Source organism: Bernardetia aquimarina, assembly GCF_042180575.1.
Lineage (GTDB): Bacteria > Bacteroidota > Bacteroidia > Cytophagales > Bernardetiaceae > Bernardetia.
This window is the reverse complement of record NZ_CP170094.1, coordinates 4180500-4295842: the sequence shown is the minus strand read 5'-3', so window position 1 is coordinate 4295842 and position 115343 is coordinate 4180500. Positions and strand designations below refer to the sequence as shown.

At 31.8% G+C, this 115343-nt stretch carries 108 protein-coding genes and 1 pseudogene (2 of these 109 cut by a window edge); 54 read left to right on the top strand and 55 right to left on the bottom strand.

Annotated features, from left to right (window positions below):
- Both ACE193_RS18425 and ACE193_RS18420 read left to right on the top strand, forming a co-directional pair.
- On the top strand, nt 1–698 hold the 3' portion of the coding sequence (locus tag ACE193_RS18425) for a biotin--[acetyl-CoA-carboxylase] ligase (RefSeq protein WP_375559685.1). Its footprint begins 154 nt before the window's first position; 698 of the gene's 852 nt are visible here — the last part of the coding sequence; its start codon lies beyond the left edge, outside the window; it ends in the stop codon at nt 696–698.
- Between the two features lie 380 nt (nt 699–1078).
- Nucleotides 1079–1645: a transposase gene (locus ACE193_RS18420; protein WP_375559684.1), complete on the top strand. Its 567-nt coding sequence runs from the start codon at nt 1079–1081 to the stop codon at nt 1643–1645.
- A gap of 75 nt (nt 1646–1720) precedes the next feature.
- On the opposite strand, the gene ACE193_RS18415 is transcribed toward ACE193_RS18420, so the two are convergent.
- Complete coding sequence (locus ACE193_RS18415; protein WP_375559008.1) at nt 1721–2842, bottom strand: transposase; 1122 nt, start codon at nt 2840–2842, stop codon at nt 1721–1723.
- 104 nt (nt 2843–2946) lie between these two features.
- On the opposite strand from ACE193_RS18415, the gene ACE193_RS18410 reads away from it, so the two are divergent.
- Nucleotides 2947–3600: a hypothetical protein gene (locus ACE193_RS18410; protein ID WP_375559683.1), complete on the top strand. Its 654-nt coding sequence runs from the start codon at nt 2947–2949 to the stop codon at nt 3598–3600.
- Nucleotides 3601–3686: 86 nt separating this feature from the next.
- On the opposite strand, the gene ACE193_RS18405 is transcribed toward ACE193_RS18410, so the two are convergent.
- The 5 genes and pseudogenes from ACE193_RS18405 to ACE193_RS18385 all read right to left on the bottom strand — a co-directional run bounded on the left by ACE193_RS18405 (nt 3687) and on the right by ACE193_RS18385 (nt 7820).
- Nucleotides 3687–4433, bottom strand: coding sequence for a Fic family protein (locus ACE193_RS18405; protein WP_375559682.1), 747 nt, complete (start codon nt 4431–4433; stop codon nt 3687–3689).
- A gap of 2 nt (nt 4434–4435) precedes the next feature.
- A pseudogene (locus tag ACE193_RS18400) lies at nt 4436–5002 on the bottom strand (IS630 family transposase); the annotation flags it as partial.
- Nucleotides 5003–5033: 31 nt separating this feature from the next.
- Nucleotides 5034–5477 (bottom strand): helix-turn-helix domain-containing protein, encoded by a 444-nt coding sequence (locus ACE193_RS18395; RefSeq protein WP_375558679.1) that lies wholly within the window; start codon nt 5475–5477, stop codon nt 5034–5036.
- Nucleotides 5478–5512: 35 nt separating this feature from the next.
- Complete coding sequence (locus tag ACE193_RS18390; RefSeq protein WP_375559681.1) at nt 5513–5923, bottom strand: Fic/DOC family N-terminal domain-containing protein; 411 nt, start codon at nt 5921–5923, stop codon at nt 5513–5515.
- 343 nt (nt 5924–6266) lie between these two features.
- The gene (locus tag ACE193_RS18385; RefSeq protein ID WP_375563371.1) at nt 6267–7820 is read right to left on the bottom strand and encodes an aldehyde dehydrogenase family protein; all 1554 of its coding nucleotides are present in this window, start codon (nt 7818–7820) and stop codon (nt 6267–6269) included.
- Between the two features lie 428 nt (nt 7821–8248).
- Between ACE193_RS18385 and ACE193_RS18380 the strand changes: the two genes are divergently transcribed.
- From ACE193_RS18380 to ACE193_RS18365, 4 genes are all read left to right on the top strand, one after another.
- Nucleotides 8249–8626 carry a hypothetical protein gene (locus ACE193_RS18380; protein WP_375559680.1) on the top strand — a complete coding sequence of 126 codons (378 nt, stop codon included), beginning with the start codon at nt 8249–8251 and terminating at the stop codon, nt 8624–8626.
- Nucleotides 8627–9159: 533 nt separating this feature from the next.
- Nucleotides 9160–9729: a hypothetical protein gene (locus ACE193_RS18375; protein WP_375559679.1), complete on the top strand. Its 570-nt coding sequence runs from the start codon at nt 9160–9162 to the stop codon at nt 9727–9729.
- Nucleotides 9726–10061, top strand: a complete 336-nt coding sequence (locus ACE193_RS18370) for a hypothetical protein (protein ID WP_375559678.1) — start codon at nt 9726–9728, stop codon at nt 10059–10061. Before ACE193_RS18375 ends, ACE193_RS18370 begins: the two co-directional genes overlap by 4 nt.
- Nucleotides 10062–10822: 761 nt before the next feature.
- Nucleotides 10823–11608 carry a hypothetical protein gene (locus ACE193_RS18365; protein ID WP_375559677.1) on the top strand — a complete coding sequence of 262 codons (786 nt, stop codon included), beginning with the start codon at nt 10823–10825 and terminating at the stop codon, nt 11606–11608.
- On the opposite strand, the gene ACE193_RS18360 is transcribed toward ACE193_RS18365, so the two are convergent.
- Together ACE193_RS18360 and ACE193_RS18355 are read right to left on the bottom strand one after the other, a co-directional pair.
- The gene (locus ACE193_RS18360; RefSeq protein WP_375559008.1) at nt 11605–12726 is read right to left on the bottom strand and encodes a transposase; all 1122 of its coding nucleotides are present in this window, start codon (nt 12724–12726) and stop codon (nt 11605–11607) included. The two genes, ACE193_RS18365 and ACE193_RS18360, sit on opposite strands and share 4 nt — an antisense overlap.
- A gap of 33 nt (nt 12727–12759) precedes the next feature.
- Nucleotides 12760–13491: a hypothetical protein gene (locus ACE193_RS18355; RefSeq protein ID WP_375559676.1), complete on the bottom strand. Its 732-nt coding sequence runs from the start codon at nt 13489–13491 to the stop codon at nt 12760–12762.
- Nucleotides 13492–13585: 94 nt separating this feature from the next.
- Between ACE193_RS18355 and ACE193_RS18350 the strand changes: the two genes are divergently transcribed.
- From ACE193_RS18350 to ACE193_RS18285, 14 genes are all read left to right on the top strand, one after another.
- Nucleotides 13586–14020, top strand: a complete 435-nt coding sequence (locus ACE193_RS18350) for a hypothetical protein (protein WP_375559675.1) — start codon at nt 13586–13588, stop codon at nt 14018–14020.
- Nucleotides 14021–14035: 15 nt separating this feature from the next.
- On the top strand, nt 14036–14347 hold the full coding sequence (locus ACE193_RS18345; protein WP_375559674.1) for a hypothetical protein: 312 nt from the start codon (nt 14036–14038) through the stop codon (nt 14345–14347).
- Nucleotides 14348–14391: 44 nt separating this feature from the next.
- Nucleotides 14392–15216 carry a hypothetical protein gene (locus ACE193_RS18340; protein ID WP_375559673.1) on the top strand — a complete coding sequence of 275 codons (825 nt, stop codon included), beginning with the start codon at nt 14392–14394 and terminating at the stop codon, nt 15214–15216.
- A 46-nt stretch (nt 15217–15262) separates the two neighbouring features.
- Nucleotides 15263–15478 (top strand): hypothetical protein, encoded by a 216-nt coding sequence (locus ACE193_RS18335; protein WP_375559672.1) that lies wholly within the window; start codon nt 15263–15265, stop codon nt 15476–15478.
- A 9-nt stretch (nt 15479–15487) separates the two neighbouring features.
- The gene (locus ACE193_RS18330) at nt 15488–15889 is read left to right on the top strand and encodes a hypothetical protein (protein WP_375559671.1); all 402 of its coding nucleotides are present in this window, start codon (nt 15488–15490) and stop codon (nt 15887–15889) included.
- Between the two features lie 5 nt (nt 15890–15894).
- Nucleotides 15895–16794, top strand: a complete 900-nt coding sequence (locus ACE193_RS18325; protein WP_375559670.1) for a hypothetical protein — start codon at nt 15895–15897, stop codon at nt 16792–16794.
- Nucleotides 16795–16939: 145 nt separating this feature from the next.
- Nucleotides 16940–17614, top strand: a complete 675-nt coding sequence (locus ACE193_RS18320) for a hypothetical protein (RefSeq protein ID WP_375559669.1) — start codon at nt 16940–16942, stop codon at nt 17612–17614.
- A 7-nt stretch (nt 17615–17621) separates the two neighbouring features.
- A complete protein-coding gene (locus ACE193_RS18315) occupies nt 17622–17999 on the top strand; it encodes a hypothetical protein (RefSeq protein WP_375559668.1) in 378 nt (125 codons plus the stop codon).
- An 89-nt stretch (nt 18000–18088) separates the two neighbouring features.
- Entirely contained in the window at nt 18089–18247 is a 159-nt protein-coding gene (locus ACE193_RS18310; RefSeq protein ID WP_375559667.1) for a hypothetical protein, read from the top strand.
- Between the two features lie 77 nt (nt 18248–18324).
- The gene (locus ACE193_RS18305; protein ID WP_375559666.1) at nt 18325–21612 is read left to right on the top strand and encodes a zincin-like metallopeptidase domain-containing protein; all 3288 of its coding nucleotides are present in this window, start codon (nt 18325–18327) and stop codon (nt 21610–21612) included.
- Nucleotides 21609–23123, top strand: coding sequence for a hypothetical protein (locus tag ACE193_RS18300; RefSeq protein WP_375559665.1), 1515 nt, complete (start codon nt 21609–21611; stop codon nt 23121–23123). Before ACE193_RS18305 ends, ACE193_RS18300 begins: the two co-directional genes overlap by 4 nt.
- Complete coding sequence (locus ACE193_RS18295; RefSeq protein ID WP_375559664.1) at nt 23120–23404, top strand: hypothetical protein; 285 nt, start codon at nt 23120–23122, stop codon at nt 23402–23404. Before ACE193_RS18300 ends, ACE193_RS18295 begins: the two co-directional genes overlap by 4 nt.
- A 27-nt stretch (nt 23405–23431) precedes the next feature.
- A complete protein-coding gene (locus ACE193_RS18290; RefSeq protein ID WP_375559663.1) occupies nt 23432–23833 on the top strand; it encodes a hypothetical protein in 402 nt (133 codons plus the stop codon).
- A gap of 45 nt (nt 23834–23878) precedes the next feature.
- Nucleotides 23879–25045, top strand: a complete 1167-nt coding sequence (locus ACE193_RS18285; protein ID WP_375559662.1) for a hypothetical protein — start codon at nt 23879–23881, stop codon at nt 25043–25045.
- 102 nt (nt 25046–25147) lie between these two features.
- Here the strand turns inward: ACE193_RS18285 and ACE193_RS18280 are convergent, their stop codons facing one another.
- From ACE193_RS18280 to ACE193_RS18270, 3 genes are all read right to left on the bottom strand, one after another.
- On the bottom strand, nt 25148–25981 hold the full coding sequence (locus ACE193_RS18280; protein WP_375559661.1) for a site-specific integrase: 834 nt from the start codon (nt 25979–25981) through the stop codon (nt 25148–25150).
- 87 nt (nt 25982–26068) lie between these two features.
- Nucleotides 26069–26299, bottom strand: coding sequence for a hypothetical protein (locus tag ACE193_RS18275; RefSeq protein ID WP_375559660.1), 231 nt, complete (start codon nt 26297–26299; stop codon nt 26069–26071).
- Between the two features lie 210 nt (nt 26300–26509).
- A complete protein-coding gene (locus ACE193_RS18270; RefSeq protein WP_375563370.1) occupies nt 26510–26968 on the bottom strand; it encodes a transposase in 459 nt (152 codons plus the stop codon).
- 8 nt (nt 26969–26976) lie between these two features.
- Between ACE193_RS18270 and ACE193_RS18265 the strand changes: the two genes are divergently transcribed.
- Nucleotides 26977–28098 (top strand): transposase, encoded by a 1122-nt coding sequence (locus ACE193_RS18265; protein ID WP_375559008.1) that lies wholly within the window; start codon nt 26977–26979, stop codon nt 28096–28098.
- Between the two features lie 100 nt (nt 28099–28198).
- Here ACE193_RS18265 and ACE193_RS18260 read toward each other — a convergent pair whose 3' ends face one another.
- Nucleotides 28199–28930, bottom strand: coding sequence for a hypothetical protein (locus ACE193_RS18260; protein ID WP_375559659.1), 732 nt, complete (start codon nt 28928–28930; stop codon nt 28199–28201).
- Between the two features lie 171 nt (nt 28931–29101).
- On the opposite strand from ACE193_RS18260, the gene ACE193_RS18255 reads away from it, so the two are divergent.
- Nucleotides 29102–29497: a winged helix-turn-helix transcriptional regulator gene (locus ACE193_RS18255; RefSeq protein ID WP_375559658.1), complete on the top strand. Its 396-nt coding sequence runs from the start codon at nt 29102–29104 to the stop codon at nt 29495–29497.
- Between the two features lie 60 nt (nt 29498–29557).
- On the opposite strand, the gene ACE193_RS18250 is transcribed toward ACE193_RS18255, so the two are convergent.
- The 3 genes from ACE193_RS18250 to ACE193_RS18240 all read right to left on the bottom strand — a co-directional run bounded on the left by ACE193_RS18250 (nt 29558) and on the right by ACE193_RS18240 (nt 32262).
- Nucleotides 29558–29911, bottom strand: coding sequence for a translation initiation factor (locus tag ACE193_RS18250; protein ID WP_375559657.1), 354 nt, complete (start codon nt 29909–29911; stop codon nt 29558–29560).
- 58 nt (nt 29912–29969) lie between these two features.
- The gene (gene rlmD / locus ACE193_RS18245) at nt 29970–31385 is read right to left on the bottom strand and encodes a 23S rRNA (uracil(1939)-C(5))-methyltransferase RlmD (RefSeq protein ID WP_375559656.1); all 1416 of its coding nucleotides are present in this window, start codon (nt 31383–31385) and stop codon (nt 29970–29972) included.
- Between the two features lie 190 nt (nt 31386–31575).
- A complete protein-coding gene (locus tag ACE193_RS18240) occupies nt 31576–32262 on the bottom strand; it encodes a hypothetical protein (RefSeq protein ID WP_375559655.1) in 687 nt (228 codons plus the stop codon).
- A gap of 335 nt (nt 32263–32597) precedes the next feature.
- On the opposite strand from ACE193_RS18240, the gene ACE193_RS18235 reads away from it, so the two are divergent.
- The 3 genes from ACE193_RS18235 (at nt 32598) to ACE193_RS18225 (ending at nt 35114) form a co-directional block, all read left to right on the top strand.
- The gene (locus ACE193_RS18235) at nt 32598–33953 is read left to right on the top strand and encodes a hypothetical protein (protein WP_375559654.1); all 1356 of its coding nucleotides are present in this window, start codon (nt 32598–32600) and stop codon (nt 33951–33953) included.
- 60 nt (nt 33954–34013) lie between these two features.
- Complete coding sequence (locus tag ACE193_RS18230; protein ID WP_375559653.1) at nt 34014–34268, top strand: hypothetical protein; 255 nt, start codon at nt 34014–34016, stop codon at nt 34266–34268.
- A gap of 96 nt (nt 34269–34364) precedes the next feature.
- Nucleotides 34365–35114: a hypothetical protein gene (locus ACE193_RS18225; protein WP_375559652.1), complete on the top strand. Its 750-nt coding sequence runs from the start codon at nt 34365–34367 to the stop codon at nt 35112–35114.
- Between the two features lie 85 nt (nt 35115–35199).
- On the opposite strand, the gene rsmA is transcribed toward ACE193_RS18225, so the two are convergent.
- A complete protein-coding gene (gene rsmA, locus ACE193_RS18220; protein ID WP_375559651.1) occupies nt 35200–36012 on the bottom strand; it encodes a 16S rRNA (adenine(1518)-N(6)/adenine(1519)-N(6))-dimethyltransferase RsmA in 813 nt (270 codons plus the stop codon).
- Nucleotides 36013–36433: 421 nt separating this feature from the next.
- On the opposite strand from rsmA, the gene ACE193_RS18215 reads away from it, so the two are divergent.
- A complete protein-coding gene (locus tag ACE193_RS18215) occupies nt 36434–37435 on the top strand; it encodes a DMT family transporter (protein ID WP_375559650.1) in 1002 nt (333 codons plus the stop codon).
- A gap of 423 nt (nt 37436–37858) precedes the next feature.
- Here ACE193_RS18215 and ACE193_RS18210 read toward each other — a convergent pair whose 3' ends face one another.
- The 4 genes from ACE193_RS18210 to ACE193_RS18195 all read right to left on the bottom strand — a co-directional run bounded on the left by ACE193_RS18210 (nt 37859) and on the right by ACE193_RS18195 (nt 45950).
- A complete protein-coding gene (locus ACE193_RS18210; protein WP_375559649.1) occupies nt 37859–38233 on the bottom strand; it encodes a VOC family protein in 375 nt (124 codons plus the stop codon).
- A 29-nt stretch (nt 38234–38262) separates the two neighbouring features.
- Nucleotides 38263–42105, bottom strand: a complete 3843-nt coding sequence (locus ACE193_RS18205) for a two-component regulator propeller domain-containing protein (RefSeq protein WP_375559648.1) — start codon at nt 42103–42105, stop codon at nt 38263–38265.
- 178 nt (nt 42106–42283) lie between these two features.
- Nucleotides 42284–44542, bottom strand: a complete 2259-nt coding sequence (locus ACE193_RS18200; RefSeq protein WP_375559647.1) for a 7TM diverse intracellular signaling domain-containing protein — start codon at nt 44540–44542, stop codon at nt 42284–42286.
- Nucleotides 44543–44762: 220 nt separating this feature from the next.
- Nucleotides 44763–45950 carry an ISL3 family transposase gene (locus tag ACE193_RS18195; protein WP_375558606.1) on the bottom strand — a complete coding sequence of 396 codons (1188 nt, stop codon included), beginning with the start codon at nt 45948–45950 and terminating at the stop codon, nt 44763–44765.
- A gap of 235 nt (nt 45951–46185) precedes the next feature.
- On the opposite strand from ACE193_RS18195, the gene ACE193_RS18190 reads away from it, so the two are divergent.
- Nucleotides 46186–46596: an START-like domain-containing protein gene (locus ACE193_RS18190; protein ID WP_375559646.1), complete on the top strand. Its 411-nt coding sequence runs from the start codon at nt 46186–46188 to the stop codon at nt 46594–46596.
- A 128-nt stretch (nt 46597–46724) separates the two neighbouring features.
- Here the strand turns inward: ACE193_RS18190 and ACE193_RS18185 are convergent, their stop codons facing one another.
- Nucleotides 46725–47780: a glycosyltransferase family 9 protein gene (locus ACE193_RS18185; protein WP_375559645.1), complete on the bottom strand. Its 1056-nt coding sequence runs from the start codon at nt 47778–47780 to the stop codon at nt 46725–46727.
- A gap of 365 nt (nt 47781–48145) precedes the next feature.
- Here ACE193_RS18185 and ACE193_RS18180 point away from each other — a divergent pair, with 365 nt between their 5' ends.
- Nucleotides 48146–49852 (top strand): S8 family peptidase, encoded by a 1707-nt coding sequence (locus tag ACE193_RS18180; RefSeq protein ID WP_375559644.1) that lies wholly within the window; start codon nt 48146–48148, stop codon nt 49850–49852.
- Between the two features lie 189 nt (nt 49853–50041).
- Here the strand turns inward: ACE193_RS18180 and ACE193_RS18175 are convergent, their stop codons facing one another.
- From ACE193_RS18175 to ACE193_RS18130, 10 genes are all read right to left on the bottom strand, one after another.
- Nucleotides 50042–50812, bottom strand: a complete 771-nt coding sequence (locus ACE193_RS18175) for a CRISPR-associated endoribonuclease Cas6 (protein WP_375559643.1) — start codon at nt 50810–50812, stop codon at nt 50042–50044.
- 273 nt (nt 50813–51085) lie between these two features.
- The gene (locus ACE193_RS18170; RefSeq protein ID WP_375559642.1) at nt 51086–52267 is read right to left on the bottom strand and encodes a methylmalonyl-CoA mutase family protein; all 1182 of its coding nucleotides are present in this window, start codon (nt 52265–52267) and stop codon (nt 51086–51088) included.
- A 198-nt stretch (nt 52268–52465) separates the two neighbouring features.
- Nucleotides 52466–52912, bottom strand: a complete 447-nt coding sequence (locus ACE193_RS18165; RefSeq protein ID WP_375559641.1) for an SRPBCC family protein — start codon at nt 52910–52912, stop codon at nt 52466–52468.
- Nucleotides 52913–52924: 12 nt separating this feature from the next.
- Nucleotides 52925–53620: a phosphoribosylformylglycinamidine synthase subunit PurQ gene (gene purQ / locus ACE193_RS18160; RefSeq protein WP_375559640.1), complete on the bottom strand. Its 696-nt coding sequence runs from the start codon at nt 53618–53620 to the stop codon at nt 52925–52927.
- A gap of 266 nt (nt 53621–53886) precedes the next feature.
- The gene (locus ACE193_RS18155) at nt 53887–55281 is read right to left on the bottom strand and encodes a tetratricopeptide repeat protein (RefSeq protein ID WP_375559639.1); all 1395 of its coding nucleotides are present in this window, start codon (nt 55279–55281) and stop codon (nt 53887–53889) included.
- A gap of 157 nt (nt 55282–55438) precedes the next feature.
- A complete protein-coding gene (locus tag ACE193_RS18150; protein ID WP_375559638.1) occupies nt 55439–56092 on the bottom strand; it encodes an ABC transporter ATP-binding protein in 654 nt (217 codons plus the stop codon).
- Between the two features lie 122 nt (nt 56093–56214).
- Complete coding sequence (locus tag ACE193_RS18145) at nt 56215–57795, bottom strand: M56 family metallopeptidase (RefSeq protein ID WP_375559637.1); 1581 nt, start codon at nt 57793–57795, stop codon at nt 56215–56217.
- Between the two features lie 99 nt (nt 57796–57894).
- Complete coding sequence (locus tag ACE193_RS18140; RefSeq protein WP_375559636.1) at nt 57895–58275, bottom strand: BlaI/MecI/CopY family transcriptional regulator; 381 nt, start codon at nt 58273–58275, stop codon at nt 57895–57897.
- 275 nt (nt 58276–58550) lie between these two features.
- A complete protein-coding gene (locus ACE193_RS18135; protein ID WP_375559635.1) occupies nt 58551–59237 on the bottom strand; it encodes a hypothetical protein in 687 nt (228 codons plus the stop codon).
- 116 nt (nt 59238–59353) lie between these two features.
- Complete coding sequence (locus tag ACE193_RS18130) at nt 59354–60691, bottom strand: flavin monoamine oxidase family protein (protein ID WP_375559634.1); 1338 nt, start codon at nt 60689–60691, stop codon at nt 59354–59356.
- 219 nt (nt 60692–60910) lie between these two features.
- On the opposite strand from ACE193_RS18130, the gene ACE193_RS18125 reads away from it, so the two are divergent.
- Entirely contained in the window at nt 60911–61687 is a 777-nt protein-coding gene (locus tag ACE193_RS18125) for a lysostaphin resistance A-like protein (RefSeq protein WP_375559633.1), read from the top strand.
- A gap of 75 nt (nt 61688–61762) precedes the next feature.
- Here ACE193_RS18125 and ACE193_RS18120 read toward each other — a convergent pair whose 3' ends face one another.
- The 12 genes from ACE193_RS18120 to bshB1 all read right to left on the bottom strand — a co-directional run bounded on the left by ACE193_RS18120 (nt 61763) and on the right by bshB1 (nt 74844).
- Nucleotides 61763–62947, bottom strand: a complete 1185-nt coding sequence (locus ACE193_RS18120; RefSeq protein WP_375559632.1) for a cytochrome-c peroxidase — start codon at nt 62945–62947, stop codon at nt 61763–61765.
- Between the two features lie 102 nt (nt 62948–63049).
- Nucleotides 63050–64066, bottom strand: a complete 1017-nt coding sequence (locus tag ACE193_RS18115) for a S41 family peptidase (protein WP_375559631.1) — start codon at nt 64064–64066, stop codon at nt 63050–63052.
- The gene (locus tag ACE193_RS18110) at nt 64042–64836 is read right to left on the bottom strand and encodes a hypothetical protein (protein ID WP_375559630.1); all 795 of its coding nucleotides are present in this window, start codon (nt 64834–64836) and stop codon (nt 64042–64044) included. The genes ACE193_RS18115 and ACE193_RS18110 overlap by 25 nt, the downstream gene beginning before the upstream one ends.
- A 51-nt stretch (nt 64837–64887) precedes the next feature.
- Nucleotides 64888–65787, bottom strand: a complete 900-nt coding sequence (locus tag ACE193_RS18105; RefSeq protein ID WP_375559629.1) for a DUF5694 domain-containing protein — start codon at nt 65785–65787, stop codon at nt 64888–64890.
- Between the two features lie 127 nt (nt 65788–65914).
- Nucleotides 65915–66451: a hypothetical protein gene (locus ACE193_RS18100; protein WP_375559628.1), complete on the bottom strand. Its 537-nt coding sequence runs from the start codon at nt 66449–66451 to the stop codon at nt 65915–65917.
- A gap of 154 nt (nt 66452–66605) precedes the next feature.
- Nucleotides 66606–68114 carry a serine hydrolase domain-containing protein gene (locus ACE193_RS18095; RefSeq protein WP_375559627.1) on the bottom strand — a complete coding sequence of 503 codons (1509 nt, stop codon included), beginning with the start codon at nt 68112–68114 and terminating at the stop codon, nt 66606–66608.
- A 161-nt stretch (nt 68115–68275) separates the two neighbouring features.
- A complete protein-coding gene (locus ACE193_RS18090; RefSeq protein ID WP_375559626.1) occupies nt 68276–69454 on the bottom strand; it encodes a serine hydrolase domain-containing protein in 1179 nt (392 codons plus the stop codon).
- Between the two features lie 7 nt (nt 69455–69461).
- On the bottom strand, nt 69462–70043 hold the full coding sequence (locus ACE193_RS18085; protein ID WP_375559625.1) for a hypothetical protein: 582 nt from the start codon (nt 70041–70043) through the stop codon (nt 69462–69464).
- A 45-nt stretch (nt 70044–70088) separates the two neighbouring features.
- Entirely contained in the window at nt 70089–70643 is a 555-nt protein-coding gene (locus ACE193_RS18080) for a hypothetical protein (protein WP_375559624.1), read from the bottom strand.
- A gap of 193 nt (nt 70644–70836) precedes the next feature.
- Entirely contained in the window at nt 70837–72549 is a 1713-nt protein-coding gene (locus ACE193_RS18075) for a tetratricopeptide repeat protein (RefSeq protein WP_375559623.1), read from the bottom strand.
- 74 nt (nt 72550–72623) lie between these two features.
- Nucleotides 72624–73964: an MATE family efflux transporter gene (locus ACE193_RS18070; RefSeq protein WP_375559622.1), complete on the bottom strand. Its 1341-nt coding sequence runs from the start codon at nt 73962–73964 to the stop codon at nt 72624–72626.
- 142 nt (nt 73965–74106) lie between these two features.
- A complete protein-coding gene (gene bshB1, locus ACE193_RS18065; protein ID WP_375559621.1) occupies nt 74107–74844 on the bottom strand; it encodes a bacillithiol biosynthesis deacetylase BshB1 in 738 nt (245 codons plus the stop codon).
- A gap of 344 nt (nt 74845–75188) precedes the next feature.
- On the opposite strand from bshB1, the gene ACE193_RS18060 reads away from it, so the two are divergent.
- Together ACE193_RS18060 and mscL are read left to right on the top strand one after the other, a co-directional pair.
- Nucleotides 75189–76337 carry a hypothetical protein gene (locus ACE193_RS18060; RefSeq protein WP_375559620.1) on the top strand — a complete coding sequence of 383 codons (1149 nt, stop codon included), beginning with the start codon at nt 75189–75191 and terminating at the stop codon, nt 76335–76337.
- 440 nt (nt 76338–76777) lie between these two features.
- Nucleotides 76778–77242, top strand: coding sequence for a large-conductance mechanosensitive channel protein MscL (mscL, locus tag ACE193_RS18055; protein ID WP_375559619.1), 465 nt, complete (start codon nt 76778–76780; stop codon nt 77240–77242).
- A 10-nt stretch (nt 77243–77252) separates the two neighbouring features.
- Here the strand turns inward: mscL and ACE193_RS18050 are convergent, their stop codons facing one another.
- The 5 genes from ACE193_RS18050 to ACE193_RS18030 form a co-directional block, all read right to left on the bottom strand.
- Complete coding sequence (locus ACE193_RS18050) at nt 77253–77798, bottom strand: GNAT family N-acetyltransferase (RefSeq protein ID WP_375559618.1); 546 nt, start codon at nt 77796–77798, stop codon at nt 77253–77255.
- Nucleotides 77799–77923: 125 nt separating this feature from the next.
- Nucleotides 77924–79684 (bottom strand): sodium:solute symporter family protein, encoded by a 1761-nt coding sequence (locus tag ACE193_RS18045; protein ID WP_375559617.1) that lies wholly within the window; start codon nt 79682–79684, stop codon nt 77924–77926.
- Between the two features lie 123 nt (nt 79685–79807).
- Nucleotides 79808–80755, bottom strand: a complete 948-nt coding sequence (locus tag ACE193_RS18040) for a glycosyltransferase family 2 protein (protein ID WP_375563369.1) — start codon at nt 80753–80755, stop codon at nt 79808–79810.
- 58 nt (nt 80756–80813) lie between these two features.
- Nucleotides 80814–81269, bottom strand: a complete 456-nt coding sequence (locus ACE193_RS18035; protein WP_375559616.1) for a hypothetical protein — start codon at nt 81267–81269, stop codon at nt 80814–80816.
- A gap of 13 nt (nt 81270–81282) precedes the next feature.
- On the bottom strand, nt 81283–81738 hold the full coding sequence (locus ACE193_RS18030) for a hypothetical protein (RefSeq protein WP_375559615.1): 456 nt from the start codon (nt 81736–81738) through the stop codon (nt 81283–81285).
- Nucleotides 81739–81948: 210 nt separating this feature from the next.
- Here ACE193_RS18030 and murC point away from each other — a divergent pair, with 210 nt between their 5' ends.
- From murC to ACE193_RS17990, 8 genes are all read left to right on the top strand, one after another.
- Nucleotides 81949–83424, top strand: coding sequence for a UDP-N-acetylmuramate--L-alanine ligase (murC, locus tag ACE193_RS18025; RefSeq protein WP_375559614.1), 1476 nt, complete (start codon nt 81949–81951; stop codon nt 83422–83424).
- A gap of 165 nt (nt 83425–83589) precedes the next feature.
- Nucleotides 83590–84153, top strand: a complete 564-nt coding sequence (locus ACE193_RS18020; protein ID WP_375559613.1) for a YtxH domain-containing protein — start codon at nt 83590–83592, stop codon at nt 84151–84153.
- A 239-nt stretch (nt 84154–84392) separates the two neighbouring features.
- Nucleotides 84393–84896, top strand: a complete 504-nt coding sequence (locus ACE193_RS18015; protein WP_375559612.1) for a hypothetical protein — start codon at nt 84393–84395, stop codon at nt 84894–84896.
- A 64-nt stretch (nt 84897–84960) separates the two neighbouring features.
- Entirely contained in the window at nt 84961–85536 is a 576-nt protein-coding gene (locus tag ACE193_RS18010; RefSeq protein WP_375559611.1) for a Crp/Fnr family transcriptional regulator, read from the top strand.
- 171 nt (nt 85537–85707) lie between these two features.
- Entirely contained in the window at nt 85708–86478 is a 771-nt protein-coding gene (locus tag ACE193_RS18005; protein ID WP_375559610.1) for a sterol desaturase family protein, read from the top strand.
- Nucleotides 86479–86517: 39 nt separating this feature from the next.
- Nucleotides 86518–86988 (top strand): hypothetical protein, encoded by a 471-nt coding sequence (locus ACE193_RS18000; protein WP_375559609.1) that lies wholly within the window; start codon nt 86518–86520, stop codon nt 86986–86988.
- Nucleotides 86989–87070: 82 nt separating this feature from the next.
- Entirely contained in the window at nt 87071–87736 is a 666-nt protein-coding gene (locus tag ACE193_RS17995; RefSeq protein ID WP_375559608.1) for a hypothetical protein, read from the top strand.
- 16 nt (nt 87737–87752) lie between these two features.
- A complete protein-coding gene (locus ACE193_RS17990) occupies nt 87753–88160 on the top strand; it encodes a hypothetical protein (protein ID WP_375559607.1) in 408 nt (135 codons plus the stop codon).
- Here the strand turns inward: ACE193_RS17990 and ACE193_RS17985 are convergent.
- From ACE193_RS17985 to ACE193_RS17970, 4 genes are all read right to left on the bottom strand, one after another.
- The gene (locus ACE193_RS17985; RefSeq protein WP_375559606.1) at nt 88132–88911 is read right to left on the bottom strand and encodes an RNA methyltransferase; all 780 of its coding nucleotides are present in this window, start codon (nt 88909–88911) and stop codon (nt 88132–88134) included. The two genes, ACE193_RS17990 and ACE193_RS17985, sit on opposite strands and share 29 nt — an antisense overlap.
- A gap of 9 nt (nt 88912–88920) precedes the next feature.
- Nucleotides 88921–89559 (bottom strand): 16S rRNA (guanine(527)-N(7))-methyltransferase RsmG, encoded by a 639-nt coding sequence (gene rsmG / locus ACE193_RS17980; protein ID WP_375559605.1) that lies wholly within the window; start codon nt 89557–89559, stop codon nt 88921–88923.
- An 82-nt stretch (nt 89560–89641) separates the two neighbouring features.
- Nucleotides 89642–90313 (bottom strand): thermonuclease family protein, encoded by a 672-nt coding sequence (locus tag ACE193_RS17975; protein ID WP_375559604.1) that lies wholly within the window; start codon nt 90311–90313, stop codon nt 89642–89644.
- Between the two features lie 116 nt (nt 90314–90429).
- A complete protein-coding gene (locus ACE193_RS17970; protein ID WP_375559603.1) occupies nt 90430–91383 on the bottom strand; it encodes a glycosyltransferase family 2 protein in 954 nt (317 codons plus the stop codon).
- Nucleotides 91384–91547: 164 nt separating this feature from the next.
- Between ACE193_RS17970 and ACE193_RS17965 the strand changes: the two genes are divergently transcribed.
- The 4 genes from ACE193_RS17965 (at nt 91548) to ACE193_RS17950 (ending at nt 98394) form a co-directional block, all read left to right on the top strand.
- Nucleotides 91548–92033, top strand: coding sequence for a hypothetical protein (locus ACE193_RS17965; protein ID WP_375559602.1), 486 nt, complete (start codon nt 91548–91550; stop codon nt 92031–92033).
- Nucleotides 92034–92461: 428 nt separating this feature from the next.
- On the top strand, nt 92462–93550 hold the full coding sequence (locus ACE193_RS17960; protein ID WP_375558711.1) for an ISAs1 family transposase: 1089 nt from the start codon (nt 92462–92464) through the stop codon (nt 93548–93550).
- On the top strand, nt 93516–94028 hold the full coding sequence (locus ACE193_RS17955; protein WP_375559601.1) for a hypothetical protein: 513 nt from the start codon (nt 93516–93518) through the stop codon (nt 94026–94028). Before ACE193_RS17960 ends, ACE193_RS17955 begins: the two co-directional genes overlap by 35 nt.
- Nucleotides 94029–94194: 166 nt before the next feature.
- Nucleotides 94195–98394, top strand: coding sequence for a DUF445 family protein (locus ACE193_RS17950; protein WP_375559600.1), 4200 nt, complete (start codon nt 94195–94197; stop codon nt 98392–98394).
- 244 nt (nt 98395–98638) lie between these two features.
- Here the strand turns inward: ACE193_RS17950 and ACE193_RS17945 are convergent, their stop codons facing one another.
- On the bottom strand, nt 98639–99112 hold the full coding sequence (locus tag ACE193_RS17945; RefSeq protein WP_375559599.1) for a hypothetical protein: 474 nt from the start codon (nt 99110–99112) through the stop codon (nt 98639–98641).
- A 23-nt stretch (nt 99113–99135) separates the two neighbouring features.
- Between ACE193_RS17945 and ACE193_RS17940 the strand changes: the two genes are divergently transcribed.
- The 3 genes from ACE193_RS17940 (at nt 99136) to ctlX (ending at nt 101551) form a co-directional block, all read left to right on the top strand.
- The gene (locus tag ACE193_RS17940; RefSeq protein WP_375559598.1) at nt 99136–99483 is read left to right on the top strand and encodes a hypothetical protein; all 348 of its coding nucleotides are present in this window, start codon (nt 99136–99138) and stop codon (nt 99481–99483) included.
- Between the two features lie 169 nt (nt 99484–99652).
- Complete coding sequence (locus tag ACE193_RS17935) at nt 99653–100570, top strand: dimethylarginine dimethylaminohydrolase family protein (protein ID WP_375559597.1); 918 nt, start codon at nt 99653–99655, stop codon at nt 100568–100570.
- A gap of 36 nt (nt 100571–100606) precedes the next feature.
- Complete coding sequence (gene ctlX / locus ACE193_RS17930; RefSeq protein WP_375559596.1) at nt 100607–101551, top strand: citrulline utilization hydrolase CtlX; 945 nt, start codon at nt 100607–100609, stop codon at nt 101549–101551.
- A gap of 208 nt (nt 101552–101759) precedes the next feature.
- On the opposite strand, the gene ACE193_RS17925 is transcribed toward ctlX, so the two are convergent.
- Complete coding sequence (locus ACE193_RS17925; protein ID WP_375559595.1) at nt 101760–102419, bottom strand: porin family protein; 660 nt, start codon at nt 102417–102419, stop codon at nt 101760–101762.
- A gap of 196 nt (nt 102420–102615) precedes the next feature.
- Entirely contained in the window at nt 102616–105609 is a 2994-nt protein-coding gene (locus ACE193_RS17920) for a S8/S53 family peptidase (protein ID WP_375559594.1), read from the bottom strand.
- Between the two features lie 334 nt (nt 105610–105943).
- Here ACE193_RS17920 and ACE193_RS17915 point away from each other — a divergent pair, with 334 nt between their 5' ends.
- From ACE193_RS17915 to ACE193_RS17885, 7 genes are all read left to right on the top strand, one after another.
- Complete coding sequence (locus ACE193_RS17915) at nt 105944–107575, top strand: polyamine aminopropyltransferase (RefSeq protein ID WP_375559593.1); 1632 nt, start codon at nt 105944–105946, stop codon at nt 107573–107575.
- A gap of 18 nt (nt 107576–107593) precedes the next feature.
- On the top strand, nt 107594–108313 hold the full coding sequence (locus ACE193_RS17910; protein WP_375559592.1) for a metallophosphoesterase: 720 nt from the start codon (nt 107594–107596) through the stop codon (nt 108311–108313).
- Nucleotides 108314–108545: 232 nt separating this feature from the next.
- Nucleotides 108546–109133 carry a hypothetical protein gene (locus ACE193_RS17905; RefSeq protein WP_375559591.1) on the top strand — a complete coding sequence of 196 codons (588 nt, stop codon included), beginning with the start codon at nt 108546–108548 and terminating at the stop codon, nt 109131–109133.
- A 384-nt stretch (nt 109134–109517) separates the two neighbouring features.
- Nucleotides 109518–112928 carry a UvrD-helicase domain-containing protein gene (locus ACE193_RS17900; protein WP_375559590.1) on the top strand — a complete coding sequence of 1137 codons (3411 nt, stop codon included), beginning with the start codon at nt 109518–109520 and terminating at the stop codon, nt 112926–112928.
- Nucleotides 112929–113142: 214 nt separating this feature from the next.
- Nucleotides 113143–114075 (top strand): hypothetical protein, encoded by a 933-nt coding sequence (locus ACE193_RS17895; RefSeq protein ID WP_375559589.1) that lies wholly within the window; start codon nt 113143–113145, stop codon nt 114073–114075.
- Nucleotides 114076–114147: 72 nt separating this feature from the next.
- On the top strand, nt 114148–114291 hold the full coding sequence (locus ACE193_RS17890) for a hypothetical protein (protein WP_375559588.1): 144 nt from the start codon (nt 114148–114150) through the stop codon (nt 114289–114291).
- Nucleotides 114292–114539: 248 nt separating this feature from the next.
- Nucleotides 114540–115343 carry the 5' portion of a hypothetical protein gene (locus ACE193_RS17885; RefSeq protein ID WP_375559587.1) on the top strand. It continues 108 nt past the right edge of the window, so 804 of the gene's 912 nt are visible here — the first part of the coding sequence; the start codon lies at nt 114540–114542; its stop codon lies off the right edge, out of view.

Sequence of the window (115343 nt, the reverse complement as noted above, 5' to 3'; positions counted from 1 at the left end):
GTACACTCCTTTGGACAAACCACCAAACACAAGGAAAAGGACAACGAGGAAACCATTGGGTGGCTCAAGAAAATCAAAATCTGACTTTTTCTATTTTGCTCAACCCTACTTTTTTGTCTCCAAAAGAATCTTTTTGGATTACGATTGCTGTTTCGTTGGGTGTTCGTGATGCGTTGGAAGAAGTTTTGAAGGTTGATTATTTAGAAATGGCTGATGAGTTGATGATAAAATGGACAAATGATATTTTTGTAAATTATGAAGAAGAAGATAGAAAAATAGGAGGAATTTTGATAGAAAATCAAATTAGTTCGCAAAAAATAAATCAAAGTATTATAGGAATTGGAATTAATATCAATCAAATTTTTGATAAAATTAATACAGAAAACCGAGCTATTTCACTAAAAGAACTTACAAATAAAGATTGGAATAAAGAAGAAATTTTGACCGAAATTCTTTTTTTTATAGAAAAACATTATTTACAATTACGAGCAGGAAAAAAAGATAGTTTGAGAGCTGATTACCTTTCGCATCTTTTTCGTTATCAAGAATGGCATTATTACAAAGACAAACTAAAAAATCAAAAAATTACGGGACAAATTTTGGGAATAAACCCAGAAGGTAAACTAGCTCTAGAAATAGCAGGACAAAATGGAAAAATTACCTATTTTGAAAATAAAGAAATTGAGTTTGTGTATTAGAATTATACTTCTGTATATATTTGGTAGTGAGTAAATGAGCAAAATAAAATATATCTAAAAACAGGTGGCGTTGTAAAAAGTATGATAGGTTTATTTGTCATTGGTGGGGACACCAACCTTTAGTTTTGTAGTAGATAAAATAGATGTAATTTCTTATCTTGTATTTAAGAATTCATCTAGTAGGAAGAGAACCTATAACACCAACAAGAACTTAGATTCTATCCGTTGAATTAGTCTCTTCCTACCTTTATTCAATCTTAAACTCAAATAGTTTTCGGAGCATTTTTATTGATATAAAAATAAACTCATTAGATACGGTTTTAAGTCTGATTGAATACGATGAATTACTTTTTTACTAGCAACTTCTAAACTAACTTATTATGCATAATTATCAAAATTTTATAGGCATCGATGTGAGCAAAGACCATCTAGATATTGCTATTCTCAGAGAAGGAGAAATAGTAAATCACGAACGAATTGCTAACAACTTGAAGACACTACGAGCGTATATTCTTTCTTTTCAAGAGACGTATAAACTAGAGGAAAGTTTATTTTGTATGGAACATACAGGTATGTATATCAACTGGTTGGTACTTGCTTTGACGGAGTTTAGTTGTAATAGTTGGGTAGAAAACCCACTTCAAATCAAACGTTCTATGGGGGTCAAAAAGCTCAAAAATGACAAAGTTGATTCTAAAAATATTGCTTTTTATACGTTTCGTTTTCAAGATAAAGCTAATTTATATACTCCTTCTACTGAGGAGCTAGAAGTTTTAAAAACATTGCAAACACTACGAAGAAAGCTAGTTACTCATAGACAAGAGCTAGAAACATACGTTACTGAAAAAAGTCAATTTAGCAAAACTTCTATTCAACAACTACTGGAAGAGAGTGCTAAAACAACGTTGGAACACTTGACCCTTCGTATAGAAGAAATAGAAAAATAAATGAATCAAATTATAAAAGATGACTCTGAGCTTAAAGAACTCTATCGGCTTATACAGTACTGGACATGTGTTAATTTAGGTTGTATTTTGAGTTTTAGATTTTTGCACTAATTGGGTTATTATTTTTAATATTTTGTCTATAGAAGTAGCATAAAATACTACTTTTCCATATCCGATTCTAAAAACAGACTCGTAAAAGGATTCATTGTCTTTTTTTACTCTTTGTTTTGTTTTTACTCCTTCTAAGATACAGAGTAAAAAAGATGCAATTACTAATGCCATTAGAACACGAATTTTTCTTGGGTTTACCATTCCTAACTCCTCTAAATGAAATCCATTTGTTTTCAAATGTCTAAATAAACACTCTATTTTCCATCTGAGATAATAGATAGCACTAATTTTCTCCTTTGTTAAACGATATTTGTTGGTTAATAAAATGACAAACTTTTCACTTTCTTTTGCTGCTTGAGCATTATAAGAAATCACTATTTTTAGTTTTTTTGCAAAGTCAGTTTCAAATTCTTGGCTTACTAGTTTGCCTGATTTAGCTTTTTTAAGTAAGCTGTGGTATTTTTTAACTTCTAATTGATAATCTCCCTTACAAAGACGAATAATGTAAGTATATCCTTGTTCTTCTAAATACCTAAACCAAACTCTACCTTTATACTCTCTATCAGCTAAAATTGTAAATCTTTTTAAAAAAGGATATAACAATAAAGCCGATGCTAATAAACTTTTACGATGAGCAACAGTAGAACTACCTTTTCGTTCTAAATTGATCCAAAAAATAGGAATAGCCATTTTTCTATAAATAACACTTAAGACCAAAACATGATAGGTATATTCCCCTAATTGCCAAACACTACCATCCATAGCTAGATAGAAAATTTCTTTTTTTATGTCTTTTCTATTCAAAAAAGAGCCTATACTAAAAACTAGAATCAGCTTCCATAGTGTTTTTTGAACATAGACATCCAAAAAATAACGAGTAAGCCGTTTATAATGAGAATCAATTTGAACAGTAGGAGAATTTAAAAAAATACCTACTTGATTTTTTAATTTGTTTAGATTAACAGTTTCTTTTATCAGAATACAGCTAATAAGCAACAAAGTAGCGTGAACATAATGGATAGGAATATCTGAAAATTCCTTTGTATATTTGTTCAGCAGGACGGAATAGAGTTTTTTGGTTTTCACACTTCTAAATTAACTCTTTCTGTCCTTTTTTTGTCAAAAATTTAACTCATGTCCAGTACTATAGTGGAACAAATAAATCAACTAACACATCAAACTCCAAAAAAATGAATACACTATTCGAAATTGCAATCAACCAATCCAAAGAAGGACAGCATCAAAACTTTTTAGACACACGAGCTAAATTTGTGGACGTTTTGGGAAAAGAAAAAGCAGCTTTAAATGAAGGAAAATGGCAACCATTTTTTACAGTAATTCCCGATTTGAATGTTGAACAGGTATTAATCGGAATGACAGAGTGGAATTCTATGCAAGGATTTGGGGAAGCTGCAACACGTCTTATGCCCCAAAAAGAAGCAAAAGATTATTTTGCTAGTTTTAATCCTTTAGCTTACGCAGTCTTAGAAACTCTTGATGGAAAATCATTTGATATGGAAAGCATCAAAAAAGAAGGTTTGGTAGTAGAATTTGCTATTCGTAAGGGCAAAACTGATGATGCTTTTGGCGAAAACAGAGAAGTATTTTTTAATTCTTTGAAAAGCCATGACGGTTATAAATTTGCTCGTGAGTTTAAAGTACACAAACTCAATGAACAAGGCGTTCCGAGTTTAGCAGAAAATACACAAGCTGTTATTATTGTTTGGGAAAATCCTCTTAAATTTCAAGCAGCAGCACAACCTATTTTTGGAACTAAAGAATATCAAAATTTTGCAGCTAATTTAGATGTAGAAACCTATTTTGCTAGTTCTCCAACAAAATAAAATCCTTCCTCAAAGAGAAAGGATTTAGAATATTATTTTGAAGACGTTGCTAATGGTCGGTAATCCGACCTTAGCAATCGTCAAATCTATTTAGACAAAATTCTATATAATTCATTGTTTAGATAATAATATTTACCATCAACTACTTTTTTTTCTAAAACTTGTAAATCTGATAAATCATTTAGATATTTTCTTGATGTATTTTCAGAATAAATTCCTGCCTCTACCAAATGCGATACTTTGATAAATGGTTGTGTAAATAAAAATTCGATAAGTTTTTCTACATCTTTAAATTTTTTCTTTTTACTGATATATTCTACTATCGAACTTTTAGCTGAAACAATATCATTTACTTTGTAAAAGGTATCATTTGAAGTATATTCTATTGCCCGTAGCATAAAAAGTATCCAGTTTTTCCAACTTCCTCGCTGTGAAACTCCCATTATACCTTCATAGTAATCATTTTTGTGTGCAAGAATATATTTACTTAAAAATAATATAGGAAAATCTAATAATCCTTTATTTGTTAGATAATGAATATTAAAAATTCGTCCTGTCCGTCCATTTCCATCAGCAAATGGATGAATTGCTTCAAATTGAAAATGTGCAATAGCCATTTTTAGTAAATGGTCTATATTATACTTTTCATCATCATTAACAAAATCAATCAGATTTTCTAGTTTTTCCTCAATTATTTTCTCTCCACGAGGTGGAGTATAGATTACCTGTCCAGCATTAAGGTCTGTTCCACCTTGGCGAATTACTGTAGTTACAAAGGGTGGTCTTATCCGAGTTGTAGTCTGTTTGATTTGTTGATATAAGTAGTTAGACATAATTATCGTAACAATTTTCCTTTATATATAGTAAAATCAATTTTATACTTTTTACTATTGTATTTTTTTAGAATATTTTTTACAGCTTGATGTAAGTCTTCTTTACTCGTGAAATCTTGAGGTCTTAACCACTCTATTTTGATTTTTCTCCATAGTGTTTCTATGGGATTCAAATGTGGACTGTAAGAAGGTAAGTAGAAAATAAGTACTCCTTTCTCTTCCCATTCCTCTATTTTCTCTTCTATTTCTTTAGAAATATGCCAAGGTCCATTATCTAACACTAGAACAGTCGTTTTTTCAATTGTTTCTACAAACTGATCTATACAATCAATGATAACTTTAGAATTAATGTTTTGGGTGCTTACAAAACTGCTTAGTTCTCCACGCAAGTTAAGCAATCCAAATACATTTAAATTACCTCCCTTACTACTTTTAATGCCTACTTGTTCTCCTATTCTACACCAACCATAAGGAACATTGGGTTCTAAATTGAAGGAAGACTCATCACAAAAACGCAAATCTATACAGCCTGCTAAAAATAAAAGAATGAGAAATTCTAAACTACGTTTTTTTTCTTCATATACAACAGGGTCAGGTTTCTTAACAGTTACTTTTCTGAAGCGTTTCCAACACCATTTTTTTTTTAAGCAACCTTTTTAAAGTCTTGACTGACATAGATTTACCCAATTCCTCTTCCAATTGAGAAACAACTACTTTCAAACTTTGAGGACTGGCTTCAACTAGAGATTCTACTTTATTCATTTCTTCTTCATTATCTATACGAAGAATAGGGCGACGACCTTGTCCTTTACTCGTCTCTAATCCTGCTATGCCCTCTTTTTCATACCGATTAAACCAACGAATAACTAATTGGCGAGTAACTTGATAAAAATCCATTATCTCACTAACCTTTTTTCCTTGATGGCTTAAAAGAATGTAATGACAACGAGTACGGAAAGTTGATGATTTACCTTCTTTCCAACCTTGCTCTAAGGAAGATACTTCCTCTATACTCAAACTAATAAAACGTTTTTTTCCTCTCATAAAACAAAGATAAAAAAAATATTTAATAATTTTGTCTAACTACTTACTTGAATAAAATAGTCTTTTGTAAATGCTTTTTCTTTTTGCAAATAACCATAACCAGACCATAGAGCTTCTCTATATCTCAATACTTCTTTAGATGATGGTGTCGTTTCTGTTTCACTATTTTTTTCGCTATATGCTTTATATAGTTCATCATCGGTAGTAAAAATATTTTCAATAGCAGTAGAAGTTTTGGCTTCTTGCAGACTTATCGTATTGATGAGTAATCCTTGATTAGGTATAACGGCACTTCTTCCGTGAAGTCTTGCTAGAGCAGCCTTCGCATTTCCTAGTTTTTCAATAATTTCGACGGTCTTATAAATTTCCTCTTTTATTGGCAATAAGGGTAATCCATTCCAAGGAATATTTCTATCTGGATTTATAGAATAGAGTGGTTCTGGCATTAAAATAATTGATTTTTACCATTTGGTAGGTTTATTTAGCTCAAAGATAATCATTTTTTTAGACCAAACATTAAAAAAGCGATATTTTAATGTTTAGTCTGCTTTTTGCCTCAAACATAGTCATTTTTTACTGTAAACATCAAAAAGTCTATTTTTTTAATGTTTGCTTGATATCCAACCTTAAAAGAAAGTGGAAAATGTAAGCAAACAGCAAAATCTCATTATTTTTAGACAGAAAAAAAACCTATAAGGACTAATCAATCCTCATAGGTTTAAAAAAATACTATTTTGAAGACGTTGTTAATGGTCGGTAATCCGACCTTAGCAAGCGTCGATTATTTACTTATATATCAAACTTAATTCCTTGAGCTAAAGGAAGTTCTGTTCCATAATTGATTGTATTTGTCTGACGACGCATATATACTTTCCAAGCATCAGAACCCGATTCACGTCCTCCTCCAGTATCTTTTTCGCCACCGAAAGCACCACCAATTTCTGCACCTGATGTTCCGATATTTACGTTAGCGATTCCACAATCAGAACCCCAATGCGCTAAAAATCCTTCTGCTTCTAACATATTTTTAGTGAAAATAGAAGAAGAAAGTCCTTGACGAACATCGTTTTGCATAGCGATTGCATTTTCTACTTCGCCAGAATATTTCAATAAATATAAAATTGGTGCAAATGTTTCTTCCTGTACCATTTTGTATTCATTTTTCGCTTCTACGATTGCAGGAGTTACATAAGTTCCTGATGCGTACTTTTCGCCTTCTAATACTTCGCCACCACAGATAAGTTTTCCACCTTCTGCTTGTACTTCTTTAAGTGCATTTTCAAAACCTTTAACAGCATCTTTGTCGATAAGTGGCCCTACTAAAGTTCCTTGTTCTAATGGATTTCCGATAGGAAGTTTTGCATACGCATTTACTAAACGCTCTTTGATTGTATCATAAACAGAATCATGCAAAATCAAACGACGAGTAGAAGTACAACGCTGTCCACACGTTCCAACTGAACCAAAAATAATAGCACGAATTGCCATTTCTAAATCAGCTTCTGGAGTAACAATAATTGCATTGTTTCCACCTAATTCCAATAAAGAACGACCCAAACGCTGTCCAACTGCTGCGCCAACTGATTTACCCATACGAGTAGAACCTGTTGCCGAAACTAGAGGAAGACGCTCATCTTCTGCCATTGCTTTTCCAATAGTTGCATCGCCAATGATTACAGAGAAAATTCCTTCTGGAACGTCATTTTCTTTCAAAACATCAGTAATAATATTCTGACAAGCCAAAGCTGTAAAAGGAGTTTTTTCAGATGGTTTCCAAACTGAAGCATCGCCACAAGTAGAAGCCAACATCGAATTCCAAGCCCAAACAGCTACTGGAAAATTGAATGCTGAAATAATTCCGACTACACCAAGTGGGTGATATTGGTCATACATACGGTGCTTCGGACGCTCAGAGTGCATCGTAAAGCCATGAAGCTGGCGAGAAAGTCCGACAGCAAAATCACAAATATCAATCATTTCTTGAACTTCGCCCAAGCCTTCTTGATAGATTTTACCCATTTCATAACTTACCAATTTGCCTAAATTATCTTTGTGCTTACGAAGAGCCTCTCCTATTTGACGAACAATTTCGCCACGTTGAGGTGCAGGAAGTGTACGCCATTTTTTGAATCCTTCTTGTGCCGTTTTGATTACTGTATCGTAATCTTCTTGAGTTGCCATATCAACCGAAGCGATAAGTTTTCCGTCAGCAGGAGAGTAGATTTTTTTAGTTTCTCTATTTGAGCCAGTAGAAGCCCATTTTGAACCTGTTGAATAACAAGCATTGTGTTCTTTTATTCCTAATTCGTTCAATACATTTTGTATTGTCGATGTTTCTGTCATTGTTGTCATACTGTTTGTCTATTGGTTTTGAATGTGTAGTTTATTCTAATTTTTTACAAAGAAACAAAAACCATTTTTGATTTAGAAATTACAGTACGTTTTCTACCAAAACATTATACTTTTTCATCGTCATTTCGTCAAAAAACATACTGACATGGTTAATCATAAAACAAGTTTGATTTTCTTCTATCTCAATAGCTGAAACCCAAATACTTTCGTTACTTTCTAGTAAATAAGCAGTACGAATTTCTATACACTTATATTAGTGTAAAAGAAAAAAGGCTAGTAAAATGAATTACTAGCCTTTTAGTTGCTGTTTATTATGAGTTAAATTTCTATCCTGTGGAGAAGCAATAGCTATCCAACGTGGAACAAAATCAGAAAAAACAATACGCAATCATATCAAAAAAATGTGTAAAGCAGGTTTTATGTTCAAGCCAAAAAAAGAACAAGACATTTACCGTAAATGGTTTAACTTCTCTATTTTCTTAGATATTGAACACCTAAAAACGTATGAGGGAATTACCATCGTAGAAGCTACTACAAAACTATTACCTCAAGCGCACAAGTACCAAACTCTCAAAAATGACCTTATGAGCATTGAAGGAGTTACACAGGAGCATAAAGAGCTGCTACAAAAATTCTCTTTTGATTCCTATCTATATGGTACAAACAAACTGACTATTAAGTGTCCAAAAGATGCCTTTGATAGTATCAAAAACAGTTCTATTTGTACTATCTATACTCGTTTACTAACTTCTTATTTTGGCGAAAAAGTGTCCGTACAACACGTTTTTAACGCTTAAAAAAGAATCCTTCCTTTCTCTATTTTTCCAAAAAAAATAAAAGTTGCTCCAAAAGCAACCCTATAAAGAACACCCTAAAAAAAGCATCAAAAATGAATAATACGGAAAAAATTACCACTATTATAGTATTTATATGTAATGTTTCTCTGTATATATAAATACTTAAAAATACATGTAAAGTCGGTAAATTTTTCCGAATTGTGGGAGTGGGTCAAAAACAGAAAAAAAAATACACTGTGGAATCTGAATATCTGTATAAAAAAATTACAGAAAAAGAGTTTGCTCCTCTGGCTAATTGTAGGAAACAAAGAAAAACAGAAAAAGAAAAAAGGCAAAATAAAACGAAGAAAGAAGGTGCTGCGCTTTGAAGTACAGAGGAAAAAACAACCGATGTATTCCGAAAAATTAGACAAAAAAAATCTTGCTAACGTATCAGCAAGATTGTCCCAACTAAAATGCAAAAAAATGCAAAATTAGCCTTGAGTTTGAGGTTGCTCTCCAGCAGAGCCTCAATACAAATATACAACAAAACTATGAATACAGCAACAAAATCACGCATTCCAAATAATAAATTAAGAGTTCCATGTCGTTACAAACTTGTTTTGTATTTCAATGAACAGGAACAGAATAATGAGGGTGCATTTGTAGATAAAAAACGAGCATTATACGCTCAATACTATGACCATGACAGTCAAAAAGTTTTAGCTTATTTTAAAGACTTTGTAGATAAAATCATTAAAAATCCTATCCAGTACAAAGTCAAATACGGTACTACTCTCAAAACGGCTATCATCGTGGATAGAGTAGAAAATACAACCATTTGGAAGCATACCGTACCAAAGTCAAACCCTACTTATTTTCCACAGGTTAGTGCAACAAGTGAAGCCTACGAAGAGCCAAAAGAAGAGTTTGCAAGTGAACAGGAAATCAAAATAGCACTTGACCAAATAGAGGAGTGTTATATCTCAAATGGTATGGAAATAACAGATACCGAATATGAGAAAGTCAGAGCAGAGTTTGAGCGATGTAATTCTGAATTTCTTGAAAGTATGCTTAATTTTCGTTTAAAAATGGTTCATCATATTGCTAATCCAAAACAATGAGAAAATCAACCTCATTAACTCTAAACAGTCAATCAAAATATAATCCTGCAACTCAAAAATGGACGGTTTACGTACCAAATACACAAATTTGGTATATGTTACGGCTACTAGAAGACAAACTATTTAAGTTTAATAATAGCGTTTCACACAACGCTGTTACCGATGATACATTTGTGTTTTTTATGCAAATATATCTATATGAGCAAGTAGTCAAGCATTTGAGAAGTGCAGCACAATCAAACAAAAATGTTTTAAAACTAAATAAAACAGAAGCTAAAGCACTAGCCAAATTGGGTGAAAATTGCAATGCCTATCTGAATAAAATTATTTAAACCCACAAAAAAAGCCTTCAAAACTAAAAAATTGAAGGCTTTTTTAATTTTCTCTTTTTTTTGATTGTAATTAGTGTGTATTTAGTCTATTTTTATCTGTACTCTATCTGTTTTTGTTTGTATTTAATCTGTACCTTATCATAACTAATTCGTGTTTTATCTTTTTTTTAAAAGCACACAGGGCATGTGCATAAAAACTTTGTCAGTAGTTTTTTGGTAATCCAAAATAGCTCTGACAATAGTTTTGGATATTTTTTTACTATTGACAGCCTTCTGAAAGAACTATCAAAGTTAAAAAAAAGCTCAGACCCTAACAATTTGGTTAGGGAAAAAGTATAACTTATGTTTAAAGTTGTAATTTATTAGAAAGAGTTTTTTTTACTAATTAGAGGGACGTAAGATAAAATAGCAGTATATTTTTTGTTTGTAGCACTTTGAAAGGAGTTAAAAATGTAATGAGATATATAAATATGGAATTTATTTTTGTTTAAATGATTGAAAAGTTACTTTTTTTCTAAAATAATTTAATTTAAAACAGATAAAATGCAATTATTAAAAAAGTAATAGAACAATAATATTGTGGAAAACAATCAATTAACAGGGTTTTATTCTGATTTTTAACCAAAAAATGATTTTTTATGTGTTAAAAATTGTTTGTTTAGATTTTTTATATGTTTTTTGCTCTATCTGTTTGAGTTTATTTTTTAATGTAATACATTTGCGTCTTGAATAATCACATTATCATTCGCAAAGGCATTACCATGAAATCATTTCAATTTTATACGCTCTCTCTTATTGTATTTTTACTGTGTTTGTACAGTTCTGCAAATGGACAATCAATACCAAATCAATATTCTGCAGATCTAAGTATTTTACCTCCTTCTCCTAATGCAGCTTCATTGGCTAAGTATGCAGAGATACCTGTAAATATGCACACAGGAACTCCTCAGATTTCTATTCCTGTAACCTCACTTTTAGGATATCAATTATCTACTGATGTATCTATCAGTTATCATAGTGGAGGGATTAAAGTAGCTGATTTTGGTTCTTGGGTAGGGTTAGGTTGGAGCTTGAATGCAGGTGGTATTATTACTCGTTCTGTAAGAGGATTACCTGATGAGATTAGAAATAGTAATACTCCAAGAGGTTATTTACATTTACCTTTTCATCCAGAAAATTTATGGGATATAAATAATAATCAGGATGAAACTCAACAAAAGGTAGCAGCTGGTAAGTATGATGGACAGCCTGATGAGTTTTCTTTTAATTTTGGAGGCTATGCAGGCAGTTTTGTTATGAGGAGAAATAAGGGTACTGGTGAAGTAGAGCCTATACTATTATCTTATCAAGAGCTAAAAATAAAACGTATTCCTCCTGTTTTTAGAGAAGGTGCTGGATATTACGGAGATGGAAATGCAAACTGGGCAGATCAAAAATGGGAGATTATTACTCCAAACGGAACACGTTATATATTTGGCATAGGAAAGAATTTTGAAAAAACACAAAGTCATACCACTTATTACAGTACTGGACATGTGTTAATTTAGGTTGTATTTTGAGTTTTAGATTTTTGCACTAATTGGGTTATTATTTTTAATATTTTGTCTATAGAAGTAGCATAAAATACTACTTTTCCATATCCGATTCTAAAAACAGACTCGTAAAAGGATTCATTGTCTTTTTTTACTCTTTGTTTTGTTTTTACTCCTTCTAAGATACAGAGTAAAAAAGATGCAATTACTAATGCCATTAGAACACGAATTTTTCTTGGGTTTACCATTCCTAACTCCTCTAAATGAAATCCATTTGTTTTCAAATGTCTAAATAAACACTCTATTTTCCATCTGAGATAATAGATAGCACTAATTTTCTCCTTTGTTAAACGATATTTGTTGGTTAATAAAATGACAAACTTTTCACTTTCTTTTGCTGCTTGAGCATTATAAGAAATCACTATTTTTAGTTTTTTTGCAAAGTCAGTTTCAAATTCTTGGCTTACTAGTTTGCCTGATTTAGCTTTTTTAAGTAAGCTGTGGTATTTTTTAACTTCTAATTGATAATCTCCCTTACAAAGACGAATAATGTAAGTATATCCTTGTTCTTCTAAATACCTAAACCAAACTCTACCTTTATACTCTCTATCAGCTAAAATTGTAAATCTTTTTAAAAAAGGATATAACAATAAAGCCGATGCTAATAAACTTTTACGATGAGCAACAGTAGAACTACCTTTTCGTTCTAAATTGATCCAAAAAATAGGAATAGCCATTTTTCTATAAATAACACTTAAGACCAAAACATGATAGGTATATTCCCCTAATTGCCAAACACTACCATCCATAGCTAGATAGAAAATTTCTTTTTTTATGTCTTTTCTATTCAAAAAAGAGCCTATACTAAAAACTAGAATCAGCTTCCATAGTGTTTTTTGAACATAGACATCCAAAAAATAACGAGTAAGCCGTTTATAATGAGAATCAATTTGAACAGTAGGAGAATTTAAAAAAATACCTACTTGATTTTTTAATTTGTTTAGATTAACAGTTTCTTTTATCAGAATACAGCTAATAAGCAACAAAGTAGCGTGAACATAATGGATAGGAATATCTGAAAATTCCTTTGTATATTTGTTCAGCAGGACGGAATAGAGTTTTTTGGTTTTCACACTTCTAAATTAACTCTTTCTGTCCTTTTTTTGTCAAAAATTTAACTCATGTCCAGTACTATACTCGAGAATGTAAATAACAGTAATTCCTTTTAACTTGCATATTTCTAATTTTTTTTTGTCGTTTTGAGTAGTGTTTTCTTTTATAAATCTTTGATTGGTTTTTTTACTATAATGTTGCCTTCCTTGATGCTCAAATGCAAGTTTCAATTCTTTATTATATCCATCAAGTTCCATTATAAAACCCCGTTTATTTCTTAACCAACTGGGTCTAACTTTATTAAATGGCTTATTAAATATTTTTTCAAAAACTAATCGACAAACTCTTTCTCCAATGCCTGAATTACAAATTGGACACCATTTTCCACGCTTCATATTATTAGGTGATATATCCCAAATATGATTTTCTGCACACTGACATGTTACTTTAGTCATATCGTTTTTGTATTCCGTCGATAAAAGTTTCCCACCTCTATCTTCAACTACTTTTCTTACATCTTCAAGTGTATGAGGAGCTGAACCATTACACTTTCTACACCATATTCCTTTTATGATATGACCAGGGTAAGTTATCCATTTATGCCCTTTGTTACATTCAACTGATAACTTAGTTTCAGCAGAATTTTTATATTCCTTTGTATGAAGTTTTCCTCCCTTTTTCTCAACTATTTCTCTATAAGTATCAATAGTATTACGCTTCCAATCATTTGCTTTGCTTGACGCACAGTATGTACTTGATGAAGTCGTGAGTGCAAATAAAATCAAATTACGCTACCAAGATAAACCCTCTCCAAGCAATCCGACGACAAGCGTAAATTATCCAGTTACATTAATAGTTCGCTACGAAACAGCATAGAATATGAAACCTAAATATATTGTTCACGAGGTAAAAATGGATTTGAACAAAGTAATAAAAAGTTCTTTTCGTATGCCCACCGATGCAACAAAAATTATAGGTATTGCAGCCGTATGTAACGAAACAAACGAGTATTACAAAGTTGATTTGAGAACGATTGCAGAAGTGAGTGTAAATCTAAATACAGATGTTTCCTCTTTTTTTAGGATTAATGTCAAACTTCCTCAAGCACGAATCAAACGAAAACAAGAATTAGATGCGCTTTTATTGCCTGTCAAAGCAGGAGATATAATAGAAGTTATCAGCATAGACAAACTCAACACAAAATATTATTGTCAAGACAGTTTTTCTAGTGGTTTTTCTACTGCCTTTGGTTCTACACCGAAATTTTGCCCTAATCCAAATTATACAATTACGCTCGTTTTGATGTATGCGTAAACGAATATCAAAATTATGCTTGATTATATAGAAAGACGTTGCAAAGAGCTAAAATGGACAAATTACGCTATCAAAATTAGATTAGTCATTTTAGAATCCGAAGAAATTAAGACTGAAAACATGCACTATGGCGAGTTTTGGGTCATTGATAATCCGAATACTGACTTTGGTATTTTGGTACAATTCGATAGAGGTTATTTTGGAGAATTTGGAAAGCAAACCAATGATAATACTTTAGAACATAGTGGTAGCACACAAATAGAAAACATTACTTACAACCGTCAGACCTTACAGTTTTGGCAAGTAATTAATTTAGAACCTCAATAAATTTACTCAAAAGAAATTCCCTATTTCACAAAAAACAACAACTCATGGCAAGTACCTATATAGAAAAACCATATTCAGATAGCGCAATAGATATTTTACTCAAATTCGTAGAACAAGGAGATAAAGATTATGATATTGAAATTGATGAACAACCTATTGTTAGCCGTACTGATAATGTAGAGCATTTTTACGATTTTGTAAATTATATAAATCCTTCTACTCAATTTGTTTCTATCCGAATTTATAAAGGAAAAAGCAGAAATTATGACCGTACTGTTCTATTTCGTAAAAGTAATGGATTGAATGGAACACCGTCAGAAGCAGCAAAAAACGCCTACGACAACAAACCCAAGTTTGATATTTTGAAAGAAAAATCAGATTGGGAAAAAGATAGAAAAATTGAAGATTTGACAGAAGAAGTCGCTTATCTGACCGAACAAAACCGAATCATTAAAGAAGAAGCAAAAAGCAAAATTGAAGAAACAAAGAACGCAAATAGTTCTTTAAGTGGAATCTTAGAAGCTATTGCACCAGCAGCCATTCAAGTTTTAGCAAATTCAAAACTCTCTAAAACGTATCCAACATTGGGAATGCTCAGTAGTTTGTATGAAGAAGAACCACAAGAGCCAAATGCTCCCAGTTATAATCCTTCACAAAGCACAAATGAAGTGAAATTTTCAAGTAGTTCGACTACTGAAAACGGACTTACAGAACTTCAAAAAAAGGAACTCCATTTTTTTGAGCAACTCAAAAAGAGCTTTCAAGATTTTGAACTCGCTACCATTTTTGATTTTCTCAAACGTGCAGCTCACGACAAACAACTTTTAGAAAATCTTATTCCTCTCACAGAAACAGAAAACGAATTTTAAATGTACAGACGTACCGTTGTACGTCTTGTAGTACCCAAAAAAGCCTATGCCTACTTATAATTTTAACAATTTTGATGCAGCTTTTAAAGCTGAGAATGACGAACAAGCACTAGAATTAATGAAGGCTTTTAGTCAGATGCTCAATAAAAACACGGATAATTTAGACGGACTTCTGACCATTGCAAATCATATCAATAGTGAATCTAAGCAGTTCAAGATGATAAAAAGCCTTGCCATGAAAGCCGTAAAACCTAAGAAATAAAACGTTTTTATGAATCCATTATTAGCCGTTAAAGCAGCCGAAATACTACCCAAGTTAGCTACTCTAGCCTTTGTTATTGCTGTTCCTGTAACGACTGTTATTCTAGTCAAAAAAACGGTTCGTAAGGCACAAGAAAATAACAATTTTGGACAGGCTACAAATGCAGAAAAACCAGAATTTTATGCTGTTCAATTTTTTAGTGCGCTTGAAACTTCGTGGTACGATTGGAATGTGGACGAAGAAGAATGTCAGCGTTTAATCAAATTGATGCCCTCAAAACGCTTTTTTTCAGATGTAAATCAATCGTATCAAAAAATGACAAAAGGAACTCCTTTAACAAAAGACCTTTTGAAAGTAGGTAGCGATGATTATAAAATGATTTCACAATTAATTGAGCAAATACCAAATTAGAAAAAATGAATACAGGATATATTCTATTAGCAACTGCCGTAGTTGCAGGAGGAGCAGGACTTTTTGTAGCAAATACTGAAAACGAAAAAATCAAAAAACTGATAGGAAAGGGAAAGAAAACAGAACCTATAAAAGCAGTTCCAGTAAAAACAAATACAGGTAGTGGTTCTTATTCCAGTTCAAATACAGGCTATAATACAGCAAACGGTATTTCTTCACGAAGTCCAAAAAGTGATATTATTAGACTTCAAAATGCCCTCATTTCAGCAGGACATTTAGCACCTACACAGCGTACAAGAACAGGTAAAACGGTTTCTAGTGCAGACGGTATTTGGGGAAATGATACAAATATAGCCGTTTCAAAAGCAGGTTTATCTGTTCCAGTTTCAGAGCTGCAATTAAATTCTCTTACTAGAAATAGTGGCTCTAGTTCTTCATCAGCTACTCAAATTCAATCTAATGCAGACATTACAAAATACATCGCAGACGAATTGAAAAGTGTTTGGTCTATTGATTATAGCACCATTCATGACACCCTCAAACCCCTAAAAAAGAGTGATATTAAAGAAATTGATACCATTTATAGAAGAGAATACAATGAAAAAGGATTGAAACAAATGTTTCAAAGTACCGATAAAGGAGGGAAAGTTTCAGTTTCTACATTTAGCTCACGAGCTATTCTTGAATTATTTGCAGATGCAGGATTGAGTGGTTTGGGAGAATTAGCAGAAGTCAGAACAAGACATAATTGTACGGTTGTGGACGAGAAAAAAGGACATATTGTAGTAGGAAAAAATTTGATTTTAGGAACAGTTTTAAAATCTAATTCAGAAAAAACACTTATCCAAACCATAGACGGAAAACAAGTTCTTGCCAATACAGACGACCTTGTAAATCATAATTAACTTTTGATTATGAAAGCGAAAAAAACAACAAGTATAGCCTTAGAAGTCTTGTCTTATGTTATTCCAATAGGATTAGCAATACGATTAATTTTTATTGCCTTTTCAAAATCTAAAAAATAATTTACTGATAACTGATAACTGAATTATGTTGCTCCCTACTTTTTTAAAGAACTCAAAATGGAAAGTTCATGAACGAGCCTATGAAATAAACATGGTCGGTTTTCGTGCAAATCGTACAAAGGCAAATTCTTTTGATGATACGTTTGTAGTTTTTTTTAAAAACAAGTATGGTTTTTTGGAAATGCAACGCTACGAATGTACTACCGATGCAGGAACTTTTTGGCTAGAAAGTCCAATGATGCCACAAGGAACAGCCATTTTACAAGCAGGACAATATGTAAATGCCTATCAACTCGGTTTTCACAGAGGAAAATACAAAGCATTTGTTCAGCGTGGACAAGTCAAAATCCGAAGAGATTATGATAGAAATGCAAAACTAGATTTTCTCAATGGAGAAGTCATGAACGGAAATTATGGCATCAATATTCACAGAGCAACAAGCAACGGAACATCAAAAACAGTTGATAAATATTCAGCAGGTTGTCAAGTTTTAGCCAATTCCTCAGACTTTGCAGAGCTTATCAGTTTTGGAGAAAAACATGAAAATCTATACGGTAATACATTCACTTACGGACTGATTGACAACCGAAGCCAACAACGTACAATCCTCAGAAGAACAGCAGTAGTTACAGGACTTTGTGCAGCAGCGTATGGAGGTCTTAAAGTTTACGAAAATCAAAAAAAACACACCTTAAAATAGTAAAATTATGGCATATCTGAACGGAGGAAAAATAGCACCAAAAGACAACACATGGATTAAACCAGTTGCAGCTCTCGCAGTAGTGGGAACGGTTATAGGAATAGGAGTTTGGAAGAAAGATGATATTATGAAAGCCGTAAAAGGCAAAAAATCACAATCTGTAAATGGTTTGAACGGAAGAAAAAGGAGAAAGCCAAAAAAAAAAGGCTTAGGAAAAGTTCAAAATAAAGGACTTCAAAAAATGATAGCTATCAATAAATCAGCGAAGTCTTTACAGCATCAATCAGGCTATGAAATGCGAAATGTAAAAGAAGTAGAAGTAAAAACGGTTCGTAAATCAATGCCTAAACTCTCTTGGAAAGCAGCTATCCCCCACAAGATATAAAAAAGCTCTCACTTGTCTTTACCGAGCAAGTTATATAAAATCCTCAAAAACGTGCTAAAAATCTATACAAATAAACCTCAAAAACTATCATGGCTAAGAAAAAAACTACCTCAAAAGGCAAGTCAAAAAGCAACAAAGGCACTCAAAAATTAAAAGCGATTGTTGCACGAGCGCACAAAATTCGTGAAGCCAGTCCACGCAAAAAATGGACAGCTTGTATCAGTCAAGCTGCAAAGGAATTGAGATAATCAACAATTAAAATACACGTACTTATTCTATTATGCCTACTACTCTAAAAAGAAAAAAAACTACACGTACTAAAAAAATGAACAGGAAAAGTGTCAGTTTAGGACGTGCCTATGATGATGTAAGAACAAAAGGCATTTTATTAAAAGACGGTATCACTTACAATCGTCAAAAACCTATTACAAAAATGCTTAAAGGCAAAGAGATAACTATTTCCTTTGCTTTTAATCGCATTGTAAAAGGTTTTTATGGCATTATTGAAGCTGAAAATTTACAGCCTTCTCACAGTACAGGCGTTCAAAATCCTTTTCATTTTCTACCAGAAGCACAGCCAAGAAACCGTAGCACTTCACAAAGTGGAAGAGAAACACCTCAATTAATTGCACGTAATTTAAGACCAGCCGAAATTATAGAAGGTGCAAATGCTTATACAGGCGCACCAATAGCCAATTTGAGAGGGGAAGTAATACAAGGAAATGGACGAGCTGACACACTCAAAATTTATTACTCCTTAGAACCCAATGGCGAAGTCTATAAAAACTATTTTGTTGATGGTTGTAATGCTAACTTTTTGGGTTTTTCTGCACGTACAATAAAGTCAGAATTAGCCAAATTCAAGAAGCCAATTTTAGGACGTTTTTGTGATGTTTCCGATGAAGAATTTATACAATTAGGACAGTTTCAAGCTAAAGATTTAGAAGCTGTTAGTTCAGAATCTTCTGACACAAAGGCACGAGTAAATCGTATTTCAGAAACGGATTTAGCCAAAATGATTGATGCTCTTTTGAGATATGACAAAGGCGACGATTCTCTGACTGAAATTATACGCAATTCCAATGCACTTGCTTATTTTGTAAAAGCTAAAGTTCTACGAGCTGATGAGCTAGAAAAGTACACCAAAAATGGACAAGCAAATGCACAGGGAACTGAGTTTGTAAGACAATTTTTATTGCAATTTCTCTTTGAGCAAGGCAAGGACACCAAGACGAGCCAAAAGTTCGAAAACCTTCCACACCACACACAAAAGGGCGTTGAAAAATCATTACTCTATGTTTTGAAAGTTCATTGTTACGCTGATTGTGATAGTACAGACCATTCTATTACAAAAGAAGTAAGTAATGCGATTGGTGCAGCATACGATTTTTTACAACAATCTACCTTTAATTTTCCTGCATGGGTAAAGCAAACACCAGTATTTGAGCCGTCGCCAAAAGACCGTTTTTCTCCTTTAGAATTGGAGTTAGCAAAGGTTTTTAGTGAAGGCAAAACACAAAAAGATATTGTAGATAAGTTTAAAAAATACGCTTATTATGCAACAGATAGACCTGCTACAATGCTTGAAAAAGAAGAAAAAGCACTCTCTAAAAATGAAGCCTTACAAAAGGCTTTTAGTATTTCTTTGAGTGGTTTGGGTTGTACTTCGTCGTGTGCTTGTCAGAAGAAAAAAGTTTTGAATGGTTGTGAGTGTGATAATGAAAAACCTACTTCTACACCAAAAACAGAAGATATTTCTTTTAATACAAAGGACTATAAATATCAATTAGTCAATGAATCTAATCCTAAGAAGTTACGACTTCAATCAATAGGCTTAGTTGCTGGAAGAGCTGCTGGAGAGATAAAGCAAGGCGATTATTTGATGTGGAATTTTGGAGAAATAGAGTATGTAAGCGACATAAAAAGTGAAACGCCAAAAATGCTAGTTATCCAAACAGTAAGTAAAAAAGGATATACTGGAGAAAGAAAATTATTGAAAAGTAGATTGGTTTGTATTTTAGAAAAGAAAATTACCTCTACACCAAATGAAGTAGAAAAAGAACCTTATCAAATGACTTTTAATACCTATATGCACTTAGATAAAGGCTATAAAAAGGATTTTAATCGTTTTATTAATGTAGAAAAAGAAGTAGAGAAAGAACGTATTTTTGATAAAGAAAAAAGAGCAAAGGCAATAAGTTGGAGAGAAAAACAGTATAAAATCCTCTTGAATACTACTAGAGAATTATTAAGGGAAAGGCATAAACACGAAGTAGAAAAAGCACTTTCAGAAGGTAAAACAGTACCTAGTGAAGTATTAAAAGACTATCCAGACTTACAACAAAAACCTACTTCTATACCAAACGAAACAGAAGACTTTGAATTACAACTTGCTATTGCAAAAATGAAAATGTTAAAACTAAAAGCAAAGGCTTTACAACTTGATGATTTAGATGGTTTGTATGGTCTTGAATGTATCTATGATGATACCGAACTTGGAGGTCTTGATGGTCTTGATGGAAAAGATGTTTACGAAATTGTCAATGAGAAAATTTTAGAAACAATTCAGCAAGGCAATTTATCATGGCGACAAACATGGAAAGTGAAAAGTAGGGGAGGAGCTGCTGCAAATTATGACAGTAAGAGAGCTTACACAGGTGCAAACTTCTTTCTCTTAAACTTCATTTTGCCTTTGATGGGAGAAGATTTTGAATACCCTTATTTCCTTACTTTCAAGCAGATTCAAGCACGAAAAGGAAAAATCAAAAAAGGCTCAAAAGGCTATCCAATTTTCTATTACAATATAGTCAGAAAACACAACGGTAAAAAAATATCAGAAGACGAATACAAACGCCTTAAAGCAATGGGTGTAAAAAGTTTTGAAGAAATGCGTTTTCTGAAATATTATACAGTATTCAATATTGCAGCCGTTGAAGATGTTGAGTTTGATTTGAGCAATTTAGAAAAAAGCGAAAAAGTAAATTATGAGTATGAAGCGATTGAAGCTGCTGAAAAGATTTACTACAATATGCCCAACAAACCCAAGTTAAAAGTAGATACAAAAGCCTATTATTCTCCGAGTGGCGATTATGTAGGAATGCCCCCAGTCGTAACCTTTGAGAGTCCACAGAATTTTTATAGTGTTCTTTACCACGAAATTGTCCACAGTACCAAACACGCCAGTAGGCTCAATGACAAGACAAGAGGAGGGAAGAAGTTTGGAGATAAAGAGTACGCATTAGAGGAGCTAGTCGCAGAGTTAGGAGCGTGTTATTTATGCGCTGAAAGTGGTATTTTATTTCACACCATAGACAATTCGGCTGCTTATCTAAGTAGTTGGAATGCAAAACTAACTAAGTCTATTCAAGAAGACAAAACTTTTTTCTTGAAAGCTGCTGCAAGAGCGCAAAGAGCATCAAATTATATTCTTGATTATGATAAAAATGGAGTTCCAGCTTATCAACGAAATGAACATTATGAGCCTATTCCATTAGAAGCAAGTACCGTCAAAACACCTACCAAAGTTATTAAATCTACTGAAAACGAAGAGATAGAAATAGCGATTGCAAAAATGAAAATGTTAAAACTAAAAGCGACAGCCTTACAATTATGATACAAAAACTAACTTATACAGAAATAAATTCTCTTCCTCCTAAACTCCGTCATTTATACGATGAAGCAAAGGAAATTACAAGTAACTTCAAACCAATGTTTTTGGCAAATAAAGACATTGCCGATTCACTTGAAGTTATTTATGGGAAAATTACAGACTATTTAGATAAAAATAAACCAAGTGAACCTAAAACGGTAAAACTTCCTACTCAAAAAAAAACGAATAATTCAAAAGCTAAAACTGTAAAGTCAGACCGTCGTCTGACTGAAAAGCAACCAAGGCACTTGCCAATGGTTATTCGTACCCCACAACATCCAAAAGACAAAGAAGTAAAAGCGAATGAACTTGAAAGTCAGTACTCCCTAACTTTTGTAAAATCGTTTTTACTGATGATTGGAAAAAAGAAGGTTCGTAAAAATTTACAAAGTCTTCTTAATCGTATCAATAAAGCAGCCGATAAAAAGGAAATTAGAAAAAAATCTATTCATGCAGAAGCTGTCAAATATGTAGCTGAAAGCCTTGTAGCTGCACTAAATACGGATTATGCCACTTTTGTTTTTAAACTGGATAAAATAGGAAGCGAAGTTTTAGAGCCGTATATGAATGTAAAAGAAGCATTACCAAATGTTTTACTTCGTTCATTCTATAATTCTCAAAATAAGAAGTTTACTAAAACACATGCTAATCTTCTCAAACGCTTAGAGAAAATAGAAAATCAAGATAACCCTTTTAGTATTGAAATTTCAGAAGCTATAAAAGTTCTCAAACAAGCACAGAAAAGTAACTCTACTATCAAGGCTACAAAACCAACTTTACGAGGTTTAGCAGGTCTTTGTAAAAAAAAAAGTAGTCTAAACGGTTTTGAAAATGTAAGTAGAAAAGCTGTTATGGCTGGAGCTGCGAGTGGTGCAATCGGTGGAATGATAGGAACGGTTTTACAACAATCTTTAAGTGGTGTTGAACTCTTAGAAGTGGATTATGAAACAATGGATTTGAGCTTTGATTTTTCAAAAATTGGTCTTGATGATATGCCTAAAAACGCATCAATTTTGGTCTATGGAAAACCAAAACATGGCAAATCTACCTTTGCTCTTCAACTAGCAAACGAGCTGTCCAAAAAAGGTTCTTTACTCTATGTCGCAAATGAAGAAATGATGTCAGACGGCAAACCATCAAAATCATTACAGGATAGAGTGAAGCGCATCGGTTACACTCATTCAATGCGTTTTTCTAAAAATTTGAATGTTCCATTACAAAACTTTCAATTTATTGTCATTGATTCAATCAATGCCTTAGGTTTGGATATTCACGCTTGGAGAGATTTGAGAAACCAATATCCAAATAGTTTTTTTGTTTTAGTCAGTCAAGTAACAAAGTCTGGAGTATTCAGAGGTTCGCAAGAATGGGCGCATGATGTTGATGTAATTGTTGATGTGAAAAATGGAAAAGCTGATATTATGGGACGTTTTGGAAGTGGAGAATATGAAATTTTTAATCAAAACATACTATGAAAATCTATCAAAAAAACGGTTTAGTCATCGTAGAAGACAAAGGAAAAATTATTGATTCTCTCCCTGCTGCTGATATTCGAATAACAGCTTCAAAATTGGGAACATTGATAACCTCAATACAGCATAATTTTTATAGAAATGTAGAAAAAGTACAGGACGAACAAGGCAATGAATATACTACTGTAAACGATGTTATAGGCTATTTGACAGAAAATTTAGGGTTATCAAAAACAGAAGACATACGAGAATTTTCAGATGATTTTTCAGATGAATTTGCTTAAATCACTTATTAAAAAAATAGAAATACTATGAGCGCAATTACAAATCTTTCAACGACTTCTTTTTTAGACAATGTTAAAAAAGGAATTACAGCTCAAAAACTAAGAGCCGTACACGAACTCATTGATACAGAAATTACTACAAAAACAAGTGAAATTTTAAGACCTATTTCAGTTGTCGGAACTTCTACAAGTTCTATTTTGAATGTAAATAATCCCTACCCAGCAAACACACTTTCCAACATAGTTATTTACAAGCAAATCTATGTAGTAGGAAATGATACGGAAGTAGGCTATCAACAAATAATCCCCACAAAAATCACGAAAAACGTAGCCTTTCAAAACGATAGCTATAAAATTGAAGGACTTGAAGATGGAAAATATCATATTGTTTTCAGTCCAAGTGCAGTATTCACACCTCATACGGTTTAGGAATTATGATAACTTAAAAAACACTTACTTATAAATAATTGAAAAATGGGAGTAATAAAAAATATATCAGATGAGGTTATTATCAATAACGAAAGCGAACTCATCACACCTGCAATAGTACGACAAGTAAATGACGTTATTGATGCACAGGTAGAAGCTGCAAAAACTTCTATTTCTACATTAGAACAAAATATAACTACTTTGAATAGTGGCACAATTCCGAACGGTGGAACAACAGGGCAAGTTTTATCCAAAAAAACGAATACTGATAAAGATGTACATTGGATAGATTCTGCTGGTGGAGGAAATGCTACTGGGGATTATTTGCCTTTGAGTGGTGGTACGATGCAAGGCAATATAGATGGAGGAAGTGTAGAAACTATTGCGTTTGATGATAACATTATAGCAACCTACAAGCCTACATTAGATTTTGAAAATGCCGAAGTAAAAGGCTTTAGTGTCAATTATGCTCGTCAAATTCAAGGTATTCCACAGTTTTTAAAAAATGGCACACAGGCAACTAAACGAATTGATTTAATTCAAGGTAGAGCGTATTTGATTAGTCAATTTAATATTTCACAAGATGGTATATTAGATTTAGAAACAGGACACTATCGTAACTTTCAAAAGAAACCTCTAAAATATATAAAATTCAATATCGAGGATTCTTTGCCTAGCATTGTTGAAGATGGAGATATTCCTCACAAAGCCTATGTAGATAATGCAATTCAAAAGGCAGGTAGTGGTAATTATTTGCCTTTAACTGGAGGAATAATGACTGGAGATATTGACATGAGTGGTGGTTATATTTCAAGAGTAAATGGAATCTCAACGAATGATGAAACACAAGATGCCGTAGCTATTAATTTACAACAGCGTTTTTTTTATTGTCCTAATGGTATTCCTTTTAGTTATCATAGTGATTACTCTGCAAATTTTACAGCTAGAAGCCTTGTAGATAAGAAATATGTAGATGCTCAAAAGCCTAAAAAATTTAAACAAACTTTTGGTGCAACAGGAGCAGACCCAATAGAGCAGCTTGTAACGCATAATTTAGGTACGACAGAAGTATTAGCGATTGTAAGAACAACAGAAGGCTTCATAGAAGTTTATTATCCACATTTGAAGAGCGTAACACCTAATTCTTTTATATTTACAAGACAAGCTGATGCGTCAAGTACCGAGATTACAGTTGTTACATTTACTGATTAGTTTCTATAAAAAGGCTATGTTTGAAAAAATGTAGCTTTTTTTTGTGTATAAGTAAAGGTTACACACAAAATTAAAAAATGGAGCTTAAAAAATATTGCTTAACTATTTGTTACGAAATACTCTATCAAATTCGTCTTTTACTCGCCATTTATCCACAATTTTAGCATAGTGTTTTTCAGTCATTTTATAGGAACGATGACCCATAACTCTACTCACTACATTAATATCAATTCCACTATTTAGGAAAAATGCACCTGATGTAGTTCTCCCTAAATGAGAGTGTAAATGTTTGTCTATTTTGGCTCGGTATGCACAAATACGTATATTTTGGTTATATCTATGATTTACGGTTACTTGTAAATCAAAATTGTATTTTTCCAAAATAGCCATTGGTTGAGGTAAAATAGGTATTTGTTGCAATACATTTGTTTTACCTCGTCTTATGTTTATCCAGTTCCAGTCTTCGCCAAATTCTATATTTTCAGCAAAGTCTAAATTTAAAATTTCATTATAGGCAAGACTTGTATAACATTGCAAAAGGAAAAAATCCCTATCCCTTTCTAAATGTAGCTCATTTTCTGTAAAGGTCAGAGTTGCAAGCTGTTCCATTTCCTCCATTTCTAGATAAACATACTCTTTTACGGAATTGGAATAATGAAAAAATTTATAATTGTCTAAATAATTTTTGTGTACTTTTTCTAAAGAAAAGTCTAAAAAAAATGCTGTTTTTATCTTTGCAATAAATTTTCTTACAAACTCTTCTTTGCAGCGTTCACGCATTTTAGTAGATAAATTTTCTAAGTGCTTAGGTCGGAACGATTCAGCATAAAAAGGTTCACCTATACTTTTACAATACGGAATGAGCCAAACATTACGAAAAGATTTATAAACCTTCATTGTGGCTATACTCCAGTTTTCAGTTTTTTTTCTTTCCACTAATAAATCATAGAGTTCGATAACCGTAATTTTATCAAATCCTTGATTATAAATATTTGCAATATCTTGAATGTGGCTGATACTATCCTAATATTGATTAAACTTACTCGTCAAGTCTGCTCTTAGATTATCTAAGGCATCATTTACAGGCTTTGCATTGATTCCAGTTGCATATTTTCGTTTCCAAAATTTGTCTATTATTCGTATGCCAGTAGAGTATTTTTTGGAACGCATACCATTGTGGGAAATATACCAGTAAATTACTGTTAATCCGTTTTTGGCTTTTTGGTCTTTTCTGAGAGAAAAAACAACATTCATAAATCTGTTTTTTTAAACATATATTATTTTAGGTTTTTATAAAAAAAATGAGTTGCAAATTAACAGTAACCAATATTTTTTTACAGTACACCTAATAGTGTATAACATACATTAGTAGTAATAAAAAGAAAAAGCTAGTAAATAATCATTTACTAGCCTTTATCGCTACTTTTAAGAAGTTGTTTTTGTGTTCTGTGGAGAAAACCAATCCTAACCTTTAGAAAAATTGTTAAAATTTATTCCGTTTCTATCGTAGAGGGTTTTGTTTTTGACACAGGCAAAAATGCGTTGAATAATCTTGTTTCGTAAAGCATTAATGACACTCATTTTATTCTTACCTTCTTCTATTTTTCTTAGGTAATAAGCACTCAATTCTCCTTCTGCTCTGATAGCAGCTAAGGCACACATATGTAAAGCAGTTTTGAGAACTTTATTAGCCATTTTTGATACTCTAGATTTCCCTTTGAATTTTCCAGAAGAGTTTTCAAAAGGCACAACGCCACAATAAGAAGCGAGTTGTTTGGCAGTATCGAATTTAGTAAACCCATCGGTAGCTACTAACAACTGAATGGCTGTTACTTTTCCTACCCCCACTACAGAAGTGGTAAGCCGATTATAGTACTGGACATGAGTTAAATTTTTGACAAAAAAAGGACAGAAAGAGTTAATTTAGAAGTGTGAAAACCAAAAAACTCTATTCCGTCCTGCTGAACAAATATACAAAGGAATTTTCAGATATTCCTATCCATTATGTTCACGCTACTTTGTTGCTTATTAGCTGTATTCTGATAAAAGAAACTGTTAATCTAAACAAATTAAAAAATCAAGTAGGTATTTTTTTAAATTCTCCTACTGTTCAAATTGATTCTCATTATAAACGGCTTACTCGTTATTTTTTGGATGTCTATGTTCAAAAAACACTATGGAAGCTGATTCTAGTTTTTAGTATAGGCTCTTTTTTGAATAGAAAAGACATAAAAAAAGAAATTTTCTATCTAGCTATGGATGGTAGTGTTTGGCAATTAGGGGAATATACCTATCATGTTTTGGTCTTAAGTGTTATTTATAGAAAAATGGCTATTCCTATTTTTTGGATCAATTTAGAACGAAAAGGTAGTTCTACTGTTGCTCATCGTAAAAGTTTATTAGCATCGGCTTTATTGTTATATCCTTTTTTAAAAAGATTTACAATTTTAGCTGATAGAGAGTATAAAGGTAGAGTTTGGTTTAGGTATTTAGAAGAACAAGGATATACTTACATTATTCGTCTTTGTAAGGGAGATTATCAATTAGAAGTTAAAAAATACCACAGCTTACTTAAAAAAGCTAAATCAGGCAAACTAGTAAGCCAAGAATTTGAAACTGACTTTGCAAAAAAACTAAAAATAGTGATTTCTTATAATGCTCAAGCAGCAAAAGAAAGTGAAAAGTTTGTCATTTTATTAACCAACAAATATCGTTTAACAAAGGAGAAAATTAGTGCTATCTATTATCTCAGATGGAAAATAGAGTGTTTATTTAGACATTTGAAAACAAATGGATTTCATTTAGAGGAGTTAGGAATGGTAAACCCAAGAAAAATTCGTGTTCTAATGGCATTAGTAATTGCATCTTTTTTACTCTGTATCTTAGAAGGAGTAAAAACAAAACAAAGAGTAAAAAAAGACAATGAATCCTTTTACGAGTCTGTTTTTAGAATCGGATATGGAAAAGTAGTATTTTATGCTACTTCTATAGACAAAATATTAAAAATAATAACCCAATTAGTGCAAAAATCTAAAACTCAAAATACAACCTAAATTAACACATGTCCAGTACTGTATTGTTCCACAGCTTGTTAATAAAGCCCAACAAGCAAAGACTATAAAAAGATATTTCATATAGTTTTTAGATAGAATTTTACTTCAAAACAGTATTTAATGTTCCGAAAACAGAAGGAGGATAATTTCCGATAAAAGTTTGTGTTGCAGAGCTTCCAGTAAAAGCAGCATCTGAATTTATAGCAATAACTGCTTGTTGGCTTTCATAAACAGTCATTCCTACTACGATATTCGGATTCAAAACAGATTTCCATTGAATTTCTTTTACAAAACCATCTTGTTGAGAAAGTTTTGTAAGAAAAGCATCACGAGCCGTTTCATAATCAGCTTGATTAAAACTTGAATAGGTTGATAAATCTCTGACAGCAATTTCTAGTACTTGTCCTGTTCCTAAAGGTGCTACTGTACCTAAATCTACAGGTTTATACTCGTCAAGTGGTTGAAGAGCTTCAAAAATAATTGGAGTAAATGTAGCAAAAAAGGTCTGTGCTTCTGTGCTGCTAGATAAAGATTGACCCAAAGAATTATAGGTTGCTTCATCTTCATACTGTGTCAGTCCAATATAAACACTATCTAATGACAAATCAGAGCCTAAATAATTAAAGAATGGCTGCACTTCTCTGTCGTTTGAAGTACCTTTTTCTGTCATTAGTTTAGCTACAAAAGTATCTCTTGCAGAAGTGAATTCTGAAATACTCACACCTGTATTGACTCTTCGAATAGCTAATTCAAAAACATCATCGTTTTTGTCGTTTTGAGGAGTGGAATCGTCATCGTCTTTACAACTAGATAATACTAAAAGAGGTAACACAAAAAATAGTGTTAGGACAAAAAAATTACATTTTCTAATCATGAGGAATTTTGTTTTTGGTTTGATTTTATAGTGTAAATTTCTACATTAGTGTTTGCTTTTACAAGTAGTTACATTTTTGTTTTATAGTATAAAAAAAGTAACCATTACTGATAATCAAGTAGTTACAATATGAAAAAAGTTGACATAAATTCAGAACGCTTCGATAATATGGTCGAACAAATTCAAAAATATGGTGGCTGTCCAGTAAGTGCTACCTTAAAAGTGATTGGGGGAAAATGGAAACCTATCATTCTTTATTTTATTTCGGTTGATGTAAATCGGTTCGGACAACTACAAAGAATGATACCCGATTGTAGTAAAAGAATGATGACAACTCAACTAAGAGAACTGGAAAAAGACGGTATCATTCACAGAGAGATTTTTGCAGAAATACCTCCAAAAGTAATATATACTTTGACTGAAAGAGGAGAAAGTTTAAGACCTCTTTTTAGAGAGCTTAGTAAATGGGGAGTTGAAAATGTTTTAATTCCAAAACAAAATGCAGAACAAAACATAAAGGCATAAAAATAGCGCAGACTTTCTAGTCTGCGCTACAATTTTGAATAGAAATACAAAACATCTATTTTACATTCCTTTAAATCCTTTTTCTTTGAGGAAAGATTTTACTTTTTCTAATAATTCGCCTTGAATGATTATTTCTCCGTCTTTAGCAGAACCACCCACGCCACAATGATTTTTGAGTTGTTTGGCTAAATCTTCCAAATCTTCTTTTTTTCCTTCAAAATTTTCTATCAAAACAACACTTTTGCCTTTTCGTTTTTTACGGTCTAGGCTTACTTTAAGTCTTTGTTCTTCGTTGGGAAGTGTTTCAGTTTCCTCTTGTTCTTTAAACTCAAAATCTGGATTTGTGGAAAATACCATTCCTCCACTACTTCCATCTGTTGAAATTCTTTTTTTCTTTTTTTTATCTCTTGCCATAGTTTTTATTAAGTTATGTTCTGACACTTTGGAAATTGTCAGCTACTTTGAAAACAAATTACTTCAATTCCAACAAAACCACATTTTCTACATGATGCGTTTGTGGAAACATATCGACAGGTTGAATTGCTTTTACGCTGTATTTCTCATCTAAAAGTTGCAAATCTCGTGCTTGTGTGGCTGGATTACAACTTACATAAACAATGCGTTTTGCTCCAATTCTCAAAAGCATATTGATTACGTCTGGGTGCATTCCTGCTCTTGGTGGGTCAGTCAAAATTACATCTGGACGAGCGTGTTTATTCAAAAATTCTTCATTCAAAACATCTTTCATATCTCCTGCATAGAAAAGTGTGTTGTCAATTCCATTTAGTTTCGAATTGATTTTTGCATCTTCAATCGCTGGTTCAATATATTCTACTCCAATTACTTGTTTGGCTTGTTTTGCTACAAAATTAGCTATTGTTCCTGTTCCTGTATAAAGGTCATAAACCACTTCTTCGCCTGTAAGCCCAGCAAAATCTCTAGTAATTTTGTATAAATTATAGGCTTGAATAGAATTAGTTTGATAGAATGATTTGGCTTGAATCCTAAACTCTAAGCCTTCCATTGTTTCAGTAATATAATCCTTTCCATCAAAACAAATAATATCCAAATCTTGAAATGTATCATTTCTTTTTGTGTTTACGACATATTGTAAAGACGTAATTTGAGGGAAAGAGTCTTTAATAAATTGCATTAGCTTTTCTACTTCTTCATTGAATGCTGTGGTCTGTAACATAATCATCAAATCATCTGTCGTTTGAGAGTTTCGAATCATCAAATTTCTCAAAAGACCTTCGCAAGCCATTACATTATAAAATTCCAAATCGTGTTCTTTTGCATATTTATTAACAGCCAAACGAATAGAATTTGAAGGCTCGGCTTGTAAATAACACTCATTCAAATCGACAAGTTTGTCATAACGCCCTGGTATATGAAAACCCAATGCACGATTATCAAAATCTTGTCCTGTTGCTATCTGCTCGCTAGTAAGCCAACGACGAGAAGAAAACGTAAACTCTAATTTATTTCTATAAAAAGTAGTATGTTCTGATGCTAAAATAGGAGTTATTTCTGGTAATTCTATTTTTGCTAATCGTTCTAAATTATCTTTGACTTGTTTTTCCTTATAAAAAAGTTGTCTTTCATAGCTCAAATGTTGCCACTTACAACCTCCACAGATTCCAAAATGCTCACAAAAAGGTTCTACTCTTTCATCAGAATAAGAATGGAATTTTACAACTGTTCCTTCCCAGTAGCTTTTTCTTTGTTTGGTAATTCGTAAATCAACTACGTCTTTTGGCACTACACCTGTAACGAAAACAACTCTTCCTTCAGCTTCTTCTGGTCTTGCAATACATTTTCCTTCTGCACCTGCATCAAGAATGACTACGTTTTCTACAATTCGATTTTTATTTTTTCTTCTTCCCATGATTTACTATTCTGATAATATTTTACCTGTATTGCATTGCTGCTAATCAGTACATTTTGGCTATTTTGAATTAATATACAAAGTTAGGAAAAATAAAATAGGTGCATAGTATTCAAATAAAAAAACCATAACTGAGTTAGAGTAAAACTCTCTCAATTATGGAAATTTAAGTAAAAATAGAGTTGAAATATTATTCTGTTTCTTCCTCTTTTTTGTTTTCTATTTTTGAAAAATTAATTATTGTGTATTTATTATCTATTTCTTTAGGCTGTTCATTACTATTAAAATTATGACAAATCGTAATTTGATTGGTATCATTAATTCTAAAAACTCCTTTAATTTCTCTATCTCTATTATAGAAAATCAATCTATATGGACTTTGAGAAGCATCAATTTCGTAATAAAATTGTGTATGCTCTCTACCAGATGCAGATGGAATATTCGAAAACACAGAAGTATTAAGAATTACTGTTTTATTTTCTTTAAAAGTTATATAAGCTCCTCTTCCTCCATAAAATCCTTCCCAATTTCCTACTAATGTTTCCATAAGGATTTCATTTGGAGATTTTATTTTATTGGTTTCTTTTGATTGTTCATTTTCATAAATTATAACAGAAGACTCAGAAGGGTGTTCTGCATCCCACTTTTCCCAACCTAACTCTGTTTGTTTGGCAAGTTCTTTTTCTTCTTGAGTAAGCCCGTTATTGTCTTTCTCCTCTACATTCCATTCTAAATCTTCTGCTGCTACTTCATTAGACTGCGCTTTAACAGAATTGATTTGAAAGAAAGAAAAGAAAGCTACTACAATTAATAAACTAGAGTAATTTAATGATTTAGATAACTTTATTTGTTCTGTTGTTTTATTTGAAGACTTCATAAGATAGTTGATTTTAGTGAAAATAGTTGAAAAAATGCCTGCTAAACTACTATATTATTTTATGATTAGCTGGTACTACTATTAACGGAAAACTATCTGTATAGGTTGCCTTTTTTTATAAAAGACTAAAACGACATCTTTAAATTATGCAATTAATTCCAATAGGATTCACGTCGTAAAATGTTTTTTTAATCCTTTTTATAGTGTTATAATTTGTTGTTTTTTAGCTTATTGATTATATTACGTCGTATTTACTATTTTGAGAACACCTCTTTTTCATCAAAATACAAAATACTTTTGAACTAAATTAGAACCAAATTAAACTATAATTACTTTTGAATACGCCTACTATACTCAAAAAAACAGGGAATTTTACGAATCCCAAAACGTGTCCGAGTTGTCAGCATACTAATTATGTATGGGATGAAGAGGTTCGTTATATGTATTGTTATGACTGTGGAGTAACTTCAGATTTGGCTTTTAATCGTACTCTGAATGAAAGTCTTAAAATAGAGGATTTTCCTTATTATAGTTTTCTTAGAGTAGGACAAATTATTTTTTTAGAAGAAAAAGAGTTCATAATTACGGCACGTTTGCGTTATCGTTCGGTATATAAAGAATATTATACCAGTGATGATGGTTCTGGGTACAGCAATGAAATATGGTATTTTGATACTTATATTTTACGAAATACAAAAGAGGGAAAAGATGAAGTGTATTATTTGAGTGAAGATAAAGAAGGATATTCATTAGGAATGCCTGTTACAGTAGATAAAACAGATGCAGACCCTACTAATTTGGAACTTTTCACTAATTTCTATGAAGGAAGAGCTGATTATAGAGTTACTGAATATGGTTCTTCATTTTTAGAGTTTTTTGAAGGAGAAACAGAAAAAGAAGACCCTTATGCAGTTGGAACACAAATTCATTTTGCTACCTATCAAGAAGGAACATGGAGTTATACTGTTGAACAAGGTGATGGTTGGAAAGAATTTTCGGCAGAAAAGAAAATTTCTAAAGAAGCACTATATAAAGCACTTGAAGGAAATCCCTACATTGATACGTATCAAGAGAGAGATAAAGGTTTTTCTACTATCAGAAAGACAATGGGTGCAGCAGCCGTATTCGCTTTTTTGGTATTTTTAGTTTCTCTTTTTTCTGATGGAACACCTATTTCTACAACAAGAGTAGATACAAAAGATATAGACAAAAAAGAAGGTTATTTATCCAAACCTATCAAAATAGATGATACAGGTACAAACTACAATATTGAATGGAGTGTAAACTTCAAAAGTCCACAAAATCAAGGAATGATGGTGGTTGTAGAGCTTTTAGATAAAGAAAAGAATGTAATCAATGCCGTAGAAAGTGATTTTTGGTACGAAACAGGAGTAGATTCAGAAGGAAGTTGGACAGAATCTGCCACTTCCGAATCTAAATATTTTAAGTTTTTAGAAGAAGGAGATTATTTTGCTCGTATTTATGCCAAAACAGACTCTACCTATTTCACTAAAGTAAATGGTTCTCAAGCTATCGTAAACTTTACAGTCAATGAAGGAGCATTACTTAGTAGATATTTCTTGATGTTAAGTGGTTTTATTACTGTTGTGGCTTTGCTTATTAGCTTTGGCAAAACAGGAAGACAAAGTAAAGAAAAATATATTTATGCAGGAATAAAAGATGAAGAATAATTAATATTCTAATCAAATAAATTATTGCTTGATTCAATTAGTAAAAAACTTATAAAAATTATGTCAATACTTACGAAACTTATCGTTTTTGGTGGATTATTTTTTCTACTTGTTACTACGTATGCAGCCTCAAAAAGCAGTTTAGGATTAAGTACAGCACACGATAAAGACCTCATAAAAGACCTAAACGAAAACTGTCCTGAAAACATGCGTGACCAATGGGGAAATTGTCGTGATAGAACCTATCGCAGTACTTATTATGGAGTATATGTTTTTGGCACAGGAAGATATGGAGGAGGTGCAGGAGGAAAATGATATTCCATACCAATTTACATCAACTAAACTATTACCTATTTGTTGTTACTCAAAACAACGATAAAAGCATCTTAATTTATAAATAATCTTCTAAAAATGTTCAAAATAAAATATCTTTTCATTTTATTATTCGTTACACTCTGCTATTCCTTACAAGCTAAAAATAGTACAACAGATACACTCCAAATAGAAGTAAATAATGCAGCTCCTCGTGTGGGAGATAAAGTAGAAATTATATTTGATATAACATTTCTCAATGACAAAATTGAAGAGCAGTTGCCAAAAGAAGCACAACTTGAAGGAACATCTTCGACTTTTGGAGAAGCAACTGGCAAACTCAAAAAAATAATTACATTCAAAAAAAGTGGCAAATATATAATTGGTCCTTTTCATTTTGAGTTTGAAGGACGAAAAATAATTACAGATTCCATCGAAGTCCAAGTAGCCGAAGCCCTGCCTTTTGAAGCTGGTGTTTGGGTAAGATATGTAGAAACAAAAACTGAAAAATATATTATTGTCGAACAATTATTAGGCAATAAATCAGATTATAAAAAAACAGATAATGGCTTTTCTTATACTGTTGGAGGTGTAAGTGATGAAAATGAACTGGTAGATATTACTCCAAACCCTGCCACAGGATTAGAAATAAGAATGAGAAATGGTATCAGAAATACAAGAAATAAAGATGGAGATGTATTTGCGCCTGGAATGACGTACTCTTTCAAAAAATACTTAATCACTACTACTGATGATTTTAAAGGAACATTCAAACTAAAAGAAAAACACTTAAAAAATGTTCCTAAGAAAACAAAAGTAGAAATAGATGATGTTGAAATAAGTAACTGATAATACAGACTTAAACCTTTCCCACGATGAAAATCATTTTTTTTTATTTAACATTTTTTAGTCTGTTATACAAAATTTGAGTTGATTACTCTTTTTCTGCTTCTCTTTCCCTCTCAAAAATTTGCGCTAACTCAATAAAATCTTGTACAGAAAGCTGTTCGGCTCGTTTACTAAGCATTTCGTTAAGTTCTTCTTTTTCTTTGAAAGCATTTGGGATTCCTAGAGGTTTTAATGCACTTCTCAACATTTTTCGTCGTTGATTAAAACCAAACTTTACAAGTTGAAAAAATAGTTTTTCATTACAATCTAAACTTTCAGTTTCATTTCTTTTTAGACGGATAACGGCAGATTTTACTCGTGGGGGAGGATTAAAAACCTGTTCACTTACCGTAAAACAATATTCAATATCATAATACGCCTGCAATAAAACGCTCAAAATTCCATAGGTTTTATTTCCATGTGGTGATGCAATGCGTTCGGCTACTTCTTTCTGAATCATTCCGACGACTTCAGGAATTTGATTTTTATACTCCAGTACTTTAAAAAAAATCTGTGAAGAAATATTATACGGAAAGTTTCCAATAATTCCGAATTTTCCTTCAAAGAGAGTTTCTAAATCCATCTTCAAAAAATCTTCATTCAGAAGTGTTTTGTCTGTAAAACCTAGATTTTCTTTTAGATATTCTACTGATTCATCATCAATTTCTACTACTGTCAAATCATACTTTTTATCAGTCAAAATAAATTTTGTCAAAACACCTGTTCCTGCACCAATTTCTAACAGGTCTTGATAACTATTGTCTTGCATCTGATTAACAATTTTACGAGCAATATTTTCATCTTTTAAAAAATGTTGCCCTAAATGTTTTTTTGGTTTTACAGGAGAATTTTTTGCCATGCTAGAAGAAATCTATTTGTCTATTTATTTTGATTTAAGTACAAAGATAACAAACATTAAATTAGTTTTTGGATAAATAGCAGTCTAAATAGGGCAGGTTCATAAAAATAAAAACTGTGTGTTCAGTTTAGCTTCGCTGAGGACTACGTCGTACTCAGAACTGAATAAAACGCTTCCTCAGAAGCGTGATTCATACAAATATCACGCTTCTGAGGAAGCGTAAGGTTCGTTTGCTCACAAACGAACACACAAATATTTTTTGAACATACCTAAGCAGTCTCAAGGCTATTTTACATTTTTTCACTCTGAAGAGCAAGCTAGATTTGTAATTAATTAACTATCTTAAATGTACTTGTTTTTGAGAAAGATTTTAGAAATTTGCAGCTTATATATTTTACTACTCTTTTCATTTATTCTTCTTATGAAAACATTAGATTCTACTGTTTCTCCTGCTTCAGTTTTAGATTATTTCAAACTGCATTTTATTGTACTTATATGGGGTTTTACGGCTATTTTGGGCAAATGGCTTACTATTCCTGCTGTCGAAACGGTTTTATATAGGACACTTATTGCAGCAATTATTTTGGCTTTTGTCGTAAAGCGAAGTGAATGGAAAATTTCCGGAAAATTTATTTTTCAATTACTTTTTACAGGAATGATTGTAGGAGCGCATTGGATTACATTTTTTGCAGCAGCAAAAGTAGCCAATGTTTCTATTTGTTTGATCGGACTTTCTACGGCTTCACTTTGGACGGCTTTTATCGAACCTCTTTTTAATAAGAAAAAAATAAAATTATATGAAGTGGCTTTAGGACTTGTCATTATTTTTGGCTTGTATATAATTATGAGAGCTGATTTGGATAGTGATATGACTTTGGGACTTATTTTAGGAATCATTTCTGCTGTTTTGGCTGCTCTTTTTTCTACTATTAATGGAAAATTTACTCATCTTGCCGAACCCAACACCATTACTGTTTTGGAAATGAGTGGTGCAGCTATCGGAATTATTTTCTTTCTACCTTTTTATTCTACTTATTTTACTGGAGGGGAGGGAATTGATATGGTTTTGAAAAATAATACTCTGTATTTTAAGGAAGGAAGTTGGTTTTTTGATGTTGTAAACTCAATACATCTTACTACTGACATAGTAATGGTTTTTGTTCTTGCTATTATTTGTACTGTATATACATATTCTGTAAGTATCGAACTTTTGCGAAGAATGACTGTTTTTGTAACCAATCTTACTATCAATTTAGAACCTGTCTATGGAATAGTTTTGGCAGCCATTTTCTTTAATGAACACGAAAAAATGGATTCTAATTTTTATATTGGTGCAGCAATTATCTTGCTTTCTGTTCTTTCCTACCCTGTTTTTAATTATGTAAATAAGAGAATGAAGAAGAAAAAACAAATATTAGTTTAACCAAATAGTATTGTAATCTATTAGGTTAATTGCACCTAAAAAATTAACCCAATAAGCTAAAAGAAATGCTTGTTTGACAATTTTTGCACCTTATTGATTTTATTCGAATTTTGAATATTGACGGTCGTCAGTGGGGATACCATAGCCGTAAGGCTATTGAGAAATTTTGATGTTTACTCCGTTAGGAGTTGTATGTTGGTAGCATTTTTTGTGTTGGACATCTTAGAATACTACCAATATGTAGTTCCTAACAGAACAGAATACATTTTTTCACTTCTTTTTTCTACCAATATAAAGTTCCTAACGGAACACCTGAAGTGTAACGAAAACAGCGAAGCTAAAAAATTATGATTTTGAAATATATACTGAAAACAAGAGAAATTGACTACAAATGGTCTGCTCTACAAGACTGACCTATACATATTATATTCGCCAAGGTGGATTTAGTCTGTTTTCTCCTCCATAAAATAGAATAATCTGATTTCCATCTACATCTTGTAGGCGAGCTTCTTTCCACAACCATCTTTTTTCAGTAGGTAATTCATCAAATTGAATTCCTTTTTTGAGTAATGATTCTACATGTTCATCAAGGTTTTGACATTCAAAATAAACATAAATACCTTCTCCAATGGGAAGTTTTTCTGTTTGATGAATAGAAAAGGTTGATTTTCCGTCTGGACATTCGAATCTTGCATAATGAGGCAAAGATTCCACAATTAGTTTTAATCCTAATTTTTGATAAAATGGAACAGATTTACTCAAATCCAATGAAGGAATTGTAACTTGATTTAGATTCATAAATAACTATTTTATAGCTAGTAGATTTTTCACAATCTGATTCCTAAAAGAGTAATATCATCACGTTGAGGAGCTGTACGCTGATGTTGCTCTAATAAAAGCTCTAACTCTTGTTTTTGTTTGTCTGTTGGAAGGTCGGCTACTTTTTCTAGTTGTTCTATTATTGTATTCGAACCCACCTTTTGTCCTTGTAAATCGGCTTGGTCTGCAAAACCATCACTCATCATATAAATCATAGATTTATTAGATAGTATAAATGTTGTTTCTTTGAAGGTATTACTACGTTGCTTGCTTCTACGTCCACCAATAGACATTCTATCACCTTTTAATTTGATAATTTGATGATTTTCCACGTAATACATAGCTTGTTTAGCTCCTGCAAATGTTATTTTGTTTCCTTCTTCTGTTTTATCCAAACAAAAAATAGAAATATCCATTCCATCATCATTTTTTGCTTTTTCTTGTTGAAGGGCAGCACGCACATCTTCATGTAATTTTTCTAAAATAGCAGCAGGAGAAAAAATACGTTCGATAGTAACAATTTCATTCAAGAGTGCATTTCCTATCATAGACATAAATCCACCTGGTACGCCATGTCCTGTACAATCGACAATAGCTACAAATGTTTTTCCTTTATAGTTTACTGTCCAATAAAAATCTCCACTTACAATATCTTTTGGTTTAAAGATTACAAAATATTCATCAAAAAGCCTGTTCATTGCTTCTGGTGTAGGCAAAACAGCTTGTTGAATAGTGAGTGCATAACGAATTGAATCAGTAATATTTCTATTTTTTTCTTGAATAATTTCATACGATTTGGCATTGCTTTGTGCAATAGAAATATAGGCTGCTAGAGCTTCTAAAATTACAATATCTTCTTTTGTATAAGCATTTTTTTTGAATGACTGTACAGTAATTACCCCAACCGTTTTTTCATCAATGACTAAAGGAACATAAATAAGTGATTTGGGCATTTTGCCTATATCTAAATATTTTAGTTGTTCATTTTGAGCAAAATACTCTTCTAAGTCATTTATCAAAATAGATTTTTTCTTAGTAAAACTCTGTATAGAAAGACGATTGACTTGAGAAAGAGAATCACTGTGAGCAGGAAGTAATTCTCCATGTTCTATATAATTTCTAAATTCAATTTTATTATCTTCTTCTTTGTGCATTCCTATTCCAAAACCTTCTGCTGGCATAATGGCCAAAATATTTTGATAAATAGTTTGTACAAGTGTATCTGTTTGAAGTTTGGCAGTAATTTTTTGTCCGATTTCTCCTACCTTATGAATTTGTTGATAAGATTCTGTAATCGCTTGACGTTGCTCTTCGATTCTATCTCTTTGTGATTCTATCTCTTCTTTTTGTTGATTAATTTCTGCTGTACGTTGCTGTACTGTTTCTTCTAATTTAAAATTTTGTCTTTTGATTCTTCCTACTTGATAGCGATACGCCAACCATACCAAAATCAAAAATAAGGCAACCAAAGCTATCCAAAAATAAACTGTTTGATAAAAAAGAGGTTTTATTTTAAATTTAACGGTCGCTATTTCTTCACTCCAAACGCCATCATTATTAGCAGCCATTACCTCAAAAGTATATTCTTTTGGAGCAAGTCCTGTGTAAAGTGCATCTCGTTCATTGATTACCTCTATCCAGTCATCATCAAAACCTTTCAAACGGTATTTGAAGTGCATATCAGAAGGCGAAATTAGGCTAAGTCCTGTAAAATGAAATGTAATACGTCTTACTCCTGCTTTTACAGCTATTTTTTCATCTTTTAAAGATGGAAAGTTATAATTGATACTATCTACTGCCATATTGAGAATATAAACAGGAGGAGGAATCGAATTTTTAGATATTTTTTCAGGGTTAATCATCGATAGACCTCCAATAGTTGGAAACCACATTCTTCCTTGACTATCTTTTAAAAAATGTACAGCTCCTGTACACTCTTCTTCTTTCATTCCATCACTTCTATCAAACATCTCTGTTTTTAAGTCTGTTCTTTTTCCTTCAAAATATTCTGTAACAGAACTTCTATCTATTCGTACAACACCTGAAGAAGAAGAAAGCCATAAATCAGTAGCATTATCTTCACGAATATCAAAAACGGCATCGACAGGAAATCCAGAAGAAGGGCTAAAAATATGTATTTTGTTTACATCAGTAGGTGAAATAGCTACTAATCCAGAATTTGCACATATCCAAAGTATTTTTTTTGAATCATAGCGAGCAGAAAAAGCTAAATTAGAGGGCAAACCTTCTGTTTGTGTATAAATTTTACTTACTTTTCTAGTTTTTAGATTAATAATATTTACACCAGCATCATTCATAGAAACAATCAGTTTACCATCTTGAGTTGGTTCTATTCCCATTATGAAATTAGAAGTCAGTCCATCTTCTTTTGTAAAAGGTATCCATTTTTGGTCAGAGGGTAAGTATTCATTGAGTCCACCACCACGAGTTCCTACCCAAATACTTCCATTTATAGTTTGTGTAATTATTCGTACTTGATTATCTGTAAGCCCATCAGCAGTTGTAAAAAGCCTTTCTGTTCCATCAGAAGAAATTCGTAATATTCCTGCATACGAACCTACCCAAATATTTCCTTCTCTATCTTTAAAAATATTTCTTAAACGATCGGTTGAAAGTGTTTTATTGAGTGAGTATATGCCTACATTTTGATTTTTGATAGTGTTAATAATTCCTGCGTCTGAGCCTACCCAATACGTATTTTTTTCTATTTCTTGTACTGAACTAACCGAAACAGAAGCCAACCCCTGTTGAACAGTATAATTAACAAACTTTCCATCTTTCAGACGAATAAGTCCTGCTCTATACATCGCCAGCCACAGATTTCCTTCTCTATCTATGCTGATATTCATTACATTATTGTGAGGTAATCCATTTTCAGTATTCAAAACTTCATACTGCTTAGTTATGGGATTCCTTCTATACAATCCTGTGCTGGTAGCAAACCAAATACTACCCTCTTTATCTTCTATAATATCATTAATGGTAACTCCTTCTAATTCTTTTATAATTTCAGACTTTCCATTTTGGATACGATTTACTCCATTAATTGTACCTACCCAAAGTGTCTTGTTTTTGTCTAGTAAAAGTCCTGTAATTACATCATTTACCAACAAACCATTTTCTACATTGTATCTTTCTACAATTTCGTTTTGATAAGAAAATAAGCCTTTTCCTTCTGTTCCTATCCATACAGTACTATTAGCTCCACTTTCTCCATATTGAAGTTCATTAATAGAAATAGAGTTGATTTCAGAAATAGTTTTAAAAGGCGTAAACACCCCCTCTTTATAAATCATTATTCCATTCCCTCTTGTTCCTATCCACAAGCCTTCTTCTCTAACTTTTAAAATAGATTCAATAGAATAATCTGGAAAATTTCCTTTTGTCGTTTCAGATGTATAAAAATTAAAATTATGGTCTTTTTGTACCATCAATCCACTTCCATGTGTACCTATCCAAAGCGAATCGTCTTTAGTTTGATATAGACAAGAAATTGAACTATTAGTAAGATACGGAAGATTCTTTTTATCAAAAATTTTGAATTCTGCGCCATCAAAACGTATTAGACCATTATAAGTACTAGCCCAAATAAATCCATCTTTTGATTGATAAACATAGTTGAGTGTATTGGTAGGAAGTCCATTTCTAGTTGTCCATTGGTCTAATATATATTGCGAAATTTGCTTTTTTGGGTCTAAAGCAAAACCAATAGTTGAGGAAAGGGCATAAAAAAACAAACCTAAAAATAATGTAATGGGGAGTACAAAATTAGTAGAGCTATAAAACCATTTGGGGAAATAGATATAGTTAAAAGGTTTTTTTGATATCACTTTGGAATTATTCAACTGACAAATTCAAAGAAGAAATAATAATTTTGTTGTAATTTAAAACTAAGTTAATAAAATCTAATCAATTTTAGTAACCTTTTCGATTAAAAATCATAAAACCCTGTAAATAAGTGAGAATAAGAAAAAACAGATAACTTTTTAGGTACTTTATCAATCGTTTTTATTTCAAACGCAATCCCATGACAAGAATATCGTCGGTTTGTTCTATGCTTCCTTTCCAATTATCAATGGTAGATTCTATGGTACGTTTTTGTAATGGACTATCATAAGTTATGATTTCGGTAAGCAATTCTCGTACTCGTTTTTTCATAAATTTTTTATTATTTTTTTCTCCAAATTGGTCTTGCAAACCATCAGAAAGCATATAAAAATCAGTTTGTTCTCTAATTTCTAATGTATGTAGCAAAAAATTTACGTCTTCTTGATATGTATTACCTCCAATACTTTTTCGCTCTCCTTTTATTTCTTTAAACCCCTTACTATCAAATAGATATACTGAATTTCTTGCACTTGCAATTTGTACAGTATAATTTTTATTTTCAATATCATTTCCTTTTTTTTCTATACACATCAAACTTCCATCGATGCTATCTTGATTTTTTGTTTCATTTTGTTTGAGTGAATACTGAATAGATTTATGAAGTTCTGCTAAAATTTTTTCTGGAGAAATAATTTTTTTATGGACTACAATTTCATTCAGTAATTCATTTGCTACTAATGCCATAAATGCTCCTGGCACACCATGTCCTGTACAATCAAAAGCACCTAAGAAGCGTTTTTCTCCTAATTCTAAAAACCAATAAAAATCTCCTGAAACAACTTGTAATGGACGAAAAACAACAAAACTATCTAAAAATGAAGTTCTAATTTCATCTAAACTTGGCAAAGTAGCTTGTTGAATGCGCTGTGCATACGCAATACTGGATGTAATTTGTGTATTTTGTTCTTCTACTCTATTTATGGTATAACGCAGGGTTTCGTTAGTGGTATCTAGCTCTTCGACGATTTGCTCTAACTCTGTATTTTTTTCTGAAATCTCGGCTGTTCTTTGCTTTACTTTGCCTTCTAATTCTTTATTTTTTTGTTCTATCACATATTTTATTTCTTCTGCTTTTATACGTTCTAGTCTTTCTTTATCAATAGATTGTTCGGTTACTTGTTTTCTTAATAAATTAATTCTTGAAGCTAAAGCCAATGAAAACAAAATAATTTGTGCAGCCACTCCTATTTCTAATGAAGAATTAGTAAACCAGTTAGAAGGTACAAGGTGAAATATATCTGCAATATTAATGATTGCAAAAACACATAAGACAAGATTAGCTACAAAAAACTGTTTGGCTAATAACTTTTTCCTAAAAAACACAATCGTTGAAAAGAAAAGAAGAGAAAGAGTAGTGATTAAATGCAGTGTAGTAGCATACATATAAACGCTTTGTTCAATAAAAATAATGTACAAAACAGCAGCTATGACATTCAAAATTATGACACCAATAAAATATCTATTCCATTTTGGAAAATTTTTATCCATTGAAAAATAACTTTGCGTAAATTTTATCCAAAAAATAGCAGTTATGAAAGCTGAAGTATAATTGACAATACGATTCAATTCAGAGTCATAACTCAACTGTCCCCAAAAGGCAACTGATTTTAATGTTGGAAGTGTATAAAAATAAATACCTACAAAAAAAATAGCAATACAATAATAGAGATATGACCTATCTTTTATCAAAAAGAATAAAATTAGATTATAAATACACATTGATAAAATAATGGTATAAATAATACTATTGGTGGCTAGATTTTTAGCAAAAAAATTGTGTGCTGCGTCCTTTCGAAAGATTATAAAAGTCTGTTTGTAACCTCCGTGTTCGACAGAGTTATCAGAAGGAATTACACGTACATATAAAATACTTTCTCCTTTTCGTAGTGAAAAAGTCGTAGAATAATAATTAGGAACAGAATTTTGTAAAGAGTCTTTGTAATATAAGCCGAATCGTTTTTCTCTGTACGAATCATCTACTTGAGGGATATAAAGTTTGATTTGAAAACCATTTTCAACTTGCAAAAACCACTCACTAATTTCTTTATATTCACTTTTGAGAGGAATTCGAAACCATGTAGCTTTATGAGGAGGCAAAAGTATCTTCTTACCATCGACAAGATAAGGAAGAAAAGCAGATTTATGTTGAATAGAATCACCAAATGTAATATTCAAATCTGTGGTACAATAGGTTATGGCTTCATCAAAACGATAGGTAGTTTTGTGTTGTTCAAGAATTAATATATTTGTAGTATCTTTTTTTGTTTTCTCTTCTTGATTTTTATTTTGAGCATAGCTTTCAGATGGTTTGAGTATAACTATCAAACCCATTAATAACGTAATAAATAAACAAAAAAACTTAAATATATCCTTTTTCATAAAGTAGATAATTGTATTTTCATTCAAATATAGTGTTTATTGTTCAAAATAAATAAACTTAAAAAGCATACTACTAGACATTTTTCAAATAAATAGATCAATCTCAACGTATAGCTTCTCTACTAAAACTAAAAACAGGAAAAATTACAAATGGTCTGCTCTATTAGACTAACCTATACTGCAATTATTAAAAATATCGGCTCTTCCGACTTTTTAGCGATTATATGAATTTGACTATCATTCTCAATCTAAAATTTTGAAAGTTTCTAAACCCATACCCACTCCTTTTGAGGGTCTTAATTTTATTATTAATTCCCTCTACTATTCCGTTAGAATATCTATCTTTGAAGAAATTAATAATATCATTTTTCCAAGAATTAAACGTATTTATAAATCTATTTAGAGCCTTATGATTTATTTTTTGAGCTTCTTCTATCCATTGGTCTAGTAGTTTTTTAGCTTCTTGTTTACTCAAATCAGTATTAAATATATTTTGTAATTCCACTTTCATAAAATACACCTGTCTAAGCGTTGAGCTAAACCTAAACGCTTTAAGTAAAACTCGTCTTTCTTTATAAGTAAGGTCTTTCCATGCCTTGTATAAAAGCCATTTTATTTGCTTGAAATGAACGTTTTTATCATCTTTTCGTCGTAATTCTTTACGAATGCTATCTAGCACTTTATTACAATGCTGAAAAAAATGAAAGCGATCTATTACTACATCAGCGTTAGGAAATACTTCTTTTGCTGTATTTGAAAATCCCTCCCACATATCACAAGAAAATACTTCTATACTAGTACAAAAAACTTCGCCTTTGGATAAAAAATAGGCTTTTAAATACTCTTTATTACGGTATTCTAAAATATCCCAAACTTGACCTGTATCTAAATCTACTAAAACAACAGCATATTCCTTTTTTCCTTTTTTGTAAGCAAATTCATCAATACCTAAACGTCGAGGAAAATAATCTAGGTGTTTTTTTATCTCACGTTTACTATAGGTTTTAAAAATACCATCTAAAACATCCCAAAGTATGTTTTCTCGGATAGCTACTTCTTTGAAACTGCTATCTTTCAAACATAAATAAAGATATTTTTCCAAACGATGAGTTTGATTTTTTTGCTTAGAAACAAAACTAAAAACTTCTTGAAAGTAACGAGTACAATCTTGACAATGAAATTGACGAGAAGTTAAGTGTAAATAAACCTCTTTGTCTAAAATATTTCGGTCACGAACAATACGTTCTGAAGTAGAAGTCACTTTATTGCACTTTTTCAAGCAATTAGGACAAATAGAATCGGCTAAATTACTTTCTCCATAAATAGTTAAGCGAAGTGGAGAAGATTCTATTTTCGTTACTGAAAAATCTGAAAAACCTAATAAAATTGCTATTGTGTTAGTATCCATAGAAAGGCTAAATTAAGAAATTATCGCTAAATTGTCGGAAGAACCAAAATATCTAAGACACTTAAAATTACTTAGTTCCAAAAAATAATCTCAAAATGCAATGACAAAAGCAAATATATTTCTCAAATAAAATAAATCCAGTATATTAGGCACTTATTCACTATTAGTCTCCAATTAGAAAAAAATAAACTGACATCTTTAAAATACTCCACAATAACAATACAACCTAATAAAAATGAGTAAATTCGAATATAACGCTGAATATGAAATACGTGCTGCTGTCAAAATGATTTATCCTTTTATTGCCTCTCCACAGGGTTTGGAAGAATGGTTTGCTGACAGAGTAGAAGTTTTAAATGATAAATTTTTAAATATCCACTGGGACAACGAACAACACATGGCAAAGATAGTTTCACAGAGAACTAACTCTATGATTCGTTATCAGTTTGTAGAAAACATGGAAGAAGACAAAATTAGAAAAAAGAAAAAAGATGCTAATTTCTTAGAACTCAAACTCAATTATAGCGAACTAACAGACACGACTTATTTATTAATTACAGATTATTCAGAAATGAATGATGAAGAAGTGTTGGAAGAACTTTGGGATGGACTTGTAGAAACGCTTAGAGAAAAACTAGGAGCTTAAAAAAGTTTAAAATTTAATAAACCCAATCCAACCTATAAAAATTATTGTTTTTTCCCACGAATAAAATCGTGGGTTTTATTATTTACCCTACTTAAATAATTTGTATTACTGCTTACCTTTAATTTTTCTTAAATCTCTAAACTACTCTTAACATAAGAAAAAACTCTTTTAGGAGATATTGTCTTAATACTTTTTTGGTAATGGGCAACAATAGTAGAAGAGTTTTCTCTTGACAAAAACCATTCTCCAATACGTTGATAAGGATGTTGTTTTTCCCATCCCCAAACACTAATATAGTTTCCTTCCAACATTTGTGCAGCATGTGAAGGACCACAATCATTAGCAACTGTTACTTGACATTGTTTCAAAATAGAAATAAGTTGGGGTATTTCTGCATTTTTAAAAACCTGAAACTGATTTGATGAAAGTTCTTTTTCGATAAATGGTAAATCTTCATCTTCTGCCGAACCTACCAAAAAAACAAAATTAGTAGATGGTTTTTCTTTCAAAATAAGTTTTGCTAAAGCGATAAAGTTTTGAATTCCCCAGCGTTTGTGTTCTCCTTCTCCTCCTCCAATAAGCAAACAAATTTGGTTTTCTGCTTCATTGAGTTTAATTTTTGAGATTGAAAAAAGTGTATTCTCCTCTTCATTCTCTTTCTTACTGATAGACAAACTGCTATCTAAGTTTTTGAAGTCTTCAAATTTTATTTCTGGTATTTCATACAAATTTTGTTTTTCCAAAAGTTCTTCCAAAACTCTCAAATACAACAAAGCACGATAACAAGAAGTATCATTAAAAATAGAATGTTGATAAACAGATTTTTGCCACTTACTAGAAACAACTCCTATTCTAAATTTTGCACCACTTGCAGCCGATAATAAATGTGTGACTTCGGATTGATGACGCAAATTAATTAATAAATCAGGCGAAAAAGAGCGCAAACTTCGAAGCGTTCTTGTGTAGGATTTTGATTTATGATATAACTCTATTTCATCAGCTAGATTATTATTTAAAATAAGATTACTTGTTCCTGTTGGCGACCATATTTTTATTTTTGCGTGAGGAAAAACTTCCCTAAGTAATAAAAAAAATGGAAACTGAACCAGTATTGCACCAAAAAATGGCTTATTAGGCGCAAAAATGGCTATTTTTTGAATTGTTGTAGGATTTATTTTTTTCATAACAAATAATTAAAACAGAAACTTAGAATGCAACAAAGGTAAAAAATTGCTTCTAAAATTACGTATCTATTTGATAACAGGATAAATAAAAAAATAAAAAGCAAACAGCGAAAGAGTAATAAAAAAAAGTCTTAATTGTTGAAATGATTTAAAAATCTTTTTTTCTTTATACAAAAACCTTGTCAATGCTTGAATATCAATCAAATTTATAATTCCATTAAAAATAAATAAGTGTTATCTTTGTAATTGTACAATTCAGACTTTGGCAAATACTATTATTAGCAAAATATCATTCTGTTTTTTTCAAAAAAAATAAAAACACTTTTATTTTACCTCTTATTTTTCAAACTAACATAAAATCATCTATGAAATTAAAAATATCAAAAAAACCATTATTTATAATATTACTTATTCTTTTTAGTACAGGCTTTTCTTATACAAGTTTTGCTCAAACTACCGAACGTGTAGTTTATTTTAAAGATAAAAATGGAACAACTTTTTCTATCAGTCGTCCTTTAGAATTCCTTACTCAAAAATCAGTTGATAGAAGAACTAAACAAGGAATTGCCATAACAGAGCAAGATTTGCCTGTCAATACTGATTATCTTTCTCAAATAAAAAATTTGGGGGCAGAAGTACCATATTCTATAAAATGGTTTAATGCAGCCATTGTAAAAGCAGATGATGCTACATTTATAGAAATCGAAAACCTCTCTTTTGTAGATAGAGTAACTAAAGTAGCTACACACTCTGACCCAAATCGAATAGCTAGAATTTCAGCTACCTGTGATATAGATACAGAAGAAGAAATTTGCCAAGAGTTTGATATAAATAAAGTTACTGATATAGAAAATACAGATGACAACGAAGAAAACTTTGATTATGGAAATTCTTTAGCTCAAATTCAAATGCTTGGAGTGGATAGAATGCACGAACAAGGTTATTTAGGACAAGGTATTCATATTGCTGTTTTGGATGGTGGTTTTATTAATGCAAATACACTTTCTGCATTTTCTCATGCTGATATTCCGTTTGTGTATGATGTAGTTGGAAATGGACAAAATGTATATCAAGGATCTAATCACGGTACAAAAGTACTTTCTACTATGCTCTCAAAAGCAGAAGGAGAAATTATTGGAACGGCTCCAGAAGCAACATATTATTTATTTAGAACTGAAGATACAACACGAGAGTTTCCTATCGAAGAAGCATTTTGGGTAGTAGGTGCAGAAAAAGCAGATAGTTTGGGAGTAGATATTATTCAAACTTCATTAGGCTATTCTAATTTTGAGAATCCTATTTATGATTATTCAATCGCAGATTTGGATGGAAATACGGCTATGATTTCTAAGGCTGCTGAGTTTTCGGCACAAAAAGGAATTGTGGTTGTTACAAGTGCTGGCAATAGTGGAAACTCATCTTGGAGAAAAATATCATTTCCTGCTGATGCACCTTCTGTTTTGGCTGTTGGTGCTGTGGACAGAAATAAACAAGTAGGTAATTTTTCTTCTCGTGGAAATACGGCTGATGGAAGAGTAAAACCTGATGTAATGGCAATGGGAGTAGGAACAACACTTTGGACTGACCAAAATAGACTCGGTGCTGGAAACGGAACTTCGTATGCAGCTCCTTTAATGGCTGGTTTAGTGGCTGGTTTTATGCAAAAAAATCCTAACTTATCTCAAGCTGAAGTAGTTGATGCATTTCGTAGTGCTGGTGATAATTATACTACTCCGAATGTAGATTATGGCTACGGAATCCCTACTTTTCAAGTTCTTACAGGTGAGGTCGTTTTAGGAATAAATGAAGATTTGACTAATCAAGATACTCAAATTCGTATTTTTCCTAATCCAGTAGCAGATATTTTGCATATAGAAATTGATGAGAAATTATTTATCAATAACGAAATACTCAATCTTCATATCTATAATTTACAAGGACAATTAATTTTAACAGAAGCATTGAAGTCTAATAAAAAAGAAATTGCTTTTCCTGCTGCTCCAAAAGGAATTTATATTGTACATATAGAAGGAGAAAATTATCAAGGAACAATCAAGATTTTGAAAGATTAATCTTTGGTTTTATCTATCATTGTGATAATAAAAAAGACACTTCAATTTTTTGAAGTGTCTTTTTTATTATTTCAGAAATGAGTAAAGTATATGACCATTTTTTAGAATTTAGCAAAATACTTTAATTTGGTCAGTTTCAATACAAACCAAGTTTATATCAATATTTTTATTTATTAAAAAGCAAGAAAATTATGACTTCTTATTTTCTTCTGTTACACCATATTTTCCATAAGATTGTGTACGTTGTGTAGGGTCGCTATGGGCAAAGTCTAGCATTCCAAATCCATAATCAGTATATTCTCCCAAACCACAATTACAAATAAAATTCTGAACTTGTGGGTGTGCATACAACACAAAAGGAAATGTATAACCCCTTACCTCTACTTCACTTCCCTGTCCTTCAAGTGGATAAATACGAGCAAATTTCTTTTCTTCTTGCTGTATTTTTTCCAAATAACGACGGTCAGGAACAAGCTGAAACTTATAAAACTCTGCCATTTCGGTATCTGTGTAGTGTCCAGATTCTTCCATACGAGTAAGTGTGGAATCATAAAGAAGGTCAGAAAATTTGTCCATACTTGGTACAATAAATTCTTTTGTATCTCTATGAAAACGAGGACTAGAAACCACCAACGGAGAAATACAAATATACTTTGTCATCTCTCGCTGTTCGGGCATAAGCTCTTGCTCTACTGCTTCAGGAACTAATTCTAATTCCCCAATTTGTATATGTTCTCTACTAAAAAGACTATCCAAAAGTTCATCAATTACTTCAGTACGAAGTGCAGACAAAACCAGTGTAACTTTTCTAGAACAGTAATGCAAACCTTTTCGGCTCACTCGTGTCTGCCCTTTCAATCCAGAAAAATTATAAAAAAGATTATCATCTACTCCAAAAGAAGTATCTGTAAGTAAGTCTTTTATAAATCCCGAAAAAAGGTGTTGGTGATAGAAGGGCAATACTGCGCCTCTATTCCGTAAATCAAATATTATTCGAACTCTCAAAATCCAACAGTTTAAAAAATGGTTGAAATAAAAAAATAAAGTAAGTCTGTATAGTGAACTTTATGTAAGCATTTTTGTTTGACAAAAATTTGCTTTCTAATTTACAATTAAAATTTATTTATCATAATAAATAAAATTCACATTGATAATACAACTAAAAAATAAAATAATTATATAAAAATACGTAGATTTAAAATTCACAGTTTTTCTGTAATTACATAATCTTTGCTATTTTTTAATATTATCTTGAAATTTTTGCCATGAAGCAGCAATCAATTTGTCAGTCATTTGTTCACAATAATATGAACCTGAAATTGGGTCAGCAGTTGCATCTATAAAAGATTCTTCACAAAGCATAATCGAAACATTACGAGCGATACGGTTTGCCCAAATTTTTGAATTTTGATTTTGATGTGAAACTACACTTAGTGCATTTGTTCCACCCAAAATACACGAAAAAGCCTGTGTCGTATTTCTGATTAAATTCCAGTTTTCATCTTGCAAACTCTTCTCATCTGTCCCTTGTGTAGTAACAGAATGAATATAAGGTTTTGAATCTACTTCATACAAATCGTACATTTGATTCAAAAGCCAAGTCAAAGCACGTATTTTTGCAATCGTAACGAAAAAACTATCTGTAGCTTCGACTACAAATTCAATGTTTTGTAGTATAGATTTGTTTGATTTATCAACTAAAGTCTTTACTTCAAAAAGAATATCAGCAATATTTTGAGCTTCATCTTTCTCATTTTTCACATACAATGAAATAGGATGAAATTTACATTTAATATCTGTATCCAAAATAAAATCTAATGTTTCTTTAGAAAACTCTATATTTTTATTGTGTAAAACTCCTCCAGTAAGTAAGCTAATATCAAACCCTTTTTGACGAGCATAGTCTGTATATTGCTTCGAAAAATCCTTTATATCTTTTTCATTCTTTATATTTATTTGAAAACTTACAGCACAATAAGGCAAAGCTACTTCAAAGAGTAAGTTTTCAAATACTTTCTCATCAAAACTACTCCATTCTATACTTTGTAAATCCAAACAAACACCTTCTGCTCCACTCATCAAAGTTTGACGAATTTCTTTATTTACTCGTTCTACTTCTTTTTTTTCTAAAGAATTAATCTTTATAAAAGGCTGATTGTACCAAAAACGAGGCTTGGAAACAGGTTCGTTTAAAGCAATTTGATTATTTTGAAGAATCTCTAAATATGAAAAGTCAGAATTATTCTCTTCATTTTTGGTATAATAAGGTTCAACAGAAATTCCTTCTGAAAACTCCCACTCCAAATCTTGATATGGTTTTCCTTTCAAAAACTTAGTAGCCGTTTCTAGCCATTGTTTTTTTAAAGATTCTGAATTCTCTTTTTTACTTTGATTTTCAAAATTATCTACAAACATACTTAGTGATTAGTTTTTCAATGATTAGTGATTAATGAATACAAAATACTATAGTACTGGACTGGGTGCTAAATCGTCGGTGGGGACACCGACAATGGCGAGGGTTTTATTTAAAAAGCTCTTTTTTGCCGTTGTTGGTGTCCTCACCAACGACAATATTTTTCATGTCCAGTACTTTAAAAAAATACTCAATTCCTATTAATTTGCTTCTACAAATTTCTTCAAATCTTGGTTCATTACCTCAAATCCTTTTCCTACCAAAGTAGGCAACATAAACTTTATAAATGGAATGATAAAACCTTCATATTCTTCTCTATGAATAAAAAGAACTTCACTTTCAGATTTTTCTTCTATCTCAAAAATATGTGTGGGAGCAAAAAACCATTGAGCAACCATGTAGCCATTCCAAGCAAGTGTTTTATGAGGAATATTTCGACAAATTGTACCATCAAAAGTAATTGGTAAACCTGCAGGAGGAAACATTTTGGCTTCTACTTTCCCACCTACAGTCGAACTTCCTTCTATTTTTTTGATAAAAGTATTCCAAGAAGGATATTTTTGAAAATCTAAAAGTGCATTCCAAATCTTTTCTTTAGAAGCATTTATCGTGATTTCTGTATAAACTTGAGGTAATTTTTTAGACATTTTATAGTAGTATTAAACTTGCCCAACAAGCTGTAAAATAGATTCAAAAATTACTCTTCCATCTGTATTTCCCAAGATAGCATCGGCTGCACGTTCTGGATGAGGCATCATTCCAAAAACATTTCTTTCTTTATTGCAAATACCTGCAATATTCATTGCCGAACCATTCGGACAACTATCATCGGTAACTCTAGCATCCCCATCACAATAACGAAATAAAATTTGGTCATTAGCAATCAAGCTATTTAAGTCTTTATCAGATGCATAATAACGTCCTTCTGCATGAGCAATCGGAATTTTATAGGCTTTTGCTGGATCTGTATTTTGAGTAATCAAACTATTTTGAGAAGTAGCTTGAAGGAATACATTTTTACAGTTAAATTTCTGATTATTGTTGCGTAATAATGCTCCTGGTAATAAATGTGCTTCTGTCAGAATCTGGAAACCATTACAAATTCCTAAAACATACCCTCCATTTTCAGCGTGTTTTATCACTTCATTCATGATAGGTGAAAAACGGGCAATCGCACCCGAACGCAAATAATCTCCATACGAAAATCCTCCTGGAACAACAATAAAATCACAACCTTCAAGGTCGGTACTTTTGTGCCAAAGTTTGACAGTTTCTTGTTTGAAAGTATCTTTAAGAACAGAATATACGTCGTGGTCGCAATTTGAACCTGGGAAAACAATAACTCCGAATTTCATAGAAAAAATGGATAAAATGATGTGGATTTTATTTTGCTAGTGTGTTTGTTGGTGTCGCTACGCTAAAATACCAACAAAGGCTGTGAACTACTACAACAAAACAGGGTTAAAACCCTGTTCAATTAAAAAGAAATTATTTTGCAAAAATTCTTTTTCACAAAAATACATATTTTATCAAGGATTGCCAATGTGTTTTTATTCTTTCGAAAAAGAAAAGGGATTTGATGAATCCCTCCCTATGTTTTTATATTTTTCCTAGAAGAAAATTAATTTTCTAATTGCTCAATTATTTGATAGATTGCTTTTTGAGTATTCAAGTCAGTAAAAAATTCTAAAATATAATTTTTATCTTCTGGTGCTATCAAAATAGCATTTTCAAGAGCCATAACAGCAGCTTTATATTTTCCTCCTCCCATCAAATAGGCAACATAACGATACAATAGTTCAGCAGAATCTGGAATAATTTCTAGTGCTTCTTCTGCAATCGCAATGGCTTTTTCAAACCACTCTTCTTTGTAATAAACATGTGACCATTCTAACCAAACATCTATATTTTCACTCATTAGGCGTGAAGCATGGTCATAGGCTTCCATGCACGAAATCATATTTCCGAGTTGGTACTCACAACGACCTTTTCCAAACCATGCACGTCCAAAATTTTTGTTATTTCGAAGTGATTTCTGATAAAAATGTACGGCTTCTTTCCAGCGTTCTTGCTCTTCCATGCACTCAGCCACACCAAAAGCAGCCATTTCGTACTCTTGGTCAAGCTCTAAGGCTTTTCTATAAAAATTGAGAGCTTCGGCAAATCTATCTAGTTTTTGATAAGCAGCTCCAATATGTGTGTATAGTTCGGCTGTTGGACGTTCTAATTTTGAGGTTTCGATAAAACAATCTAATGCTTCTCCATATTGCCCTAAATTCATGTGGCAATTTCCTTTATTAAAAAAAGCAGAAGAAAAGCCCTCTTCAATAAGTGAAGCATAATCATACGACACAATAGCATCTCTATAAAGAGACAAACGAGTTTGAATAAGAGCTAAATTATACCACGCTTCAGCAGAATAAGGATCGTTATCGATGAATTGCTTATAAAAAACAATACTTCCTTCTAAATCATCTAATTCATCATAACAGAAAGCTAATTCGTATAAAGCCTCTTTATGTCCTTTATTTTGGAGTAAAGTTTCTTTATAAAACTCAATAGCTTTTTTGAGGTCGTTTTTGGCTTGATAGCAACTTGCTATTTGATACAAAACTTCGTCTTTTTCATCTGTAAAAGGCAATATTTTATGATAAATCTTGGCAGCTTCATCAAATTTAAAGCATTCTTGAAAAATCCATGCTTTTGTTACCTGCACCTCAATTTCTGAAGGCTGTAATGCTTCGGCTTCTTCGATGGTAGATTGAGCCTTATCAAAATCATTATTGATAAGATGCGCTCGTGCTTCTTCGACAATAAAATTGACTGAAAAAGGATGTTGAGAACGTGCAATATCACACACTGAAAATAACCTTTCGATATTTCCTGTCTTGCGATAATGTTCTAAAAGAAATTCATACGTATCGATTTCAAAGAAAAAAGTTTCTCCTTCTGCCATCAAACGTTCAAATTCTAGTATCGAAATGCTTGGTTCTTCTCTTCTTGAGTTGCTTATCATTTTATTCAATTACGAATTAAAAATTACGGATTATGGTAAATTCAATTACAGATTAGAAATAGTGTAAATTAAACATTACACCTTCGTTTGCATTAAATATATACAATTACAAATTACAAAAAAAATCGTTTACAAAAAATAAAATTCGTAATTAGAGTTATGCAACAACTAATCCTTTTTGCAAAACTATTTCTCTATCTGCCATTTTTGCCAGTTCAGGGTTATGTGTAACAATAACGAACGTTTGGCTAAATTCTTCTCTTAATGTAAAAAAAAGTTTGTGCAGTTCATCTGCATTTTTACTATCAAGGTTTCCACTAGGTTCGTCTGCAAAAACTAAGGCTGGGGAATTTATCAATGCTCTTGCGACGGCTACACGCTGCTGTTCACCTCCTGAAAGCTCAGAAGGTTTGTGGTCTTTTCTATCCAAAATTCCGAAACGGTCTAAGAGTTCAGCAGCTTTTTTTTCAGCTTCTTTGACAGATTTTTTACCAATAAAAGCAGGCATACAGACATTTTCTAAAGCTGAAAACTCGGGTAGTAAATTATGAAATTGAAAAATAAATCCGATTTCTTGATTTCTGAAAGTAGCTAATTTATTCGATTTTAGTTTCTGAATTTCTACTCCATTGATGATTATTTCGCCTCCATCTGGGGCATCTAGCGTTCCCAAAATATGCAAAAGTGTAGATTTTCCTGCTCCCGAAGAACCTGTAATTGCTACTACTTCTTTTTTGGCAATCGATAAATCAATTCCTTGCAAGACTTCCAATGAACCGTATTTTTTGACTATGTTTTTGGCGATGAGCATAGATGTATTTTTTCTAGTTTTTGTTTTGCAAAGATACAATTACAAAAAAGTGTAAACAAAATTGTTCACACTTTTTTCATTCCCCTTAAATAACTTGTGTTTTTTGGACACAAACTTTTAATTTATCGTTTGAAAGCAATTTCAACATTTTTAGTTTCTGTTCCTTCTTTTTCCATATTAAAATAATAGATTGCCGTTTCTGAAATCGTAAACACTTTAGTCTTTTCATTTGAAGTAGAAGTGAAATCGAAGAGTACTTTGTCTTTATCTTCATTTACTAATTGAGCTTTCATATTTCCCTCTGCAAAAGTAAGTTTATAGCTTGTTCCAGCAGAAAAAACACATGTGTATTCTTCTTTATTTTTCTTGAGGTCATAGACTTTTACTCTTGTAAATCCTTCTGCATCTATTTTAGGTTTTTCGTCTTCTGTTAGCTCACGAGAAGCAATTACTACAGAAATATTCTTTTTATCTTCTGGTAATGTTATTTCTAATTTATATTTTCCAGAAGTAGTACTAAACGATAAATCTCTATCATAGTACTCTTCTTCTTCAGCATAATGATTACGTCCAAATTCTTTACCTTTTTCATCAATCAATTTCATTTCAACTCCTTCATAATTATCAGCAGGAAAAAGACGAATTACATAATTTTTATCCTCTTCTATATTTATATCTAAAGTAGTTGATTTACGAATTTGATACGACTTTTTTGTGGTATATTCTTTTGGAAAAGAACCTGCAAAATCATTATTAGAAACTTCTGAACGCTCCGAAATATCAACATATTCTTTCAAACAACTGGTCATAAAGACACACAAGAAAAGAGCAGGAACGGCAAGCATAATTTTGAGCTTTGCGATTTGGCGAGAAGGCGATTTAGTAATCATAGTTACACGTTTTTTAAGTAATGAATACTGATGAAACTTGGTAACAAAAGGCAGGTTTCTACCTATAAAATGTTGGTTGATTAGAAGATTGAGATACTGCTTTTTATCAGAAAAATGAGTAATCGTTTCTTTATCAGCAAGATACTCATGTGTATCTCTCAATGCTTTTTTGTAGAAATAAATAAGAGGATTGAACCACAAAAGAAGTCCCAAAAACTCAATCAAAAGCAAATCTAATGCGTGTTTTTGTCTGACATGTGCTTTTTCGTGAGCAATAATTTCATTTTGCTCTGACTCTGAGAAATCATTAGTGGCAGAAATAAAAACCCAATTAAAGAAAGAAAAAGGTTCGGTTTCTGATGTCGTTTCTATGAGTGTAAAATGTTGTTTTTTGCTTCTTTTTCCTGTAAAATACAGTTTCAAAATCATTGATAAGCCTAATAAAATTCTAATAAAAATTACCAAAACTCCCAAAGTATAAATCAGAAAAACCCACGTAAAAGGTTCAGAAAAAATACTTGTCGTGGTTTCTGTTGTTGCATTATTTATTGCATCTCCATACGCTAAAAAAATATCAATTTCTGGAACAGTTACAGCTTCTGGATTTTGAAAAAACAATCCTAAAAATTTAGAAATGTTTGAAATATTAAGTGGAAAAAAAGGTAAAATCAACGTCAGTAGCAATGCCAAAACCAAGTATTTTCTATTCAAACCAAAGAAGGTTTCATTTTTCAAGAACAGAAAATAAGGAATATAAAGCAGAACCAAAAACAAACTACATTGCAATAGATAATCAAAAAATAGTAGTTTCATGTAAACAGTGATTAGTGATAAATTATTAGTTAAATTCAGTGTTTTTTTGTTTCACTAAATTATCAGACACTTTGAAGTGTCTGATAATTTGTTTTTCAATTATTTTTTGTTGTCTTTTCTCTCTTCTTCTTTTTCCATCATTTTCATAATGTCGTCTAGCTCGTCAATATCTATTTCTTCTTTTTTGGCAAAAAAGGAAACTAGCTTTTTGAATGAACCATCAAAATATCTATCCAAAACGCTTCTAGTCGCAAATTTTGCATACTCTTCTCGGCTTACTAATGGAAAATACTGATGTGTATTTCCGTAGGCTTTATGTCCGACAAACTTTTTGGTTTCTAATATTCTGATAATTGTCGAAACGGTAGTATAACTTGGCTTTTTGCCTTCAATTTTTTCTATTAATTCTTTTACAAATGCTTTTTCTGCATCCCAAAGGAGTTGCATAATTTTTTCTTCGGCTTTTGTGAGTTCTTGCATAGTGGGTAATTTTATGTCATTGGTAAGGACACCAACAACGGCAGAGGGGAATAAAGATTAAAAATTGAGAAATATTTTTTAAAAAACTGAGTCGCTTTAAAAACAACTAATTCTTTAGTTGATACAAACCTACGATATTAAAACTAAAGAAACAAACTTTACAACTAATCTTTTAGTTATTGTTAAATAATAAAAAACTGAAAGACTAAAAATAGACTTTCAGTTACAATTAAACCGTCGTTGAGGCTTTACCGTCAACGAGGTAAAATAGAAAATTATCTACGCAAAATAATCCCAAAAGAAGCATTCACAAGAGAAGGTTCTTCTTCACTAATAAGTTCTGTTGTTTGGTTCAAAATGCTTTCTGTATTTGGCGAATAAAAATAAGGGGCATAGCCGACATCTACAAAAGGAGATAAAAATAATTTATCACTAAGCGCAAATTCGTAGCCTGTTCTTAGCCCTATATGTCCTCCAATTCCATAAACTCGTGCCATTTCTCCATCAAACTCAAAAGCTTCATCATTAATTTGTCTTCCCAACATTCCACCAATACCAGACAGTTGTAACTCTATATAAAAAGGACTTTCATTTTGTTGATAGTGAAAAATATAACCTAATTTGGCAAAACTTTGATTAAAACTAGAATTAAGTCCATCATTTTCTGCGCTACTTCCAAAACGAGAATAAGACAAACCTATACCGTGAGAAAAATCAGAAGACGAGCCAAAAAGATAAGATAAAGAAAAACCAAAACCGTGAGTAAGTAAAGGCTGTTTTTTCTCCAAAAAAGGACGACTAAAGTTATAGGTTTGAATATTTTGATTCAATAATTTGGAATACAAATAGGTATAACTTACACCAAAACGAAGCTGTTGAGCCATTGATTTTTGGGCTAGAAAAGTAAGGCAAAAAGCAATCAAGAAGATTGATAAACAGGAAAAAACGAATTTATTTTTCATATAATTATTTTTACCTCAACGACGGCAAAGCCTCGTTGACGGTTAGAAAAAGATTTAAAAGTAGAATAAAATAAACCGTCGTTGAGGCGTTGCCGTCAACGAGGATTAGAGAAATATTATTTTTTGACCGTATTTAAAAGATTGATTACTTCTCTATAACCCGTTTCGACTGCACCTTGTACCGATTGATAACCTGTTGCTGCCATCGCCTCTCCTGCAAAAAATAATTTATCGTTTACTGGTTTGGCTGCTTCTTTTCTTGCATCGCCTATGCCTACGCTGCTGTACGAATATGCACCTTTTACAAACGGATTGGTTGTCCAGTTTTCGACGTGAGAATCTATAAAACTTGCTGTTGCTTGTCCTTCATACATCGTGTCTAGTTCTGCTAAAAGTGCATTTACAATCGCTTCATCACTTCCTAAAGCTGTAAGTTCTTCGGCTTGTATGCCCATTACAAACCCTAAAAGCACGTTGTCATTAGCAGATTTTCCTACGCTATCATCTGCATAAGCTGCACAAACTTCTCCTCCGATGATATTTTGTTCGTAAAATCTTGAACTAAATTTCATAAATACTTTCATTCCTGCATCCATTCCAATTTTATTAAAAGCTGCCGTTTGTGCGCTCGGTAAAACAGGAGAAAACTCAATATCTCCGTCTTGTAAAATGGTAATAGGAACGGTAATAATTACTTTATCAGTCGTATAAACGCTATTATTGCTATCTGTAATAGAAATTTTATCAGAAGAATAATCTATTTTTTTGACAATAGTATTCAACTGAATTTTGTCTTTTACATGAACAGCAATTTCTCTATCAATAAAATCAAAAAAGGTTTCTTCAAACTTCAAATCATCATCGCCCGAATTGAGTTTTTCTTCATCAATACCATTGTATTTGGCTGAAAGTCTTGCTGCTGCTGCTCCTTGGTCACCTGCAATATTTTCTACAATATATTTGTATTCTTCTCCAAAGCCTTTTTGAGAGGCATATTCTTGATAAGAAACATCAGGCAAATCTTCGCCACTAAAAATAGAAATATCTTTTGGCAAAGATTCTACAAGCTGATTCTGAAACCAAAAAACAGCTTCGGATTCATCAACCGTAATTTTTGTTTTTGATTTAAGAGCAATATCTCCTAAAATAGTATTTGTTCCGTGCATCCATTGCGCTCCCAAATCAATTGGAAAATTAGCAAATGTATCTAGCTTTCCGACACGTCCACCGTATTTGTTACTTGCCTCCAAAATCTCAAAATCAATTCCTTTTGACTTTAAAACATAAGCTGCATAAAGACCTGCTGCACCTGCGCCAATAATGGTAACTTTTCCATCATAATCTGTTTCTTCAAAAAGCGTATCCTTACTACAAGAAGATAAAAAAGTAGAAGGTAAAAGTAATCCACCTAGAGAAACTAAAGCAGATTGTTTTAAAAAATTTCGTCTGTCCATAAGTTCAAAAATTTGATTGTAAAGTAACGTGGCATATAGATTCTATTTTTAAAAATAATAATGTAATAAAGAATTTTTAATCATAATTAACAAAAAAGACATATAGACAATAGATAGACAGCAGAAAAAAAGTGTGTTTTTTATCAAAAAATCTTATTTTAGTGTAAAATATTCTTTGTTAAATTAAATTACAAAAATCAAATTCTAATTTTAAAAAAGATGAAATCACAATCTCGTTATTTTCAGAAAGAAGCGTTTTTTATCATTTTGATTTTTTTGATAGCTAATTATGTTAGAAGTTGGATTGAAAAACTAACTGGATTTTCTAGCCAAAACTTAGATGAATTATGGCAAAAATTACTCTATGTTTATGGTTGGGAAATTGGAATTATTTTGATTGTCTGTTTGGTTTGGTTTAGGAAAAAGCTGACTACCGAAATTGGATTGAACAACGGATTTTTGAAAGGAATTGAAATTGCTTTTTTGTGTACACTTCCTATGCTTGTAGGCTATTTTTTGATAGGTAATTTCTTACCTCAAAACTTTACTTTTCTCAAAGCCTTATCTAGTTCTGTTTTACCTGCTTTTAGTGAAGAACTGGTATTTCGTGCTTTTTTGTTTGGGCTTTTATTTCGTCGTTTGGAATGGGGGTTTATTCCTGCTGCTTTTGTAAGTGCTTTTGTTTTTGGAATTGGACATCTTTGGCAAGGCAATGATGTATTAGATACATTGGGCGTAATGGCAGTTACTTCGGTTGGTGGAATTTGGTTTGCGTGGCTTTTTACTGAATGGAATTACAATTTATGGTTAGTTATTTTCCTCCATTTATTAATGAATTTGTATTGGGGGATTTTTGAAATAACGAATAACAATGCGCTTGGAGGAATAGATAGCAATATCTTTAGAATTATGACAATCCTAATTTCTATCATTTGGACAATCAGAATGGCTAAAAAACGAAGTCATTTTGAAGTAAATAAACAACGATTATTGTAAAATTGAAGTAGCAAAAAAGCACAATTAGTCAAACAATAATTGTGCTTTGCGTTTTATTATATTTATTTCTATTCTCTATCTAAAAGGATTACTAAACTTTTCATCTTCTACAAATTTCTCATCTGTTAGTGTTTTCAAAAAGGCTACTAATGCATCTTTTTCTTCTTGTGAAAGATTCATTCTTCTTGGGTTTCCTTCTGGGTCTTTTAAAATTATTTCTAAGTTTGGATGTGCTTGTACTCCCGAATTATAATGTTCGATAACCTCTGCCAAAGTAGCAAAACGTCCATCGTGCATGTAAGGCGCACGCAACGCAACATTTCTTAACGAAGGAGTTTTGAAAGTTCCAATATCTTGTGGTCTTCCTGTTGATTCATATACTCCTAAATCTGTTGTCGATTCGGCATCCAAACCATTGTTTGTTGATTTTTGAGGCGTAATAAATGCTTCTGTTCCGTGGCACGTAGTACAACCCAAACCACGCAAAGGAAAAGCATCTAAAAACAACATTTTACCTAAATTTTCTTCTTCCGTAAAGTTACTAAAAGGCTCTGTCGCTCTATTTACACCAGCTCTTCCAATATCGTATTTGCTCTCATAACTGACCAAACTTCTAACAAACTGTGCTAATGATTTCGAAATTCTATCTGTCGTTACTGTTTTATCACCAAAAGCATCTTCAAAAAGTGGCTCATAGTAATCAGCATCTTCAATTCTTGCAATAAGTGTATCCAAAGTAAGTCCCATTTCCACCTCATCTTGGATAGGAAGTAAAACCTGTTCTTCTAAAGTAGCTGCTCTCTCATCCCAAAAAAAAGTTCCTTTTCCATAAAAACGAGCATTTGTAAGTCCCATCGAATGCCTACGAGTATTTCCTCCCTCAAAACCTTTACTCAAAACTCGTGGGTCTGAAAATCCTTTATCTTGTACATGACATGAGGCACACGACACTCTACCATTTTTACTTAAATTTTTATCATAAAACAAAACCCTTCCGAGTGTTGCACCTGCATCAGTAATTTGATTTGTAGTTGGTGTATTATCACTATTTAATATCGAATTTTGAGGACCTCCATGTAAATCTGGAGCTGAGAAATGAGCAGGAAAATCAATATTTGAATAATTGAATGGCTCATCAGGGAGATTTAATACTGTATTTTGAGAGTTTGGACTGACCGTTTCTTTTTCTTTACAAGAATAAATCCCTAAAGAAAATAAAAGCAATAAGACGATAGAAACTTTAATTGTTAATTTTTGCATTGAGTAAGTAAATTAGTTGTGCTTGAATTATTTTTACTTTAGATACTGGAAAAGTAAAAAGGTTTAATATAAACGCAAAAATCGGAGATATTTTATAGTTTTTCAAAATAGCTCTAAAGCTCTTTCTAAAATCTCATCACCTACAAAGTCATTTTGTGTTACATAAATATCTGGAGGAATCCCCATGCCATCATAATTAATTCCATCTTTGTCAAAGCATTTTTCAAAAGTAAGCGTATATTTCCAACCATTGAGCATTTCTCTTCCCATTACAGAACCCTGCGAGCCAGCCGTAGTATCTCCAACCACCCAAACTTGATTCAAATTTCTTGCTCCCATTACAAAGCGTTCAGCAGCACTAATACTAAAACGACTTGTCAAGACAACCACAGGCTTTAAAAAGTTTGTTTTTTCATTAGGCTCAATATACCACGTATAAGGCTCATCTAGCTCTGTTTCAGAGATTTTGTTTTGTGTGATATGCCAAATTTGGCTTTCAGAAGTAAGCATACCAAGTAATTTTCCTGCAATGATAGCATTTCCACCATCATTTCCTCTCAAATCAATGATTAAGCCGTCTTTTTCTGAAATACTTTCTATGTATTTTCCAAAAATGGTAGGTAAATTACTGTTTTTATCTCCTTTAAAATTAGAAATATAGAGATAAGCAATGTTTTCTCTATTTTTTATATCTGCCGAAAAAATTTGATTAGAATCCGTTATCAAATTAGAAAGATAAAGCGTTTGAGTGGTTTGTAAATCTATGTTTGATTCATAGCCCAAATTATCTAAAGTATAAAATTCTTTTGAAGGAGAAATAAGTGTGATATGTGGGTCTTGAATAGAAAAAAGTGTTTGTTTACACACTTCAAAAAACTCCTCATCTGTAATTGAATTATTTACTTGAGAAGAATAAATTGTATAGATACTATCCCAGTTTACACCACGATTGTCCAAATTAGCAGCATAAAGCTCTACACTTTGCCAAAGCTCATCAAAAACAGCCTTTTTATCTGTCGGTGATGGTGCAGAATCAATACAACTTATCAAACCTAGTGAGCCAAATAAAACCCACATAAAACCACGAAAAACCTTTAAAATTGATATTCTATTCCACATAATATAGTTGTACTTCGGTTTTTGACTTGTCTAGGAAAGCTTATTTGATAGTAATTTGTATTTGCTTCCACAGACAGAATTATTTTTTTATTTAATTTGAAACGATTAGAAATATTCCAGTTGATACTCTGCCATTCTGAAAAAACAGGTTTGAATTTTCCATATTTTAGTAAAAAATTTCCTTCATAAAAATCTTCCAATAAATTTTCATCTAATGTAATTTCTGTTTTTCGATGAATGAAAGCCAAAAGAGGTAAAGCTATTTGAAGCCTTAATTCTTGATTAGGAAATAAATTAAATTGTGTCATTGCCTTGACATTGAGTGAAGAAAGAAACTCCCAGTTTTGTCCATCTAAGAAGTCATAATTTCTTTCAAAATATGTTGTTTGTAGAGATGTTCCTACATAAAATTTAGTTTTTGGGGTTTGGTATTTATTTAAGTGATATAAAAAATGATAATTAAAATCTACTTTTGTCCAGTTTTCTAAAGAAGTATTAACATCTGATGTAATCGGGTAATTATTTGTAATAGCAGGAAGAATAAGATTACTTTCCAAATAATGAAATGTCTTTGAGCTTTGACGAGAAAAAGAAAAACCAACAGGCAATCCAAAACCAGAATAGACTAAAGGGGAAGCAGCCAAATCTTTATTTTTGATAAAATCAATACCTGCCTTTATTCCTACTGAATAGTTTTTAGAGTCATTTTGTCCGAACGAAAGACTACTACTAAATAGTAGAAATATAATAGTTTGAAGTAAGACTCTCATGATGTCCTTTTTTTTACCTCTGAATGTTGCTAAAAATATCTTCATGTCTTTCTACTTCAAAAATTGGTTTACATCTACTACTTCAAACTCAGTATTATCTTCTAGCATTTGTTGCAAGTAACGAATATGTCCACTTCCAAAAATGATAAGTACTTGTTCATTTTCTTCCGTATTTTCCAAAATATTTCTATAAATAAACAAATTACGTTTATACCATTCTGTGACAAGTTCGACTCCGATATTATTAAAATCAAAAGAACGCATCAAATAAGGCACACCCTCAATTTCTTGTTCTTGTTCTTGATAACCAAACATAATAGTAGCTGTATCTTTTACTTGAACAGCAATATTGTTATAATAGGTATGATTTTCTAAAATCTGTTCCCACTGATTGAGATATATCAAATTCTGCCTTACAGTATTTAATAAAAATGCCTCTTGTTGTTTTTTATTTTGAGCAGCTTTTTCAGCATAATCTTTTTGATAATATTCTAAAGATAATGTATCAGCAATAAAATCAGCATAGGGAGCTAACCAATTTCCATTATGATCAATAGCCTTAATAGGTATTCCTCCCAGTTTTTTACCAAGTCTAAAACCAAGTTGATATATTTCATTTTTTCCATTTTTTATATCATCCAAAGTAATTTTGTCTTGTAAATAAAGCTCATACAAACTGTCTAAAGTAGCTTGTTGGGAAGGAAGAGCTTCAACCATAATTTTAGTAGGTTTGTAGTTTTCTAAACTATCGGCTACTTCTTGTATTTGATTTTGTCTTTTTACTGAGAGATAATCATCCACTTTCATATTATATGTATCTCTATTTGGATTATCAAAGTGATACATTCCTAACAAAAGGGCTGATTTTTTTTGAGTGTTATTTGCTTCTTGTCCGTATGTATGAACTTGTAAAAACAAATAAAAAGTGATTAAGAAAAAATATTTGAGCATAATTTTATAAGTTATTTTTTATCCCAGAAACGTGTGAAAGCACAGCCTTCCATTCTGTTCCTCTTTTTACTAAAATATTGCTAGATTGATAGGTAGATTTATAATTCTGTCCCCCCATTATCATTTTTTATTCCACTCGGTTGAGTTTCATTTCAAAAAAATTAAACCAGTTTTTCCCATCAAAAGAATATTCACCTTTTTCTACCCATAGCCCATCTTCGGAAAAATCTTCGGAAAATCTGATAGTTCCTCCTCTCTCATCTTTAAAAGACCACTGTAATTTGCCTTCCCCTAAAAATAGGATGGGTGTTTCCATTTTTCCATTGGCTTTAGAGAAGGAAAGCATTTCTATCAATTTTGATTCAGCATTAAGAGAAATTACACCAAATGCTTCATGAATAATTTTTGTAGTATCTTTTTTATCATGTCCTAACCCATCTATAATTAAGATGGTACTATCAAGACTAGGGCGTATGGTTTCTTTTTGTATAAACTCTTGTTTTGTTTTACTTTTCATAATCCAACCCTCTCCTTCCCAAGTTCCTATCATAAAAGTTAAGTCTTTGACAGAAATGTGAGAGGTAGAGTCTGTTTTTTTGGTGTCATTTTGGGCAAATGAAAGGCTCAAAATAAAAAATGCAATAAGTGTGAATGTCGTTTTCATATTTTTTGTTTTTTGTAAAAATTATTTGTTTGTTTTTGAAAAGTAGCACGAATAGATAATTTGATTAGGATTGATTTTTTGAGTGTTATCTAACAAAACAGTATCATGTGTGGAATAAGTCTTTGCCCATTCTACTTCTTCGATGTGTCAATGATTAATTGAGGGTTTCTCTTTTAGCTGATATGGTTGTGGGTTCGCCATAGTCTGCCTCATCTTGGATAGAGAAAATAGCCTTATTTTCATCAAAACGTATGTTGATATTATATTTATGTGCATTCGAAAACTCATTGTAATCTATAAAAATAGACTTTTCATCTGTCCATAATGCACGTGCTGCCATAAAGGTCTGAAAACGAGTAGCTTTTGATACTTTATATGTTCCATCTATGGCTAGAGGAATTTCTCTTGTTTCAATTTTCCCATTATCTGTCTTTAAAGCGATAGTAAATTGATTTAGTGCATTTTCTTTACTGTTCAATATAAAATGAGTAAGTCCAGCTTCGTTTTTTTGAAAAATATATTTCTTTCCATACACCTCGTTAGCTAGTGCAGGAATAGGTTTGGGAGTAAGTAAATTATATGGTTTTTGAATACTTTTGAGTTCTTCTTTTAAAGACGTATACCCTTTTGGATTGTTTGGTATTTTGGTATCTGATTTTAAAGCCTTGGCTATGTACCCTCCTACTTTATCATTAGAAAACCCTGTTCCAAACATAACTACTACCAATTTTTTCTTTGGTAGGATAATAAGGCGTTGTCCTCCTCTTCCCTGTCCTTCTATAAGTCCTCCCAAATCTTCTCTCAACCACCACAAAAAACCATACAATTCTTCTTGACTTAATTTTATTTGAGGAGATGTAGATTTTTGTATCCAATCTTTAGAAATAACTTGCTTTCCATTATATTTTCCTTCATTTAAAATTAATACTCCTATTTTATTGAGCGATTCTGCTGTCAGAAATATATCTCCAGAAGCATTTGTATCTCCATTTTGGTCTGTTGCAAATCTATAATCAGTTATGTTTAAAGGTTTGAATAACTTTTTAATAGTATATTCTTCCAGTGTCATTCCTGTTGCTTTTGATATAATCATTGAAAGTATTTGTACGCCAACAGAACAATAAACGAACTTCTCATTCTGTGAGCTACTCAAATTTGCGAGTGCTTCTTTAAGTGGTTCATCTTTGGTTTTCATTTTTTCTCTTAGCGTTTCTCCCTGTCTGAAATCTGAGCAAATGCTTGAAGACATGGTTAAAAGCTGTTCTATAGTAATCTGTTTTGCAGATATATTTTCAAATAAATGAGCATCTTTTGGAAAAAAATCTACTATATTTTGCTTTTCACTTTGGATATGTCCTTCATCTATTGCAACACCTATCATGAGAGAGGTAATACTTTTGCTTACCGAAGCAACATCATGTAGATAACTAGGTTTTTGAGGATAAAAATTAGCATTCAAGACAGTTTGTCCATCTTTAGTAATCAAAATACTATTTACATTTAACTTTTCCTTTTTTATTGTCTGTATCATTTGGACAAATACATCAGAACTAAAACCAAAGTCTTCTGGAGTATTGGTGTTTCTAGTACCTGATTTTATTGTTTGTACCGTAGTCGTACAAGAAGTTAGAAGTATCAACGTAATAAAAAGTAGCTTTTTCATAAAGTATTTTTTTAGTAAAAAATGAAAGAAAATATATCAAAAAATATTTTGCACCGTGTAATAAAAGTTATTTAATGTTTATTTTTTGTGTTCAACTACTTAGAGTTGAACACAAAAAAATAATGCAAAACTTGTTAAACACTGTCTTAGGGTTTATAAAACTATTCAAAAATGGCTTTTAAGGTTTCATTATAAATAAATAATCGTTCTGCATTTTCATACGAACCACTATTTACCAAAAGAATAAAAGTAACATCTTCTTCTGGGAAATATTGAGCAATACTAAGAAATCCATCTATACCTCCTGTATGCCCTACGGAATTGCCGTAAGGGGTACGGTTGTACTCTAAACCCAAACCATTTTGAAAATGCCCAAAGTCTTCATCTACCCAATCACTAGGTAGGTTTGCCCAGTTGGTCATCTGTTCTAAAGATTCAGTCGAAATTAAATTACCTTTCATCAAACCTTCAAAGAAAACACCTAAGTCATAAGCATTTATAGCAATACCGCCATCTGCTGTATTGAGTTCATCTTTATACAAAAACTCACTTTCTACATACTTTCCATCGCCATAAAAATCTACATAGCCTTTTACTACGTCTTTTGGTAAAGGGTTATCAGTATCATAATAAGCACTTGTCAGATTTAGAGGAGTAAAGATTTCTTGCTCATAAACTTGCTCTAGTTTCAAGCCTGATGCTTTTTCAAGTATCATTCCTAATAAAAGATAATTAGAATTAGCATAATAATACGTTTCGCCTACTGCATTAGTAGCAGGTTTGTTATAAGCATATTTTAGTATGTCTTCTTGTTTCCAATTATTATGAATTGTATTGATTCTATCTAACTCATATTGTGTACTAAAGTAGTCGGCAAGTCCACTTGTATGGTTTAATAAATGTTTGATAGATGCTTTATCTGCATTTTCTAATTTGGAAATAATATCTTCATCTATCCATTTACTGACAGGGTCTTCTATGCTCAAAATCCCCTTATCTACATACGCAAATATGGCTGTTGCTGTAAAAGTTTTGCTAATACTGGCTATCAAAAAACGATTGCAAGGCATTACATCTACTTTTGATGCAATATCAGCTTTTCCACTTGCACCTACCCAAACTCCATCTTTATCTTTTACAAGAAGAGAAGCTCCAATGATTCCATTTTTTCTACCTTCATCTAATATTTGTTGATATTTGGCAGCCTTTATATGTAAAGAACTAGAATCTTGAAAATCAAATTGACAAGAGTATGTTTCTGGAGGCAAGACTTCATTTTTTTCACAACTACTTAAAAATATTAAGAGTGTTAGTGCTATAAAATAAATTATTTTTTTCATTAGAATATTAAAGTTTAATGTGAGTACCTATTTTGATAAAAGAATGAAGAATAAAAGGAATCCCATTGGCAAAAGGTGTTTCGATACCACTTTCTACTCTAAAAAAAGGTTGAATTTTAGGGTTCTTGATATATGAAAAACCTATTCCTACTTGTGCAATGGCTCTAGCCTTTCCTGTCTGTGTGATTTCTTCGAATTCTCCTGTTGAAGAATTTAATTCATAGACTTCACTTGGATAAAAGGTATGCATGTAGCCAAGCCCTCCAATCATATCAAAAGTAAAAGAAGACTTGATTTTGAGACGATGTGTATAATCTCCTCTTAAATAAAAAGCATTTTGAACTCTCTTGTGATGATAAAAACCTAAAAAAGCATTCCACTCTCTGAAAGATTTTGTTTTTTCAGTTTGCTTTAATAGAAGCCCTACCTCTCCTCCTAAATGAAGAGGGAAGGTGCGAATAATAGGAGGCGAAATACTTTCTGTTTGCAGAGCAACTGAAATTCTCTTAGAAGTCTGTGCATGTGAAATTGTATGTAAACAAAGGAAACACACCAACACAAAAAAACTGTGTCTTAGAAATAGGGTCATTTTCATGAAAATTTTTAGTTTTGAAATTAAAGAGTAAACAAAAGATTAAGATTTTTTCTTACGTTTTTTCTTCTTTTTAAGCGCCCTATCTAATGCAGCTACGGCAGCAATCAGTTCGGCATTTGCTTCTTTGACTACTTCTTGCGCTTCGGTTTTGGTAGCTACTTTTTGAGACAAAATTGTCTTTGCTTTAGCTACTTTTTCATTCGCACTTTTGATAGCATCTTCAGCTTGTTCTGCCTTCGTACTGCTAAGATTTTTGGAATGTATTTTTTGCTTTTTCTCTTCTACTTTTTCCATTCTACTTTTAGCTGAATAGAGTTGAGAAATATAATCTCCAAAAATAATATCGTTAGCTTCGCTCATTTTTTGAGCTTTTTGTTCTGCTTCTGATATTTTTTCGGCTTCACTCCACTTGGTTTGTGCTTCCTTCAAATCTCCTTCTAAGAGACTAGCAAAAGTGGGAAATGCTTTCATTAAATCATTGACATTAGCTGTGTTATGTTTCCACTTTTTTTGTTCGTTTTCTGCTGAGGGACTACAAGCACTTATACAGAAAAGAAGAAGTAAGGCGATGGAATAAAACTTTGATGTGTACATAAGAATATAAATTTGATGATTCAAAAATTGTCCAACTAAATAAACTTTAGGCTTGTCGGACATTGATATCACAAAGTACGTTCATAGAGGATTCAAAGGCTAACTTCAAGGCACTACAAAAGCACTACACTACATAAAAAAGTGCGTTTTTGACACTACAAAAAGGATACAGCAAGGTTTTAGAAGATTTTTATTAGGCTATTTCTTGAATAATTTTGGTTAAATCGTCTTCTGTTTCAAGATTCATTTTTTTCTTCAAACGATATTTTGCTACTTGAATACTTCTTGGATTTACGTTGAGAAGACTGGCAATTTCTTTATTACTCAAACCCATTTTGATATATGCACAAAGTTTAGAGTCATTCTGTGTAAGGGAGGAATATTTTTTAGCAATCCAACTAAAAAAATTGGGATGTACCTCATCAAAGTGAAGTTTAAACCTGTCCCAGTCTTCATCCATATTTTGGCTACTTTGTAGGCTTTTTCTTATGCTTTTTACTTCTTTTTTAGCTTCTGTTTGTAACTGTGATTCTAGCTTTTCTAATTTATTTTTTAAGTTTTCTAATAATTCATTTTTCTGATAAATATACATTGTTGTCGAACTTAGTTCTCTTTGTTTGTGGTCTAACTCTACCAAAATTCGTTTTTGCTCTTGTTCTAATAATTTTTGTTCTGCCTTTAGTTTTGCTTGTTCAGTAATGCCTTTTTGTTTTTGTTGTTCTAAAAGCTCAATTTCATTTTTTGCTAATTTTTCTTTTAGTTTGTTTCTTTTATTATAAGAAATACCTAATGCAATAAGTAATAAAATAGCTGCAATAAGCCCCGTAATTGCCCAGTAGGCTCTAAAAGTAAGTTGTTTTTGATAGTTATTTTCTTCTGTTAGATTTTGTATGTCTTGTTCTTTGAGTTTGGTCTGAAAACGCACCTGCATTTCTTGTATCGTTTTTTCTTTTTCTTGATTGAATAAAGAATCTCTTGTTTGTGCATATTTTTTATGATAAAAAATAGCTTTTTTCTCATTTCCACTTTCTTCATGAGCTTGAGCTAAGACTTGATATGCCATTTCTAACTCTAATAAAGAAGGGTGTTTTTCTAAAGAATCAAGTATTTTGGAAGCATTAGTGATAGCTTTTTCATATTCTTTCTGTTCTACATAAACTTGTGTTTGATTAAGTCCTATAATTGTTACATTAATGACATTATCTGTTTCTTGACAGTTCTTTTTTGCCTTCTCAAACCATTCTAGACTTTCATCATATTTACCTTGTAAACGATATATATCTCCTATATTTTGAAAAGCATAACAGAGTGTCTTGGGCGTAAATTGATTATTTTGCTTTAGCATTTCTAAATATTTATCTTGAAACTCTAATGCTTTAGAGTAATCTTTTAGATATTTATAGAGGCGTGAAATATTACCATAAGAAGTTGTTATATTAGATATATTATTCTGTTTAATATCTATTTTTAACGCTTTTTCTGCTACGCTTAAAGCTTTTGAATATTCTTGTTCTCTCGCATAAATACCTGCAATATTACTATAAATATGAGCAAGATTATCATACTCTTGGAGTTGATAAGCAAGTTGTTCTGCATTTAGAAGGTATTGTAATGCTTCTTGATAATCACCTTGTATAGCATACATAATCCCTAAACTATTATTACATAGCATAATACGTCGTGTATTTTCTATTTTTTTTGCTAACTGAAGAGCATTTTTTCCATAAACCATAGCCTGTGCGACATCAGTATATTGCAATTTTTCGCTAAGCTGATTCCAAACATCTATTTTAGTAGTGTCTTGAATATAATCATTTTCTAAAATCAATTTTAAACTATCAACTTGAGCAAATAGTGAAAAAATAGATAAGTAAAGAAAAATAAAAAATAATAATATAAATTTCATTTTTTTGTCAGTTAAAATTAGATAGAGGGTAATTTCTGTAAATTAAAACAGCTTCAATACTAAAAATTATTATCTCAAAATTTCTTTCTCTCAAAACGCCAAGTAAGCAAAATTGAAGATGTTATCAAACCCAAACACAAGCCCCACCAAATACCAGTAACTCCCATTTCTAAAGGGAAAGCTAAAATATATCCACCACCAATTCCGATTATCCAATATGCAAAAAGACTAATCGCTGTCGGAACTTTAATATCTTCTAAACCTCTAAGGTTTCCTGCAGAAACCACTTGTATCCCATCTGTCATCTGAAAAACAGCTACAATAATAAGGAGTTGCATGGTTATTTGGATAATTTGTGCTGCATTTGGTTCGGCTTCATTGATGTACCAAAGTGGTATTTGTCCTTTGAATAAAAATATCAATCCTGCCATTGCAGCCATAAACACCACAATCAAATAAACGGCACTTCTACCTGTGATTTTGATTTCTGAAAGATTATTTTTTCCTACTAAATTAGCTATCGCAACAGTAGTTCCTTGTGAAAGACCAACAGCCACCATAAAAGTAGTAAAGGCAATATTTAGGGCAATTTGATGTGCAGCTAAAGCTTCTTTGCTAATCCAACCTGTCATAATTGCAGCGACACCAAACGCACCACTTTCAAAAACCATTTGCATACCAATAGGAACTCCAATATTGAGTAATTTCTTAAAAATTTCTTTCGAAAAGACTGAAAAAGAAAATGTAAAATCAATAAACTGTCTAAAAAATGGCAACCCAAAAAAGATAACTAACATTACAACTAACATCAAAATACGAGATACAAGAGTAGCTATTCCTGCACCAACAAGTCCTAATTCGGGAAAACCAAACTTGCCAAAAATGAGTAAATAATTAAGAATAATATTGACTACACAAGATAAAATATTAACACTCATCGGTACTTTTGTCTTTGTTAGAGCCTCTGAAAACTGCTGTAACGCCAAAAATAAAAACCAAGGAATAATAGAAAGAGCCACCAAACGATAATATGGAATTGCCAAAACAACAACTGCAGGAGGTTGATCAAGATAATCCAAAAATGGAATTGCCATCTCAAAACCGAGCCACATGAGCGTACTTATAAGGGCATAAAGTACCATTCCATTTTGTAAATATTTGGCACAAAGGGGGAAGTTTTGAGCTGCATAAGCATTTGCCACAGGAGGTTTCAAACCATAAGTGAGACCAATTCCGAAAGTAGCAAAAGTAAAAATGGCACTATTTGCAAAAGCTGCCGAAGCAAGCGCAACCGTATCATAATTCCCCACCATTATTGTATCTGAAAGCGCAATCAAGACTGTCGTAATTTGCCCTAGAATGATTGGTGAAGATAAGCGAATATGTTTTTTGAAGTAGAAAAGGTAGTTTTTCATCATTGAAAAATTTTATTGTTGATGTCGCTACGCTAAAACACCAAAAATGAAGAGGACAAAATTAATAAAAACAAAGACCCTAAAGATTTTTTGGAAACCCTTAGGGTCTAACTTAATAAGACAAAGATATTTTATAAAAGGTTCAAATCAAATCTGTAATATCTTTTACTCCAAGTTGTGCTGTTTTGATAAATCCTTCTCCATAATTTACTTGAATGGCTTGTCCAAATTCTTTTGCTCGTGCTTCTAAAAACTGAACAAAACGAGGCGAAGAAATAAAGGTTTCTTCTTCATCAGACTGATAATTTGGATTATGAAATTGAGATTCAAAAGCCATAACAGATTTCATTTTTTGTTCCCAAAACGGAGTTACATCCACCACAAAATCAGGAACAAGCATATTACTTTGAATATAATGATAGACATGTTTTGGTCGCCAATGTTCTTGCTTTTTGCCTTCCCATTCAGTTTCTATTTTGATAAGTCCACTCAAAAAGCATGATGTTTTTGAGAGTTCTGCGCCTTTTCCGTGGTCAGGGTGTCGGTCTGAAGGTGCATTTATCAAAACCATTTCTGGTCTGAATCGTCGGATAGCTTGAATTACTTTCATTCTATGTTCGTTGTCATCATAAAAAAAGCCATCTCTAAAAGCTAAATTTTCTCGTATATCAAGTCCTAATATTTTTCCAGAGTTTTGAGCCTCTACATCACGAATTTCTGCGCTTCCTCTTGAACCTAATTCGCCTCGTGTAAAATCTACAATTCCTATTTTTTTTCCTTTTGCTGCTGCTGCTAAAAGTGTTCCCGAACAGCTAAGTTCTACATCGTCTGGATGGGCAGCAAGGGCAAGAATGTCTAATTTTATATCTTGATTACTCATAAATCAGTTTTGTTTTAGTTTTTGTGTTTATTGGCTATTTCTAACGATTTACAAAGATAGAAATTTGAAAGTATTTGTAGGTACAATTATCTAGCAAAATCCTAAAGGTTTAATTTTACTAGACTTATTTGTCAGATTTTAACAAAAAATTTTACCCTTGATGCAACGTATTGCCAAACTTTTGCATCTAATAAGTAACAGAAGCATCATTTTTGAGTTAATTAAGCAGAAAGGTTACCTAAAAATCAGAAATTAGTCCTTAATGGCAGCTTTTTCAAATAAATTAAGCCAACAATTAGTATATTACTAAATATCAAATACATTCAAACTATACCTATAATATTATGAAAAATACAAGCAAAAATAAAACAAAGTCGCACCAAATCATTGGTTCGATTATCGGTTCACCTCCCTTACCTATATCTTCTATCATAGGCATTTTGGTAGCATTTGTTCTCTTTTCTTCAAATGCTGTAGCTCAAGATTATGATTATGATGATGTTTATGGTTCGAAAAAAGACCGTGTAGCCTTATCTAATAAAAAAGAAAAAGAAGCAGCTCTAGCTCAACAACGTGCTGATGAAGCTCGTGCAAGAGCAGAAGCAGAATATGCACAACAAGCCGAAATAAGAGCAAAATTAGATGCTCAAGAAGCACAAACTTCTACTTTTACACCCACATACACACCTTACCAGCAACAAAATTGTAATGATTGTGGACAGTTTAATCAATTCAACAATCCGTGTGGAGCAAATCCTTGTGGTAATGTAATTGTTACAAATCCTTGTGGCTATTCTAATCCTTGTGGTGGTGGTTATAATAACAACTGGAACAGAGGAGGTTTTAATAATGGCTGGGGAAATAACTGGAATAACGGTTGGAATTCGGGTTGGTCAGTAGGTTGGTCTTCTCGTTATGGCTGGAACTCTGGCTGGTCGTATGGATATGGAAATAACTGGAATCGTTGGAATGACCCTTATTGGAGTAGAGGCTGGGGAAATGGTTATTATGGCTATGGAAACTCTTGGAATAATGGTTGGAGAAACAATAACTGGAACAACAATGTATGGAATGCTTGTGACAGAGAATATAGAGGAGATACACGTAGCCAAAGCGTTACAGCAGCACGCCAACGTAGAGGTGGAGGAGTAATAATTCCTACAAAGATAGACAATAACAACAATCGCACAGGAGGAACTCTTGGAGGAAGTGCTAATGGTCAGAATACAAGAAGTGACCGTAACAACAGAAATAATTACAGCACTCAAGGAGGAAGCAACACCAATACAGGTGGAAACACAAGAACAAACACTCGTACCAATACAAACCAAAATCGCAGAAATAACACAAGCACAAGTGGAAGTTCAAACACTCGTTCGAATAACAGAAGTGGAAGTTCTACTCGTAGTTCTGGTGGAAACTCTAGAAGCAAATCTGGAGGAGGACGCAGTGGAGGTGGAAGCAGCCGTTCACGTAGAGGTGGAGGAGAATAATTTTTCTCTTTAAAAGAATCAAAATAGGTTCTTTGACAATTTTTGCACCTACTCATTTTCGTCTATCATTTGATATTTTGAGAATTGTAGGGAAAAGACACGTCTTTTCCTACCCAGTAGGAAATTTTATACTCCAAATTAAACTATAAACGGCTATTTTAGGAAAAGGCGTGCCTTTTCCCTACAAATAAAAATCACTAGATATAACAAAATGAATAACATTCAAATATCTCATAATTAGAACAAAGTGCAAAAATTGTCAGAGAACCTCAAAATATAAAAAAAAGACTTTTTACAGCAATGTAGAAAGTCTTTTTTTATTTTAAAACAGACATTATCTAAAAGCAAAAAAATATTTTTGAATCTAAAAACTATTCAATCCATTTTTGGTTTTTCTGTACAAGAAACAGAATTTCGTGTTTATTAATTATTAATAAAAAATGGGTTTTATAAAAGAATTTAAAGATTTTTCAGTCAAAGGAAATGTCATTGATTTGGCTGTCGGTGTAATTATTGGAGGTGCTTTTGGTAAAATTGTTACTTCTCTTGTAAATGATATTATTATGCCTCCTATTGGAGTTTTGACAGGAGGAATTGATTTTGCTAATCTAAAATTTGTACTCAAAGATGCTGTTTTAGATAAAGCAGGAAAAGTAATTGAAGAAGCTGTAAGTATCAATTATGGTAATTTTATCAATATCATAATCCAATTTTTGATAATTGCTCTTTGTATTTTCACAGTCGTAAAAGCCTTTAATTCACTCAAAAAGAAATCTGAAGACACAGAAAACACAGAGACACCAACACCTCAAGATATTTTACTTTTGACAGAAATTAGAGATTTATTGAAAAAAGAAACACCAAATAAAATAGAAGAAGAACAAAATTCTGCAAATGAAGATTGAAAGTTATTTTTTATCTAAAAAGCTCATAATAAACATATTCTTTATGGATATAATCTCCTTCACTTTTCTGAAAACCTGCTCGTTGAAGCAATTCTATGGTTGCAATATTTTCTTTTGTAGTATAAGAAAGAATATTATTTTTGTCTAATTGAGTAAAAATAGCTTCTTTAAATGTTTCGATAGCTTCCAACGTATAATATTGTTCTCGGTGTTTTTCGGTTGTGGCAAAACCTATTGTACAGCGTTTGTGATTGTCATTTAGCTTTTCTTTACTCAAATCATAAAGATTAAAAACACCAATATACTCGCCTGTTTTCTTGCTTTTATAAAACCAATCTGCTGCACCTCTTTTGAAAGAATATTGAGCAAAATTAAGTTGATAATCTATATACTCTTCTAATTGGTCTATTGTTTTATAATCATTCATAACAAAAATACTTCTATCTTTTTCAAACATAGAGAGTAATTTTCGGTAATTATGCCAGTCTATCTGTTCGTATTCTAACCGTTCTGAATCTTCTAAAACTGGAAGGGTAATAGGAATAGAGCTTATCATTTTTCTGTCTTCTTTTTAGTCATTTTTGCAAAAATATACGAACACGAAAATATACGGTACGTATTTGCACCTATAAAAGGTACACTACACTATTTCGAAGATAACAAATTTTAGATAAAATTGTCTTATTCTTCTGCAATTTTTTTGACAAGCCAATTTATAGCCAAAATACTTCCTACAAAAATCACAAGAGAAATTCCAAAAAGTGTCCATTTAGAAAAAATAGCATATCCAATTCCAAACAAAAAGCTATATCCTAAAGCAATTCCGACAAACCAAGCTGCAATCATATATGGTAACTGATTTTTTGGTTTCGGAAGATTCAATGAAATACGAATTGGTTTCCAGCTTCCTTGAGGGCGAACTCGCTCATAAAATTTTTGTAAGGTTTGCTCGTCAGTAGGTTTTGTCAAAAATGTAATCAACACCCAACTAACTGTCGTAAATCCTAAAATAAAAAATAAGGAATAAGGAGATTCTAAATGTAAAACAGTTCTATTCAAAAGAATTCCAATCATTGGCGCAATCGTAGCAGCAAGTTCACTAAAAACATTTATTCTCCACCAATACCAACGCAAAATCAAAACTGCTCCTAGTCCTGCTCCTGCTTCTATCAAAAATTCAAAGGCATCTTTTAGCGAAGTTACTTGTGTAGTGGCAAAAAGTCCGACAAGCATAATTACAAGTGTAGCAATTCTTGAAGCTGTTACCAATTCTTTCGAACTTGCCTTTGGTTTGTAAAAACGCTGATACAAATCATTGATTACATAACTTGCTCCCCAGTTTAATTGTGTAGAAATCGTACTCATATAAGCAGCAAAAAAAGCAACCAATAAAAGCCCACGCCAGCCAGCAGGCAAAAACTCTTTCATTGCCATTACATAACCTAAACCTTCTTTTCCTTCAGCAGGATTTGGATATAAAATAATAGCCGAAAGTGCCACCAAAATCCAAACCCAAGGACGCAAACCATAATGAGCTAATTGAAAAAACAATGTTGCTTTAAAAGCATGTTCTTCATCTTTGGCAGACATCATGCGCTGCACCACATATCCACCTCCCCCTGGTTCTGCCCCTGGATACCAACTTGCCCACCATTGAATCCCAACATAAGCAAAAAAAGTAGCCAAACTAATAGTAAGCATCTGAACACTATTTTGTAGTAATCCATTACCACTTTCGCCACCAATTTGAGGGAAAAAATTAAGTGTATTTGCTGGTAATTTTTCTACCAAACCTGCCATACCACCAATTTTTGGACTATCCAAAACCAAATAAGTAAGAACAATACACCCTGTCATTGCCAAAACAAACTGCAAAACATCCGTAATAGCAACACCCAAAAGACCCGAAAGACTAGAATAAATAACTACAATAACCATTGCAGCAGCAACATAAAAAATGGTCTGTTCTTCTGGAATATCAAAAAATACATGCAAAAGGGCAGCTAAGGCAAAATTTACCCACGCAATAATAACAGCATTAAAAAAAAGCCCTAAATAAACGGCACGAAAACCACGCAAAAACTCAGCAGCTTTTCCAGAATAGCGCAATTCTATAAATTCTAAATCAGTAATAACTTTTGCTTTTCGCCATAATTTTGCAAAAAGAAAAGTAGTGAGCATTCCTCCAATTAGTCCGTTCCACCAAAGCCAGTTTCCACTAATTCCATTTTTTACAACCAGTTCAGTTACCAAAAGAGGTGTATCGGCTGCAAAAGTAGTAGCCACCATCGAAGTACCAGCCACCCACCAAGGAAGATTACGACCACCGAGAAAAAAATCTTCGGTTGAGCCACTTGCTTTTTTGGTGTAGTAAATTCCGATTCCTAAAGTAAGAAGTAGAAAAGAAACGATGATGAGCCAGTCGGCAAGTTCAAGTATCATATTAGAAAAAGTAGGGAAAAGGCACGCCTTTTCCTAAAGTAAGTAAAGGTTATAAAAATAATCTGAAAGATACGTATTTTAACCAAACCTATAAGGTTTTTGAAAACCTTATAGGTTTAAAGGTTACTTCAATTTCTCAATAAACGATTTCCCTATTAAAATTTTCACTCCCAAAATAATTGTATTTTTATTATAACCTAAATAAGAAACCATTTTTTTCCAAAAATCAAAGGCTTGTTTTCTGTTTTTATCGATATAGGAATGAACAGCACAAAACTGATAGGAGTGACCTTTTAAAATAATCAGTTCAGCATCTGAAAGGGATAATTCATTTTTTAAAAAAGTAGTCGCTTCTAATCTCGCTGAAATTACCTTTTGATTATCTGCCATCGAACGATTGGGGTGGTCATTTACTGTAATTGTCGTTTTATCGATTACATAAATTGGAATATTATGAGCATACAGATTACGAAACAAAAAAATCCAATCTTCACAGATATTAAATTCGGTTGGAAATGGTTTTAAGCCTTCTTTAGTTTCAATTAATTTTCTATCAAAACAAACCAACGTACCAAAATAAGAACCTTCTAAAATCAATTTATAATCATAAAAACCTTCTTTGAGATGCGAAATGTGAGAAGGAAATATTTTTTTCTCTTTATTTCTACCGTTATTTACTTCTGCTTCAAACTCAAACTTTGTAGATAAAAACTGTACTTTTGGATTTTCTTTAATGGCTCTATAAAGCGTCTGTAAATGATGCGATTGCATAAAGTCATCAGAATCAAAGAAAAGAATATAATCTCCTTTTGCCTCCGAAATACCAAAATTTCGTGCTGCCGAACGCTCTTCATTTTCTTTTTGAAAGTATCTTAAATGGCTTTCAAATTTAGTAGAATTTTCATCTAAAAAAGTTTTTTCGATAACTTCTTTTGTATTGTCTGTACTTCCGTCATCTACTACGATTACTTCATACGAAATAGTTTTGTCTTCTAGTTCTGAATCAAAAACTTGATTAAAAATAGAATCTAAAGTAGCTACAATCAAATTTGCACGATTGTAGGTAGGAATTATGACGGAGAAAAAGGGAGTTTTGATAAATTCAAAAATTAGAATTGAAAATAAGAACTTAACACATCACTACCTGTGCAGGTAAAAGAATAGCCAACAAGATAATAACTAAAATGAGAGGAACAAAAATCAAACCTCCTACAAGCAGTAAAATACCAAGTAAAGTTTCTCCTAAAGCCAGCGCAACAATACCTCCTATAAGTCCTCCCAAAATAAGTAAAACCGAAAGTAAAATAGAAACTACAATTCCATCTCCATCAGCTTTTGTAGATTTTATATTTTTTGCCTGTTTTTTCTGTGCTTTTTTGATTTTTCTTTTGATAAGTTTTAAGGCTAACCTTTCTTTAAAATTTAGTTTTTGTTTTTTAGTCTGGGATAAATTGTTTTTGTTAGAAACAACTTTAACTTTTGAAGTTTCTTTTTCAAAAGAAGTTACTGAATTATTCTCACTTACAAATGAAGTAAAAAACAAGATAGAAAAAAGTAAGCAAGACGATATAATTTTTGATTTCATAGTTTTTTTTAATTTAGCACAGAGACACGTCTGTATTAAAAATCAAACCTAACAGAATGAGAGCTAAAATGAGAGGAACAAAAATCAAACCTCCAACAAGTAATAAAACTCCAAGCAGAGTTTCTCCAAAAGCAAGCGCAATAATTCCTCCTATAAGTCCTCCTAGAATAAGGAAAATCGATATTAAGGTAACAATGACAACTCCATCTCCATCTTCTTTAATAGACTTTTTATTTTTTGCCTGTTTTTTCTGTGCTTTTTTGATTTTTCTTTTGATAAATTTTAAGGCTACTCGTTCTTTGAAATTGAGTTTTTTCTGTTTTTTTATTGTCATAGCTTTTGATTTTTTGGAAAGCTTTTGTTTTGTATTAATTGTTTTTTGAGTTGAGTTTTTAGAATCGCTTTCACTTGCAAAAGAACAGAATGAGAAAAAGAAAAATAGAAGAGTGATAAAGTAAGTAGTTTTCATAATTTGGTAGTTTTTGAGTAACATAAAAAATTGTATTTGACTTTTTAGATGTTGCTTTTTCTCAAAACGTTGCATTACTCAATAAAGTAGTCTATCATAGTTTGCCATGATTTGCATTAGTATTTCCAAGATAGATAACCATTCCACTTGCTAATCTAAAAATTCTTATCGTTTTTTGTATAAAAAATAGCCTAATAAATAATAGAAATAATGAACTCTCCAAACATACAATTAGAAAATATAAAATACGTTTATTTCATCGGAGTTGGTGGAATTGGAATGAGTGCGATTGCTCGTTGGTTTGCTCATAATCAAAAAATAGTCGCAGGATACGACAAAACCAAAACGCCTCTCACTCAAAACCTAGAAAATGAAGGCATCAATATTCATTTTGAAGATAATGTCGACAAAATTCCATCAGAAATAAGAGAATTTCCAAACGAAACGCTCATAGTTATTACTCCTGCAGTTCCTTCTTCACATTCTGAACTCTTATTTTTTCAACGAAATGGCTATACAATTCTCAAACGTGCTGCTGTTTTGGGACTTCTTACACATTCTTTAAAAACAGTTGCCGTAGCAGGAACACATGGAAAAACAACCACTTCGACAATGGTAGCACATCTTTTGAAAGAAGGAGGGATAAATTGTACTGCTTTTTTGGGTGGAATTTCGGCTAACTTTAATTCAAATTTGGTAGTCAATGATATAAATAATACAGATGAAGTTTGGGCAGTTGTGGAAGCTGATGAATTTGACCGTTCGTTTTTGCATTTACATCCAACGATTGCCGTAGTTACTTCGACAGATGCAGACCATTTGGATATTTATGGAGAAAAAAAGGAACTTGAAAAATCATTTGGTGATTTTGTCAGTCAGATAAAAGAAGATGGTCTTTTGTTTTCTCAAAATAATATTGCTGATTCGGTCAAGGATTCTATTGCAGAAAATGAAAATATAGAATTGATAAATTATAGTTCGCTTCAAAACACTGATAATACAGTACAAATTTATGCTACAAATATTCGTTTGGATGAGCTTCAAAAAGATTCGTGTCGTTTTGACTTTATAGATACTCTAAAAAATGAAAGAATAGAAAATCTACAACTTTTCATGCCAGGGTTTCATAATGTGGAAAATATGTGTGCAGCGATTGCAGTTGCTAGAAAGCTGAATATTTCAGATAATAAAATTAGAAATGCAGTAGCTAGTTTCAAAGGTGTAAAAAGGCGTTTTGAGTATGTTTTTAGAAGCAAAAAAATTACCTACATTGATGATTATGCACATCATCCAACCGAAATTTCGGCTTTACTTTCTTCTATCAAACACTTATATCCAAATAAGAAAATAACAGCTATTTTTCAACCTCATTTGTTTTCAAGAACAAGAGATTTTCAAGAGGGTTTTGCAGAAAGTTTGAGTTTAGAAAATGAAAAAGACGAACTTATTTTACTTAATATTTATCCAGCAAGAGAATTACCAATAGAAGGAATTACGTCAGATATTATTTTGCAACAAACCAAAGCTAAAAACAAAACATTACTACCTGACAATAAACTACTTAGCTATATTGAAGCTAAAATTAATAACGAAGAAATAGAAATTCTTTTGACACTTGGTGCAGGAGATATTGACCGTTTTGTCAAACCTATTTTTGATTTTTTACATAAAAAAACAACTTTATAAACTTAGAAAAACAGCTTAGAATTTTAAAAAAATCAGACAACTATTTTTGATTTTATCAAACCTTTTTAAAGAATTATCGTTTATTATACAAGCAATGGCTTTTACAAGAAAGCCGTTTTTTTATTGCTTCATTTTTTTAAACTATAATTTTTACAAATAATTCCTATGAAATTCCAAGAAAACATTAAAGACGCTAAAAGCAAAGTTCAAGATAGAGTTAATAATATTGATTTTGATGCACTAAAAAGTGATGCAAAACATTTTGCTCATGATGCACAAGATTTTGCTAGAAATAAAGCAGAATACGCAAAAGAAACTTTATCTGATAGTGTAGAAAAATTTGTTCCTTTAGCTCTTGCAGCCTACGGTGGAATCAAAGCATTCTACAGTAATCAAAAAGAAAAGTATGCAGAAACAACAACTAACGATGATGGCTCAAATGCAGCAGCCACTGGTGTTCTGTTATTTGTAGCAGGTGCAGCCATTGGTGCAACAGTTGGTATTTTACTTGCCCCAGCAAAAGGCTCTGAAACTCGTGAGCGTATTTCTGGAGAAACAAAAAGAGTAGTAGCAAATGCAGAAGCAAAAGGCAAAAGACTTGCTAATGAAGCTCAAGACATTATCAACAAAAATACAGAAGTAGCTAAAGCCAAATTTCAAGAAGGAAAACAAAAAGCTACAGCTTTAGCTAATGATGCAAAAAAGAAAGTAAATTCAAATGTAAACTAATAATAGCTGGATTACTCAAATTTGAGTTATAACTAAAAGCCAAGATTTAAAAAAGTCTTGGCTTTTTTCATGTAACAAAATTATATTTTTTTGTCTTAGTAAAGAATCTGATAATTTAGTATATTGATAGAGTGTTGATAATATCACTTTTTTTACCTTTTAAAGCCTTCTTAAAATTATGGTTTGATTTTGGTGGATTATAACATAAAACTATCCTATTCACACAATTATTTAACTTTATGAAAGATAAAAACTTACTCTTTTTACTTCCTCTTTTGTGTATTATTTTATCTTCATTCAATTTTTATTATTCAGAGTTCAGTAACAGAAAGAATGAAGCATTTTTAAATTCCATTCCTAGAAAAGATAGAGATTGTATTGTAGAAAACTATCAAAAAATAGAGCTTTGTCTGATAGAAACATTTAGTAAAGAATGGTATGATGATTTGTGTGAGCAAGATAAAGCCAGCAACCATCGTTTTTATTTTCATATTATTACCAACTCTCAAGGAAAAATATTGAGCATAGAAAAAGATAAACTTTTCAAAGGAATGACTCAATACGAGTTTGAGCAGTTTGCTCTTAGCTTCAAAAGGAATTATGATATTTGTATTTTTCCCCCTCGTGGAAGCACTTTATCAGAATTTAAAGCAAAACATGGTAATCGTCTCCCGTTTAGTTTTCTTTATTTTCCTAGTAAAACACGTACTTTTTTAGAAACGTGGAGATTAAATAATGGGTAGCAAAAAAATGATGAATGGTAAATTATAAGTGTTAATGAAAAACTGTATCACTTTTTTTGAAACTATGAAAGAAAATTTTAATCCTCTTTTCAATTTATTAGATTCTTTCTATCTTCTTCACCAAGATACAAAACTAGCTTTATCAGATGCTATCCAAACAAAAGAATATAAAAATGGAGAAATTATTTTGTCACAAGGCGATACAAATAAACATCTTTATTTTTTAGAAAAAGGATTAGTCAGAGCTTTTTATTATAAAGATGAAAAAGAACTCACATCTTGGATTTTTCCAGAAAATACATTGTTTATTTCTGTGTATAGTTTTCTTACCCAAACTCCTAGTTTCGAAACCATTGAAGCGATAGAAGATTGTCATTTGTTTTCTATTTCACACTCCAAACTTCAAAAATTATACAATCAACATCTTGATTTGAATGTCGTAGGCAGAAAACTAACCGAAATGTATTATATCCAAATGGCAGAACGAGCAACCAACCTCAGAATGGTTGATTCAAAAACTCGTTATGAAAACTTTATACAAAACTACCCAAACCTTATCAACCGAATCCCTCTCGGTTATGTGGCTTCTTATTTAGGAATGAGCCAAGAAACACTAAGTAGAATTAGAAAGCAGTCGTAGCAGCAACTGTGGCGACGATGCCAACAGCGCATAAGCGAACAGACTGAGAAATCTTTTATACATTTTTTGAATTGAAAATACTTTTTTGATATATGTCAAATGGATTGGGATATGAATGTCCTAATTTTGAAGAAGTTACGAATCAATTATTCATCAAACTTCTTTTCACTTATGACACTACTAATCATTTTTGCTGTTTTTATTTTCTGTTTTATTCTTGAAAGACTCATTCCAGGATGGAAACTCCCAAAAGTACCGACTTGGACATTTAGAGTTTTGGCTGTCAATTTTATTCAACTTCTGATTGTTGTTTTGGCTGGCTATACGTGGGAAAAATGGCTTTCTTCGGCTTCTGTTTTTGAACTTTCTGCTCATGTTCCTTCTTGGCTTGGAGGAATTATCGCTTACGTAATTGCAACTTTTATTTTTTATTGGTGGCATCGTTGGAGACACGAATATGACTTTTTGTGGCTTCATTTTCATCAAATCCATCACAGTCCTCAACGCTTAGAAGTCATTACTTCTTTCTACAAACACCCTTTAGAAATGACTATCAATTCTATTATTGGAAGTCTTTTAGTCTTTACTTTTTTGGGCTTGAGTGTAGAAGCAGGTGCATTTTATACACTCTGTACAGCTTTAGGCGAGTTTTTTTATCATACCAACGTCAAAACACCTCAATGGATTGGTTATATTTTTCAACGTCCAGAAATGCACCGTATTCATCACGAATATCAAAAACACAAATATAATTACGGAGATATAGTTTGGTGGGATATGCTTTTCGGAACATACCGAAACCCAAAACATTGGGAAGAAACTTGTGGATTTGAAACTGAAAGAGAAGAAAATTTAAAAGATATGTTGCTTTTTAAGGATATACATAAACAAGAGTTGGTTTCTCCTCCAATTGTAGAAAATGATAATACAGCAAACCAGTAATACAAAATCAAATTTTTATTCATTTAATTCCCTATAACTATGTTTAAGAAACTTAAAACCTCCTTATTGGGTTGGTTTGGGTTTTTACCTCCTTGCAGTTTTCATACATCTCATTTTCGTTTCTCATATGAAGGAATATTTGGTAGTCTTTTTTATCTATGCCTTATGCTGTTTGCTTTTTTTATAGCAATATTTGGAAGGCTTCCAGACGAAAAGAAAGTCACAAATTTATTCGTTGTGGAAAATGAACATCATCAAATTAAATTTAAAACAGATGGAAATTGTGTATTGAGAGAAACTTGCTGTCATCACGAAAAACATTCCTATGCTTACGGAGAATACGAACTTATGGGAGATACAATTATAATACAAAGCAAACAGCTTAATAGAAAAAACTTCAATAGACTTTCCATAATGGGTAAAAAAGTTAAGTTGATTTCATCAGATAAAAAGAGAAACGATTACTTTACTTTTGATATTGTTGAAGATAATAGAAATGAAGAGCCTTAAATATTTCAATTCTTCCTCCAATTATCACAAATGATAATCAATAATACAGAATCAAATTTTTATTCAATAAATTATCAAAACTATGAGTAGTAAGAGTGATGGCTTTATGTATCTAGTGGAAGTAATAACCGAAATTTTCAAAGCTAGAGCAAAAGGTTTAGAAACTAGAACAATACAATCATTAGGTAGTATAAAAGGGGCATTATGTCTAACAATACTATTACTTCTTTTTGACCAAGTGGTAATAGTATTTCAAAAACCTACCATATCTCTTGCAAACTCTGTGGATATGGCAAAAAAGACTAATTCATATCTTGGTAAGTGCAAAGTAGCTGAAATCAATCTAATAGATGGATATACTTTACCAAAAGAATTTGATATTGAAAATCATAAATTTCATTTAATAAGTAAATTTCAAAAGAGAAGAATTTTCTTGTCTTGGTATGTTCATGAAAGTTTAGATAAAAAATATATTTTCTATGATGAGTTTCCTATGTATAATTGCTCAAACCCAACGTATAAGAAACTTAACCTAGCAGTTATCGGAGGTCAAATACCCTATATAAAACTTAATACAGAACATGAGGAAAAAAGAAAAACTATCCCTTTCTATCCTTATTTACATTTAGAACTTGATGACTATAAAGTTGGAAACTCTTTGAAAGTAGATATTGTAGAAACTTTTTGGAATAAAAGAAAGGTCAAAGTAGTTGGTAAATTAACTTTCTCTTGTCATTGTAATTCTTAACTTTAAAAATATATCAATGAATTTATTTAGTTTGGGGACACTCTTCTTTCCTTTTTTACTGATTTTCATAGTTTTCAATTTTATTTATGGAATACTCAAAGACAAACTAAGTTCCTTTGTATTGCTTGTTTTAGCTCTTTTATCATTCTACAAAGCATTCGAAGCAGGCTTGGCTTTAAAAAATACTGAAATATATTTTGTTCAAAATGGTAGTGGACAATATGCCAACTATACTGAACACCAAAAATATATTAAAATCAAAGAATTAGAAGAAAAACAAAAGAGTAGAAAAGTAAACTTTATAACTTTTTCTATTCTATATTGGATATCATCATTTGGAGTAATTTCTATTACCCTAAAAATTTTGAGAAAGCACAGAAAGGATAAGAAAAAAATCAATTTCTCCTCCAATTATCACAAATAATAGCTGTAGCGATGGCAGCATTTAAAGATTCTGCGCTCTGATTATTTTCTAAGTCTTTCGCAAAACTAGGAATCGTAACTTTATTCATAATTTCTTTTCCTAGTTTTTCTGATATTCCGTGTGATTCACTTCCAATAACTAACATTCCAGCTTGTGGAAATTTGGTTTGATGTACATTTTTTCCATCTAAAAAAGCTCCAAAAGTATTTCCTTCTGCTAGTTTTAAAAACTCAAATTCGTTTCCATAATGCACACGTACACGCAGAAAAGACCCCATTGTAGAAGAAAGCGTTTTTGAATTGTATAAATCAACGGTTTGTTCGGAGCAAAAAATATCCTCTATTCCATACCAATCTGCAATTCGGATAATTGTTCCCAAATTACCAGGGTCATTGATATTTTCTAAAAGTAAAGCTACGTTTTCTAGTTTTTTGGGAGTTTCTAAAGTTGGAATTTCTACCACAGCAATCGCAGCATTATTTGATTTTAAAGAACCTGCTTCACTAAGCTGCTTTGAAGTAGATAGAATAATTTCAAAATTAGTATTTACTTTGTCATCCAAAATATTCTGACTTTCTAAATTATCTAAAAAGTCTTGTGTCGCAAAAAGTTGTTTTATTTTATAGTCTGAATTTGTGGCTTGAAGTGTTTCTGTAGTTATTTTTGCACCTTCTATCAGAAAGCAATTTTCAGCTTTTCTTACTTTTTTCTGCCCAAGAGAACGTAGAAATTTTCTTTGTGTGTTTGTCATAATTATTTCTTAAATCTGAACATAAAGTATTTTTTTGGTCTCAAAAAATTCTTCTTCAAACAAATCACTCAAATTATATAATCTAAAAAAATGCTTAAAATCAGCTAATTCTTCTTTCAAATCTCCTCCTTTTAGTGCCAAAATTCCGTGTTTGAACTCATCTTTTTCTACCAAAGAAGGTTTATTTTTTCGCAGCGCAGGTTTTATCCAATGATAGAGTTTTGAAGTTTGGGCGACAGCACGAGTAACAGCAAAATCATAGTTGTTTTTCTTTGCTTTTTCTACTCGCATTTGTTCTGCCACTACATTATCCAAACCAATTTCTTTGGCTACTTCATTTACTACTCTAATTTTTTTTCCGATAGAATCCATTAAATGAAATTGCGTTTCTGGAAATAAAATAGCCAAAGGAATACCTGGGAAACCTCCACCTGTTCCGATATCAATAACATTATCATTAGGGTCAAATTCAACAATTTTTCCGATACTCATCGAATGTAAAACATGTCTTTCATAAAGGTTTTCTACATCTTTTCTTGAAATAACATTTATTTTTTCGTTCCATTCAGCATACAAATTTTGTAAAGCTGCATACTGCTCAAGTTGTTTTTCCGTAAGATTTGGAAAATAACGGGTAATGATTTCCATTAAAATAAGATTGATTTTTGAAGTGATTGATGTCGTTTTCTAACCGTCAACGAGACGTTGCCGTCGTTGAGGAAAGTAGTATTTATTCGTTTTCTTCTACTCTTTTTTTGTATTCTTTGTAATGTTCTGTTGCTTTATATTCTTCTCTCAAAATTCCTTTGGTAACATACATATTCCAAATTCCTTTTTGCTTTGTTCTTGCCTTTTCTTGTAGTTTTTCAAACTCCTTTCCAAATTTTATGTCAAAAGCATGATTTCTTATCCAACCATAACCTTCTTTCAAAAGTGTCGCATTCAAACATTCACCAGAAGGAAAATAAATATACGCCAAATGCTTTTCAAATTTATCAAACAGTTGCTCATCAAAAACTAAAATTATATTTTTATTTTTTTTCAGTCTTTCTTCTGTGTAAGCTAAGGCTTCTTTGCCAAAAGGAGATTCATCAATATACAAGGAAGCACGACTTTCAGGCGTATCGACACCAATCAAACGAACTGTCCAGCTAGTTTCATTTTCATCATTTACAGAAAGAGATTTTGAGGTTTTATTTGGTTGATTTTTATCCTTAGGAATTTCTACAATAATTGTATCTCCTTCTAATACTTCCAAAACTGTTGTTTTGACAGCTTTATCAGAAAAATTAGTTAGTAAAAAAAGCATGATTTTTTTAAAAAACACAAGCAAAATTATCACTACAATAAGTAATACACCTAAAACACCTCCATATAACACATAATTTATTGATTCTTCCATTTTAAAATTGAGGATAAAAGCAGATAACATAAGACAAAACAGATTTGTACAATTTTGTCAAAAATAAGCATTTCGTTATAGATTAAGTAATTAATTTTAAATTAAATCCTAAAATCCTATTCTTTTATTCTCTTACTTTCATTTTCTGCATTTGTTTCTGCCACAAAATAAAGAGGACGATTCTTGACATCTGTATTAATCCTGCTTATATATTCACCAATAATTCCCAAACTAATAAGCTGCACACCACCCAAAAACATAATACTAACCATAATTGAAGACCATCCACTTGCATAACCAGTAACAATAAAATATTTAGCAATAAAGGAATAAATTATCATCAAAAAGGCAATAGCAGACACTACAAATCCAGAAATAGTAACAAATTTAATTGGAACATTCGAAAAAGCTGTAATTCCATTGAGTGCTAGATTTATCATTTTTTTATATGAATATCCTGTAACTCCTGCATTTCGTTCGGCTCTGTCGTATTCAACATACGTTTGATTATAGCCAATCCAAGCAATTTGTCCACGCAAAAATTTATGATTTTCTTTCATCTGGCGAAGTCCATCTACCACTCTTTTATCCATAATCCTAAAATCGCCTGTATCGACAGGAATAGGAAAAGAGGTAATTTTGGAAAGCAGACGATAAAACGTTTTGGCAGTCAGTTTTTTCAAATATCCTTCTCCTGCTCTTGCTCTTCGCTTGGCATAAACAACTTGATAACCTTCTTTGAGCTTTTGCCACATCGGTTCGATAAGCTCTGGTGGGTCTTGCAAATCAGCATCAATAATAACAACCGTTTCTCCCTTGCAATAATCCAAACCTGCCGAAACAGCAATCTGATGACCAAAATTTCGGCTCAAATCAATGAATTTTACATTTTTATCTGTTAGAGAAAGTTCTTTTACCAGTTCTAAAGAATTGTCTTTACTTCCATCATTTATAAAAATAAGTTCATACGTTGTTGTCAAATGACAAACTACATTGGTAAGTCTTTCATGAAGCAAATGAATATTGAGAGATTCGTTATAGATAGGAATAATGACAGAAAGCTCAATCATAAATAAAATTAGAAGTTAGAAGTCAGAATGTAGAATTTTGTAATGCAAAAATACGGATTGTTTTTTATTAGAATCAACTAAATTTATTTCTTACTAATCATGGAACACAGCTAATGGCTTTTATCTATGTATATTTACATTTATTTTGAACCAAATTAGTAGAAATGACACTAAAAAAAACGTTTACACTTTCATTGCTTTTTATCTCTAGTCTATTGCTCTTGTCTTCTTGTATTAAGGAAGGTGCAGATAGAAAAAAGGAATTGAATGAAATTTTGACTATTGCTCGTAGTTTCAAACATACTAAAGCCATACAAAGTGAAGAATTAAACAAATATACTGGTAGATACAATATAAACTATGATTCTCTTTACCCCTTTAATAGAAATGCCGTTTGTGTTTCTTGTAGGGAAAAAGAACTCAACAAAATAATTTCAGAAGTAGAAGGTATTGAAAATATATCTTCTAAACTTTATTTGACAGAGTTTGTAAAAATGGTCTATTACGAAAAAGAAAAGGATTATCTGACAGTTGTATTCTATAAATTTCCATTTCTTGAAAAAAACACAAAAGGAATAAAATGGCAAGATGGAAGATGGAGAGAGTACGTGTACATGGCTGAAAGTGGTGAAGTCATCTATCAAGAATAAAACCATCTACAAAAATTGCCTGCTCTGTTGTTGGGCTTAGTTTGTAACTAAGACCTATCAGTTATATAAATCTTCAGATTTATGTTGTCAAGTAATTACAAAAATACCTACTTGACTTGCAAGTCTAAGACTTGCTGAACTGATAGGTCGTAGTCAATAGACAACGCCCAACATTTATTTTTTTTATTTTTTCGTTGATGGAAGACTACGAGGAACGGGAATTTATAAAAAAACAATTCTATTCTTATCCTTTATAAAACTCTCTACAAAATCAAAAAATTATGTAGAGAGTTTTTTTTTGAGTAAATTTTGGGTAAAATAAATCTTCATAGAAAAATAATATGGTTACTCAAAAACCAGACTAAACGCACTATAAAATTAATAAAAAAGAGTTAATTTTCGTTCTCACTTTTAATTTTTTCTCTTTTATGGTCAGTTTAAGCTCTTATTTATCAGAAGTTCCTGATTTTCGTAGGCAAAATAAAAATTACTTGCACAATTTGCAGGATATTTTGCTTTTAAGTGTATGTGCTATTTTTCATGGTGCAGATGGTTATGAAGAAATAGCCGATTTTGGTATTGAGAAAAAGGAATTTTTACAAAATTTTCTACGTTTGCCTAACGGAATTCCTTCCCATGATACTATACGTAGAGTTTTTTTACACTTAGATAGTGCTTTTTTTAATAGTTGTTTTATGGATTGGATTTCAGCTTGCATTAAAGATTTAGGTTTACCTTATCAGCAAATTAGTGTGGATGGAAAAGCTCTTCGGGGTAGTAAAACGGGGATTTATTTAGTTAGTGCTGTTGCTAGTGAACTAGGTTTGAGTTTAGGACAGGTTCAAGTAGAAGAAAAAAGTAATGAAATTACGGCTATTCCAGCTCTTTTAGGAATGCTTTATTTGAAAGGATATGTTGTTTCTTTAGATGCTATGGGAACACAACAAGCGATTGCTCAACAGATTATAGAGAAAGAAGGAGATTATTTTTTAGCCCTAAAAGGAAACCAAAAACATCTTTTAGAGCAAACAGAGCTTACTTTTAAAGTAGAAAAGGCTGATGATATATTTGAGACACAAGATTGGTCAGCAAGTGCTAATCAAGTAGTAGAATATAAAGTAGAGGTAAGTTCAAACTGTAAATGGATAGAAAATCTAGCTAATTGGTTAGGTTTAGTAACTTTAATAAAATTAACTACAAATAGCTCATTACGAGGAGAACATATACGCTATTATATCTCAAGTATTAAAAATTTGAGTGCAAAACAAGCCTATAAATTAGCTAGAGGGCATTGGGCAATAGAAAATAAATTACATTGGCAACTAGACGTTATTTTAAAAGAAGACGAAAAAAGAAACCGAAAAGACAATTCAGTTCATAATTTAGCACTAGTCAGAAAAATAATACTAAATGCTGCTAAAATGTATGAAACTAAACTTAGCACTAAAAAAATGATGAATAAAATTAATTGGAATACAAGCTATGCTGAACAACTTTTTACCAAAATGTTCATTTAATAGTGCGTTTAGTCTGACTCAAAAACAAGATATGGCAGATGTTTTTTCTGTCCTTCATGATGGAATGATAGAAGAATATAAAATAGAAGACGACAATCTTGTTTTAAAAATATACTGTCAATATTTAGCAAAGGATATAAATATTTCTCATGAATACTTTTCGATTAAATTGAATCAGTTAAAATCAATTTCTTTAATGCCTTGGTTAAAAAATTCTCAAGAAGAAATATTTTGGAAGGATACAGAATTGATATTTCAGAAAGGTTTAGAAATATTGAATGCTGAAGTAATATCAGAAAATATAATTAGAGTGGTTTGTGATTGTAATTATGAATTTGATAGTAGTCTAAATTATGTAGGAGGCACACTAGAATTTGATTGTAATTCGATTCGTATCTTTGATGAAGCTAAAAATGAGATAAGTTTAGATTATCTTAAAGAAATTGCTACAAAATATTGGAATAAGTTCACTGAATAGTTTTTGTCTAAGCCGTTGTTGGTCTCCCCACCAATGACATTATTTTAAAAACACAAATCTATTTTTTACGTTCTTACTAAATAGATTTTTTTTTTACTTTCAGAAAAACAGCTAAATTGCCGTTGTCGGTGTCCCCACCGACGACACAAAATACAATAACCTTTTTATGGTCGGACTTACTTACGCAGCAAAAGCACTCACAGGCGCATTTGTGGGATATATCACAAATGATTTGGCAATTCAAATGCTTTTTAGAAAACGTTTTGGTTTGGGAGGAATTTTCCTAAAAACGCATCACGAATTTGTATTGAATATCAGTAAACTCGTCGAACGTGATATTTTGAATCATAAAACGCTGCTGCCACAAGTAGAAAATGAAGACTTTAAAAAAGCACTTCAAAAAACAGTTCAAACCTATATAGAAACCAAACTAGCAAGTTCTGTTTCTGAAAATTTTACGCTGCAAGACATTCCTAAATTTAAGGAAACAACAAACGTAATTAGAGAACAAGCAAAAAGTAATTTGCCTCAAACCTTAGAACCATTTTTGCTTCACCTTTCAAAAGAAACGACTTTAGGTGATGCCATTTCGGACGAGCAATGGCAAAGTGTAAGTAAAAATATTGTCAGCGAATTGATGGCTGGCGTTTCAGAATGGAAAAGTTTGGAAAAATTGGTGCGTGATTTTGCCGATGAGATTGGAAATGAATCTATTTCGTCTTTTATTCATCAAGATTTACAAAAAACAATTAAAGATGAATTGCATTTTCTGACTGCCGATTTACATCTTTTATTAGAAGCACAGCACAAAAAACCAATAGAAAACCTTATCAATCAAACTTTTGAAGAATTAGAAATTGAAGAACTGGTTACCAATCTAGCTGAACGAATTTCTAAAAAGCGTTTACTAGATATTTTAGGAGAAGAAAAAGCACAGCATTTGGTAAAAGAAATTTTGCAGCGTTTGCAAGCCATTTTAGAAACAGAAGAAGGAATAAAAATCATTGATGTCTTTTCTGATTTCTTGATAAATACATTAGAAAAAGAAGAAAAAACGATTTTCGAACTCCTAGATAAAAACACAAAAACAACTTTAGAAAAATTCTTTGCTCATCAATTTCCTGCCATTTTGGTAAAAGTAATTGGTTGGTTGTATTCTCGTCAAAGAGAATTAGAAATTTTGATTGACCAAACCTTTACAAGTAATGTAGAATCGGGTTTTAAAAACTGGTTGGTTCAAGTTTTTGTGGGAAGTATCAGTCAATCGACTGATATTATTGGAAAAGTAACTGGAATTATTGACTCCTACCGTCGTAATCCTCAAGAAGTTTCGAAAGAACTCACGCAGCAAGTCGTCGAATATTTGGAAAGCAAAAGTATAGGCGAAATTGTATCTGGACTCAAAACCCAAAATACAGTTGTTTCTCTGACCAAAATTTTGCGTAAAAATGTAGGTGATGCACTCAATCGTATGGATGTAATGCCACTCGCCAAAATATTTTTAGAAAAAGAAATTGGAGAATTTATTCCTATTGAAAAGCTAATTCCGTTTTTACTGGCTAACCTGAATAAATTTAGAAAAGATTCTGTTCAGACTCTTATTTTTAATCCTAGATTTTCAGAACGTCTGACTAAAGAATTAAACAAACGGTTAGATAAAACCCTTGAAACACCTTTAAATGAACTTATTGCAGCCGAACAGCGCAAAAAACTAGCTATCAATTTTGAAAAGTGGGCAGTCAATAAATCTCAAAATCATCATACCGAAATAGCTGAATTTCTTTCAAAACATATTTCTGCAAGGGTAAATGAGCAGCCAATTAGTCGCCTTATTTCGGCAGACCAAATCGAAGAGTTAGCCATTGCACTTACCGAAAGAGCAGATTCATATACTATAGAGTTTCTGAAAAATGTAGAAAATGATGAGGTCAAAAATTATTTAACTTCTTTAAAACAGTTTCCTAGTATTTCGGAAGATTTATCCAAAACGCTACACAAATTTTTAGTTCAAAATTTGGATACACTTGTTGAGGGGAGAATAGAAGAGGTTGTTCAGCTTAATTTGAGCCAACAATCGCCTGAAACTATCCGAACGATGGTAGAAAAATTTATGGGAAAAGAACTCAAACCAATTACAGCTTTGGGTGCACTTTGGGGTGGAATTGCTGGTGGTGCTTTGGCTGGAATGCCTGAAATTAATCATTTAGCATTGAAATATACTGTTCCTGCACTTGCGTATGGCGCAACTGGTTTGGGTACAAATTGGATTGCACTACAAATGATTTTTAAACCTTACGAAAAAAAATATTTTCCTCTGACTGGAAAAACTGTTTCTGTTCCTCTTACTCCAGGGATTGTCATCAAAAATAGAGGTCGTTTTGCTGAGAATATGGGAAATTTTGTGGGTAATAAATTGATGAATGAAGAAGGTTTGAGAACTTCCTTTGATACAAATAAAGATAAAATTCTAAACGGTGCTAAAAATTGGATTCAGTCTGATAATTATGCCAAAATTTATGAATATACAGAAGATTATAAGGCTTTCATTGCTCAAAAAGGGGCTGGTTTGGGTTGGAATTTGGTAGAAAACTTCACAAAAGAAAATGATGAAAATACGACAAATCAAGAAAGCTCAGAAAGTAAACTATCTTCTTTACTCAAAAAAGGAATTCAGCCTTACCAAAAATTTACTTTAGAAGACATTGATACTTCTTCTTTTGAAAGTACAGTTTTGAAATATATTCAAGATGACTCACTTTCTAGTTTGGTTTCAGAAACGGCTTTTGAGCAAATTGAAAGTTATTTAAAAAGCCACGAAACATTAGGCGATGCGCTGCCACAATCTGTAAGAACAGTTTTGTATGACAAAATCAAAAACTGGATTAGCTTAGAAATGGATTCATTTTTTGAAAAAATTGATAGTGATGAACAAATCAATTTTTTAATAAAACAGCTTAATTCAGAGTTTGCAGAAAAAGCAACTGAAAGAACAATTCAGAGTTATATCAGCAAAAAGCAAACTCGTAATTTAGAAATAAAATTATCTGATTATTTAGTCCAACAGCTTCAAAATACCAAAACACAAGCAAAAGTATTTGAATTTATTGATAAACATATTTCGACAGAAATTGCTGATGAGAAAAAAATAGGAGAATTATTTGATGGCTCTTTACTTAGTCTTCTTACAAATAATATTGATTTTATCATTCAAAAAATGATAGAAACAGGCGCAGAATGGCTCACTTCAAATAGCGAAGAAGTAGCTAATCAAGTTTATGAAAAAGCCTATTCTGAGCAAAAAGCAGCTTTTATTTATAAAAAAGCAATCAAAAAAACAGCGAAAGAACTCGCCACAGAAGGAATTCCAAAATTTTTATTAAAGGAAATTGAAAGTGTACATCGTTTGGTTCATAACGAAGTAGAACGAATTGGAGAAGTTTCATTAGGAGAAGTAGGCGTAAAACTCAATAATTCGTATTTAGAAAAAACGGTTTCGAATCTTTTAGGAAATGAAACGACACAAAAAGCAGTCAGAGACTTGACAAATCAACTTTTGAATACACTTTTTCAGACCAAAGTTTCGACATTTATTTCTGTTACTGATATTCATTCTTTAGAAGATTTACAAAACTTACTTCAAACAGAATTAAAACTAGCAGGAAAACATCTCAGAACGCATTATTTTTCTCACAGAACACAGTTACAAGAAAAGCCAAATGAACTTATTATTGGTGTAATTGAATCTATCTTACAGAAAAATAGCTTCGAAAATCAAGAAAATAATTTGAGTTCGAATACGGCTTTATGGGAAAGAATCAATAAGCCAGCTCTCAGACAAACCATTGAAAAAGTAAGTAAGCAAATTTTGAATTCAGCTGCGCTAGATGCACAAGGACGAAGAGTGATAGCACTTTTATTTGAGCGAATAAAGAAAATTCCTGTTGATGAATTTGTAGATTGGCAGATTTTGGAAAACGACCTCGCAAAAGCCATTCAAAAACAACTAGACGAACCTAAAAACAAAGAACTTTTTGAGGAAGCCTTATCTCATTTTATCCAAAAAAATCTCCTCCCAACACTCAAAAATATTCCAAACGAAAGTAAGGGTTTTGTAGTTGAGCTTTTATTGAATGCAGGTTTGGAGGCTTTACAAGAAGAATTGCCTCATATTTTAGCTTCTATTCCGATAAAAGATATTGTTATTGCCGAAGTTTCGCAGATGCCACCAAAAGAAATAGAAGCCTTATTTAATTCTTTTGCTAAGAAATATTTTGACAGACTTGTTCAGTATGGTTTTGGTTTTGGGATGGTGTTTGGTTTTATGTTGGATTTTCTTTTAGAACTTGGATTGGATTATGTGGAGTAAATAATTAATTAGCGAGTGATTTTTATGATTTATATGATGAAATACAGGATAATACAAAATGCAATTCTTGAAGAACTATTATAATATAAATATTGAATTACCCTTTTACTGGCGCAAGATTCTATCTTGTGTCTACCTATTCTGTCAGCATATGCTGACAAAAAAGAGCGTCCAAGCAAAATGCTTGAACGAGAAATACGTAAATGGAAAAATAACTTTTATTTTGGTATAATTTCTAATTAAATCACTCTCTATCCTTCAAATATTTAAGCAAATCCACCAAATGCTGTTCAGAATGAATACGCATCAGTAATTCAAAATACCACAGAGCTTTTTTTTCAGTTGTATTTTCAAAACGCCATTTTATTTCTAATAAATCATTAATTATATCTGTCAAATCATCAATAGCATCTCCTATTGCTAAATTACTTTCTTTCCACGTTTCATTTATTTCTAGGGTAGTGCTATACCAACCCAAATCTGGAAAGTTACTTTCTACAATTTTTCTTGTTTCGTTATAATCAAAATTAGGTGGGTCAATTTCATCATCATCTTTTTTATCATCTTCTAATTGAGAAGAATCACTATTTAGAAAATGAGCATAAATTTCTACTAATAATATTTTGAGTTCAAGAATTTTATCTTCATATTCTACTTTTGGGCTTGTTCCAAATTCTGTGAGTTTATTGATTAAATTTGTAAGGTTATTTAGATTCATGTTTATTATTGTTTTCTACAAAAATGTATTCTATAAAATTAAAGGACAAGCTAATCGGCACGACTAAATTAGAATATGCTGATGTTTCTATGGGAATGGTTTATGGAGAAATAAACTTTGAAAATATTCTTTCTCCTTACTCATTTTTCAAGTCATTTTGTCAAGATTTTAATATTGAACTAGCTACTGATTACCCAGATGATAAATTATTAACAACGAGAATTATTCCACAACTAAAAATATATAATTCTAAACAAGAAGTAATAAAAGGACAAGGATATATTACAGGAATGGATAATAGTGATTTCCAAATAGTATTTAGGGTTTTAGATTCTGATTTAATGGAAAAGGAATTCTGCCACCATTTTTGAAGAAAAAAACATGAAATATACAGAACTCAATATTTATTTTAACAGTGTATAATTCATCAAATGAAGTATTAATAGGGCATTGAAATGCAATATTGAATTAAATTTGCAATCTTTGTAAAATAAAATTTTAACAAAAAGATTCAGATTTTTCTATTAAAAAATTCAATCCATGATAAACTTATTTGTAAATGATGAGACCTCCCCTCTAAAAGCTGTAATTTTAGGAGCTGCTAGGGGTGTTGGGCGTACTCCTCATTTTGATGAAGCTTATGACCCAAAGTCAAAAGAACATATTGTTGCTGGTACTTACCCCAAAGAGGAGGATATGGTAGCTGAAATAAAAGCATTTGTAACTATTTTAGAAAAATATAATGTAAAAGTATATCGCCCAGAAATTATTGAAGATTATAACCAAATTTTTGCTAGAGATATTGGTTTTGTAATTGAAGATAAATTCATAAAACCAACAATTCTTAAAGACAGAAAAGAAGAAATAAAAGGAATTCAGTATATTTTAGATAAAATTAAGCCTACACATATTATTTCAGTTCCCGAAGGTGTAAGAATTGAAGGAGGAGATGTGATGCCTTGGAAAGACCATATTTTTGTGGGTTATTCAGAAAAAGAAGACTTTGACAAATACGTAGTTGCCAGAACCAACAAAGCAGGTTTAGATTTTTTAGCTACCGAATTTCCTAATAAAACTGTAAAAGGATTTCAACTCAACAAATCAGATAAAGTAGCCAAAGACAATGCTTTGCATTTAGATTGTTGTTTTCAGCCTATTGGAGATAATCAAGCAATTATTTATAAAGAAGGATTTAAATTTGAAGAAGATTATAATTACTTGAAAGCATATTTTGGAGAAGAGAATTTAATTCATATTAGCCGAGATGAGATGTATGAAATGAATTCAAATGTTTTTTCTATTAGTCCGAAAGTAGTAGTTTTGGAGAAAAACTTCACTCGTCTAGCTACTATTTTAGAAGACAAAGGATTTATAGTAGAGAAAGTTCCGTATTCCGAAATTTCCAAGATGGAAGGATTGTTAAGATGCTCAACTTTACCATTAGAAAGAGCCAAATAAAATTATTACCTCATAAAATCCGTAAAAAATAATCAGATGACAAACCAACAAAGCACCTCTACACTAATGATGATTCGTCCTGTTCAATTTAGATTCAATGAACAAACAGCAGTAAATAATTATTATCAAACTGCCATAGAAGGATTGAGTGCATCTGAAATTCAATTAAAAGCAGCTAAAGAATTTAGTGATTTTGTAGAAAAATTAAGAAGTAAGACAATAAATGTCATTGTAATAGAAGATACACCTGAGCCAAGCACACCTGATTCTATTTTTCCAAATAATTGGGTTTCCTTTCATTCGGATGGGAAAGTCGGTTTATATCCTATGTTTGCAGAAAACAGAAGACTAGAAAGACGAGCAGATATTTTAGAGAAATTACAAACTACCGAAGGATTAAAAATTAGTGAAGTTATTGATTTTTCAAGCCACGAAAAAGACGAGCATTTTTTGGAAGGTACAGGAAGTATGATTTTAGACAGACCTAATAAAATTGTTTATGCTGCAATTTCTATCCGAACAGATGAAAAAGTTTTGGCTGATTTTTGTGATAAATTTGGTTATAAAGCTGTCAAGTTTACGGCTAATCAAACCGTAGATGGAAAAAGATTGCCTATCTATCATACCAATGTAATGATGTGTGTAGCAGATAAAATAGCAATTTTATGTACTGCATCTATCGATGACAAACTAGAAAGAAAAACTGTAATTGAGAATTTGGAAAACACAGGAAAAGAAATAATCGAAATCAGTGAAGACCAAAAACATCACTTTGCAGGTAATATGTTACAGGTAAACGGAACAGATGGAAAACCTTATTTAGTGATGTCAGCAGCAGCCCATCAATCATTAAATGATAATCAGAAAGAGCAAATTGAAAAATACTGTGAAATTTTGAGTAGCTCATTAGATACTATTGAAGCCCTAGGTGGTGGAAGTGCTAGATGTATGATGGCAGAAGTATTTTTACCAAAAGTCTAGACATTTTGAATTACACCAATAATTGTATCAGTAATGCCCACAAAATAAAGTTAGTTTTGTAGAGCAGAGGTAAAGTATAATTAGAATTAGAAAAATTCAATTTTGAGGATATATATTTCTTTCTTATAAAAAAAATGTTTCAAAATTATATTAATATAATTTTGAAGCATTTTGAAAATAGTTTTTCTAATTCCTTAAATTAAATGACTTAGTTTAAAGGGAAAGTAAGACCTAAATTTACAGATAACACACCATTACGACCTTCTATATTTCCAGCATCAAAAATATTTGAAAGACCTAAGTTATAACGTACATCAGGTACTAACCACATTCTTTCTCCTACTCTCAAATGAAGCCCTGCACCAAATGCAGCACCAAAATCTGTACTTTTATAGTTGTCTTTTACATCATTATAATCTCCGTCTTCAAACTTACTTTGACCATTTAATAAAAAACCAAGATAAGGTCCTGCAAATAATTCTGGGCGAATATCCATTTCGCTAGTTCCCATGTAATAATTGAAAAGAAGTGTTGTTCTTAAATAATCTAATTTTGTTGTGTACTCTCCTGTATTAACTCCTAAAATACTACCATCATATTTTGCTCCCATTGAAGCATAGTCTGCTTCTAAAGAAATCCCTGCTTTTTCTGCAACGCTATAATTAAGGACTAAACCAAGATTAAATGCTGTTCTACTATCAAAATCTTCCACATCTTCACCTCTAAAGTTGGCTATATTTACACCACCTTTTAGACCCAAGGAAGTAGTAGATTGTGCATAAGAAGAGAAGCTAATAGATAATGTAATAGTTGCCACAAGAATAAGGGCAAAGAAAAGTTTAGAGGGTGATTTGCTGAATGTGTTCATAAAAATAAAGTTTAAAAAATTTGAATAAAAAAAATGATTCAGTAATAAGAACGTTTTTAAGCTATTTTTGTTTCATTTTTGAAAATTGCATATTAATATCTGTAAGAGTATAAAAAATATAAATTCAAAAAAAATGTCCTATTCTATAAGAATAAGACATTTTTAATTATTTATAAATAGAATCTAAAAAGACTAATTATTTAATGATTAGCGTTTTTGTTCCTACTGTTTTTCCATTATTAAATCTCAAAATATACTGTCCTGCTGGAAGCGTATCTACTTTAAGCGTAGTTTGCCCTTGAGTAAGTGTAGTTTTAAGAATTTGTTGTCCTAAGATATTGAGTACCGTAAATTCAATAGGCTCATTGCTATTTAAAGCACTAATATCAATATTTACTTCATTAGATGTAGGGTTAGGGAATACACGAATTGCTTTTGCAAGCTCATTTTCATATTCAATTCCTGTTATATCATCATCGTCGTCGTCATCATCATCGTCATCATCGTCGTCGTCATCGTCGTCGTCATCATTTACTTGAATTGAAGGAGTATATAGTTCATTTGCTTTTGTAAATGCTGATTCAATAGTTGCTTCATCATTTCCTGCTGCTAATATAAATGCAATTACAATTTTTTCTCCTGCTGGGATAGTATAAGGACCTGCCGAAACAGTTGCGCTTACATCAGTTCCTTCAAGTAAACCAATTGTCTGAACATCATCACCTTTAAGTGCTTGTATTTTTTCTGTGTCTGTAAATCCATCATACACACCATAGGGAGTTCCTGAAAATGTTTCATCATTAGATATTAATGAATGTGTTATTTTGTCAATAAATAAATCTACAAGAGTAACTCCAATACTAGGCATCCCATTTACTTTTGATGTTATAATAGCAGCATTCAAATCATCTTTCCATTGTACCTCATTATCGCCTGACTCATCACCAATATCCCAATCTCCATACAGACCTGCATAAAAATCTGTAATATCTTGATTTTTTGTGTTTTCAAAAACGTATTCTACGATTACAAAATCTTCTGCACCTTCATCTGTCCAAACTTGTATTGTCTGTGTTGTATTTACAGAAAGTTTTGTACTTACTGCACCATCATCATTGAATTTTGTTTGCCATAGTTGTTTTGTAGGCTCATCTTCTTCTGCTGGAATCACAGCAATAGGTGTAATAATTCTGAAATCATCATTGTAATTTCCATTTGTAGAACGAACTGCATTTGATAATTTGTTTCCAGAAGAAGTAAACATTAATCCTAACTCATAAAGTGTTTGGACTCCATTATATATAAATCCTTCTCCAATAGTTGATTCGTCATGTCTTCCAACCGTTCCTCTACTATCCATAGAAGTTCTTATATCATTTTTCTCAATAATAAGAAAAGTAGGGTTTACAGAAACTGAAGCAAATTCTTGGGTTTGATAGCCATCTTGTGTATAAGTAATACGTAATGTAACAACTCCAAAGTTTTCTAAATCAGGATTTATTTGTAGTCTAATTTGATTCTCGCTAGTAACTGTTTGGTTTGTATTCATTACTCCTTCAAAAATAACATCATTACCATTAACAGATAAACTATTATCAATCGTTTCTACTTTAATTTGAAAACCTGATTCACTAGGAGCTAAATAACTAACAAATTCAGCATTAAAGAATGCATCATCTCCTGCATAAGGAATACCACCATCAGCAGCACTTACAAACTCAAATTTTGTCATGCGAACGGAAACAGGAAACTCAGTAAGTGCACGTTCCATATTCAAACGCCCATGTCCAACTTTTCCTGCATATTTTGGAGCTAAAGCACCCTCAATAGGATCAGCTGTAATACGTAAAAGTTCTCCAACTTGAATTGGAGTAAGTTCTGGACGGTATGACCAAGTAAGAGCTGCTGCACCTGCTACAATCGGTGAAGCAAAAGAAGTACCCGAAGTGCTTTCATATTGTCCACCACTAGCTGTATTATGTACAGTAGTATAAATACCAGAACCTGGTGCAATAATATCAACACTATAATCATAATTTGTAAACCCTGAAGCAGCATCAATTGAAGTACTTGAAGCAACTGACATTACACCCTCATAACTAGCTGGAAATTGAGCCAAATTTTGCCCATCATTTCCTGCTGCTACAATTACCAAACAACCAAAGTCATCAATTACTCGCTTTACAATATCTCTTCCTATTTGGCTTGGAAAAGAACCTCCCCAAGAACAGTTAATGATTTTTACACCTGTTTCAGCCATAAATACAATTCCTGAATACCCATCTACGATACTCAAACTTCCTGGTGAGTCATCTGCAGAGTGTTTTGTATTTACTAATTTTACATTAAAACCAGTACCAGCAATACCTAAGTCATTATCTGTAGAAGCTGCTGCACAACCTGCTACCGAAATACCGTGGTCAATTCCTGCTGTTGGTAACTGAGGATTATTGTCTTGTACTAATTGAAAATCATCAGGAATAGTTTCTCCAGCAAAATCCCAACCGTAGTGATTATCAATGTATCCATCATTATCATTATCAACACCATCAATAGGGTCATTTTGATTGTAATATACTTTATCTATTAAATCTGGATGATTAAAATCAAAACCTGAATCTACAATACCTACCAAAACAGTAGAATCTCCCTTTGAGATTTCCCATGCTTCGAAGGCTTTGATAGTAGTAAGGTAATTTTGTCTTGAAATTTCTGTATCATTTGGTGTGTAATACATTTTATTGGCAGGTACAGGTTCTGCTATTGCAACCATTCCTGTTGCCATCAACTCATCAATCATTTGAAAGATGCTTACATTTTCTTGTAAACTGACTTTATAAATCAATGACAAATCTACACCTGAAATATTTTTATCTTTCTTTGTTTTTCTAAACTGCTTTCTTGCTTCAGTTTGAGGAAAAGGCTGGTTTATTGGTGTGCTTGAACGCTGACTAATAAGCCTAGAAAGAGCATTACTACTCTGAAAAGCATTTCTATATTCTGGCTTGAGTGTAAACCAAACACGACCTGCTTCGATATCATCTGTAGTGATACCTTTTGGAAGTTTGTAATTTGATTTTTTTGAAAATTGTGTTTGTGCTTCTGCTATGTTGGTAAATACGTTCAGGGAGAACATAAATAAACCTACCAAGCAAAATGCACTTAGATAAGTATTAATCTTATTATGCATTATGGTTTTTAGTTAATTTGAAGTTAATAAATAGAAGAGCAGTATATTTAATATCCTGATAATTGAATGTAGTGGTTTATTTAGTTGTAAAACTAAATTGCATGATACAGTTCTATGTTTGAGGTAAAATAGCCCACTTTACAAATATATTAACTTTATACCTTGAAAAAGAATAAATATTGAATTTTTTCAATATTGAATTTAACTCTTATGGTTTTTTCTGAAAAATTAACATTTCACAATCAAAGGAAATTATTATTTAAGTTTTTAGAAACTAATTTATTTTTCAGACCTTTGAGCAATTTTGTAATTTATATAACATTCATCATTCCTAATGGATAAAAATAAACCTCGTTCTCCCTTTCTTTCATTTAATTCTTTTTGGACTCCTTCTCGTACACTTAAAGTCGCTCTCTTTGCCACAGGGCTTTCAGGGATTGTAGCTGAATATATTCTTTCTACTTTAGCTACTTATTTTCTAGGTGATTCTGTCAAACAATTTACACTTATTGTTTCGGTAATGCTTTTCTCGATGGGTTTGGGTAGTCGTTTGAGTCAGTTTTTTAAGAAAAACCTTATTGAGCTTTTTATTGCCTGTGAGCTTATTTTATCTGTCCTTGTTTCTTTTTGTTCACTTCTGACCTACGGAATTGCTTCAATAAGTGAGTGGATAGGTATTGTAATTTACACATTAAGTATTCTAATTGGTCTTTTGATTGGTTTTGAAATTCCTCTTGTTACTCGTATTAATGAAAACTATGAAGAGTTGCGTTTTAATATCTCCTCTGTCATGGAAAAGGATTATTATGGTTCTTTGCTCGGAGGTGTATTTTTTGCTTTTATTGGACTGCCTTTTATTGGTCTGACTTATACTCCTTTTATTCTTGGAATAATTAATTTTTTAGTTGGTGTTTTGGTTCTTTTTACGTTAAAACCTCTTTTTGCAGGAAATTGGCAAGCAAACTTGAAGGGAATTAGTTTAGCTGTTTTAGGGGTTATTATTTTTGGACTCATAAGTGCAAAACCTGTTGTTCGTTATGGCGAACAAAAACGCTATAAAGACAAAATTGTTTTTGAAGAGCAAAGTCGCTACCAAAAAATAGTCATGACACAATACAAAAACGATTATTGGTTGTACCTCAATTCTCATCTTCAATTTAGTACTTTTGATGAATGGCTTTATCACGAACCACTTGTACACCCAGTTATGCAACTTGCTACACAATCAGAAACTCAAAATAATACAGGATATAGAAAAGAAGGTAAAATTGATGTTTTGATTCTAGGAGGTGGAGATGGTTGTGCTGCAAGAGAAGTTTTGAAATATTCAACTATCAATAGCATTACACTTGTAGATTTAGACCCTTCGATGACAAAATTAGGAAAAGAAAATCCTATTGTTAAGAAAGTAAACAAAAATTCATTGAATAATGAGCGTGTAAAAATCTATAATAATGATGCCTTTACATTTTTGGCTGATAGTATGGTTTTTTATGATGTCATGATTGTAGATTTTCCAGACCCCAAAACGATTGAAGTAAATCGTCTTTATACCTTAGAGTTTTATCAACTTTGTTATCAACATTTGCGACCACAAGGAATTATTGTTACTCAAGCAGGAAGTCCTTATTATGCAGCAAAGGCTTTTGATTGTATCGACAAAACAATGCAAGCAGCAGGATTCGAAACTCTTCCTATGCACAATCAAGTGCTAACAATGGGAGAATGGGGCTGGGTAGTTGGAAATAAAAACCTCAAAAGTCAAGACCTTAAAAAAGCCATGCAAAGCCTTCAAATAAAAAATATACAAACAAAATGGCTTAATCATGATGCCATGTTACAAATTACCTCGTTTGGTAAAAAATGGAAAACAAATGGCGAAGAGGTAAAACAGTTAGAAATAAACACTATTCATAACCCTGTTTTGTATCGTTATTATCACGATGGAAATTGGTACATGTATTAGAATAAATGAAGGAGTACAATGCACCAAAAACACATCAAAATAACAGAAAAACCAAAGGGAAGAAGGTTTGTAATCAGTGATATTCATGGTTGTAGCAAGACTTTTAAAGCGTTGGTAGAGAATAAAATACAACTGACAAAAGATGATTATTTATTTCTTTTGGGAGATTATATCGATAAAGGAGTGGATAGTGCAGGAGTGCTTGATTACATCTTGTATTTGCAAGACAATGGTTATCCCATTTTTCCATTAATGGGAAATCATGAACTCAATCTTTTAGAAGCCAGTCAAGAGTATAATGAACGTATGTTTCGACTTTTCCTAAAAATCAATAAGTGTAAAGGAATAGTAGATGAGCAATCAAAAATAAAACCACAGTATTTAGCCTTTTTAAAATCGCTGCCTTATTATTATGAATTAGACGATTATTATTTAGTCCATGCAGGTTTTGATTTTTGCAACAAAAAACCTTTTCAAAACTATAAAGCGATGCTAGAAATTCGGCGTTTTCAAGTGATAGAAGAACTTTTGAAAGGCAAAAAAATCATACACGGTCATCAGCCAACCAATCTTATAGATATTCAAAAAAGTCTATTTACTAATGCTTCTGTTATTCCCTTAGATAATGGTGGTGTATATACAAAACCTCACAAAGTGTTGGATTATAAGCAACTTGGTAATCTTTGTAGCTTAAATTTGGACAACTTAGAGCTTATTTTACAAAAAAATATTGAGTAAAAGTTAGTATCTTTAAACGTATAATAGAAAAAAACATTCCAAACATACATTAAGGATTTATGAGGTGTGATTGAAAGCTAACAAAAATTACATTTGTTTGAATTAAATAATAAAGATATTTTTTTATATCTTAGCTGCTATAAAAATCAATCTATTTTTATATTCTGTAAATAGAATAAATAACCAGCTTTAAATAGTTTTTATTTTTCATAATTTAACTTAAACAAAAAAGATGACATACGACTTATCTGATGTAGAAGTGCATGGGCAAGATATTCTCAGTTTTATGGATGCACTTTCTTTAGTTCCTCTTGTAGGAAAAGCGATTCTAAAAGAAAGACAAATAGGTGTTTTAGTTGATGGTAATTATCAAATAATGCCTAATGACTGGTATTTATTGTCTGATAAAATTACTATTCTAAAGGATGTTTTAAAACGAATTGGACCAGCAAGTCTAAAAAAAGTTGGAAAAAAAATTCCTGAAAATGCTAATTTCCCTCCTGAAATTGATGATATACACAAGGCAATTAGCTCCATCAATATAGCTTACCACATGAATCACAGAAAAAATGGTAAACTAATGTTTGATGAAAAAACAGGACAAATAACTGAAGGGATAGGTTACTATGGTTATGAAGCTGTTAAAGGTGAAAACAAAATTATTAGTGTTTGTGAAAACCCAAATGTAAGTGAGTACGATGAAGGTATTTTGGAGGCAATGGCAAGACGCTTTGAGTCAAGAGCAAAGGTTGTATTAGATACTACTAAACCTACTCGTCGAACAGGTGGAGATTCTTGTACTTTTATAATTACATGGTAGATGATTATAGTTTGTGGAGATACCAAAAATAGTAAAAAAGTAATTTTCGGTATCTTTATCAACAACAAACCCACTTTGGCTCTACCTTGTGTCTACTATTTCAGCAAGTATATGCTTGCGAAAGAACAAGTAACTTCCTCATTCCAATCAAAAAAGGAGTGAGGATTTTTTTATAAAAACTTTGTCAATAGTCTGTAATCAGACTTTGACAATAGTTGCAAAAATAGTGGTTGTACTTCAACTATTGTCAGAGTTTGCTTAGACGAACTACTTACAAAGTTGTAATATAATTTGTATCTTTTAGTTCACTCCATTAGCAAAATGCTAAAAAATAATGTAATTTTAATTCACCATTCATAATTCATCATTCACAACTCAAATAAGATGCTTTTCTCCATCTATCGTTCGTCAGCAGGTTCTGGCAAGACTTATACGCTTACTAAAGAATATATAAAGATTGCTTTAGCCAGTCCGAACCCAGAACTTTTGGGCGAATTTGATGTGCATTATTACCGTCATATTTTGGCTGTAACTTTTACCAATGATGCTGCAAAGGAAATGAAACAGCGTATTGTGTCAAAATTGGATGCTTTTTCGGTCTTGGAAACGGCAGAAGAAGATTCTATGTTTCATGATATTTTGAAGGAATTGAAAGAAGAATATCCACAAATAGAGATTACAAAAGAAGAAATTGTAAGACGTTCGAAGGCATTGCATCAAACTATTTTGCATCACTATTCTGATTTTGCAGTTTCTACGATTGATTCCTTTTCTAAGCGAATTGTACAGGCTTTTACCAAAGATTTGGATTTACCACCCAATTTTGAGATTCAATTAGACATTGAAGAAGCCTTAGAAGAAGCCGTTAGCCGAATGTACTACAAAATCGGAGAGCGAGGCGACAATCATTTGAGCGAAGTAATGAAAGAATTTGTCTTGAAAGAAACCCAAGATGAGAAAAGCTGGAATGTAGATAGAGGACTTTTAGATTTTGGAAAAATCATTTTTGAAGAAGCTAAAAAATACTCCGTAGATAAAATAAAAGCCTTGACCCAAACACAGCTAAAAATGGTCAAAGCTGATTATCTGACGTATATCGAAAAGGTAGAAAATGAGGTTATTCCACAAGCAGGAGATTTTGGCAGAATTTTATTGAGTTCTTTTGAAGAAAACGGATTAGTAGCTAAGGATTTTCATTATTCCACACGAGGAATTTATAATTATGTCTTGACTTACGCCAAAGATGAAGAAAAAGTAAAAGACGAATGGAACAAACACAAACCTCTCAACTCCTACATTGCAAATGATGGTTTAAAATTAGATAAGTGGGCAGCCAAAGCGACAAAAGGCTCTAGTTTGGAAGCCATAAAAGAACTCTCGCCAAGAATAAAAGAGATGGTTTTGAAAATCGAAGCCTTAAAAACAGAGTTTCAAGAAAAATATGCATACAGCCGAATGATGCGCCGTTTTATTTTTCAGATGATGTTTTTAGAAGAAATAGGAAATCAAATTGAATATTTAAAAGAAAAAAAGAATCATGTTTATTTGAGTGAGTTCAATGAAAAAATCAATAAAATAGTTGAAAATGAGCCTGTTCCTTATATTTTTGAGCGTATTGGAGAAAAATTTAAGCATATTTTGATAGATGAATTTCAAGATACCTCAAAGATGCAATGGCATAATTTGATTCCACTCGTTTCGAATAGTTTGGCAAATGGAATGCGTAGTATGGTCGTTGGAGATGCAAAACAGGCAATTTATCGTTGGCGAAGTGGCGATGCTGATTTGCTGGTAAATCTTCCAAATGTACCAAGTGCAGACCCAGATTCTATGATTGCCGAACATACTGATATTTTTAAAGAACACGCAAATCAGCAAATTTTGGGAATAAACCGTCGTAGTGACCCAAACATTGTGGATTTTAATAACAAATTATTTCATTTCATACGAAAACGTTTTGATTCGGTTTGCCCAGATTTATCTTCTCATTATGCTGAAGTTATCCAAAAAACAGTCTTTGAAGCAGGTGGACATGTATCCCTTCGTTTTGTAGAAAAAAGTAGTAAAGAAAGTACAAAAGTGTATCAAGAACGTACCTTTGAATATTGTTTGGATTTGGTAAAAAGTTTAGAAAAACAAGATTACAAGCTAGAAGACATTACCATCTTGGTCAGAACAAATGGAATGGGCGCATATTTGGCAGAAAAATTTATCGAACAAAAAATCCCTGTCATTTCAGGCGATTCTTTGCTTTTGGTTTCTTCAAAAGTAGTTCAGACAATTATCAATTTTATGTTTTTGTTGCAACAACCCGACGATGCGCCACGAAAACTAGAAATTATTGAGTTTTTGGAGAATCACTTAGAACAAAAATACCAATCTGAAAATCCTCCTTTTGATTTGGCAGATGAAATAAATAATGTTGATGAAGAGAATTTTACCAAAATAATAAAAGAACAGTTCAAAAAAACACTTTCGATGCCTGTTCTTCGTCATCTTTCGTTGTATGAAATTGCCGAAGAACTGATTAGAGAACTAGAACTCTATCGCCATCATACCGAACAGCTTTATATTCAAAAACTGCTTGATGTTTTGTTTGAATTTAGTAGAAACAAGAATGATAATTTATTGGACTTTTTGGAACATTGGGAACGCAAAAAAGGACGTATTTCGATTTCTTCGCCTGAAGGTGGTAACGCATTGCGTGTCATGACGATTCATAAAAGTAAAGGGTTAGAGTTTCCTGTCGTGATTATGCCGTTTGCAGATTGGAAAGTTACGCCACGAGGAACGAGTCAGCTTTGGGTAGAATGGGAAGATAATCCGATCGCACCAGACCTCTCAACAATGATTTTGTCGATGCGTGATTCGATGAAGGATGGTATTTTTTCAGAGAATTATAAAAAAGAATGGTCTCTAAATTTTATTGATGCAATTAATAATTTGTATGTTGGACTGACACGCCCAACTGAAAAACTATTTATTCTGACAAAAGAGGTTTCCAAATTAGAAAATAAAAAGCCTGTCAAAACAAAAGCAAATGATACCACAAAAGAAGATAGTTTTAATATCGATAAAGTAAAAGATATTGCAGATTTATTAGGTTTTTTTCTTTTGAGAGAGGCTGATAATATTCAAAAAATCAAACCCCAAGAATACATAATTCACGAAGATAAATCAAACAAAAAGCATAAAACGAAGGTTAGTGATAAAGAATCGCTCAATATAAAAGAACTCGTCAGTACAGAAGCTAGAAATAAAATCAGAGTCAGAAAGAATAATTTGCGTTATGACGAAAGTTATCTGACAGTAGAAGATTTCTATGATTCTAGGAAGGATGGTCTTTTGATGCACTATGCTTTTGAAAAAATATTTACCATAGATGACACTTCAAAAGCAGTTCAAAGTCTTATCAATGAAGGACTTATTGCACAAGATGAGCGAAACAGTTTAGAAACCAAAATGAAAAATGTCATGATGCTGCCACAGATTGCAGAATTTTTTCGTCCTGATAGTGATATTTCCAAAAAAGAAAACGCAAACAATCCGAATGCGTATAAAATCTTAAACGAACAAGAAATTATTCAAAAAGGAAATCGCAGAGTTTTACGCCCTGACCGTATGATGATAAAAGGCAATACAGCCATTCTTATCGATTACAAAACGGGACAAATAGACCCAAAACACCAACAACAAATCAACGGCTATGCAACTGCTCTTTATCAAATGGGCAAACGCAACGTCAGACGTTTTTTGGTTTATACTGAAAGAATGAAGGTAGTGGAAGTGGATTAATTTTAGGTTAATAAAAAAATATTAATCAATGACATTTTCGACTAACTTTTAAAATCTTTCGGCAAACTTGGCAATACTTTTGATTAACATCTATTTTGGTAATTAAACAGATGCTATTTTATCAAAACAGAATTATCAAATTTATACCCAACAATTTTTTAACTCAACTTTTTATAAAGTTATTATTTTTATTCAATTCAAACTTTTCTCAAAAATGAAAAAATCAATCTTTTCGTATTTCTCGTATTTAGTTCTTTTGCTTTTAGCAGTAGGAACACTTTCTTCTTGTGATGGAACTACAGATGGTGTAGATCCAGCTCCAACAATTACTATCAACCCAACAAGTGCAACTATTGATGTAGGACAACAAGCAGATTTTACTTATACAGTAATTTCTGAAAAAAACTTAGACGAAATCCGTATCATTTCTCGTAATGTAACACAACAAACCATTACAGATTTCACTAATAATGATTCTCACAATGGTAGCTTTTCTTTTATAGGTGATATTGCTGATGCTGGTACAACTGTTACAGTTACTATTGAAGCAGTTGATAGAGATGGAAATCGTTCTAGCAAATCTGCTGATATTTCAATCAATGAAGCTACTGTTCCAGTTGATCCAATTGCTATTGATGCTTTCCCTGCTGTTCTTTTGGGAGCGCAAGATAATGCTAGTACAGGAAGTTTCTTAGATGCTAACACAGGTATTGTTTATACAATTGCAAATGCAAGAGCTAATGCTGCTAAAGTAGATATGGCTTATCTTCAGGGTAGTGCATCTAATAATCAAGGTGCTGTAATTGGTTCATTGAGTGATGCTTCTGTAGAATCAGTATTTTCTACTAATGATGGCTCTTGGAGTACAAGAAACAACACTCGTTTCAAAAATACAAGTCTTTCAGAAGCAAACTTTAATGCCATTACTGATGGTTCTGAACTTACTGCTGCTTATGCTGCTGGTACTGAGCCTGATGTTGTTAATGGTAATCAGAGTGAAGGTTCTGCTTCTCGTGTAAATCAACTGACTGCTGGTAAAGTATTTGCTTTCAGAACAACTGCTGGAAAAGATGGTTTAGCTTATGTAGTAAGTGTTGATGCTGGTAATACAGGAACTATTACACTTAATGTCAAAATTGTAGAATAATCTTATCACTTTAGATAAAACTTATTTTTAAAATAAAAAGTCAATCTAGAATATCAAAAATGATATTTTGGATTGACTTTTTTATCTTGTAACCAAAACTCAGGTAAAAATAGAGACTTTTTTGCTATTACAGATGGAAAGAGAATTAGAGGAGAATATGCACAAGGAGGTACACTAAAAAGAACAAATACGCAAGAAAACTTTGCATACAAGTAAATAATCTACAACAAGGTTATATATTTATTTTTTCAAACTGTAGAAGGAAAAGAAGGTTTAATTTATATTAGTGAAATAGCAGGAGAAGCAGCAGGCAGAATAACTATTTCTATTAAAATAATAGAGTAATATTTAAGGTTTATTATTTCACAATAAAAAGTTAAAATTATATAATACACAAATAATCTAATTTTAACTTTTTATATTTATTGCTATTTTAATTACAACTATTTAATTTTATATAAGCCATGAAAAAAACTACTTTTAATTCTTTCTTACTATGTTGTAGCTTTCTGTTTTTCTCCATACTTCTTTTCTCTTGTAATAATGATGAGCCATCCCCAGCAGCTAAAATTCTTATTACACCCTCAAGTAAAACTATTGAAATAGGGCAAGTAGCTGCTTTTGAATATAGTGTAGATTCAAAAATAGATTTGAGAGAAATTAAAATTTCAACAGAAAATGATATTATTAAAAGTATAAAAACAGATTTTTTGACTTCTAAAAAACATGACGGTAATTTTGATATAACAGGCAAAAGAGCTGATGTAGGCAAAATTTTAACCATAACAATAGAAGCAATAGATGTAGAAAGTAATAGTTCAAAAGAAACTGTAATTGTAAAGGTAGATGAATCTAATATCACTCTTTTACTCAAGACATATTCTGTTACTTTAGGAGCGCAAGGAAATATAGAAAAGGGAAATTTTTTGGATGTAATGGCACAAGAAGTCTATAACTTAGAAGATGCAAAAGTAAATGCGAGCAAATTACAGTTAGTTTATGCATATAGTGGAAGCAAAAGGTCTGTAATTGGTTCTCCAAATGATGAAACTATCAATTCTATTTTTACAGATACAGAAAACGGTCTACAAACTTGGACACTAAAAAATAGAACTCGTTTTAAATTAACACCACTCACAAAAACAGATTTTGATGAAATAACGGATGGACGCATTATTAGAGAAGCCTATTCAGAAGGACTAAAGCCTACAAATACAGATGAAACAACAGAATATGCCTCACAAGTAAATAATTTAACAGAAGGAAGT

What these genes read in the sequence shown, in the direction of transcription:
- ACE193_RS17905 (WP_375559591.1), top strand. Translation starts at nt 108,546, where the DNA reads ATGACATACGACTTATCTGATGTAGAAGTGCATGGGCAAGATATTCTC.
- ACE193_RS18315 (WP_375559668.1), top strand. Translation starts at nt 17,622, where the DNA reads ATGGCATATCTGAACGGAGGAAAAATAGCACCAAAAGACAACACATGG.
- ACE193_RS18095 (WP_375559627.1), bottom strand. Translation starts at nt 68,114, where the DNA reads ATGAAAAAGCTACTTTTTATTACGTTGATACTTCTAACTTCTTGTACG.
- ACE193_RS18395 (WP_375558679.1), bottom strand. Translation starts at nt 5,477, where the DNA reads ATGAGAGGAAAAAAACGTTTTATTAGTTTGAGTATAGAGGAAGTATCT.
- ACE193_RS18170 (WP_375559642.1), bottom strand. Translation starts at nt 52,267, where the DNA reads ATGTTTGTAGATAATTTTGAAAATCAAAGTAAAAAAGAGAATTCAGAA.
- ACE193_RS18350 (WP_375559675.1), top strand. Translation starts at nt 13,586, where the DNA reads ATGAAACCTAAATATATTGTTCACGAGGTAAAAATGGATTTGAACAAA.
- ACE193_RS17940 (WP_375559598.1), top strand. Translation starts at nt 99,136, where the DNA reads ATGTATTCTATAAAATTAAAGGACAAGCTAATCGGCACGACTAAATTA.
- rsmA (WP_375559651.1), bottom strand. Translation starts at nt 36,012, where the DNA reads ATGGCAAAAAATTCTCCTGTAAAACCAAAAAAACATTTAGGGCAACAT.
- ACE193_RS18090 (WP_375559626.1), bottom strand. Translation starts at nt 69,454, where the DNA reads ATGAAAAAAATAATTTATTTTATAGCACTAACACTCTTAATATTTTTA.
- ACE193_RS18320 (WP_375559669.1), top strand. Translation starts at nt 16,940, where the DNA reads ATGTTGCTCCCTACTTTTTTAAAGAACTCAAAATGGAAAGTTCATGAA.
- ACE193_RS18345 (WP_375559674.1), top strand. Translation starts at nt 14,036, where the DNA reads ATGCTTGATTATATAGAAAGACGTTGCAAAGAGCTAAAATGGACAAAT.
- ACE193_RS18100 (WP_375559628.1), bottom strand. Translation starts at nt 66,451, where the DNA reads ATGAAAACGACATTCACACTTATTGCATTTTTTATTTTGAGCCTTTCA.
- ACE193_RS18230 (WP_375559653.1), top strand. Translation starts at nt 34,014, where the DNA reads ATGTCAATACTTACGAAACTTATCGTTTTTGGTGGATTATTTTTTCTA.
- ACE193_RS18310 (WP_375559667.1), top strand. Translation starts at nt 18,089, where the DNA reads ATGGCTAAGAAAAAAACTACCTCAAAAGGCAAGTCAAAAAGCAACAAA.
- ACE193_RS18325 (WP_375559670.1), top strand. Translation starts at nt 15,895, where the DNA reads ATGAATACAGGATATATTCTATTAGCAACTGCCGTAGTTGCAGGAGGA.
- ACE193_RS18135 (WP_375559635.1), bottom strand. Translation starts at nt 59,237, where the DNA reads ATGAAAAATAAATTCGTTTTTTCCTGTTTATCAATCTTCTTGATTGCT.
- ACE193_RS17895 (WP_375559589.1), top strand. Translation starts at nt 113,143, where the DNA reads ATGAAAAAATCAATCTTTTCGTATTTCTCGTATTTAGTTCTTTTGCTT.
- ACE193_RS17920 (WP_375559594.1), bottom strand. Translation starts at nt 105,609, where the DNA reads ATGCATAATAAGATTAATACTTATCTAAGTGCATTTTGCTTGGTAGGT.
- ACE193_RS18340 (WP_375559673.1), top strand. Translation starts at nt 14,392, where the DNA reads ATGGCAAGTACCTATATAGAAAAACCATATTCAGATAGCGCAATAGAT.
- ACE193_RS18295 (WP_375559664.1), top strand. Translation starts at nt 23,120, where the DNA reads ATGAAAATCTATCAAAAAAACGGTTTAGTCATCGTAGAAGACAAAGGA.
- purQ (WP_375559640.1), bottom strand. Translation starts at nt 53,620, where the DNA reads ATGAAATTCGGAGTTATTGTTTTCCCAGGTTCAAATTGCGACCACGAC.
- ACE193_RS18190 (WP_375559646.1), top strand. Translation starts at nt 46,186, where the DNA reads ATGAGTAAATTCGAATATAACGCTGAATATGAAATACGTGCTGCTGTC.
- ACE193_RS17925 (WP_375559595.1), bottom strand. Translation starts at nt 102,419, where the DNA reads ATGAACACATTCAGCAAATCACCCTCTAAACTTTTCTTTGCCCTTATT.
- ACE193_RS17955 (WP_375559601.1), top strand. Translation starts at nt 93,516, where the DNA reads ATGCTGAACAACTTTTTACCAAAATGTTCATTTAATAGTGCGTTTAGT.
- ACE193_RS18200 (WP_375559647.1), bottom strand. Translation starts at nt 44,542, where the DNA reads ATGAAAAAGGATATATTTAAGTTTTTTTGTTTATTTATTACGTTATTA.
- ACE193_RS18010 (WP_375559611.1), top strand. Translation starts at nt 84,961, where the DNA reads ATGAAAGAAAATTTTAATCCTCTTTTCAATTTATTAGATTCTTTCTAT.
- ACE193_RS18420 (WP_375559684.1), top strand. Translation starts at nt 1,079, where the DNA reads ATGCATAATTATCAAAATTTTATAGGCATCGATGTGAGCAAAGACCAT.
- ACE193_RS18045 (WP_375559617.1), bottom strand. Translation starts at nt 79,684, where the DNA reads ATGATACTTGAACTTGCCGACTGGCTCATCATCGTTTCTTTTCTACTT.
- ACE193_RS18195 (WP_375558606.1), bottom strand. Translation starts at nt 45,950, where the DNA reads ATGGATACTAACACAATAGCAATTTTATTAGGTTTTTCAGATTTTTCA.
- ACE193_RS18000 (WP_375559609.1), top strand. Translation starts at nt 86,518, where the DNA reads ATGTTTAAGAAACTTAAAACCTCCTTATTGGGTTGGTTTGGGTTTTTA.
- ACE193_RS18330 (WP_375559671.1), top strand. Translation starts at nt 15,488, where the DNA reads ATGAATCCATTATTAGCCGTTAAAGCAGCCGAAATACTACCCAAGTTA.
- ACE193_RS18240 (WP_375559655.1), bottom strand. Translation starts at nt 32,262, where the DNA reads ATGAAGTCTTCAAATAAAACAACAGAACAAATAAAGTTATCTAAATCA.
- ACE193_RS17935 (WP_375559597.1), top strand. Translation starts at nt 99,653, where the DNA reads ATGATAAACTTATTTGTAAATGATGAGACCTCCCCTCTAAAAGCTGTA.
- ACE193_RS18185 (WP_375559645.1), bottom strand. Translation starts at nt 47,780, where the DNA reads ATGAAAAAAATAAATCCTACAACAATTCAAAAAATAGCCATTTTTGCG.
- ACE193_RS18130 (WP_375559634.1), bottom strand. Translation starts at nt 60,691, where the DNA reads ATGGACAGACGAAATTTTTTAAAACAATCTGCTTTAGTTTCTCTAGGT.
- ACE193_RS18020 (WP_375559613.1), top strand. Translation starts at nt 83,590, where the DNA reads ATGAAATTCCAAGAAAACATTAAAGACGCTAAAAGCAAAGTTCAAGAT.
- ACE193_RS18070 (WP_375559622.1), bottom strand. Translation starts at nt 73,964, where the DNA reads ATGAAAAACTACCTTTTCTACTTCAAAAAACATATTCGCTTATCTTCA.
- ACE193_RS18275 (WP_375559660.1), bottom strand. Translation starts at nt 26,299, where the DNA reads ATGAATGTTGTTTTTTCTCTCAGAAAAGACCAAAAAGCCAAAAACGGA.
- ACE193_RS17990 (WP_375559607.1), top strand. Translation starts at nt 87,753, where the DNA reads ATGAATTTATTTAGTTTGGGGACACTCTTCTTTCCTTTTTTACTGATT.
- ACE193_RS18225 (WP_375559652.1), top strand. Translation starts at nt 34,365, where the DNA reads ATGTTCAAAATAAAATATCTTTTCATTTTATTATTCGTTACACTCTGC.
- ACE193_RS18365 (WP_375559677.1), top strand. Translation starts at nt 10,823, where the DNA reads ATGAAATCATTTCAATTTTATACGCTCTCTCTTATTGTATTTTTACTG.
- ACE193_RS17985 (WP_375559606.1), bottom strand. Translation starts at nt 88,911, where the DNA reads ATGACAAACACACAAAGAAAATTTCTACGTTCTCTTGGGCAGAAAAAA.
- ACE193_RS18145 (WP_375559637.1), bottom strand. Translation starts at nt 57,795, where the DNA reads ATGAAACTACTATTTTTTGATTATCTATTGCAATGTAGTTTGTTTTTG.
- ACE193_RS18390 (WP_375559681.1), bottom strand. Translation starts at nt 5,923, where the DNA reads ATGCCAGAACCACTCTATTCTATAAATCCAGATAGAAATATTCCTTGG.
- ACE193_RS17970 (WP_375559603.1), bottom strand. Translation starts at nt 91,383, where the DNA reads ATGATTGAGCTTTCTGTCATTATTCCTATCTATAACGAATCTCTCAAT.
- ACE193_RS17995 (WP_375559608.1), top strand. Translation starts at nt 87,071, where the DNA reads ATGAGTAGTAAGAGTGATGGCTTTATGTATCTAGTGGAAGTAATAACC.
- ACE193_RS17965 (WP_375559602.1), top strand. Translation starts at nt 91,548, where the DNA reads ATGACACTAAAAAAAACGTTTACACTTTCATTGCTTTTTATCTCTAGT.
- ACE193_RS18370 (WP_375559678.1), top strand. Translation starts at nt 9,726, where the DNA reads ATGAGAAAATCAACCTCATTAACTCTAAACAGTCAATCAAAATATAAT.
- ACE193_RS18035 (WP_375559616.1), bottom strand. Translation starts at nt 81,269, where the DNA reads ATGAAATCAAAAATTATATCGTCTTGCTTACTTTTTTCTATCTTGTTT.
- ACE193_RS18305 (WP_375559666.1), top strand. Translation starts at nt 18,325, where the DNA reads ATGAACAGGAAAAGTGTCAGTTTAGGACGTGCCTATGATGATGTAAGA.
- ACE193_RS18250 (WP_375559657.1), bottom strand. Translation starts at nt 29,911, where the DNA reads ATGGCAAGAGATAAAAAAAAGAAAAAAAGAATTTCAACAGATGGAAGT.
- ACE193_RS18210 (WP_375559649.1), bottom strand. Translation starts at nt 38,233, where the DNA reads ATGAATCTAAATCAAGTTACAATTCCTTCATTGGATTTGAGTAAATCT.
- ACE193_RS18015 (WP_375559612.1), top strand. Translation starts at nt 84,393, where the DNA reads ATGAAAGATAAAAACTTACTCTTTTTACTTCCTCTTTTGTGTATTATT.
- ACE193_RS17950 (WP_375559600.1), top strand. Translation starts at nt 94,195, where the DNA reads ATGGTCGGACTTACTTACGCAGCAAAAGCACTCACAGGCGCATTTGTG.
- ACE193_RS18285 (WP_375559662.1), top strand. Translation starts at nt 23,879, where the DNA reads ATGGGAGTAATAAAAAATATATCAGATGAGGTTATTATCAATAACGAA.
- ACE193_RS18105 (WP_375559629.1), bottom strand. Translation starts at nt 65,787, where the DNA reads ATGCTCAAATATTTTTTCTTAATCACTTTTTATTTGTTTTTACAAGTT.
- ACE193_RS18110 (WP_375559630.1), bottom strand. Translation starts at nt 64,836, where the DNA reads ATGAGAGTCTTACTTCAAACTATTATATTTCTACTATTTAGTAGTAGT.
- ACE193_RS18120 (WP_375559632.1), bottom strand. Translation starts at nt 62,947, where the DNA reads ATGCAAAAATTAACAATTAAAGTTTCTATCGTCTTATTGCTTTTATTT.
- ACE193_RS18255 (WP_375559658.1), top strand. Translation starts at nt 29,102, where the DNA reads ATGAAAAAAGTTGACATAAATTCAGAACGCTTCGATAATATGGTCGAA.
- ACE193_RS18140 (WP_375559636.1), bottom strand. Translation starts at nt 58,275, where the DNA reads ATGCAAGAACTCACAAAAGCCGAAGAAAAAATTATGCAACTCCTTTGG.
- ACE193_RS18080 (WP_375559624.1), bottom strand. Translation starts at nt 70,643, where the DNA reads ATGTACACATCAAAGTTTTATTCCATCGCCTTACTTCTTCTTTTCTGT.
- ACE193_RS17945 (WP_375559599.1), bottom strand. Translation starts at nt 99,112, where the DNA reads ATGAATCTAAATAACCTTACAAATTTAATCAATAAACTCACAGAATTT.
- ACE193_RS18215 (WP_375559650.1), top strand. Translation starts at nt 36,434, where the DNA reads ATGAAAACATTAGATTCTACTGTTTCTCCTGCTTCAGTTTTAGATTAT.
- ACE193_RS18115 (WP_375559631.1), bottom strand. Translation starts at nt 64,066, where the DNA reads ATGTGGAATAGAATATCAATTTTAAAGGTTTTTCGTGGTTTTATGTGG.
- ACE193_RS18385 (WP_375563371.1), bottom strand. Translation starts at nt 7,820, where the DNA reads ATGACAGAAACATCGACAATACAAAATGTATTGAACGAATTAGGAATA.
- ACE193_RS18050 (WP_375559618.1), bottom strand. Translation starts at nt 77,798, where the DNA reads ATGATAAGCTCTATTCCTATTACCCTTCCAGTTTTAGAAGATTCAGAA.
- ACE193_RS17960 (WP_375558711.1), top strand. Translation starts at nt 92,462, where the DNA reads ATGGTCAGTTTAAGCTCTTATTTATCAGAAGTTCCTGATTTTCGTAGG.
- ACE193_RS18300 (WP_375559665.1), top strand. Translation starts at nt 21,609, where the DNA reads ATGATACAAAAACTAACTTATACAGAAATAAATTCTCTTCCTCCTAAA.
- ACE193_RS18060 (WP_375559620.1), top strand. Translation starts at nt 75,189, where the DNA reads ATGAAAAATACAAGCAAAAATAAAACAAAGTCGCACCAAATCATTGGT.
- ACE193_RS18030 (WP_375559615.1), bottom strand. Translation starts at nt 81,738, where the DNA reads ATGAAAACTACTTACTTTATCACTCTTCTATTTTTCTTTTTCTCATTC.
- ACE193_RS18380 (WP_375559680.1), top strand. Translation starts at nt 8,249, where the DNA reads ATGTTCAAGCCAAAAAAAGAACAAGACATTTACCGTAAATGGTTTAAC.
- ACE193_RS17975 (WP_375559604.1), bottom strand. Translation starts at nt 90,313, where the DNA reads ATGGAAGAATCAATAAATTATGTGTTATATGGAGGTGTTTTAGGTGTA.
- mscL (WP_375559619.1), top strand. Translation starts at nt 76,778, where the DNA reads ATGGGTTTTATAAAAGAATTTAAAGATTTTTCAGTCAAAGGAAATGTC.
- ACE193_RS17900 (WP_375559590.1), top strand. Translation starts at nt 109,518, where the DNA reads ATGCTTTTCTCCATCTATCGTTCGTCAGCAGGTTCTGGCAAGACTTAT.
- ACE193_RS18335 (WP_375559672.1), top strand. Translation starts at nt 15,263, where the DNA reads ATGCCTACTTATAATTTTAACAATTTTGATGCAGCTTTTAAAGCTGAG.
- rlmD (WP_375559656.1), bottom strand. Translation starts at nt 31,385, where the DNA reads ATGGGAAGAAGAAAAAATAAAAATCGAATTGTAGAAAACGTAGTCATT.
- ACE193_RS18165 (WP_375559641.1), bottom strand. Translation starts at nt 52,912, where the DNA reads ATGTCTAAAAAATTACCTCAAGTTTATACAGAAATCACGATAAATGCT.
- ACE193_RS17915 (WP_375559593.1), top strand. Translation starts at nt 105,944, where the DNA reads ATGGATAAAAATAAACCTCGTTCTCCCTTTCTTTCATTTAATTCTTTT.
- ACE193_RS18155 (WP_375559639.1), bottom strand. Translation starts at nt 55,281, where the DNA reads ATGATAAGCAACTCAAGAAGAGAAGAACCAAGCATTTCGATACTAGAA.
- murC (WP_375559614.1), top strand. Translation starts at nt 81,949, where the DNA reads ATGAACTCTCCAAACATACAATTAGAAAATATAAAATACGTTTATTTC.
- ACE193_RS18125 (WP_375559633.1), top strand. Translation starts at nt 60,911, where the DNA reads ATGAAATCACAATCTCGTTATTTTCAGAAAGAAGCGTTTTTTATCATT.
- ACE193_RS18005 (WP_375559610.1), top strand. Translation starts at nt 85,708, where the DNA reads ATGACACTACTAATCATTTTTGCTGTTTTTATTTTCTGTTTTATTCTT.
- ACE193_RS18405 (WP_375559682.1), bottom strand. Translation starts at nt 4,433, where the DNA reads ATGTCTAACTACTTATATCAACAAATCAAACAGACTACAACTCGGATA.
- ACE193_RS17910 (WP_375559592.1), top strand. Translation starts at nt 107,594, where the DNA reads ATGCACCAAAAACACATCAAAATAACAGAAAAACCAAAGGGAAGAAGG.
- ACE193_RS18180 (WP_375559644.1), top strand. Translation starts at nt 48,146, where the DNA reads ATGAAATTAAAAATATCAAAAAAACCATTATTTATAATATTACTTATT.
- ACE193_RS18085 (WP_375559625.1), bottom strand. Translation starts at nt 70,043, where the DNA reads ATGACCCTATTTCTAAGACACAGTTTTTTTGTGTTGGTGTGTTTCCTT.
- ctlX (WP_375559596.1), top strand. Translation starts at nt 100,607, where the DNA reads ATGACAAACCAACAAAGCACCTCTACACTAATGATGATTCGTCCTGTT.
- rsmG (WP_375559605.1), bottom strand. Translation starts at nt 89,559, where the DNA reads ATGGAAATCATTACCCGTTATTTTCCAAATCTTACGGAAAAACAACTT.
- ACE193_RS18410 (WP_375559683.1), top strand. Translation starts at nt 2,947, where the DNA reads ATGAATACACTATTCGAAATTGCAATCAACCAATCCAAAGAAGGACAG.
- ACE193_RS18075 (WP_375559623.1), bottom strand. Translation starts at nt 72,549, where the DNA reads ATGAAATTTATATTATTATTTTTTATTTTTCTTTACTTATCTATTTTT.
- bshB1 (WP_375559621.1), bottom strand. Translation starts at nt 74,844, where the DNA reads ATGAGTAATCAAGATATAAAATTAGACATTCTTGCCCTTGCTGCCCAT.
- ACE193_RS18150 (WP_375559638.1), bottom strand. Translation starts at nt 56,092, where the DNA reads ATGCTCATCGCCAAAAACATAGTCAAAAAATACGGTTCATTGGAAGTC.
- ACE193_RS18375 (WP_375559679.1), top strand. Translation starts at nt 9,160, where the DNA reads ATGAATACAGCAACAAAATCACGCATTCCAAATAATAAATTAAGAGTT.
- ACE193_RS18290 (WP_375559663.1), top strand. Translation starts at nt 23,432, where the DNA reads ATGAGCGCAATTACAAATCTTTCAACGACTTCTTTTTTAGACAATGTT.